This is a genomic window from Hyphomonas sp. (genome assembly GCF_041398465.1).
Lineage (GTDB): Bacteria > Pseudomonadota > Alphaproteobacteria > Caulobacterales > Hyphomonadaceae > Hyphomonas.
In genome coordinates this window covers 1-111,491 of the sequence record NZ_JAWKUS010000006.1, presented here as the reverse complement: position 1 = coordinate 111,491, position 111,491 = coordinate 1, and the positions used below count along the sequence as shown (strand labels likewise).

Annotated in this window: 106 protein-coding genes, 3 tRNA genes and 1 pseudogene (1 of these 110 running past the window's edge); 62 read left to right on the top strand and 48 right to left on the bottom strand. The window is 61.8% G+C overall.

All coding sequences use genetic code 11. From position 1 onward, the window contains the following. The 3 genes from R3C98_RS17165 to R3C98_RS17155 all read left to right on the top strand — a co-directional run. Positions 1-578, top strand: the 3' portion of a protein-coding gene (locus R3C98_RS17165; RefSeq protein WP_371315299.1) for a class I SAM-dependent methyltransferase. It extends 49 nt beyond the left edge of the window; only the last 578 of its 627 coding nucleotides appear in the window; the start codon falls outside the window, past its left edge; its stop codon occupies positions 576-578. Position 579: 1 nt separating this feature from the next. Then, positions 580-1,398 (top strand): DUF3445 domain-containing protein, encoded by an 819-nt coding sequence (locus R3C98_RS17160; protein ID WP_371315298.1) that lies wholly within the window; start codon positions 580-582, stop codon positions 1,396-1,398. Between the two features lie 63 nt (positions 1,399-1,461). Beyond that, entirely contained in the window at positions 1,462-1,899 is a 438-nt protein-coding gene (locus R3C98_RS17155; RefSeq protein ID WP_371315297.1) for an EVE domain-containing protein, read from the top strand. Here R3C98_RS17155 and R3C98_RS17150 read toward each other — a convergent pair. Both R3C98_RS17150 and R3C98_RS17145 read right to left on the bottom strand, forming a co-directional pair. Beyond that, a complete protein-coding gene (locus R3C98_RS17150; RefSeq protein ID WP_371315296.1) occupies positions 1,896-2,630 on the bottom strand; it encodes a class I SAM-dependent methyltransferase in 735 nt (244 codons plus the stop codon). The genes R3C98_RS17155 and R3C98_RS17150 overlap by 4 nt on opposite strands. 81 nt (positions 2,631-2,711) lie before the next feature. Next, the gene (locus tag R3C98_RS17145; RefSeq protein WP_371315295.1) at positions 2,712-3,263 is read right to left on the bottom strand and encodes a D-glycero-alpha-D-manno-heptose-1,7-bisphosphate 7-phosphatase; all 552 of its coding nucleotides are present in this window, start codon (positions 3,261-3,263) and stop codon (positions 2,712-2,714) included. A 92-nt stretch (positions 3,264-3,355) separates the two neighbouring features. Here R3C98_RS17145 and R3C98_RS17140 point away from each other — a divergent pair, with 92 nt between their 5' ends. Next, positions 3,356-3,610, top strand: a complete 255-nt coding sequence (locus R3C98_RS17140; RefSeq protein WP_371315294.1) for a hypothetical protein — start codon at positions 3,356-3,358, stop codon at positions 3,608-3,610. Between the two features lie 3 nt (positions 3,611-3,613). On the opposite strand, the gene R3C98_RS17135 is transcribed toward R3C98_RS17140, so the two are convergent. Continuing rightward, a complete protein-coding gene (locus tag R3C98_RS17135; RefSeq protein WP_371315293.1) occupies positions 3,614-4,867 on the bottom strand; it encodes a TCR/Tet family MFS transporter in 1,254 nt (417 codons plus the stop codon). A 97-nt stretch (positions 4,868-4,964) separates the two neighbouring features. Here R3C98_RS17135 and R3C98_RS17130 point away from each other — a divergent pair, with 97 nt between their 5' ends. Further along, a complete protein-coding gene (locus tag R3C98_RS17130; protein WP_371315292.1) occupies positions 4,965-5,570 on the top strand; it encodes a GNAT family N-acetyltransferase in 606 nt (201 codons plus the stop codon). 9 nt (positions 5,571-5,579) lie between these two features. Here R3C98_RS17130 and R3C98_RS17125 read toward each other — a convergent pair whose 3' ends face one another. Continuing rightward, positions 5,580-7,295, bottom strand: a complete 1,716-nt coding sequence (locus R3C98_RS17125; protein WP_371315291.1) for a PQQ-dependent sugar dehydrogenase — start codon at positions 7,293-7,295, stop codon at positions 5,580-5,582. Positions 7,296-7,546: 251 nt separating this feature from the next. Here R3C98_RS17125 and R3C98_RS17120 point away from each other — a divergent pair, with 251 nt between their 5' ends. The 3 genes from R3C98_RS17120 to R3C98_RS17110 all read left to right on the top strand — a co-directional run bounded on the left by R3C98_RS17120 (position 7,547) and on the right by R3C98_RS17110 (position 10,318). Beyond that, positions 7,547-8,110, top strand: coding sequence for a LemA family protein (locus R3C98_RS17120; protein ID WP_371315290.1), 564 nt, complete (start codon positions 7,547-7,549; stop codon positions 8,108-8,110). Continuing rightward, a complete protein-coding gene (locus tag R3C98_RS17115; RefSeq protein WP_371315289.1) occupies positions 8,110-9,819 on the top strand; it encodes a DUF2207 domain-containing protein in 1,710 nt (569 codons plus the stop codon). Before R3C98_RS17120 ends, R3C98_RS17115 begins: the two co-directional genes overlap by 1 nt. A gap of 121 nt (positions 9,820-9,940) precedes the next feature. Next, positions 9,941-10,318 (top strand): hypothetical protein, encoded by a 378-nt coding sequence (locus R3C98_RS17110; RefSeq protein ID WP_371315288.1) that lies wholly within the window; start codon positions 9,941-9,943, stop codon positions 10,316-10,318. Here the strand turns inward: R3C98_RS17110 and R3C98_RS17105 are convergent. From R3C98_RS17105 to R3C98_RS17085, 5 genes are all read right to left on the bottom strand, one after another. Continuing rightward, the gene (locus R3C98_RS17105) at positions 10,214-10,990 is read right to left on the bottom strand and encodes a crotonase/enoyl-CoA hydratase family protein (protein ID WP_371315287.1); all 777 of its coding nucleotides are present in this window, start codon (positions 10,988-10,990) and stop codon (positions 10,214-10,216) included. The two genes, R3C98_RS17110 and R3C98_RS17105, sit on opposite strands and share 105 nt — an antisense overlap. An 18-nt stretch (positions 10,991-11,008) precedes the next feature. Next, positions 11,009-11,713, bottom strand: coding sequence for a DUF4336 domain-containing protein (locus R3C98_RS17100; protein WP_371315286.1), 705 nt, complete (start codon positions 11,711-11,713; stop codon positions 11,009-11,011). After that, positions 11,710-12,621, bottom strand: a complete 912-nt coding sequence (locus R3C98_RS17095) for an alpha/beta fold hydrolase (protein WP_371315285.1) — start codon at positions 12,619-12,621, stop codon at positions 11,710-11,712. Before R3C98_RS17095 ends, R3C98_RS17100 begins: the two co-directional genes overlap by 4 nt. 99 nt (positions 12,622-12,720) lie before the next feature. Beyond that, positions 12,721-13,206, bottom strand: a complete 486-nt coding sequence (locus tag R3C98_RS17090) for a DUF2165 family protein (RefSeq protein WP_371315284.1) — start codon at positions 13,204-13,206, stop codon at positions 12,721-12,723. A gap of 82 nt (positions 13,207-13,288) precedes the next feature. Then, a complete protein-coding gene (locus R3C98_RS17085; protein ID WP_371315283.1) occupies positions 13,289-14,470 on the bottom strand; it encodes a VWA domain-containing protein in 1,182 nt (393 codons plus the stop codon). A gap of 123 nt (positions 14,471-14,593) precedes the next feature. Here R3C98_RS17085 and R3C98_RS17080 point away from each other — a divergent pair, with 123 nt between their 5' ends. From R3C98_RS17080 to R3C98_RS17070, 3 genes are read left to right on the top strand one after another with little or no spacing between them, the layout of a single operon-like run. Continuing rightward, complete coding sequence (locus R3C98_RS17080) at positions 14,594-15,340, top strand: hypothetical protein (protein WP_371315282.1); 747 nt, start codon at positions 14,594-14,596, stop codon at positions 15,338-15,340. A 45-nt stretch (positions 15,341-15,385) separates the two neighbouring features. After that, positions 15,386-16,186 carry a DUF2270 domain-containing protein gene (locus R3C98_RS17075; protein WP_371315281.1) on the top strand — a complete coding sequence of 267 codons (801 nt, stop codon included), beginning with the start codon at positions 15,386-15,388 and terminating at the stop codon, positions 16,184-16,186. Positions 16,187-16,227: 41 nt separating this feature from the next. Then, complete coding sequence (locus R3C98_RS17070) at positions 16,228-17,358, top strand: hypothetical protein (protein ID WP_371315280.1); 1,131 nt, start codon at positions 16,228-16,230, stop codon at positions 17,356-17,358. A 21-nt stretch (positions 17,359-17,379) separates the two neighbouring features. Here R3C98_RS17070 and R3C98_RS17065 read toward each other — a convergent pair whose 3' ends face one another. Continuing rightward, entirely contained in the window at positions 17,380-18,258 is an 879-nt protein-coding gene (locus R3C98_RS17065) for an AAA family ATPase (RefSeq protein WP_371315279.1), read from the bottom strand. A gap of 84 nt (positions 18,259-18,342) precedes the next feature. Then, positions 18,343-20,064: a TIR domain-containing protein gene (locus tag R3C98_RS17060; protein ID WP_371315278.1), complete on the bottom strand. Its 1,722-nt coding sequence runs from the start codon at positions 20,062-20,064 to the stop codon at positions 18,343-18,345. Positions 20,065-20,359: 295 nt separating this feature from the next. On the opposite strand from R3C98_RS17060, the gene flbT reads away from it, so the two are divergent. Genes flbT through R3C98_RS17045 form a run of 3 tightly spaced genes read left to right on the top strand, consistent with a single transcriptional unit; the run spans position 20,360 to position 21,718 of the window. Further along, positions 20,360-20,746, top strand: a complete 387-nt coding sequence (gene flbT / locus R3C98_RS17055; RefSeq protein ID WP_371315277.1) for a flagellar biosynthesis repressor FlbT — start codon at positions 20,360-20,362, stop codon at positions 20,744-20,746. Next, a complete protein-coding gene (locus R3C98_RS17050; protein ID WP_371315276.1) occupies positions 20,746-21,057 on the top strand; it encodes a hypothetical protein in 312 nt (103 codons plus the stop codon). The genes flbT and R3C98_RS17050 overlap by 1 nt, the downstream gene beginning before the upstream one ends. A gap of 10 nt (positions 21,058-21,067) precedes the next feature. Further along, entirely contained in the window at positions 21,068-21,718 is a 651-nt protein-coding gene (locus R3C98_RS17045; protein ID WP_371315275.1) for a MarC family protein, read from the top strand. 31 nt (positions 21,719-21,749) lie between these two features. Here the strand turns inward: R3C98_RS17045 and R3C98_RS17040 are convergent, their stop codons facing one another. Further along, positions 21,750-23,033 carry a hypothetical protein gene (locus R3C98_RS17040; RefSeq protein ID WP_371315274.1) on the bottom strand — a complete coding sequence of 428 codons (1,284 nt, stop codon included), beginning with the start codon at positions 23,031-23,033 and terminating at the stop codon, positions 21,750-21,752. Between the two features lie 260 nt (positions 23,034-23,293). Between R3C98_RS17040 and dksA the strand changes: the two genes are divergently transcribed. Together dksA and R3C98_RS17030 are read left to right on the top strand one after the other, a co-directional pair. Beyond that, positions 23,294-23,710, top strand: a complete 417-nt coding sequence (gene dksA, locus R3C98_RS17035; protein WP_371315273.1) for an RNA polymerase-binding protein DksA — start codon at positions 23,294-23,296, stop codon at positions 23,708-23,710. A 360-nt stretch (positions 23,711-24,070) separates the two neighbouring features. Next, the gene (locus R3C98_RS17030) at positions 24,071-25,174 is read left to right on the top strand and encodes a FliM/FliN family flagellar motor switch protein (RefSeq protein WP_371315272.1); all 1,104 of its coding nucleotides are present in this window, start codon (positions 24,071-24,073) and stop codon (positions 25,172-25,174) included. A gap of 12 nt (positions 25,175-25,186) precedes the next feature. Here R3C98_RS17030 and R3C98_RS17025 read toward each other — a convergent pair whose 3' ends face one another. Continuing rightward, positions 25,187-27,091, bottom strand: coding sequence for a DUF885 family protein (locus R3C98_RS17025; protein ID WP_371315271.1), 1,905 nt, complete (start codon positions 27,089-27,091; stop codon positions 25,187-25,189). A gap of 189 nt (positions 27,092-27,280) precedes the next feature. On the opposite strand from R3C98_RS17025, the gene R3C98_RS17020 reads away from it, so the two are divergent. Further along, positions 27,281-29,866 (top strand): response regulator, encoded by a 2,586-nt coding sequence (locus R3C98_RS17020; protein WP_371315270.1) that lies wholly within the window; start codon positions 27,281-27,283, stop codon positions 29,864-29,866. A 136-nt stretch (positions 29,867-30,002) separates the two neighbouring features. On the opposite strand, the gene R3C98_RS17015 is transcribed toward R3C98_RS17020, so the two are convergent. The 3 genes from R3C98_RS17015 to R3C98_RS17005 form a co-directional block, all read right to left on the bottom strand. Further along, positions 30,003-30,380: a hypothetical protein gene (locus tag R3C98_RS17015; protein ID WP_371315269.1), complete on the bottom strand. Its 378-nt coding sequence runs from the start codon at positions 30,378-30,380 to the stop codon at positions 30,003-30,005. Positions 30,381-30,719: 339 nt separating this feature from the next. Beyond that, on the bottom strand, positions 30,720-31,454 hold the full coding sequence (locus R3C98_RS17010) for an alpha/beta fold hydrolase (RefSeq protein ID WP_371315268.1): 735 nt from the start codon (positions 31,452-31,454) through the stop codon (positions 30,720-30,722). Between the two features lie 3 nt (positions 31,455-31,457). Next, the gene (locus tag R3C98_RS17005; RefSeq protein WP_371315267.1) at positions 31,458-32,369 is read right to left on the bottom strand and encodes a 5'-nucleotidase, lipoprotein e(P4) family; all 912 of its coding nucleotides are present in this window, start codon (positions 32,367-32,369) and stop codon (positions 31,458-31,460) included. A 142-nt stretch (positions 32,370-32,511) separates the two neighbouring features. Here R3C98_RS17005 and R3C98_RS17000 point away from each other — a divergent pair, with 142 nt between their 5' ends. Next, positions 32,512-33,501 carry an NAD(P)H-dependent flavin oxidoreductase gene (locus tag R3C98_RS17000; RefSeq protein WP_371315266.1) on the top strand — a complete coding sequence of 330 codons (990 nt, stop codon included), beginning with the start codon at positions 32,512-32,514 and terminating at the stop codon, positions 33,499-33,501. A gap of 20 nt (positions 33,502-33,521) precedes the next feature. Beyond that, entirely contained in the window at positions 33,522-33,941 is a 420-nt protein-coding gene (locus R3C98_RS16995; protein ID WP_371315265.1) for a hypothetical protein, read from the top strand. Here the strand turns inward: R3C98_RS16995 and selD are convergent. Continuing rightward, complete coding sequence (selD, locus tag R3C98_RS16990) at positions 33,938-34,984, bottom strand: selenide, water dikinase SelD (RefSeq protein ID WP_371315264.1); 1,047 nt, start codon at positions 34,982-34,984, stop codon at positions 33,938-33,940. The genes R3C98_RS16995 and selD overlap by 4 nt on opposite strands. A 72-nt stretch (positions 34,985-35,056) precedes the next feature. Between selD and mnmH the strand changes: the two genes are divergently transcribed. Continuing rightward, entirely contained in the window at positions 35,057-36,100 is a 1,044-nt protein-coding gene (mnmH, locus tag R3C98_RS16985) for a tRNA 2-selenouridine(34) synthase MnmH (protein WP_371315263.1), read from the top strand. Here mnmH and rnhA read toward each other — a convergent pair. From rnhA to radC, 6 genes are all read right to left on the bottom strand, one after another. Next, entirely contained in the window at positions 36,097-36,540 is a 444-nt protein-coding gene (gene rnhA, locus R3C98_RS16980; RefSeq protein ID WP_371315262.1) for a ribonuclease HI, read from the bottom strand. The two genes, mnmH and rnhA, sit on opposite strands and share 4 nt — an antisense overlap. A 39-nt stretch (positions 36,541-36,579) precedes the next feature. Further along, a complete protein-coding gene (locus tag R3C98_RS16975; protein ID WP_371315261.1) occupies positions 36,580-37,155 on the bottom strand; it encodes a hypothetical protein in 576 nt (191 codons plus the stop codon). After that, positions 37,152-38,129 (bottom strand): homoserine kinase, encoded by a 978-nt coding sequence (gene thrB / locus R3C98_RS16970; protein ID WP_371315260.1) that lies wholly within the window; start codon positions 38,127-38,129, stop codon positions 37,152-37,154. The genes R3C98_RS16975 and thrB overlap by 4 nt, the downstream gene beginning before the upstream one ends. Before the next feature lie 9 nt (positions 38,130-38,138). Next, positions 38,139-39,620, bottom strand: coding sequence for a spinster family MFS transporter (locus R3C98_RS16965; RefSeq protein WP_371315259.1), 1,482 nt, complete (start codon positions 39,618-39,620; stop codon positions 38,139-38,141). A gap of 32 nt (positions 39,621-39,652) precedes the next feature. Further along, positions 39,653-41,161, bottom strand: coding sequence for a spinster family MFS transporter (locus R3C98_RS16960; RefSeq protein WP_371315258.1), 1,509 nt, complete (start codon positions 41,159-41,161; stop codon positions 39,653-39,655). A 108-nt stretch (positions 41,162-41,269) separates the two neighbouring features. Beyond that, positions 41,270-41,959, bottom strand: coding sequence for a DNA repair protein RadC (gene radC / locus R3C98_RS16955; protein WP_371315257.1), 690 nt, complete (start codon positions 41,957-41,959; stop codon positions 41,270-41,272). A gap of 126 nt (positions 41,960-42,085) precedes the next feature. Between radC and R3C98_RS16950 the strand changes: the two genes are divergently transcribed. Next, positions 42,086-42,718, top strand: coding sequence for a cupin domain-containing protein (locus R3C98_RS16950; protein WP_371315256.1), 633 nt, complete (start codon positions 42,086-42,088; stop codon positions 42,716-42,718). A 4-nt stretch (positions 42,719-42,722) separates the two neighbouring features. On the opposite strand, the gene map is transcribed toward R3C98_RS16950, so the two are convergent. Then, positions 42,723-43,544 carry a type I methionyl aminopeptidase gene (gene map / locus R3C98_RS16945; protein ID WP_371315255.1) on the bottom strand — a complete coding sequence of 274 codons (822 nt, stop codon included), beginning with the start codon at positions 43,542-43,544 and terminating at the stop codon, positions 42,723-42,725. Between the two features lie 227 nt (positions 43,545-43,771). On the opposite strand from map, the gene R3C98_RS16940 reads away from it, so the two are divergent. Genes R3C98_RS16940 through R3C98_RS16920 form a run of 5 tightly spaced genes read left to right on the top strand, consistent with a single transcriptional unit; the run spans position 43,772 to position 48,405 of the window. Next, positions 43,772-45,088 carry a serine hydrolase domain-containing protein gene (locus tag R3C98_RS16940; RefSeq protein ID WP_371315254.1) on the top strand — a complete coding sequence of 439 codons (1,317 nt, stop codon included), beginning with the start codon at positions 43,772-43,774 and terminating at the stop codon, positions 45,086-45,088. Positions 45,089-45,111: 23 nt separating this feature from the next. Continuing rightward, positions 45,112-45,888, top strand: coding sequence for a competence/damage-inducible protein A (locus tag R3C98_RS16935; protein WP_371315253.1), 777 nt, complete (start codon positions 45,112-45,114; stop codon positions 45,886-45,888). Beyond that, positions 45,885-46,373: a hypothetical protein gene (locus R3C98_RS16930; protein ID WP_371315252.1), complete on the top strand. Its 489-nt coding sequence runs from the start codon at positions 45,885-45,887 to the stop codon at positions 46,371-46,373. The genes R3C98_RS16935 and R3C98_RS16930 overlap by 4 nt, the downstream gene beginning before the upstream one ends. Positions 46,374-46,405: 32 nt before the next feature. Then, positions 46,406-47,188, top strand: a complete 783-nt coding sequence (locus R3C98_RS16925) for an enoyl-CoA hydratase (RefSeq protein WP_371315251.1) — start codon at positions 46,406-46,408, stop codon at positions 47,186-47,188. Positions 47,189-47,193: 5 nt separating this feature from the next. Beyond that, positions 47,194-48,405 (top strand): acetyl-CoA C-acetyltransferase, encoded by a 1,212-nt coding sequence (locus R3C98_RS16920; protein ID WP_371315250.1) that lies wholly within the window; start codon positions 47,194-47,196, stop codon positions 48,403-48,405. Here the strand turns inward: R3C98_RS16920 and R3C98_RS16915 are convergent. Genes R3C98_RS16915 through R3C98_RS16905 form a run of 3 tightly spaced genes read right to left on the bottom strand, consistent with a single transcriptional unit; the run spans position 48,402 to position 50,146 of the window. After that, positions 48,402-48,860, bottom strand: a complete 459-nt coding sequence (locus R3C98_RS16915) for a hypothetical protein (RefSeq protein WP_371315249.1) — start codon at positions 48,858-48,860, stop codon at positions 48,402-48,404. The two genes, R3C98_RS16920 and R3C98_RS16915, sit on opposite strands and share 4 nt — an antisense overlap. Then, positions 48,861-49,331 (bottom strand): hypothetical protein, encoded by a 471-nt coding sequence (locus tag R3C98_RS16910; RefSeq protein ID WP_371315248.1) that lies wholly within the window; start codon positions 49,329-49,331, stop codon positions 48,861-48,863. Between the two features lie 50 nt (positions 49,332-49,381). Further along, on the bottom strand, positions 49,382-50,146 hold the full coding sequence (locus tag R3C98_RS16905) for a phytochelatin synthase family protein (protein ID WP_371315247.1): 765 nt from the start codon (positions 50,144-50,146) through the stop codon (positions 49,382-49,384). A gap of 141 nt (positions 50,147-50,287) precedes the next feature. Here R3C98_RS16905 and R3C98_RS16900 point away from each other — a divergent pair. Together R3C98_RS16900 and R3C98_RS16895 are read left to right on the top strand one after the other, a co-directional pair. Next, a tRNA-Leu gene (locus R3C98_RS16900) sits at positions 50,288-50,371 on the top strand. A 341-nt stretch (positions 50,372-50,712) separates the two neighbouring features. After that, positions 50,713-51,246: a phospholipid-binding protein MlaC gene (locus tag R3C98_RS16895; RefSeq protein ID WP_371315246.1), complete on the top strand. Its 534-nt coding sequence runs from the start codon at positions 50,713-50,715 to the stop codon at positions 51,244-51,246. 91 nt (positions 51,247-51,337) lie between these two features. On the opposite strand, the gene R3C98_RS16890 is transcribed toward R3C98_RS16895, so the two are convergent. Beyond that, on the bottom strand, positions 51,338-52,102 hold the full coding sequence (locus tag R3C98_RS16890; protein ID WP_371315245.1) for an isoprenylcysteine carboxylmethyltransferase family protein: 765 nt from the start codon (positions 52,100-52,102) through the stop codon (positions 51,338-51,340). Positions 52,103-52,290: 188 nt separating this feature from the next. Next, positions 52,291-52,950, bottom strand: a complete 660-nt coding sequence (locus R3C98_RS16885) for a CPBP family intramembrane glutamic endopeptidase (protein WP_371315244.1) — start codon at positions 52,948-52,950, stop codon at positions 52,291-52,293. Positions 52,951-53,007: 57 nt separating this feature from the next. Here R3C98_RS16885 and R3C98_RS16880 point away from each other — a divergent pair, with 57 nt between their 5' ends. Beyond that, on the top strand, positions 53,008-53,562 hold the full coding sequence (locus R3C98_RS16880; protein ID WP_371315243.1) for a PadR family transcriptional regulator: 555 nt from the start codon (positions 53,008-53,010) through the stop codon (positions 53,560-53,562). 15 nt (positions 53,563-53,577) lie between these two features. Here the strand turns inward: R3C98_RS16880 and ald are convergent, their stop codons facing one another. The 5 genes and pseudogenes from ald to R3C98_RS16855 form a co-directional block, all read right to left on the bottom strand. After that, a complete protein-coding gene (gene ald / locus R3C98_RS16875; protein ID WP_371315242.1) occupies positions 53,578-54,693 on the bottom strand; it encodes an alanine dehydrogenase in 1,116 nt (371 codons plus the stop codon). Between the two features lie 89 nt (positions 54,694-54,782). Continuing rightward, on the bottom strand, positions 54,783-55,898 hold the full coding sequence (locus R3C98_RS16870; RefSeq protein ID WP_371315241.1) for a cation:proton antiporter: 1,116 nt from the start codon (positions 55,896-55,898) through the stop codon (positions 54,783-54,785). Next, positions 55,819-56,604, bottom strand: a complete 786-nt coding sequence (locus tag R3C98_RS16865) for a cation:proton antiporter (protein ID WP_371315240.1) — start codon at positions 56,602-56,604, stop codon at positions 55,819-55,821. Before R3C98_RS16865 ends, R3C98_RS16870 begins: the two co-directional genes overlap by 80 nt. 169 nt (positions 56,605-56,773) lie before the next feature. Further along, a pseudogene (locus tag R3C98_RS16860) lies at positions 56,774-57,456 on the bottom strand (TorF family putative porin). 164 nt (positions 57,457-57,620) lie between these two features. Further along, positions 57,621-58,436, bottom strand: a complete 816-nt coding sequence (locus R3C98_RS16855; RefSeq protein WP_371315239.1) for an SDR family NAD(P)-dependent oxidoreductase — start codon at positions 58,434-58,436, stop codon at positions 57,621-57,623. Positions 58,437-58,567: 131 nt separating this feature from the next. Between R3C98_RS16855 and R3C98_RS16850 the strand changes: the two genes are divergently transcribed. Beyond that, entirely contained in the window at positions 58,568-59,029 is a 462-nt protein-coding gene (locus R3C98_RS16850) for an ion channel (RefSeq protein ID WP_371315238.1), read from the top strand. On the opposite strand, the gene R3C98_RS16845 is transcribed toward R3C98_RS16850, so the two are convergent. After that, a complete protein-coding gene (locus R3C98_RS16845) occupies positions 59,026-59,994 on the bottom strand; it encodes a hypothetical protein (RefSeq protein ID WP_371315237.1) in 969 nt (322 codons plus the stop codon). The two genes, R3C98_RS16850 and R3C98_RS16845, sit on opposite strands and share 4 nt — an antisense overlap. Positions 59,995-60,142: 148 nt before the next feature. Here R3C98_RS16845 and R3C98_RS16840 point away from each other — a divergent pair, with 148 nt between their 5' ends. The 5 genes from R3C98_RS16840 (at position 60,143) to R3C98_RS16820 (ending at position 64,888) form a co-directional block, all read left to right on the top strand. After that, positions 60,143-62,146 (top strand): acetyl-CoA carboxylase biotin carboxylase subunit, encoded by a 2,004-nt coding sequence (locus R3C98_RS16840; protein ID WP_371315236.1) that lies wholly within the window; start codon positions 60,143-60,145, stop codon positions 62,144-62,146. Positions 62,147-62,293: 147 nt separating this feature from the next. Continuing rightward, positions 62,294-62,827 (top strand): DUF805 domain-containing protein, encoded by a 534-nt coding sequence (locus R3C98_RS16835; protein ID WP_371315235.1) that lies wholly within the window; start codon positions 62,294-62,296, stop codon positions 62,825-62,827. A gap of 100 nt (positions 62,828-62,927) precedes the next feature. After that, positions 62,928-63,377, top strand: coding sequence for a DUF805 domain-containing protein (locus tag R3C98_RS16830; RefSeq protein ID WP_371315234.1), 450 nt, complete (start codon positions 62,928-62,930; stop codon positions 63,375-63,377). Between the two features lie 175 nt (positions 63,378-63,552). Next, entirely contained in the window at positions 63,553-64,077 is a 525-nt protein-coding gene (locus R3C98_RS16825) for a hypothetical protein (RefSeq protein ID WP_371315233.1), read from the top strand. A 37-nt stretch (positions 64,078-64,114) separates the two neighbouring features. Continuing rightward, positions 64,115-64,888: a hypothetical protein gene (locus R3C98_RS16820; RefSeq protein ID WP_371315232.1), complete on the top strand. Its 774-nt coding sequence runs from the start codon at positions 64,115-64,117 to the stop codon at positions 64,886-64,888. On the opposite strand, the gene lipB is transcribed toward R3C98_RS16820, so the two are convergent. Next, on the bottom strand, positions 64,873-65,571 hold the full coding sequence (gene lipB, locus R3C98_RS16815) for a lipoyl(octanoyl) transferase LipB (RefSeq protein WP_371315231.1): 699 nt from the start codon (positions 65,569-65,571) through the stop codon (positions 64,873-64,875). The genes R3C98_RS16820 and lipB overlap by 16 nt on opposite strands. Positions 65,572-65,655: 84 nt before the next feature. Between lipB and R3C98_RS16810 the strand changes: the two genes are divergently transcribed. From R3C98_RS16810 to R3C98_RS16785, 6 genes are all read left to right on the top strand, one after another. Next, positions 65,656-65,740, top strand: a tRNA-Leu gene (locus tag R3C98_RS16810). A gap of 329 nt (positions 65,741-66,069) precedes the next feature. Continuing rightward, positions 66,070-67,242 (top strand): acyl-CoA dehydrogenase family protein, encoded by a 1,173-nt coding sequence (locus R3C98_RS16805; protein ID WP_371315230.1) that lies wholly within the window; start codon positions 66,070-66,072, stop codon positions 67,240-67,242. A 43-nt stretch (positions 67,243-67,285) separates the two neighbouring features. Then, entirely contained in the window at positions 67,286-68,668 is a 1,383-nt protein-coding gene (gene mgtE, locus R3C98_RS16800) for a magnesium transporter (protein ID WP_371315229.1), read from the top strand. A 105-nt stretch (positions 68,669-68,773) separates the two neighbouring features. Further along, positions 68,774-69,934, top strand: a complete 1,161-nt coding sequence (locus tag R3C98_RS16795; protein WP_371315228.1) for a lysozyme — start codon at positions 68,774-68,776, stop codon at positions 69,932-69,934. 38 nt (positions 69,935-69,972) lie between these two features. Further along, on the top strand, positions 69,973-71,145 hold the full coding sequence (locus tag R3C98_RS16790; RefSeq protein ID WP_371315227.1) for an isovaleryl-CoA dehydrogenase: 1,173 nt from the start codon (positions 69,973-69,975) through the stop codon (positions 71,143-71,145). Further along, positions 71,142-71,690 carry an arsinothricin resistance N-acetyltransferase ArsN1 family B gene (locus R3C98_RS16785; protein WP_371315226.1) on the top strand — a complete coding sequence of 183 codons (549 nt, stop codon included), beginning with the start codon at positions 71,142-71,144 and terminating at the stop codon, positions 71,688-71,690. The genes R3C98_RS16790 and R3C98_RS16785 overlap by 4 nt, the downstream gene beginning before the upstream one ends. Positions 71,691-71,694: 4 nt before the next feature. Here the strand turns inward: R3C98_RS16785 and R3C98_RS16780 are convergent, their stop codons facing one another. Together R3C98_RS16780 and R3C98_RS16775 are read right to left on the bottom strand one after the other, a co-directional pair. After that, on the bottom strand, positions 71,695-73,671 hold the full coding sequence (locus R3C98_RS16780; protein ID WP_371315225.1) for an ATP-binding protein: 1,977 nt from the start codon (positions 73,669-73,671) through the stop codon (positions 71,695-71,697). Between the two features lie 64 nt (positions 73,672-73,735). Further along, on the bottom strand, positions 73,736-75,547 hold the full coding sequence (locus tag R3C98_RS16775; RefSeq protein ID WP_371315224.1) for a patatin-like phospholipase family protein: 1,812 nt from the start codon (positions 75,545-75,547) through the stop codon (positions 73,736-73,738). 122 nt (positions 75,548-75,669) lie between these two features. Here R3C98_RS16775 and R3C98_RS16770 point away from each other — a divergent pair, with 122 nt between their 5' ends. From R3C98_RS16770 to R3C98_RS16760, 3 genes are all read left to right on the top strand, one after another. Further along, positions 75,670-77,277 (top strand): carboxyl transferase domain-containing protein, encoded by a 1,608-nt coding sequence (locus R3C98_RS16770; RefSeq protein WP_371315223.1) that lies wholly within the window; start codon positions 75,670-75,672, stop codon positions 77,275-77,277. A gap of 89 nt (positions 77,278-77,366) precedes the next feature. Then, positions 77,367-77,948: an NAD(P)H-dependent oxidoreductase gene (locus tag R3C98_RS16765; protein WP_371315222.1), complete on the top strand. Its 582-nt coding sequence runs from the start codon at positions 77,367-77,369 to the stop codon at positions 77,946-77,948. 152 nt (positions 77,949-78,100) lie between these two features. Beyond that, a complete protein-coding gene (locus R3C98_RS16760) occupies positions 78,101-78,427 on the top strand; it encodes a hypothetical protein (RefSeq protein WP_371315221.1) in 327 nt (108 codons plus the stop codon). 68 nt (positions 78,428-78,495) lie between these two features. Here the strand turns inward: R3C98_RS16760 and R3C98_RS16755 are convergent, their stop codons facing one another. Further along, positions 78,496-78,981: a 2TM domain-containing protein gene (locus tag R3C98_RS16755; RefSeq protein WP_371315220.1), complete on the bottom strand. Its 486-nt coding sequence runs from the start codon at positions 78,979-78,981 to the stop codon at positions 78,496-78,498. Positions 78,982-79,202: 221 nt separating this feature from the next. On the opposite strand from R3C98_RS16755, the gene R3C98_RS16750 reads away from it, so the two are divergent. Together R3C98_RS16750 and R3C98_RS16745 are read left to right on the top strand one after the other, a co-directional pair. Next, positions 79,203-80,222, top strand: coding sequence for an acyltransferase family protein (locus R3C98_RS16750; RefSeq protein WP_371315219.1), 1,020 nt, complete (start codon positions 79,203-79,205; stop codon positions 80,220-80,222). 91 nt (positions 80,223-80,313) lie between these two features. Next, positions 80,314-81,114: an enoyl-CoA hydratase-related protein gene (locus tag R3C98_RS16745; protein ID WP_371315218.1), complete on the top strand. Its 801-nt coding sequence runs from the start codon at positions 80,314-80,316 to the stop codon at positions 81,112-81,114. Positions 81,115-81,117: 3 nt separating this feature from the next. Here the strand turns inward: R3C98_RS16745 and R3C98_RS16740 are convergent, their stop codons facing one another. Continuing rightward, positions 81,118-81,462: a hypothetical protein gene (locus R3C98_RS16740; protein ID WP_371315217.1), complete on the bottom strand. Its 345-nt coding sequence runs from the start codon at positions 81,460-81,462 to the stop codon at positions 81,118-81,120. A gap of 149 nt (positions 81,463-81,611) precedes the next feature. On the opposite strand from R3C98_RS16740, the gene R3C98_RS16735 reads away from it, so the two are divergent. Together R3C98_RS16735 and R3C98_RS16730 are read left to right on the top strand one after the other, a co-directional pair. Then, on the top strand, positions 81,612-82,529 hold the full coding sequence (locus R3C98_RS16735) for a DUF817 domain-containing protein (protein WP_371315216.1): 918 nt from the start codon (positions 81,612-81,614) through the stop codon (positions 82,527-82,529). Beyond that, positions 82,498-84,402, top strand: a complete 1,905-nt coding sequence (locus R3C98_RS16730) for a biotin carboxylase N-terminal domain-containing protein (protein ID WP_371315215.1) — start codon at positions 82,498-82,500, stop codon at positions 84,400-84,402. Before R3C98_RS16735 ends, R3C98_RS16730 begins: the two co-directional genes overlap by 32 nt. A gap of 218 nt (positions 84,403-84,620) precedes the next feature. On the opposite strand, the gene R3C98_RS16725 is transcribed toward R3C98_RS16730, so the two are convergent. Further along, entirely contained in the window at positions 84,621-84,944 is a 324-nt protein-coding gene (locus R3C98_RS16725) for a hypothetical protein (protein WP_371315214.1), read from the bottom strand. A 166-nt stretch (positions 84,945-85,110) separates the two neighbouring features. Continuing rightward, positions 85,111-86,451: a glutamate--tRNA ligase gene (gltX, locus tag R3C98_RS16720; protein ID WP_371315213.1), complete on the bottom strand. Its 1,341-nt coding sequence runs from the start codon at positions 86,449-86,451 to the stop codon at positions 85,111-85,113. A 145-nt stretch (positions 86,452-86,596) separates the two neighbouring features. Between gltX and R3C98_RS16715 the strand changes: the two genes are divergently transcribed. Together R3C98_RS16715 and R3C98_RS16710 are read left to right on the top strand one after the other, a co-directional pair. Continuing rightward, entirely contained in the window at positions 86,597-87,448 is an 852-nt protein-coding gene (locus R3C98_RS16715; protein ID WP_371315212.1) for a hypothetical protein, read from the top strand. Between the two features lie 164 nt (positions 87,449-87,612). Beyond that, positions 87,613-88,557 (top strand): diguanylate cyclase, encoded by a 945-nt coding sequence (locus R3C98_RS16710; protein ID WP_371315211.1) that lies wholly within the window; start codon positions 87,613-87,615, stop codon positions 88,555-88,557. 3 nt (positions 88,558-88,560) lie between these two features. On the opposite strand, the gene R3C98_RS16705 is transcribed toward R3C98_RS16710, so the two are convergent. Together R3C98_RS16705 and R3C98_RS16700 are read right to left on the bottom strand one after the other, a co-directional pair. Continuing rightward, positions 88,561-90,210: an NAD+ synthase gene (locus R3C98_RS16705; RefSeq protein WP_371315210.1), complete on the bottom strand. Its 1,650-nt coding sequence runs from the start codon at positions 90,208-90,210 to the stop codon at positions 88,561-88,563. 171 nt (positions 90,211-90,381) lie between these two features. Further along, a complete protein-coding gene (locus R3C98_RS16700; RefSeq protein WP_371315209.1) occupies positions 90,382-91,170 on the bottom strand; it encodes a PDZ domain-containing protein in 789 nt (262 codons plus the stop codon). Positions 91,171-91,383: 213 nt separating this feature from the next. Between R3C98_RS16700 and R3C98_RS16695 the strand changes: the two genes are divergently transcribed. Next, the gene (locus R3C98_RS16695; RefSeq protein ID WP_371315208.1) at positions 91,384-91,629 is read left to right on the top strand and encodes a YrhK family protein; all 246 of its coding nucleotides are present in this window, start codon (positions 91,384-91,386) and stop codon (positions 91,627-91,629) included. Positions 91,630-91,716: 87 nt separating this feature from the next. Here the strand turns inward: R3C98_RS16695 and R3C98_RS16690 are convergent, their stop codons facing one another. Next, positions 91,717-92,139: a hydrogenase gene (locus tag R3C98_RS16690; protein WP_371315207.1), complete on the bottom strand. Its 423-nt coding sequence runs from the start codon at positions 92,137-92,139 to the stop codon at positions 91,717-91,719. 45 nt (positions 92,140-92,184) lie between these two features. Further along, entirely contained in the window at positions 92,185-94,188 is a 2,004-nt protein-coding gene (gene parE, locus R3C98_RS16685; protein ID WP_371315206.1) for a DNA topoisomerase IV subunit B, read from the bottom strand. Positions 94,189-94,242: 54 nt separating this feature from the next. Between parE and R3C98_RS16680 the strand changes: the two genes are divergently transcribed. From R3C98_RS16680 to R3C98_RS16670, 3 genes are all read left to right on the top strand, one after another. Next, on the top strand, positions 94,243-95,544 hold the full coding sequence (locus R3C98_RS16680) for an NADH:flavin oxidoreductase/NADH oxidase family protein (RefSeq protein ID WP_371315205.1): 1,302 nt from the start codon (positions 94,243-94,245) through the stop codon (positions 95,542-95,544). A gap of 166 nt (positions 95,545-95,710) precedes the next feature. Continuing rightward, positions 95,711-98,125: an endopeptidase La gene (lon, locus tag R3C98_RS16675; RefSeq protein ID WP_371315204.1), complete on the top strand. Its 2,415-nt coding sequence runs from the start codon at positions 95,711-95,713 to the stop codon at positions 98,123-98,125. An 89-nt stretch (positions 98,126-98,214) separates the two neighbouring features. After that, positions 98,215-98,290: transfer RNA gene (locus R3C98_RS16670), tRNA-Val, on the top strand. Between the two features lie 111 nt (positions 98,291-98,401). Here the strand turns inward: R3C98_RS16670 and R3C98_RS16665 are convergent. Both R3C98_RS16665 and R3C98_RS16660 read right to left on the bottom strand, forming a co-directional pair. Beyond that, entirely contained in the window at positions 98,402-99,664 is a 1,263-nt protein-coding gene (locus R3C98_RS16665; protein WP_371315203.1) for an FAD-dependent oxidoreductase, read from the bottom strand. Positions 99,665-99,779: 115 nt separating this feature from the next. Further along, positions 99,780-101,507: a sensor histidine kinase gene (locus R3C98_RS16660; RefSeq protein WP_371315202.1), complete on the bottom strand. Its 1,728-nt coding sequence runs from the start codon at positions 101,505-101,507 to the stop codon at positions 99,780-99,782. A 299-nt stretch (positions 101,508-101,806) separates the two neighbouring features. On the opposite strand from R3C98_RS16660, the gene R3C98_RS16655 reads away from it, so the two are divergent. From R3C98_RS16655 to R3C98_RS16620, 8 genes are all read left to right on the top strand, one after another. After that, entirely contained in the window at positions 101,807-103,585 is a 1,779-nt protein-coding gene (locus R3C98_RS16655; RefSeq protein WP_371315201.1) for a hypothetical protein, read from the top strand. A gap of 86 nt (positions 103,586-103,671) precedes the next feature. Continuing rightward, the gene (locus tag R3C98_RS16650; protein WP_371315200.1) at positions 103,672-105,153 is read left to right on the top strand and encodes a flavin-containing monooxygenase; all 1,482 of its coding nucleotides are present in this window, start codon (positions 103,672-103,674) and stop codon (positions 105,151-105,153) included. 267 nt (positions 105,154-105,420) lie between these two features. Beyond that, positions 105,421-106,461, top strand: coding sequence for a rod shape-determining protein (locus R3C98_RS16645; RefSeq protein WP_034763228.1), 1,041 nt, complete (start codon positions 105,421-105,423; stop codon positions 106,459-106,461). A gap of 38 nt (positions 106,462-106,499) precedes the next feature. Beyond that, positions 106,500-107,372, top strand: coding sequence for a rod shape-determining protein MreC (gene mreC / locus R3C98_RS16640; RefSeq protein ID WP_371315199.1), 873 nt, complete (start codon positions 106,500-106,502; stop codon positions 107,370-107,372). 135 nt (positions 107,373-107,507) lie between these two features. Further along, the gene (gene mreC, locus R3C98_RS16635) at positions 107,508-108,380 is read left to right on the top strand and encodes a rod shape-determining protein MreC (RefSeq protein WP_371315198.1); all 873 of its coding nucleotides are present in this window, start codon (positions 107,508-107,510) and stop codon (positions 108,378-108,380) included. Next, complete coding sequence (locus tag R3C98_RS16630) at positions 108,380-108,931, top strand: hypothetical protein (RefSeq protein ID WP_371315197.1); 552 nt, start codon at positions 108,380-108,382, stop codon at positions 108,929-108,931. The genes mreC (R3C98_RS16635) and R3C98_RS16630 overlap by 1 nt, the downstream gene beginning before the upstream one ends. Then, positions 108,928-110,862, top strand: coding sequence for a penicillin-binding protein 2 (mrdA, locus tag R3C98_RS16625; RefSeq protein ID WP_371315196.1), 1,935 nt, complete (start codon positions 108,928-108,930; stop codon positions 110,860-110,862). Before R3C98_RS16630 ends, mrdA begins: the two co-directional genes overlap by 4 nt. Continuing rightward, positions 110,859-111,491, top strand: a 633-nt coding sequence (locus tag R3C98_RS16620; protein ID WP_371315195.1) for an FtsW/RodA/SpoVE family cell cycle protein, incomplete at its 3' end; no start/stop codon positions are given. The genes mrdA and R3C98_RS16620, both read left to right, overlap by 4 nt.

Genomic DNA, 111,491 nt, shown 5'->3' with positions numbered 1-111,491 from the left:
GCGCATCGAAGCCGATGATGAAGCAGCGAGAGAAAGTCATTCCGCACGCAGAGGGAAAGGTTCTGGAAATCGGCTGCGGCAGTGGCACGAACTTTTCCTACTATGATCCGGATAAAGTTGAACACCTTTATGCGCTGGAACCGTCCGAAGGCATGCTGAAAAAGGCACGGCGTGCTGCAGGCGCATTGGGAATTGGCAACAATATCGAGTTTATGGCGACCGGTGCGGAATCTGTTCCACTGGAAGACCATTCCATCGACACCGTCGTCTACACATTCGTCCTGTGCACAATTCCGGACTGGAAGAGCGCTCTTGTGGAAACGCGTCGCCTGTTGAAGCCGGGTGGCAAGATCATCTTCTCTGAACATGGCCTTGCGCCGGACGAAGATGTTGCGAAATGGCAGCGCCGCGTTGAACCAGTGTGGAAACCGCTCGCGGGTGGATGTCACCTGACACGCGACACCAGGAAGATGTTGGAAGAAGCCGGTTTCGAACTGCAGGACGCCGAAAACATGTATTTGCCGGGAACCCCGAAAATCGCCGGCTTCTGCTCTTGGGGAACTGCCGTCCCGGCCTGACATGCGGGAACCACCCTATTTGCCATTCCTGTCCGGCCCGGCAAGCCTTGCGCCGGGGCTGAAACCGATTCCGCCGGAACAGCTGATCGCGCCGGATACGGAAGCTGATCTCTGGCTTCCCGAAAAGCGGCAGATCATGAGAACGCGCCGTGACGACGTGTTCGTCTCCAACCTTCCGGACGCGCCACTCGAAGAAGCGGCGGCACTCGTAACGCGCCATCTTCCGCCATCGGAGGAAATATGGCCAAGCGCCCTGGAAGCCGCAGCGGCCCGAGTGTCCGACGATCTTTGCCTGCTACAGCGCGGGGAGGATGGGCTCTGGCGGCTGGAGGCGGCGAGTCTCGTTGCGCCAACTTTCTGGCGGCTCGCGGATAAGGCCGGCCAGCCGCTTGGAGGGCTGCATGACCCGGTGCCCGGCGCCAATCCCGGTCTCGTGTCGAGGATCGCGCGGATGTTTGATGCGTTGCGCCCTGGCCAGGTGCTGGAGCGTTTCAACTGGACTGTTCAGGCAGGTCCGGCCCGGTTCACGCCGAGTGCGGCGCCCCTAAAGGCGCTCGCGGCTGCGACGAGTGATGCAGATGCATTGGATGTGCTGCACTTGCGCGTGGAGCGGCAGACGATATCGAAACTGCCGGAAAGTGGTTTGCTGCTGTTCACTATCCGCATTGCCGTAGACCCCCTTCGCGCTGCGCTGTCGTCCCCACAAAGGATCGAAGCGTTTCGGGCGGCATGGGCGGGAACCGACCCCGCGCTGGCCGATTACAAAGGCTGGCCAGCCTATGACCCATTGGTGCATGCGGCTCTGGCCAGCCTTTCCTGACCAGGCCAACCGCGTTATGCCTCAGGCCGAATCGTACACCGCAGAGCAAAGACGGAAGACGCAATGAAATACTGGCTGATCAAATCCGAACCCGATGCCTGGAGCTGGGACGAGCAGGTCGCCAAGGGCGAAGAAGGCGAAGAGTGGAGCGGCATCCGCAATTACCAGGCGCGCAATTTCATGCGCGAGATGAAACTGGGGGACCGGCTCTTCTTCTACCACTCCAACAAGGGGCTGGAAGTCGTCGGCATTGCGGAAGTGTGCAAGGAGAGCACACCGGATTCGACAACGGATGATCCGCGCTGGGACTGTGTCTGGGTGAAGGCACTGGCACCGATGCCGAAGCCGGTCAGCCTGAAAGATGTAAAGGCCAATCCGAAGCTGAGCGAGATGAGCCTTGTCACGTCGTTTCGACTTTCCGTTCAACCGGTGACGGCTGCGGAATGGAAGGAAGTCTGCAAAATGGGCGGTATTGATCCAAAGACGCTGAAGCCGGTCTAGGCAGGTTTCCGGTAGACGGAGACATGCATCCGGCTATCGGCAGTGAAGAGAGATTTGTCCCAGCCGCCCCAGCGGTTTTCCAGTTCCAGTCCGGCAAGTTGCGCCATCAGATCGGTCTCCTGCGGCCAGGCATAGCGCATCGGCAGAGGCGTCAGCCTTGTGCCTTCAGACGTAACCCGCAGGACCTGATAGTCGATGCGCTGCGTGGTGGGATCATGAATGGCCGCCTCCAGTGCGAGCGCGCCGAAGCTGATGTGGCGCGGCTTTACACTGCGATGATCGTGGAACTGCAATAGGTCCGGCACGAAGGCTTCGACCAGGAAGGCTCCGCCGGGCGCGAGCATATCCGCGGCATTCCGGAAGCACTTCACCTGCGCCGCCTGGCTGGTGAGGTTATAGAGCGTGTTGAAGATCAGGAAGATGAAGCCGAACGTCCCCGCTGCCTTCACTTCCGACATGTCTCCGACAGTGACCGGAATGTCCTCACCGCCCGGTTTCTCGCGCAGCTTCTCCACCATCAGGGGGGATGCTTCGATCCCTTCGATGTTGCAGCCGCGTGCAGCTAGGGGCAGGGCAACGCGCCCGGTACCGATCGCGAGCTCCAATGTGCGCCCGGGGAGGGCAAACTCCGCAAGCAGATCAACGGCAGCCTCGGTCGTGCCGGGATTGTGCAGCAAATCGTATTCGTCAGCGTTCAGTTCGCCGAAGGTTTCCGGGCCATAGTTCTTCATGGGCGCACAAAATCAGGGGGCAGATAAAACATCCCGAAGCCCATAGCATGGTAGGCGCTTCCATGCGAGGTTGATTTTTGCTTACCCGCGATTGCCTTCTTCAAAACTGGCGAGGGTCCACTCTGCAAATTGCGCAAGATTTCCACCGCTGAAAAGAAAGCCGGCAACGCCTGCCGCGCGTGCCGCCTGCATGTCGGCTTCCTTGTCGCCAATCATGAAGCTCAGTTCCCGCTTCACCGGAAAGTCCGACATGGCATGCAGGAGCATGCCGGGCTTTGGCTTGCGGTCGAAACTGTCCTTCCGGTAGGCGGGGTTTTCACCTGCCTCGTGATAGGGGCAATAGTAGATCCGGTCGATGTGCGCTTCGGCCTTGGCGAGTTCAGCCTGCATCCATTCATGCAACGCATGCATGTCCGCTTCAGTGTAGTAGTTCCGGGCTATGCCGGACTGGTTGGTGACCACGAAAACATACCAGCCGCGCTTGTTGAAGGCCGCAATGGTTTCGGCCGCGCCGTCGACCCATTCGAAATCTTCGATCCGGTTCACATAGCCCTTGTCGACGTTGATCACGCCGTCACGGTCGAGGAACAGGGCAGGGCGCATTTCAGGCATCGGGCAGGTCTTTGCCTGCATCCACCGGCGCTGGCAACTGCGGCGGATGCTGCCAAGGCTGGACGTCAGGGGGAAGACAGCGTTTGTTGCATGTCTGCCGGGAGATTGTGCCGATGGGTTTTCTTGTATCTGTCCTGCTGACTGCCTTGGGCGGTGTAACGGCTGGTCTGGGAGTCGCGCGACTGATGCGCGGGAACATGACCGGCGGCCTGCTGGGCGGCATGATCGGCGCGATGGCGGTCCACTTTTATCTTTATCCCGCATCAGAAGGCGACTTGCCCGGCGGTTTTCTGGCCGTCCTCCAGGGCGCAGTGGGGGGAGCGGTCGTGGGCCTCGCCGGCGGGCTGATGATGCGGAAAAAGACCTGATACCTATTCGGCAGACGAAGGGATGGCGTCCCGGTTGACCGCCACGCCGCGCATGAACGGTGCGAGTGAGAGCAGGGTCAGCGTTCCGGCGAGCAGGAAGGCCGCGCCGGCAAAGTGAACCACCGCACCGTCATGGGTAAAGGCGAACAGCACCCCGTTCATGGTGAGTGGGCCGATGATCATGGCCATCGCATTGAGGCTGGACGAGGCACCCTGCAGTTCTCCCTGCGCATTGGCGGGGGTGACCGTTGACATCAGTGAGTTCAGCGCGGGGGATGCCAAGCCGCCCAGCGCACCCCAAGGGACAATCGCATAGACCATCCAGCCCTGGCTGGCGAAGGCAAACGCGAAGAGAGACGCGATGTTTGCACCGAAACCGAGCAGCGCCGTCTTTACTGTTCCGATCCGGTCGAGGATCAGTCCCATCAGGCCCGCCTGAACCACGCCTGCACCAACGCCCACCAGGCCCAGCGAGAAGCCGATCTCCTTCGGCGTCCAATCGTAGCGGATCTCCGAATAGACGTTCCAGGTGGACGGGAAGACCGTGTGCGCCAGCATGAAGATGCCAGCCGCGATCAGGAACCAGCCGACATGGGGCAGCTTCGAGAAGTGCTTTGCGGCGCCGAGCGGGTTGGCGCGCCGGATGTCGAAGGCGCGGCGATTTTCAGGCGCAAGCGATTCCGGCAGGACGATCAGGCCGTAAAGGAAGTTCAGAAGGGCAAGGCCTGCGCCCGCGAAGAACGGCGCGCGAGGGTCGATCTCTCCGAGGAAGCCGCCGATCACAGGACCGAACACGAAACCGAACCCGAAAGCGGCTCCGATCATGCCGAAGGCGCGGCCCCGGTCTGCAGGTGTGGTCACATCCGCGATATATGCATTGGCGGTGGAATAGGTCGCCCCGGAAATGCCGGAGAGCGCCCGGCCCAGGAAGAGCAACCAGATATTGTGGGCAAAGCCCATGATCAGGAAATCAATTGCCAGCGTGAAGATGGATGCCAGTAGAACAGGCCGCCTGCCGAATTTGTCTGACAGCGCGCCCATCACCGGCCCGAACAGGAAGTTCATGATGGCATAGGTCGCGGCCAGAGGGCCGAGCCAGAGCGTCGCCTCTTCCGAGGTGACATGCGCCAGTTCGCGGATCAGGGCTGGCACCACCGGAATGATGAGGCCGAAGGCCAGCATGTCCAGCGCGACCGTCACGATCACGAAGAAGAAGGCATTCTTGCCGTGTTCTCGGGGAGGGGGGCTATCCGACATGGCTGGCAGGTTTGGCCCTGCCAGCTGGCAGGGTCAATTGGTTTTGACGTGTCGTCATGGATTGCCCGAACTGCCGCTTGGGCGCAGTATGTGCGCCATGACGGAGGGCATTCCGATCACGCGCCATCCGGCCTCGCCGGAACAGGTGGAGCGCATCCGTTCCGCGGTTCGCGGGGCGGAGATGCTGAACGATTCACGCCTCGCGCAGCCAGAGGATGCAGAGGGACTTCACGCCCTGTTTGCTGAGCCGAAGGTGAATGCGCCGATCTATTCCCTGCCTCGGCCGCTGAATGTGGAGAACGTCCGCAAATTCATCGAGGAACACCTCGCCCAACGTATGCGGGGTGAGGGGCTGCTTTTTGTGCGGGATGCCGGGGACGGCCGGATCATGGGCTATTCAGATATTCAGGTCTGGCCGGAATGGGCGGCAGGTGAGATTGCCGGCGGTCTTCACCCGTCGCTGCACTCGAAGGGGAGCGGTACGCAGGGCGCGGCTCAGACCTTCACCTGGATGTTCGACGTGCTGCATCTGGACCTGATCTGCGAGACAGCGAGCCTGGAAAACGTGATCACCCAGCGCATGCTGGATGGTATGGGATTTCACCGAAAGGGCCAGGTGACCTCCACCCGGCCCGACGGCAGCACACGGGAATCTCTGGTGTGGGAAATGACCCGTCCGGAATGGGCGCAGCATAACGCCTGACAGGCTCTGCTAGCGATCATTGACCTTCTCAAGGTAATTCAGGATCGCGCGTTGTTCCCATGATTCCAGATTGTATTGGGCCGGCATGGTCGTGTCAGAATACATCGCCTGCGGATTATGTAGAAAGGACTTCACCTTGCCCCTGGTCCACTTCCCCCGTGCCTTGGCTAGACCCTCACTGTAACTGTATCCGGGCGCTGATCCGATCTTGCGCTTGTATAAACCGTTCAGTGGCGGGCCAATGCTGTTTTCGCCATTTACATTGTGACATCTGGAACATTCGCTCCAGAACACGCGTTCGCTTGGGTCCGGCTTCCCAATCGCTTCCTGAACCTGCTCTTGAAGTTCGTTTACTGCGCTATAGCCAGAAATGGAGATAGGTTCGATCGAGCGAGTGTCAGTTGCATCCCGTAGCAGGATGATCGATCTGTCTCCCCCCGTCAGGATTGCAATCCACCCGTTCTTGAGAATATGCACATCACGCAGCCTCGCTCCGAGGGGAATTTTTTCCGCGTATATTATTCTGTCCCCGTCTCGCCGGAGATGGAACAAGGATTCTTCTCTTAGCGAAACGGCCAGAAGATCGTTCTTCCACAACTCGAATTCAATCGGCTCGCTGGGCAGGGCCGTGATTGCGCTTATTCCGATCGAAGGCAAAAAGGCCATGACAGGCATTACATATCCATCATGGCGGCCCTGCACCGGGTTAGACGGAATAGGCACCCTTGGGGACCCGTAGTTCATGCCAAGTGACACAGTGGGCCAACCATAGTCCGCACCGGGAGTGACGTAGTTGATTTCATCTCCTCCCTGCGGACCGTGTTCTGCCTCCCAGATTCCTCCGTCGCTATCACGTGCAAGTCCCTGCGGGTTCCTGAAACCGTGGGCATAGACAGCCGGTTCACCCGTCTCCAGATCTATGCTGATTATTTTGGAGAAGTCGTTGTCGTACTGAGGGCCGACGCGGTCGTGAACGAAAAGTTCCCATTCGATGCCATAGTCACCAACGCTTAGCAGGATATGGTCATTGTCGAGCATCATGAGCTGGCCGCCGGATTCCAGCCCGAAATAACTCCAGTCGAATTCCTCGAGACTGAAGCATTCGCGAATTCGGTAGAATTCGTCCCATACGCCGTCAACAAACCGAATTTGATCGCCCTCGAGGTTCAATCCGGTCTGGCTGATGACGCCGCAAATTTCGCTGCTCTCGGGAACGAAGATGTGGTGACTCACATAAAGTGTGGCTTCGTCATTATTGGTTTCAGAGCGATGGACCAGGATGTCCATAACCCTGTACCATTCAGAATTGAACTTCGAATGGCGACTGAACACTTCTGTCTTGAGCCGGTCGAAATCCATCGGAACCCGAATGGAGCTGTATTCGATTTTGCCTTCAGTCAGGTCGACCGTTGCAATATATCCGCTCGCAGAGGCGTAGAGAATTGTATCCCCGACAGAGTCGATTGCTCCGCCGCTGGTAAAGCCCACTGTGTCCCCGAGGCGTATGTCTGCGCGCTGAATCGTGACAAGCCCGGTCTCTAGAGTATGCCAGTCTGAGACCCTGATTTCTTCCAGTTGTTCCAGACCGGGAGGAAAAAGACGATGGGATATGCGTTCCTTGTTCTGAACGCCAAACAAGGTCACGGCCCCGGCGATGAATGCAAATAGTATTGAGCACAACAGAAGCGAAAGGCGAATCCAGCGATTCCGCAAATACTTGTTCAATATATTGTCCCCACAATAAACACACCCAGATACTATCTTTAATGGGCGCGGTATTGCTTGCGCAAGTAGATTGCCGGTGTTTTCGGATAATATCCGAAAATTGGTGGCGAGTTTGACAGTCTGCCTGCGGTTTCGCGGCTGTTTGGGCAAAGTATTTGTGCCACCTGATGAGCCGCGTCCCGCTTCGTTTTGCTTAACACGGTGCCGAATGCCGGTTATGCATGTGGTTGTGTTTTGAAAGGAGGCGTACCTTGGCACTCTATATTTCTGGCGCCATCCTGATTTTTCTGATTGTTGCTGTCATCCTGATCTATAACGGGCTCGTCCAGAAAACTCAGATGGCGGATAATGGCTGGTCAGATATCGACGTGCAATTGAAGCGCCGGTCGAACCTGATCCCGCAGCTTGTGAACACTGTGCAGGGCTACGCCACGCATGAGCGGGAGCTGTTTTCGGATATTGCCGAGAAGCGGGCGAAGGCGCTCGCCGCCGGGGATGACCTGGCGAGCCGGGGCGAAGCGGAAAGCGAGCTATCCCGTCCGGTCGCGAAGCTGATGGCCGTGGCGGAAGACTATCCCGACATGAAGGCGAGCCAGAACTTCCTCGATCTCCAGCAGGAACTCGCCGACACCGAAGACAAGATCGAGATGGCGCGCCGGTTCTACAATGGCGCCGTGCGCGAGCTGAACACGCGGGTGCAGAGTTTCCCGGCGAACCTGCTGGCCGGCATGTTCGGATTCCGAACACGAGATTTCTTCGAGGTCTCAATGCCGGATCGTGCCGTGCCGAAGGTCGATCTTAGGGGCGCAGACTGATGCTGCGTTACCTGCTGGGCGCGCTGGCTGCCTGTCTCTTTGTGCTGGCAGCAGGCGCTGAGGAAAAGATCAACCGGTTCGATGTGGGAATCGAGGTTCAGAAAGATGGGGACATCATCGTCACTGAGACGATCAACGTCACCGTCGAGGGCAGGGACATTCGCCGCGGTATCTTCCGGGACCTGCCACGCTACTATGCCGACGACCTGAAGCCGGGCGACAAGCTGCCTTACCAGTATGATGTCCGCCGGGTGCGCCGCGACGGCAGCAAGGAACCCTATACCGTTGAGCATGACGGCAATGCCTATCGCATCCGCATAGGCGACGCGGATGTGCTGCTCGATTATGGCGACCATACCTATGTGATCGAATACGAGGTGAAGAACCAGATCCGGTATTTCGACAGCCATGACGAACTCTACTGGAACGTCACCGGCAATTACTGGCTGTTTCCCATCGAGGAGGCATCCGCCCGGATCGCGCTGCCGGATGGGGCGAGGGTGACGGAGGCCATTGCCTATACCGGCCAGTCCGGAGACGTGGGCCGGGACTATTCCTACCGGCAGGACGGCAACGCGCTCGTCTTCGAAACGACCCGCCCGATGGACCGATTTGAAGGGATGACGGTCTCGGTGTCGATGCCGAAGGGAACGATTGCGCCCCCGTCCCTTGGCGACAAGGGAACATTGTGGTGGTTACGAAATGGCGCGCTGGCGATACTGGTTGCATCATTCTGCGGCGTGTTCTGGTTCCTGATGTCGGGATTTCAGAAGGTGGGACAGGATCCGCCCAAAGGACCAGTGTTTCCGCACTATGAGCCGCCAGAAGGCTATTCCCCCGCCGCTGTCCATTACATTTTCTATCGCGGCCTGCGCAGCCATGGCGCGCTGATTTCCACTCTCATCGGTATGGGCGTGAAGGGGTTGGTGGACATTGATGCTTCGAACAAGAAGGAAACCACGCTGACGCGCAAGCAGGGCGGCAATGCCGCGATCACCCCGGACGAGGCAATTCTCGACGCGGGCTTGTTCGGCGGACGGTCCGAGCGCACCCTCGGCGGGAAGTATGATGCGAGCTTTACTTCGGCCTACCAGAAGTTTCGCGCCGCCCTGTCACGGAAATATGGCAGTGCCTATTTCCGCTGGAATATTGGCTATACGCTGGCGGCGGCGGTGATGACGATCGCAGCGGTGGCATTCGCTATATTCCAGGCCACAAACTGGTCCGGTTGGCACACACTCCTCATCCTGGCCTTTGCGGGGCTGAACGGGCTATTCATGTACCTGATGCCGGCGCCGACGGTGAAGGGACAAAAAATCCGTACGGAAATCGAGGGCTTCAGGCTTTACCTCGAAACGGCAGAGAAGCTTCAGATGAACGCGGTAAAGGTCGGCAGCGATGCCCCGCCGCCCATGAGCCTGGATCGCTATGAGCGTTTCCTGCCATACGCTGTCGCGCTGAATGTGGAGAAGCCGTGGACAAAATACTTTGAACACCAACTACCCACGGAAGCTGCGAATTACTCGCCGGCCTGGGGCCAGTTCGGCAACCGGTCCTTCAGCAATGTCGGCGGCATGAACGACGCCATCATGTCCAGCATGAGCACAGGCGTCTCCAGCGCCCTGCCGCAGAGCTCCAGCTCCTCCGGCGGGGGAGGCGGAGGCTCGTCCGGCGGTGGTGGCGGCGGCGGCGGCGGCGGCGGTTGGTAGATTTTTCCCGTCTTGCCTGGTGTCCAGAAAATGGAATTTTCGCGGCAGTGTGATTTTGTGATTGCACCAGAAGAAAAGTGAGATTACGGGGCGAAAAAATGCCGGACCCGCGAGGCGCCCCATGTCAGTTACGCACTTCCTCATCGAGATGTCCGGCTGGGCCGGGGCCATTCTCATCCTGATCGCCTATCTCATGCTTTCCGCAGGAAAGATGGATGGCCGCTCGAAAGCCTATCAGGTGATGAACGTCATCGGCGCGACCGGCTTCATCATCAACAGCGGCTACAATGGTGCGATCCCGTCGACAACGATCAATGTGATCTGGGTCGGCATTGGTTTCTTCACCCTGTGGCAAGGCCGGCGCCTGACCGAGCGCCCCGGCGCGCCTTACCTTTCAGAAGAGGCCGCCGCGGCCGACGCCGGCGGCGAAACGTTTGGCGCCATCCCGGGTTTCTCCCATCTCGATGACCTTCAGACCGCCTGCGATCTCACAGCGTAGGGCTTCATCCATCGGCAGTGACCACTGCGCCATGGCTGAAGTGCGGTCTGTCCGCATGCAGAATTGGGGGAATGCGGCGATGCGCCGGGCGACGTCCCGGGCCATCGGGAGGGCGGTGTCTTCCTCTGAGACATAGTTGGCGAGCCCGAAGGAGAGGGCCTCTTCTGCACTAACTTCCCGGCCTGTGAGGATCATGTCCATCGCGCGCGAAGCACCAATCAGCCGGGGCAGCCGGATAGTGCCTCCGTCGATCAGCGGTACGCCGAACCGGCGGCAGAAGACGCCGAATTTTGCACCCCGAGAGGCCACACGCAGGTCGCACCAGCAGGCAAGCTCCAGTCCGCCGGCAACGGCATAACCATCCACGGCAGCGATCACCGGCTTGGACAGGTCCAGGCGCGACGGACCCATGGGCCCGTAATCCCCATCCGGTAGGGATTTGTTGCCGCGCCCTTCGGCGACGGCCTTCAGGTCTGCCCCTGCGCAGAAGTTTCCATTCGCGCCAGTCAGGATGGCGACGGAAAGGGCCTCGTTTGTATCGAAGGCCTTGAACGTATCGTAGAGTGCGTCGGCGGTGGGCCGATCCACAGCGTTGCGCGCTTGCGGGCGATCGATGGTGACGATCAGGATGTCGCCGTCAGTTTCAGTACGTAGGCCGGGTGGAGTGGGCATGGTTCTTTCTCCCTGTGATCAGCGGATCAGCCAGGCAAAGGCCTGGCGAAGATAGGCTTCCCCGCCAGTTTTCACCCACTCGCCATGCGCCATGATCACACGCTTCGGGTGGATGCCGATAATGTTGAGGATTGCTTCTCGTGCGGGCTTCCTGTTCAGCCAGCTGAGCCTCCATTCGAGCGGAGCATAACCCTTACCGACCACGATGCCCCAGATTCTCGCAATCGGCCGCTGCCACCCCTTCCAGTGATGGTGCAGGAAATGATCGCTGAAGTTCTCCGACAAGTCCGCCATGATCACGGTGCTGGAGGCGCGGTGTACGAAGACGATTTCGTCCATGAAGAAAGAACCGCGGAACCAGGCTTGGCGGAAGGCGCCTTGCCAGTCTGACGGCGGCAGCGATTCCAGCGCGGGTTGGAATGGCAGGTCTTTCCGTTTGCGGATTGTGGAGGCGAGACCCCAGAGCTTTGCCTCGGGGTAGGCTGCGTGCCATTCACTGAGATAGAGGTGGTGGATCTTGTTCGGGCTGACGAGGTGGGCGACCGGGCCGAGGCCATCGACTTCCTTTTTCAGCTCAGGCGTCAGTGCCACGGGCGACCACACCCACAGCTTTCCATCCGGCAATCGCACGATGATGGACCGTGTGGGATAGGGAAATCCGTAGAAGTCGACCACCGGGCCTTCGGTCAGCCATAAGTCTGTGTCGATGGGGTCCAGCATCATGCTGGACCCGACGGCGCCGTCTGGCCCAGGAAGGGTACGATTCGGTTCAGCAGGACCGGCATCATGGCTTCGGGAAGGTCATGGCCCCATTTCTCGATGATATCGATCTTCGCGCCCGGCACGCGTCTGGCGATGTCTTCTCCGCCTGCAGGCAGGATCAGCGCGTCCCGTTCACCGTGCAGGACGAGCGTCGGTACATCGAGGCCGCTGAGGCGCTCGTGCCAGCGGGGCTGGGCGAGGATAGCGGCATATTGCCGGGCGACTCCCATGGGCCTGTCAGAGCGCTGCATGGCCGCAATCGCGCTCGCGCGGATCTCGTCGTCCGGTGTGCGCACATCCGGATGGGACCCGTAGGCCGCGCGGCCCTTCACGGCGAGTTCGGCGATTGCCGCGGGCGTCCGCTCCTCAGGAACAGCCGTCAGCGCGGCGGTTGCTTCCGGTGTCGCGGGCGGCAATGACGGATCCCCGGACGTCGTCATCACAGGGATCAGCGTGCGCACGCGTTCTGGATGGTTCAGCGCCATCAGCTGCACGATCATGCCGCCCATGGAAACGCCCATCACGTCCGCCTGATCTGCGCCGAGCGCCTTAATCAGGGCAGCAGCATCTGCAGCCATGTCGTCTAGCAGGTAGGGCACTTTCTCGTGCATGGCGTGTCCCGCCGCGATGCCCTTCACGATGTCGCGCGGAGAAGGAGGGACATGCCCCTCGAATTCGGTCGTGAGGCCAATGTCACGATTGTCAAAAATCACGACCCGGCGGCCTGCGTCTGTCAGGCCACGGATCAGGCTTTCCGGCCAATTGATCATCTGGCTCGAAAAGCCCATGACGAGCAGCATGAGCGGATCGTCCTGCGATCCGAACTCCTCGTATTCGATGTCTATGCCGTTGGCCTTGATGCGCGCCATGCCTTCTTCCTCCCGATTTTATGGGGCCAGATTAGGAGACGCAGAGCAAAGCACAACCACCGATCGGGTTCACAATCTACCGAACGGCAATGAATGCCGTCATTCGTCCTTCTGATTGACGAAAATCAGGATGATGGCGCTTGACGCGTGGTACATGAACGCGCCTTCAAAGGAACCGCCACCGACCTGGCTCTGCCACATCTGGAAGAGGGCGGCACCGAACACCTGGAAAATGCCGAACCAGACGATCAGCGCCACGCAGCAGCCCGCAATGGCCCAGAGCTTCGACGCATTGAACGCGCCTGCATCTGCGCCGACCTGTTTCCACATATCGAAAGCGCCCTTGAAGCAGAGCAGCCCAACGAGCAACTCGCCCGTCATGATGCCGGTCAGCGCAAGCTTGATCAGGAAGGCAGACGTGATCGCGGGTATCACCATGTTCGGATAGGCCGGACTGTCAGCCTGGCCCAGCACGGCGCCGACCGCCATCTGGGCATATTCCCAGTTCACGGCATTCGAAATGAAATAGAACAGGCCCTGGAGCCCGACGAGAACGATCAAGATGATCTTGAAATAGCGGATCATGAATTCCCCCTTGGTCCGTGTCTTACCCGTGCACGAAACGTGCGCCGGGCCATTCACAAGATCCGTGGGAGGAAACGGCGTATTAGCGGCTCAGTTCTTTCATCGCTTCGTCCAGCCCGCCCAGCGTCAGTTCGAACATGCGCTGTGGGCCGATCAGCTCACGGACCAGCTTGATGGAGCCCGTGTACTCCCACGCACCTTCCTTGACCGGGTTCAGCCAGACAAGGTTGGGGTAGCGTTCCACAAAGCGCTGGATCCAGATACCGCCGGCTTCTTCGTTCCAGTGCTCCACCGAGCCGCCGGCATAGGTGATCTCATAGGGACTCATCGTGGCGTCGCCGACGACGATGACCTTGTAGTCCGACGGGTATTTGTTCAGCACATCCCAGGTTGGGATACGATTGTTCATCCGTCGGCGGTTGTCCTTCCACAGGCCCTCATATGGGCAGTTGTGGAAGTAATAATATTCGAGGTTCTTGATCTCTGACCGGGCGGCCGAGAACAGCTCTTCCATGACACGTACATAGGGGTCCATGGAGCCGCCAACATCCAGCAACAGGAGGACCGAGACGGTGTTGCGCTTTTCCGGGCGCATCTCGATGTCGAGATAGCCTTTGCGGGCGGTATTGTTGATGGTGCCGTCAAGGTCCAGTTCGTCCGGCGCACCCTTGCGGGCCCATTTGCGCAGGCGCTTCATGGCGACCTTGATGTTGCGTGTGCCGAGCTCGACGCTGTCGTCGTAATTCTTGAACTCGCGCTTGTCCCACACTTTCACGGCGCGGCGGTGGCGGGATTTTTCCTGGCCGATGCGCACGCCTTCGGGATTGTAGCCATTGGCGCCAAACGGCGAGGTGCCGCCGGTGCCGATCATCTTGTTGCCGCCTTCGTGGCGTTTCTTCTGCTCTTCGAGGCGCTGTTTCAGCGTCTCCATCAGCTTTTCGAAGCCACCCATGGCCTCGATCTCGTCCATTTCCTCCTTGGTGAGGAACTTCTCGGACATCTTGCGCAGCCATTCTTCCGGAAGATCCTTCACGTCGACCGCATCGGCCAGCGTGTCGAGACCCTTGAAGACGTGGGAGAACACCTTGTCGAACTTGTCGATATTGCGCTCGTCCTTCACCAGCGCGGCGCGGGAGAGATAGTAAAAGTCCTCGACGTCCATATCGGTGACTTTCTTGTCCATCGCCTCCATCAGCATCAGGTATTCCTTCAGCGTGACCGGCACTTTTGCGGCGCGCAATTCGTTGAAGAAGTTGAGGAACATGGGACGTGTCTCACTTTGGCCTGTCGTAAACATAGACTGCCTGCTGCCCGGTGTCCAAGCTGACGTCACGCTAACTGTCCGCTCATGCTGTGTTCAGCTTCCGGCGGGTAGCCATGTATCGACATGATGCGTGTCTTTTTCCTGTCCCTTTCCTTGCTGACCGCCGGGCCAATGGCCGCGGCAGACCCTGGCTGTGATCCGGGAAGGGACGAGAAAAGCTGCATGGTTCAGGCGATCTGGGAGGCGGCTGCGGGGTTCCCGGCCAACAAGCGGGACCGCCTGAAGCCCCTGTTTTTGAATACGGTTGCGCTGAGTGGGGACACAGCGCTGCTTGCGGATTGGGAGGGACGGCTCGGCAGCGAGGCAGCGCCGCCGCCGGAATATCCCGACTATGTTCGCGAGCGGGCGGAGGCCGAGCTGCGGGAAGCTGATTGGAATCGCTTCCTGCAGCGGGCCCAGGCCGGGCTTCCGCCCTTTAATATTGGCCGTCCGGAACTGATGGCCGCTGGCGCGCGCTTGGCGCCGGATGCTGCCACACGCCAGCGCATTGTGGACGTTATGTTCGCTCTGGCGGGGCCGCCCCAGCCGGGTGCCCGGCCGCTGGAGAACTTCGAGCGCGGCGATTTTGGACATGTGCTGAGTGAACTCGCGATGGAAAGCTGCGATCTCGCTACATTTGACCGTGCCGTGCAGCTGACCGTTGAACCGGATGGCCTTCGCTACGCTTTCTGGCGGGCGCGGATCACTGGCGGCGCCGGGGCGCTCGCCGGCCGCGTGAGGGAAACGGGCGGGCGGGAGGATACACGCCATGTGCGCGAAGCACTGGAAGGCTATGGGGCAATTCTGGCGCGCGGCTATTGTCCGGCTTGATCCGTCGGCCTTTTTGGGAGTAGGCGGGGGCAAGGAAACGCCCGCATGACAGAATTTGACGATACCGAGGATGTGGTTCTGGCCGAGCCAACCGACGGAGACCCGGATGGGGATCCGCCGTCGGGCATTTCCGGCAGTAAGGAAGTCGGTGCGATCGCGCACCTCTACAGGGCGGAAGTCTACCGTTCGACCGTTTGGCGCCAGCGCCTTGACCAGACAACGAACTGGGCCGTGATCTCGACCGGCATCGGCCTGTCTGCTGCCTTTGCGTCCGAGCGTGCTTCGCCCTTTCCAATCGTGCTTGTTGGCGCGCTCTGCATCATGTTCCTGATGCTGGAAGCACGCCGCTATCGTTTCTTCTATGTCTGGCGATTCCGGGCACGGGTTCTGGAGATCGCCTTCTACGTGCCCATGCTGCGCGGAGAGGGGGCGAAGATCCCGCTCGATCGGGGGACAGCCCTGTCAGACGATTACGTCAAACCGCAATACCGTATCTCGATGATCCGCTCAGTTGGCCGGCGCCTGCGCCGGAACTATGGCTGGATTTTCGCCATTCTTGGCGCGGCCTATTTCGCAAAGATCGCCATTCATCCGACGGATGTGGACAATTTTGCCCACTTCATGCGCCGGGCGCATATCGGGCCGATTCCCGGCTGGCTGGCGCTGATCTGCGGTATCGGTTTCCATGTTGGCTGGATTTCGCTTGCCTGGAAAACCTGGTGGGATGAGCGCACCGACAATACCAAGATGGCCGACTTCCTGAAAAGCCGCGAAGACGTCAACCGCCGCGAAGTTGGCCGTAAACGCGAAGACCTGAAAGCTGAGAAAGACATACTCGGGTTTTAGGCTGGTCCAGCTGTTCGGTTCTGGGGGGTACCCGCCCGTCGATGGCGGAAATCGCGCTGCTTCTGGAATGGCGCACAGCAGGCCATTTACCGCGGGCGGTTGCGGCAAATTGCAGAATGCGCTCGCCAGGGAAAGCAGCAGTCTTTCTGGCACTTTTCTTGCTGACCAGGCGCTTGGGCTTTCTAAAGTCCGCCCGAAGGAGATCAGCGTTGTCCAATAAGAACCTCTACCGAATTTCCTCGCTCAAGACGACCATGCGCCGAATTCTCCGGCCTACGCAGATGGAAAAGGTGACCTTCTATGCGACGCGGGCCAGGAAATGGCGGTTTACGCGCACGTTCCGGCGTTCGGATGCGAGTATCGAGCAGCTCCGCGAGGATCTCAAAAACAAGACGCTCGTGTTTACCGTGACAGCCGGGCGCACAGGCTCGGATTTCTGCTGCAATCTGATGGACATCCTGCCCAACACCGTGAGTACTCACGAACCGGAGCCGGCTTTTCAGAGGGTAATCCGGGAAGTTCAGACGGATCCCGAGGCGGCGAAACGATTCTGGATTGAATACAAGCTGCCATTCATCGCCAGCATGAATAAGCGCAACTATGTCGAGACGAGCAATGTATTCGGAAAGGGGTTCTTTCAGCCGCTTCTGGACCTCGGCTTGATACCCAATCTGATCATTCTGCGCCGGGAACCCCGCAAGATCGCGATGAGCTATCTGGAGCGATATTGCGTTCCCGGACGCACAAAGCTTGGAATCGAATTTCTGATCTGCCCCGACGATGCAGTGGTTCTGCCAATGCCGGGCTGGCGCCGGATGAGCGATTACCAGGTTATTTTCTGGTACGCGCTCGAAATGGAGCGGCGTCAGGAAATCTATACAGAGCAACTCCGTCAGCAAGGCGGCAAGGCGGTCGAGACGAGCGCTCAGGCACTGAATGATCCGCAGAATTTCCTTCAGGTCGTGCGTGAGCTTGACCTGCTGGACCCGGATGCAGACACCGATGAGCTACTCAAGGCACATGCGGAGCTTTCCAGCCGCAAGCACAACAAGAACTACCAGTCGCTTGAATACTTCGGCGATGCCGATGCCGAAGAAGAGGCGGTATGGGAAGCCATATCCGCCGTCGATCCCGGTTTTCGGGCGCGTGTCGAAGCCCGGTATTCTCGCTGATCGGAGCCGATTGGCTTTACCTTAGCCACCCGCCGGGCCGCGGCGTCCGCCACCCGGGCCGTCCTGACGGCGGGCGAGGAAGGCGAGGCGTTCGAAGAGGGCGATGTCCTGCTCGTTCTTCAGAAGGGCACCGTGCAGCGGCGGGGTGAGCCGTTCCGGGTCTTTCTCGCGCAGGGTTTCGAGGTCGATGTCCTCGTTCATCAAGAGCTTCAGCCAGTCGAGCAGTTCGCTGGTCGACGGCTTTTTCTTGACGCCCGGCAGTTCGCGCATGGCGTAGAAGGTCGTCAGCGCGTCCTTCACCAGCTTCTGCTTGATACCCGGATAGTGGACATCGATGATGTCCTGCATCGTGTCCTCGTCCGGGAACTTGATGAAGTGGAAGAAGCAGCGGCGCAGGAAGGCGTCCGGCAGCTCTTTTTCATTGTTCGAGGTGATGATCACGATCGGGCGCTGTTTGGCCTTCACGGTCTCGTCGGTCTCGTAGACATAGAATTCCATCCGGTCGAGTTCCTGCAGGAGGTCGTTCGGGAATTCGATGTCGGCCTTGTCGATCTCGTCGATCAGGAGAACCGGGCGCTTGTCGGCGGTGAACGCCTCCCACAGCTTGCCCTTCTTGATGTAGTTCTTGACGTCCTTGGCGCGCTCTTCGCCCATCTGGCCGTCGCGCAGGCGGGACACGGCGTCATACTCGTAGAGGCCCTGGTTCGCCTTGGTGGTGGACTTGATGTGCCACTCGATCAGCTCGCAACCGAGCGCTTTTGCCACTTCAACGGCCAGCACGGTCTTGCCGGTGCCGGGCTCGCCTTTGACCAGCAGCGGGCGCTCCAGTGCAATAGCGGCGTTGACCGCGACACGCAGGTCGTCAGTTGCCACATAGTTTTCAGTGCCTTCGAAACGCATGGGTGTCCAACTCCGCCTGTTTGTCGTTACCGGCCAAGCATAGAGCAGCCCCGCCACAGGGCAACGCATAACGTGGGGGGAGGCTCAGTTGGGGAGGGAAGTGAGGGTACTGCAGGCCGGGGCATAGCCTCCGTCGCAAGCCTTTCGATAGAGCCTGCTGGCTTCGACATCGTCTTTCGTCATACCCAAACCATAGTGGTATAACACGGCGAGATTGTTGCAGCTGGTCATGTTGCCTCCATCACAGGCTCGGGAGAACAAAATGGCCGCGTAGCCATAGTTCTGAGGTACTTCACTGCCGTGATAATAGTTCACTGCAAGTAAGTTGCAGGAGTTTACCCTTCCTGACAGGCACGCGTCGGCCCGTAGCACAAGACGTTGATCGGTCAGTCCCATTGCCCACTGTGGACGATCCGACGAGTCTGAATAAGAGGTCCGACCGGATGGACTCCAGATTTCAATTTTCCATGCTAGGGAGTGAATGGGTTCCGGATCGATGCGCTCAAAGTCTACTTCCAGGCGAATGCCGGATTTGAGGCTGAACGCCTGCAGAGCCTGCTTCGTCGGTTCGCCATACACGGCATCAGCCGCTCCAAACAGGAAATCTTTGTCCTTCAGAGCGTTCTGCACACGCATCACGGCCCCCCGATACTTTGCGATGGCCTGGCTGACTTCAGTCCGGTGCAGTGTGTTCCCGGGCACTTCCAGATACGCATCATAAGCCGACAGGGTTCCCGCCCGCAGAGCAGCTTTGTAAGCCCCGTCATCGGATTCTGCATGCTCCGAGGCTTTGGGTTGCGCGGTTTCCTCCGATGCCTGAGTGGCATCCGGCTTCTCTGGACTGCGCTTCGCAGGATGCGGCGCCGGCATACTTCCTCCCGTTTGGGTTTCCTTCGGCCAGTTCGTGTAGCCCAGAAAGATACCGCCGCTGATCAGGATCGTGGCCAGGAGGCCGAAGATCGTCTTTCCTTTGCCGCCACTGCGCTCAGGCCGCGGCAGCGCAGGTGGTTTTACTTCGGTGACGACGGGGGCTTCTGTTGCAGCCGGCGCCTCTGTATCCGCCGCTGGGCCGCGTGTTGAGGCGGGCGGTGGTATCGGCTCCCGTGGAACAGCGCTCGCCTCATCGCTCATTTGGCCAGTTGCCAAGTCCTCCGGATCTGATTGTGGTGCAGGAATCGGTGCGTGCACGTGCGGGCGTTCCGCCCGCAACGCCTCAAGCTCTGCTCGCATGGCTTCGAGTTCCTCGCGCACATCGACTTCGTCGCTTTCGGGCGTTTCCGAAAGGGCTTTGCTTTCCAGTTCAATCAGTTCCGGCCGATCCAGTGTCCGTGCGAGCGACCGGATGAACTTCAGCCATCCGGCATGGTCTACGTCGCCATCAAAGTCGGTAAGGTCCGTAAACTGGATGTGCCAGAATGCGGCGGGGCGGTCGAGGTCGGCAATCGGTTCAATCTGAACAGGAACCAAAACGCCGCGAGTCTTCCCGATGTCGCATTCGATCTTGACCCAGGGCCGCGTCAGCGAATGGGGCGACCAGACCCCTACGATCGCACCTGCAGACTTTACTTCCCGGTCCAGCACATCCGGGAACACGTCGCCGCCGTCGAGGCCATCAACGTCAAAGAATGTTGTCAGCCCCAGCTCTTCGAGACGGTCACGGATGAGTACGGCGCGGTCATGGTCCTTGCGCGCATAGGAAATGAAGACATCCGCCATCCTGCGTCTCCCCCGATCTGCAGAAATTAACAATATCAACTTTCCGGTGCCAGACCAGCCCGGCCTTTCGCACCGCAGCACGGGTTTCATTTTTCGCGCTCTCCGGCCTGTGATAAACAGGATCTGCCATGCGCACGACCGCAGCGTCTCATGCTTCAGCGGAGTGCCGCACCGGTCCGGGCAGGTCTGACCCCTTTGGGTCGGGACAGGCCCGGGCCGATGCAGGACTTGTGATCCAGAACCCTGCCGGGACTCGCGCGCATGGCACCTTTCCCTGCAGGTTTGTCGACACCTCCCGTTCACGTGGAAAGTTCGTGAACCGGCAATCAAGCGTTAACGCCTTCCTGCGATTCTTTGCGAAATTCGCCGCATTGGATCTGGAACCATGCCTCTGAAACTGTCGCTCAAGCCGGGTGAAACGTTCGTCGTGAACGGTGCCGTCGTGCGTAATGGCGACCGTCGTGGCGTGCTGCTGCTGGAAAACCAGGCCCGGGTCCTGCGCGAGAAGGATATCCTGCATCCGAGCGATGCGACGACGCCGGCTGCGCGTGCCTATTTCAGTGTCATGCAGATGTACCTGCTGGGCGAGGCTGACGGGCCGACTTATTCGCAGGCGGCCGAAGCGCTCGCCACCTTGCTGGCTGCCAGCGAGAGCGAAGAGGCGCGCACCGCCGTGCTCGATATTTCGGCCGATGTGGCCTGTTCCAACCTCTACCGTGCCCTCAGCCGGTGCCGGCGCTTGCTGGCTGACGGTGAAGGGGTCGCGGCCTGATGCCGGACGGCTCCGCGATGCGCGCGCACCCCGCCCCCGATACCAAGCCCCTGGGCCTGGATGAGGCGATCCGCCTGCTCGAAGCCGGGGAAGGGGCCGATATCTGTGTCGATCTCGGTGACGGACGCCTTGCACGTGCTGATGGTCCGCGCGGCTCGGAAGGTCTGCTTCAGCGCCTGCGTGGCCACAAGATGATGCTGGCGCTGGCCTCCGGTGCAGCAGACCTGTCGCGGTTTACCGCCAGCCCGCGCTCGTTGACGATCGCACCGGGCGTGCAGGAAATCCTCGACGCAACGACCCAGAGAGACTAGAGCGCCGCGCATGAGCGCAGAACTCCTTTCCCTCTTCACGGCAAGCTTTGTCACATTCTTCGTCCTGATCGACTCGCTCGGCGTGGCGCCGATGTTCGCGACCCTGACGGCACGTGGCGATGCGGCCTACCGCAGGCAAATGGCGTTCAAGTCGATCTTCGTGGCCGCGGTGATCATCTTTGCTTTCGCGTTCGGCGGCGCCTGGCTGATGGATGCGATGCACATCTCCATCGACGCGTTCCGGGCGGCGGGCGGGGTGCTCCTTTTCCTGATCGCGCTCGACATGGTGTTCGAGAAGCGGACCGAGCGCCGCGAGCACCGCACGGAAGAACATCTCGGCCAGCACGAAACCGACCCCGAACCGGACGATGTGTCCGTCTTCCCGCTCGGCATTCCGATGATTGCCGGTCCGGGCTCCATTGCGACGGCGATGTTCTACATGTCGGATGCGGACAACTGGATGGAGAAGGGGGTTATCCTCTCCGCCATCGGCCTGAACCTGTTGCTGACACTGGTCATCTTCCTCGCCGCGGGTCCGCTTGTGCGCATGCTGGGAGCCAGCGTGGCCGGGGCCCTGACGCGGATCCTCGGCGTTGTGCTGGCGGCGCTGTCTATCCAGCTGCTGATCGACGGCATCAAGGGCGCGTTCAATCTGGGCTGACGCATCCGCCTTTGGGTGCCGGTCTCATGCTTCAGGCGCCCATCGGCTCCAGTTTCTTCTTCTTCCGGATGTTCCGGCGAAAAGTCGACCAGGTCACAAAGATCAGGGCGAGACCTGCGGCGGTCATTCCCATGACCTGCAGCACCATCTGCAGCGTCCAGCGGACGCCGGTGTCGGCAATACGCAGGGCACTGGCGCCTGATTGTTTCACCAGCGCGACGGCCCGGTCACCGCCCGCTTCCGCAATCAGCCGGATACGGCGGAGGTCTGAGGCGTCTTCCACCCGCTCGATCAGGGTCACCGCGGCAGCGGGGCTGGTCAGCGTGCCGATGCGGTCGATCTGTTCGAGATCGGACTCCAGCCGCTGAAGGCCGCGTGCGTCGATGGAGTCCACAAAAGCGGCTTTGACGCGTTCGGTACGCACATCGACCGTGGCGAGTTCGCCGAGGGCTTCTTCGAGGGCAGGGCGCAGGGCGCTGTCGGGCAGGGCATTGTCGACCCGGTCGGCGAGATAATCCTGGAAGTCTTCCGTCAGGCGCCGCGAGCGCAAAGCAGATTTCAGGATCGAAGCGGCGCGGATATTCGCATCGGACAGGCCGTCAGCCGTTTCTGCTTCCAGCAGGCCGATTGCGGTGATCTTCAGCGCGATTTCGTCCATCCGGTCGCCGCGCAGCCACCGGTCGGAATTTTCGGCGAGGTCCTGGAATGTACCGAGCAGGCGGAAGCGGGTGTCCGTTGCCGCGCGTTCTGATGACACTTCGACGTCAGGGCTGTCCTGGTTTTCGATTTCGGTATCTGTGGGTTCGATGGCCGCTTCCGGCGCATCGACGAGTCCCGACTGGACATCGACCACGCGTTCGGAAACCTGTGCCTCTTCGTATTTCAGGCTGATCGCGGTGGGCAGTTTTCGTAGGGCCGCTGCGGTCAGCCGGTCGTCAGAGCGATCCAGCCTTTCGGCATCTGCCGCCACCATCAGCTCTTTGACGTCCTTGCGTTCCAGCATTTGGGGCGCAGCAAGCAGGAAGCCGTGTGCCGCGGCCACATCGCGCTCGCTCAGTTCCCGGTCGACAACGTCGTACCAGAACTCGTACCGGTCCGCCGGATTGCGCGGGGCGAAGGAAGCGAAGGCCTCGTCCATGTTCTTCCGGGTCTGGTCGATGGCTTCGATACCGGGGGAATCCGAGAACGCAGAGCCCGAAAAAGCTGCGCCCAGCACCTGCGCGCCGATGACCGGTAGCAGGATGAGCATGGAGTTAAAAACGACAGCCTGCATCCAGCCCGAGGTTTTTTCAGTGCTTTTCCGGCGTCGGGCCATGAACGCTGAAACCGTTGCAAAAGCTGTACATTGAGCGAGCATTCATAGAGCGCGTGAGGGTATGAAAGATCAAGTCCCGGCCTGCATATTGCAGTGTATAGGCAGGTTTGGACTTGTGTGTATTGGTCACAATTTCACGACAATTCAGGGTTATTGGCACAGGCGCCTGAAAAGGCAGACAAAATTTACACAGCTTTGCCGATTGCGGTGAATCGCCTGCGGCTTTATATCCCGCCCAAGTTTGAATGAGGTGTCCTGCGATGAGTGTCGAAATTGCAGATGACTATCGTCCCTCGGATGACGAGGAATTCATGAATGAACGGCAGCTGGCCTATTTCCGCCGGCTGCTTGAGAACTGGAAAGCCGACATTCTCGACGGCGCCAAGCAGACCATTACGAATCTGCAGGATGAATCCGGTTCTTTGCCCGATATCGTCGACCGTGCTTCTGCGGAAAGCGACAAGGCGCTGGAACTGCGCACCCGGGACCGCCAGCGCAAGCTGATCTCCAAGATCGACGCGGCCCTGCGCCGGATCGAGGACGGGTCCTACGGCTTCTGCGAAGTGACCGGAGAGCCGATCGGCCTGCGCCGCCTTGAGGCCCGCCCGACCGCGACGCTGAGCCTGGAAGCCCAGGAACGTCACGAGCGCAAGGAACGGACCCTGCGCGACGACTGAGGCGTCAAAAACCTTGCCCCGGAATTATTTGCGGCGGCGTCTCCAATGGAGGCGCCGCCGCTTTTTTTATCATCCCAACGCCACGGCTGATTCATCCCAACGCCACGGCGCTTTATCGTCTCCGCGGCCGCCTGTTCCGCGGTGAAGTCACAATGCCAGCAAGGTCCAAACGATCTCTTACATCTTGGTAATCAAGGTCTTAAGGCTGAAGCCTTATGTTTAACAACAAGTGCTGTTTTGTTAGCTTCAACCCGGCCCGCCGGGCTGCCAGCCAGGCATTGACCGGGGCCGGGAATTCCAATTCCTAACTACCCGTTAACCCTCTCCGCTGCAGAAGTAACCATTACGGAAGCGCCGCGCATGAAGTCAGACCTCCCTCTTGCCGCCGATGACGGCTGGGACATGTCACCCCGCCGGGAATCGGCGGTGATGGTCGACATGCCGACTTCCTTTGAGCCGCTTTCATCCGACCGGCCCCTGCCGTCCGCACGCGGTGTGTTGAGCGCGGCAGAGATCGAGGCCCTGCTTCGCCCAGACCTGTCAGACCTGCCGGAGAGCCAGCCGGAGCCCGCGCCGGAAACGATTGCAGACAAGCCTCTGCCAGACGTGGAGGCGCGTGCGGCGGAGCCTGAAGCGGGGCCTGAGACCTCCGACTCCCAGACTACGGATATTCCGGTTACGGCGCGGCGCCTTGCATCGCGGCTCTCCCTCGCTCTGCGCAAGGGATGCGGCCTGCGCGCGGCGGCAGCTGCCCGCTGCGTGCGTGAAGGTGATTTTGATTCCGGCCTGACCGGCGCGATCGCCGGGCAGGGGGCTGCCATCGCCTGCTTTGCCATCGACGAGGGTGAAGTGGACGCCATGCTGGTCCTCTCGCCAGAGCTCGCAAACGCCCTGATTGAAACAGCTTGCGGCGGCGGCGCCATGCCGGGGGACTGGTCCCCACGTGAGCTGACCCCGCTCGACAGCGCGCTGCTCGAAGGCCTCGTCCGGCCGCTGGGCCACGCCATTGCACCGGGCCTCGGCTTCGCGGGCATGGAGACCGAAGCAGACTTCGCCGCCGCACTCGCCCGTCCGGGCACGGCGGAAATCATCGATTTCGAAATCCGGGTCGATGGCGGCCGTCATGCGGCCCGCCTGATCCTGTCGGGCGAGATCGCGGATGCGGCAGCTCCGGAAGCGCTTCTGGCGCCTGCGCCTGCTCAGGCGGTTGCTCCGCCCGCAGAGGCAGCGCCATCATCCGTGACCGTCCTTCTGACGGCCCGGGTCGCCTCGCTCAGCGTGCCACTCTCCCGGCTTTCGGACCTGACGGCCGGTTCCACCTTGCTGCTGGGCGTGCCGGCAGACCAACCGGTTGAACTCCTCTCCGGCGGGCGCGATGGACCGGTTGTGGCGGAGGCCCAGATCGGGCGCAAAGGCAACAAAATGGCGCTCAGAATCTCGCGCCGCGTGCCGGGCTTCCGTTAATCTTTTCCGCGCCTATTCGGATGCCTTGGTCTCGGCGATCCATGCGTCGACATTTTCTTCGAGGATTTCCAGCGGCAAAGCGCCGTCTTTCAGCACGACATCGTGAAATGCGCGAAGATCGAACTTGTCGCCAAGCTCGGTTTTCGCATGTGCGCGCAGTTCCAGGATGCGGTTCATGCCGATCTTGTAGGCTGTCGCCTGGCCCGGCATCACGATATAGCGCTCGATGGCCTTGCGGCAGTCGCCTTCCGGATTGGGCGTATTGTCCATGAGGTACTGAATCGCCTGTTCGCGGGTCCAGTGCTGGTCATGGATGCCTGTGTCGACCACGAGGCGGGCCGCGCGCCAGATCTCCATCGCGAGGCGGCCAAAATCGTCGTACGGATCGCTGTAATAGCCCATCTCCTTCGGCAGGTACTCCGAATAAAGGCCCCAGCCTTCGATAAAGGCGGTGAAGCCGCCATATTTGCGGAATTTCGGTACGCCGGTCAGTTCCTGCGCGATGGCGATCTGCATGTGGTGGCCGGGAATGCCTTCATGAAAGGCCAGCGCCTGCATCTGGTAAGTCGGCATGTCCTGCATGCGATAGAGGTTGGCGTAATAGGTGCCCGGCCGGCTGCCATCCGGGGACGGCTGTGAGTAGAAGGCCTTGCCGGCAGATTTCTCGCGGAATGGCTCCACAGCCTTCACGATCATGTCCGCCTTGGGGAAAGTGTTGAACACGGTCGGCAGGTCTTCGCGCATCTGGTCGATCCAGGCCGTGGCCTCGTCCAGGTATTCGGCTTTGCCTTCCGGCGTATTCGGCTTGAAGAATTGCGGATCAGTTCTCGTGAAGTCGAAAAACGCCTTCAGGCTGCCTTCGAAGCCGACCTGTTTCATGATCGCGCGCATTTCGTCCTGGATCCGCGCTACTTCAGCGAGGCCGAGATTGTGGATCTCCTCGGCGGTCATGTCGGTGGTGGTGTAGTCAGCCAGCCGCGTGGCGTAATAGGCCTCACCGTCCGGAAACTTCCAGGCGCCGTCATCGGTGGTGGCGGTTTTTGCCTGTTCGCCCAGCTCCGCAATGGCGGCCTCATAGGCCGGGCCGACGGAGCCGGTCAGGGCATCGGCGGCTTCGGCAATCAGCGCGTTCGCCTCTGCGTCGGTGATGGTGCCAGTCTCGGCCAGGCCCGCGATCTTCTTGCGAAAGTCTGCCATCAGCGGGCTGTCCTTGCCGCTGTCGTCGAATGGCGCTCCGGTGATCACACCTTTGGCGTCCGAGAGGACATAGTCATAGACAAAAGCCGGCGGCTGGATGCCTTCCGCGAGCGCAATCCGCGCATTCTCGAGGTTTTGCTCCAGATAGGCTGGCACGCCGTTGAGGCGGGAAATGTAGGCCTCGGCATCCGATTTGGAGCCGATCTGATGCTGGTTGATGAGGAAGGCCGGAATTTCAGCCTGCACCCCGTTCATCTGGTCGAAGACATAGCGATGATGTCGGTATGTGTAGTCGGCTTCTGAATTCTTCAGGTTCAGTTTGGCGATCCGCCAGGAGAGTTTTGCCTGATGGTCCAGCAGGGCGGGATCGAAGCTTGCATCCATTTCGGCGATGTCGGCGCGCTCGATCTCCAGTTCCTTCAGCTGATTGGCGTCGGAAACATCATCCCACTCGCCGTAATTGTCCTTGATACCGAGATAGGTCTGCGAGATCGGGCTGCGGGAAACGGATTCGTCGAACTTCTGGTCGAACCACTCGTTCAGCCGGGCTGATTCAGCAGCGATTTCGTCAGCGCCCGGCACGTCGGGCGATTCGATGGCCTCAGCGGCAGCGGCTTCTGTCCCTGCCGCAGGCGCGACAGTTTCCTCATTCATGACACAGCCGGCCGTGGCAAAAAGCAGGGCCAACACCGACGAGCGGGCAATCAGGACAGGTTTCATGGAGTACTCCGGTAAGCGGGAATCTGTAATCTTGACGGACAGTCTTAACGCTTTTTTCGCTTTCGTTAACCTTTGCTGCCTATCTCTCTGTAGACTAGGATTCATAGCGGCTGAGTCGGTCTTGCCGGCCCGGCCGGACTGTATTGCCCGGCGCGTGTTTGTTGGCCGGTGGCGGGAGTGAAGAGCAGCATGGACACCAATACCCGGATGCATGAGAGCCCGCCTGACGAGGTCGAAACGTCGGAAGGCGGAGGCCTGGACCTGCCGCGCACCCGGATCGACGTGATGCAGCTCCTGTTCTGGGGCTGCCTGCTGATTTCCATCGCTGCTGCGAGCGTTGCGCTTGCCTGGCCGAAAGCCTCCGGTGCGCCGGGACCGATCCTGCTGATCTCCATGGGGTCGGGCGGGCTTGTCTTCCTGCTGTGGACCGTCCGCGGGGCGGGGCGCTTGCTGGGCCTGTTCCCGGAGAAAGGATCTGCCATCCGCGCTGCGCAGGCCAGCCAGCCGCGTTTCGGCTGGATCGAGGCATTGGACGAGAGCGTCCTGATCGCCGACCAGGGCGGTGCCCCGGTTGCCGCGAACACGGCCTACAAGGATCTTACCAGCATGGCGCTGATGGTCAGCCAGGGCGACAATGGCCCGGTGACGGTCGACCGCCTGTTCGGTGCGAGCCCCGGTCTTGCGGCGCCGGTCTATCGCCTGTCGAAGGATGCGAAGGCCGGTATGGCGCGCCGCGAAGTGCTTCCGCCGATCACGATCGGTCCGGAGCAGGTGCCTGCCCAGTACGAAATCTCTGTTTCCCCGCTGCCGCGCGGCAAGGTGCTCTGGCGCATCCGTCCGATCGCAGGCGAGCGTGAGGCGACTGGCGCGGCGGACCTGAAGTCGCTTTACGTTGAAGACGCGCCGATGGGCTTCTTCGCCGCCCGCCCGGACGGCACGATCACCTATGCGAACTCCTGGCTGCGCGACACGCTCGGCCTGCCGGAGTCGGCCCGCAATGTCCGCATCGACGACATCATGCGCCCGGAGTTCGTGAAGATGCTGTCGCGCGACCGCAAGACCGGCCTGCCGGGCCGTGTCGACGTCCAGATCCGCGGCCGCGACGGGATCGAGATCCCGGTCCACGCGATCACCACCTGGTCCGGCCGCGGCGCCGATGCAGCCGGCCGGACGATCCTGCTGCCGAGCGCGCAGATGCTGAACGGCGGCGAAGAGCGCTTCGCCCTGACCGGGTCGCGCCCGCCGCGTCCGGATGGTGACCCGATGTTCGACGACGCGCCCTTCGGCGCCGTCCGCCTGCAGGGCGACAGCGTGCAGGGCGCGATCATTCTCGATGCCAACCGCGCACTGATGGAAATGACCGGCGGCCAGGCCGCGCCGGGCGGCCAGTTCGCGGCGATGTTCCAGGCCGAAGAGGGCGAGGATGCGCTCTCCAGCGTTCTCGTCGACGCGATCGACAAGCCGGTCGGCCTGAAGCTGGCGGGCAAGGACCCGCGCCACGTCAATGTGTTCGTCGCCCTCGACGGCAATGGCCGTCCGTCTGTTGCCTATGTCATGGACATTACCGATCAGCGCCAGCTGGAGATCCGCCTGGCGCATGGCGAGAAGATGCAGGCCATCGGCCAGCTCGCCGGCGGCGTTGCGCACGACTTCAACAACGTCCTGCAGGGCATCATCCTCAACAATGAGCAGCTGATGGTCCAGCACCCGCTGGGCGACCCCTCCTATGCGAACCTCCAGTCCATCAACGAATTCGCGATGCGGGCGAAGGAACTGGTGAAGATGCTGCTGGCCTATGCGCGCCAGCAGACCTTCAAGCGCGAGATCTTCGCGGTGCCGGACTTCCTCAGCGAATTTTCGATCCTGCTGCGCCAGCTTCTGGACGAGCGGATTGAACTGGAAGTCGTCCATGGCCGCGATGTGCCACACATCAAGGCCGACAAGAACCAGCTGGAAAACGCGATCCTCAATCTCGCCACCAATGCGCGCGATGCGATGCTGAGCCACAAGAATGGCGGCAAGCTGACGATCCGCACCGCCCGGGCCACTGGCGCCGATGCCCATGCCAAGGGCTTCAAGTTCGTCGAAGATGGCGAGTACATGCTGATCGAGGTGGAAGACACCGGCCACGGCATGTCGAAGGATGTCATGGAGAAGATCTTCCAGCCCTTCTTCACCACCAAGGAAGCCGGCGTCGGCACGGGCCTTGGCCTGGCCACCGTTTACGGCATTATCAAGCAGTCCGGCGGTTATGTCTGCACGACGTCCGCTGTCGGCAAGGGCACCACTTTCCACATCTACCTGCCGGCCCTGAAAGCGGAAGAAGTGCCCGCCCCGGTCGAGGCAACGGCTGCCGACAAAGCGGCTGCCCGCCCGATGGATATTTCCGGCCGCGGACGAATTCTCCTCATCGAGGACGAAGACGGCGTGCGGGGCATCGCGGCGTCGCTGCTGCGTTCACGCGGCTATGAAGTCGAGGAGGCCTGCGATGGCGAGGAAGCCATGGAGATCCTCGAGGACAATCCGCAGGGCTTCGACCTCGTCATCTCCGACGTGGTCATGCCGGGCAAGGATGGCCCGACGCTGATCCGCGAAGCGAAGGAGTTGCTGGGCCATGCCCGCGTGATCTTCATTTCCGGCTATGCCGAGCGCGATATCGCCCAGCAGCTGGATGACGACCGGGCCGTTTCCTTTCTGCCGAAACCCTTCACAGTTCGTCAGTTGGCTGAACGCGTGAAGCAGGAACTGGGCAGCCCCAGCAAGGAAGCCGCCTGAAAGGAAGCCGAGGCGGAAAGGGTGCACTGAGCAGCGGCTCTGCCCTTCACCCGCCCGGTACGGTTTCCACCAGCACAGGCAACGCCCGTGACGGCGCTTTGAGTGCAGGCTGAATTTTCAGGAAGATGCTTCCGCGTCAGGTTTCCGGCAGGGGCAGGTTCAGGGTGCCGGGCATCGCAACCCGGCAGGCCACGAGCGGCTTTCCGGCTTCAAGGTGTTCACCAAACTGCAGGGCATAGGCTGGCGCAGCCGCCCGGCCATCGCAGGCCGCGGCAAGACGATCACTGGAATGCGCGCGGGGCTTCAGCCAGTCGCGTTCGGCTTTCTGTCCGGGAATCCAGTCGATGCTGACGAGGTAGACGCGGAGGTTTGGCGTCACCCCCCAATGATACTTCACCCCGCGCCCATAAGCGGCCCGTATCTGCGCGCGCAGCATCAGCACCTGGACCCAGATGACGGGCCAGAGAAAGGCGAGCTGCGGCGGGAAACGTGAAGGCGGGTGAAAGAGTGACATGGCCCGGACTATACGTCATGCCACGGAGGTGTTGGATAGGTTTGTTTGCTCGCCAATGATGGCGGCAGGCCCGGGGCTGTTGGCTGGTGGATAGTCCTCCACTTGCGTCACGCCCGATGGCCAACGGCCATCTGGGCGCCCATCCCTGAACGAGGCGCCGAGCACGTCATGACATGACGTTCCCGATGCACTGGTCAGAGATGGGTCCCCAGACCGCTACGCGGACGGGGATGACGCGGTTGGCGCATGAAGCATGACCGGCGCAGCACGAAATCCGTCTACGCCATGATCATGCATGACAACCCATGACTATAACGGACTATAGGCGACCAAGCCGGACTAGCCCTTCGCCCAGAGCGCTTTCAGGACGGTGGCAAACGAATCTGCCCGTTCGGCGCAGGCCCAGTGGCCGGCGCCATTCTCGATGTGCAGGGGCACTTTGTGGGTCTTCGAGAAACGCTCGGCAACGGAAAGGTCCACATAGGGATCGGTCTCACCCCAGTAGAGCTGGCCGGGAGATGGCAGGTTTGCCAGGTCGCTGACCCAGGCGCCGGAGAAGCGCAGGCCAATGGCAGACCGGTAGAGCTTCAGGATCGACTGGCGCATCGTCTTGTCGATCAGCGGAACTTCCTCCGCGGCGAGATCCGCCGGCATGCCGCCCTCGATGAGCGCCGCCTTCATGCGCGGCTTGTTGCGCATGTTCAGCATGACGAATTCGCCGAGCAGGGGCGTTGCCCACATGCGCGCCGTCTGGTGGCCGCGATAGTCCGGATCGATCACCGCATTGGTGACGCACCATGTGCGGATCAGGTCCGGCCGGAGGCTGGCGATGCGCAGCGACAGGAGCGCGCCCCAGTCATGGCCGACCAGGTCAATCTTTTCGCCCAGCTTCTCGATCTCGCCAATCAGGTGCGCCGCATAGGCATCCTTGGTGCAGGCAAAGCCTGCCGGCAGCGGTGTGCCGAAGCCGGGCAGGGCGGGGGCGAAATACTCTGAAGGCTGGAGACCGAGGGCGGCAACGAGCGGTTTCCAGAGATGGGGCGTGTCCGGCACGCCATGAATGAAGACCTTCATGGCCTATTCCTCCGAGGCCGGGGGCGCCCAGTCCGTTTCAGGTGGGAACACCTCTTCCATCGATCCGGCGAGGGAGGGCCCGTAGACCGGGTTCGGCAGGATGAACCAGCCATTGCCCCACATCTGGTCGAAGACCGGGGCGGCCGTCAGCGCCTTGCGCTCTGGCGGGGTGAGGGCCTTGTCATTGAAGATGTCGGCAATGTCGCCCAGCTGGTCACCGGCGAGGGCGATGACGCAGTAATTGTCCGAAATCATGTAGCGGCGCCCGTCCTTGCCGCCGCCATCCGGGGCATCGCCGCGCAGGTAAAGCGTCTGGCCGTGGACGAACTCGCCGAGACCGGCGGCCTTCAGCGTATCGGCAGAGCCCTGGATATTGGTGTTGGAGCGGTTCGTGTTGACGATGATCTCGACCCCGGCATCGCGCATGCGCTGGAAGGCATCTTTCGCGCCGGGAATGGCGACCGCCTTGCCCGCGCCGGTCTTCTCCCATTCGTCCCAGACGGCAGGAGCGAAGCCGATGCCATGACGGGCGAAATAGCCCATGGAGCCGAGATTCCAGATCAGCGTCTCGTCGGCATCGAAGACGGCGGCAAGCGGCTGGTCTGCGCCGCAGGCGAGAAAGTCAGCGGCCTCGGCTGTTGCGCCGGGTGCGAGCACGACGCTGGCGTTCGGGCGGTTTGCGGCCTTCGCTTCGACATACGACGCGATGGCGTTCCAGTCCTGCTTCAGCGCGATGCGGGATTCCGCAGAGCCGTAGAGCCATTGCTGGCCCTGGGTCGGGGCGGGGGCAGGGACTGGTTCCTCCACCGTCTTGATCACCTTCACGATGACCTTTTCCGTAGGGGCAGGGTCTGGCGGCGCAGTCTGGCAGGCGGCGAGAAAGGCGATGGTACCGAGGAAAATGCAATGTCTCATGGCGCATTTGTCCTTCAATCAGCCAGAGAAGTCTATCTCCCTCTCAAGACAATGCGCCGGGAAAGTTCCCCTTCGTCACTCTTGCCGGGGCGGGCCCGTTCGGCCATGGATATTGGCAAATCGTGACCGGAGGAGACATTCCATGAAGACCAAGCTCACCGAAATGCTGGGCATCGAGCGTCCGATCGTTCAGGGCGGGATGCACTATGTCGGCTTTGCCGAAATGGCGGCGGCTGTTTCGAATGCCGGCGGCCTCGGCATCATCACCGCGCTGACGCAGAAGACGCCGGCAGACCTCGCCAACGAGATCGCCCGCTGCAAGGACATGACCGACAAGCCGTTCGGCGTGAACATCACCTTCCTGCCGTCGACCACGCCGCCGGACTATCCGGGTATCGTCGAGGCCGTGATCAAGGGCGGCGTCAAAGTCGTGGAAACGGCCGGCAACAACCCGTCCGCCGTGCTGCCTGCCCTGCAGGGCGCTGGCATCAAGGTGATCCACAAATGTACCGCCGTGCGCCACGCGCTGAAGGCCCAGGCGATCGGCTGTGACGCCGTGTCGGTCGATGGCTTCGAGTGCGGCGGCCACCCGGGCGAAGACGACGTGCCGAACTTCATCCTGCTGCCGCGCGCAGCCGACGAACTGGAAATCCCGTTCATCTCCTCCGGCGGCATGGCAGACGGCCGCTCGCTGGTCGCCTCGCTCGCCATGGGTGCACAGGGTATGAACATGGGCACGCGCTTCATCGCGACGAAGGAAGCCCCGGTGCACGAGAACGTGAAGCAGGCCATCGTCGCTGCGTCCGAACTCGACACGCGCCTCGTCATGCGCCCGCTGCGCAACACCGAACGTGTGCTGACCAATGCCGGTGTCGAACGCCTCCTGGAGAAAGAGAAAGAACTCGGCTCCAACATCAAGTTCGAGGACATCATCGCCGAAGTCGCCGGTGTCTATCCGAAGGTCATGGTTGAAGGCGAGATGGATGCCGGGGCATGGAGCTGCGGCATGGTCGCGGGCCTGATCCACGACATTCCAACCGTCCAGGAACTGATGGACCGGATCATGAAGGAAGCCGAGGACATCATCGCCGGCACGCTCGCCGGCATGCTGGCTGGCAAGGTTCCGGCCTGATCCTTATGGGGTGGGGAAAATTGAAAACATCCGCCAGCCTGCTGGCCGGGCTCGCGCTTGCAGCCTGTGCCAGCACGCCGGAGGATGCGAGCGCCAGGCCGCTGGCCCTCTGCCAGGCCATGGTGACAGGTGATACCCAGCTGGAGCTGCGCATCAACAACCGGGGCGCGACCATGGACGATCTCTGCGCGTGCTATGTGCAGATCGAGGCCGGCCTGGACGAGGAAACCCGCGCCGACAACCATGCGCTGATGACGAAGATCATCGAGATGCGGGAAGGAAGTGACCTCTCCACCGAAGATGTCGCCGAACTGATGGAAGATGACCGGGACGGCAGCCTCTATGGTCTCACCGAAGAACGCATGAAGCGCGGCGCCCAGCCGGTCGAGGATGCGATGTCAAAAGCCCGCCGCGACCCGGAAAGCTGCCACGCGTCCTAGGCGACGCGGACGCCCGGTGCGCCAGCCTCGACGCGGCCCACAATGGCGGCGCCGTCATGGCCGTGCCGGGCGAAGAGGGCGAGCACGTCCTCTGCCACCTCCGGCGCGCAGGAGACGAGCAGGCCGCCGCTGGTCTGCGGGTCGCACAGCAGGTCGCGCTCGGTCTCGGTCATCTCGCCGCTGACCATGTGTTTCACCGAGTCCCAGTTGCGGCCCGAGGCACCTGTCTTCACGCCGTCCTCGGCGAGTTTCCGCGCGCCGTCGAACACAGGCACCTTGGCCTTCTCGATCACAAGCGACACGCCTGCGCCGCGTGCCATTTCGCTGCCATGGCCGAGCAGGCCGAAGCCCGTCACGTCCGTAGCGGCATGCACGCCGTCCATCGCAGAAAGATCCGTGCCCGGTGTGTTGAGGCGCGTGGTGGAGGCGATCATTTCCTCATAGTGCGCAGGTTCCAGGATCTCGCGCTTCAGGGCCGCGGAATAGATGCCGATGCCGAGCGGCTTGCCGAGGATCAGCACGTCGCTGGCCTTCGCATTCGAGTTCATCAGGATGCGGGAAGGATCGACAAGGCCCATGGCGACGAGGCCATAGATCGGTTCTGCCGCGTCGATGGAGTGTCCGCCCGCGACCGGGGCGCCGGCGGTCTCCGCTACCGATTGCCCGCCAGCAAGAATGGCGCGGATCGTCTCCGGCGAGATCTGCCCGATGGGCATGCCGACAATTGCCAGCGAGAAGATCGGCTTCGCGCCCATGGCGAAGACATCGGAGAGCGCATTCGTCGCCGCGATACGTCCGAATGTGTGCGGGTCGTCCACGATGGGGGTGAAGAAGTCCGTCGTCGCGACGAGGGCGGTCGTCTCGTTGATCTTGTAGACCGCCGCATCGTCGCTGGTGCCAGCGTCCACCAGCAAGTCCTTCGAGCCGATGGCCAGCGGCATTTCTGACAGGATATCGGCCAGCACATTGGGCGCGAGCTTGCAGCCGCACCCGCCGCCATGGGCGAGGGATGTGAGGCGGGGCTCTACAAGTGTATCGGCCATTCGGAATTCTCCTGCTTCGCCCGCACCTTAGCGCTCTGGTGCGCCGGGGAAAACCTGATAGGTCTGTGGCCGATGCCCTATCTTGAAACCGTCACCGACCTCAGCCCGGAAAACCTGGCCCGCTACGACGACATCATCGATGTGCGTTCGCCAGCCGAGTTTGCGGACGACCATATGCCGGGCGCGATCAACCTGGCCGTCCTGTCGAATGATGAGCGCGCGAAAGTCGGCACGATCTACAAGCAGGAGAGCCCGTTCCGGGCGAACCGGGTTGGCGGGGCCATCGTGGCGCGCAACATCGCTCACCATCTGGAAACGGCGCTGGCCGACAAGCCGAAAAGCTGGCGGCCGCTGGTCTATTGCTGGCGGGGCGGCATGCGCTCGAACGCGATGGCGACGATCCTGTCGTCGGTCGGCTGGCCAACGGGCGTTGTGAAAGGCGGCTACCGCACCTGGCGGCGCGAAGTGGTGGAAGGGCTCGACTGTGACGAGCCGCTATTGCCGGTGCATCTGATCGACGGGCAGACCGGCACGGGCAAGACGGCGCTGCTGCACGCGCTGGCCGAGCAGGGCGGTCAGGTGCTGGATCTGGAAGGTATCGCCAATCATCGCGGCTCAGCCTTCGGCGATGTCGACGAGGCCCAGCCGGCCCAGCGCATGTTCGAGACGGAGATCTGGGACCAGCTTCGGCGGATGGATTTGTCGAAGCCGGTTTTTGTAGAAGCGGAGTCCGCGCTTGTCGGCCACCGCCGCGTGCCGCGCCGCCTGTGGCGGTCCATGCTGGCCGCACCGCGGATCGAAATGCATATGAGCCTCGACGTGCGGGCAGACTACCTTGTCCGGACGTATGCGGATATTATCGCGGAAGCGCCGCGTCTCTCAGCCGCCATCGGCAAGCTGAAGGGCATCCAGTCCAACGAAACCGTTGAGGAATGGCTGACGCTTGCCGATCAGAAGAACTTTACAGAACTCGCGCGCCAGCTGATGGAGCAACACTACGACCCGCTCTATGCGCGCAGCCGCAAACGGCGGGAAGACAAGCCGGAAACCGTGCTTGAGATGACGGGCACCGGCGAAGCGGACTTCAAGGCCGCCGCCGAGCAATTGCTCGCTTAACGACCGCGGGCCTCTTCCGTGCCGCGGCGGGCAAGTTCGTCGGCCTTTTCATTGCCGGGGTCACCGGCATGGCCCTTCACCCATTTCCAGGTGATGTCGTGGCGCTGGCAGGCTTCGTCCATCGCCATCCAGAGATCCTGGTTCTTGACCGGCTTTTTGGCGGCGGTTTTCCAGCCATTGCGTTTCCAGCCATGGATCCACTTGGTCAGGCCGTCTTTCACATAGGTGGAATCGACGTGCAGCGTGACCTTTGATGGGCCCTTCAGCGCGTTCAGCGCCTCGATCACGGCCAGCATTTCCATCCGGTTGTTGGTGGTGGCGCTGTCGCCGCCCCAGAGTTCTTTCTCGTGGCCGTTCCAGCGCATCAGAGCGCCCCAGCCGCCGGGGCCGGGATTGCCGCTGCACGCGCCATCGGTCCAGATTTCGATCAAATCGGTCATGGCTTTTCAGGTGGTTGGCTTCGCCGGAGCCGTCAAGCGTCAGAAGACGTCAATGTCCAGATCGACGATCTGGTTGGCGGGCTTCACGATGGCGTAGAACAGGAGGCCGCAGAGCGCCCCAGCGATGGCCCCGATGAAGACGCCGCCAAACAAGGCACCGAGGCCGCTCGCGATGCTGGAGATCGTTCCGAAGAAACCTGTTGTGCCGCCGACAAGGATCGCGCCCCAGATACTGCCCCAGCGGATGTAAGGCTTGCGATGCAGGATACCGCGATAGGGCATGCGCCCGATGGACAGGCCCAGCGCCAGCCAAGCCGCGGGCACGTTGATGAAGAAGAGCAGGAAATTGTAGCTCGCCAGCTGAAAGGCGCCGCTGATGCCGCCGAGAAAACCGCCGGAGCTGAGCATGTCGAAATTGGCTGCCGCGCCGGTGATGCCCATGGCCAGCATCATGATGCGCGAGCAGACGACGCCGATGATGGTGACGAACAGGCAGGCCGCCATGGAGGAGAGGAAGAGGCCGAGCTTGATCCGCCGGAAACTGCGCCGCGCGGCCGTTCCGGCATAGCTGGGCAGGGCCGCTTCGTCTGCGCCGCTGCCGCTCGTCTCACTCATGCACCATAGCCTTCCGCCGTTTCGACCTTTCTATGGAAGGCGAGGCGTCCGGCATATTCGAGGGGGTTTTTGGGCTTTACGAGGGCACCTTCCGGCGTCGACGACCAGTCGACGAGGCGGGTGAGGAAGAATCGCAGCGCTGCACCGCGAGCAAGGATGGGCAGGGCGTCGCGCTCTGTTGCCTCCAGCGGGCGGACGCTTTCATAACCTGCGATCAGGGCCGCGCCCTTGGAAAAGTTGTAGTCGAGCGAAGGGCCGCCACCATCTTCGAAGGCCCAGGCATTGAGGCAGATGGCGAGGTCATAGGCGAGCGCATCGGTGCAGGCGAAGTAGAAGTCGATCGCGCCGGAGAAAGTGTCCCCCAGGAAGAAGGCATTGTCGGGGAACAGGTCCGCATGGATCGTGCCGCGCGGCAGGTCGAGTGATTGCGGCTTCGCCGCGGCGATGGCGGCGAGATCTTCCGCGATGGCGTCGGCAAGGCCCGGCTGCAGCGCGTCGGCGTCGGCTTCGCGGCCTGCCCAGAGGCGAGGCCATGAGGCAGGGCCCAGGCTGTTCGCACGCTCCATCCCGAAGTCCGCGAGCGCCATGTGCATGCGGGCCATGCCCGCGCCAAGCTCCCGGCACTGGGCGACGTTTGGCTTGCGGGGCGAAAGGCCTTCGAGGAAGGAAACGACCAGTGCCGGGCGGCCTTCCAGCGTGCGCAGGGCCTTGCCGTCCCGCGCGGCGATCGGCGAAGGGCAGGGATAGCCCTTGGCGGCGAGGTGCTGTTTCAGGCCGACGAAATAGGGCAGCTCCTCCGCGTTCACCCGCTTCTCGAACAGGGTGAGGATGTAGCGGCCTTTCTCCGTCTCCAGGTAATAGTTCGAATTCTCGACGCCCTCCGCGATCCCTTTGAAGGAGAGCGGGGCGCCGAGATCGTATTCGGTCAGGAAGGCGGCGAGCGCCTCGTCGGAAACCTGAGTGTAGACAGCCATGCAGCCGGATTAAGCTGCCCGGGTGATCATGTCACGCTGGAGTGTCTTTCCGGCCCAAAGATAATGAAGGGCCGCCCAGCCATAGAGCGTGGCGAAGATGATGATCGACCATTGCAGGCCGCGGGCATTGGCGCTGTTGCAGGCCGCTGCCTGGGCTTCGCCGAGGCCGGTCACGTCCTTGCAGATTTCCAGCGTCAGGCCGAGGTCGTGCCCGCCCAGCATCATCGTCTTCAGGAAGGTCGACAGGAAGCCGATCAGCGTCGGGCCGAGGCCGATACCGATCAGGTTCACGGCAAACAGCGTGATGGCGACTGCCGTTGCCCGGGTCCGGGCATCCGCGACACCGGTCGAGACGGCATACATCGGGCCGAGATAGAAATAGTGGAGCGTCGCTGCGGCCATCAGCGGTGGCAGCATCAGCGGCACGGTCGGCGCGAGATAGCCCAGCCAGTAAAGCGGCACGGAGAGGCCCATGCCGAGGGCCGGCATCCAGGACAATGCCTTCGGATGGCGCACGGCCATCTTGTCGGCCAGGAAGCCGGACAGGAAGACGCCGATGGCGGCCATCAGGCCGATGACGAGGCTGAAGATCAGCGCCGCTTCGGTGAGGCTGAGGCCATGCGTGCGGCGAAGGAAGGACGTCGAGAACTGTGCGATGCCATAACCTGCGAATGAGGCGATGGCGGCGCCGATGACAATGTGCACATAGGTCGGCTTCTTCATCAGCGTCTTCAGGGACGGTATGAAGCCGAGGCTTTCAGGCTTGGCGCCGTCGGCGTTCGGCGGGTCTGTATATCCGCGCGGCGGCTCCTTGATCGTGAAGCCGATCAGGGCGGCGATCAGTACGCCCGGCAGGCCGACGGCGACAAAGGCGATGCGCCAGCCTTCCATGCTTTCCCAGTCGATGGCATCGCGGGCCCAGGTCCAGCCCCAGCCATCCAGCAGATTATGGACGTTGTGGCCTGTGACATAGTCATTGATCGGGCCTCCGGCGAGACCGGCAATCATGCCGCCGAGCGGGACGCCGAGGGCGTAGATCGAGGCGGCCGTCGCGCGGCTGGAGGGTTTGAAATAGTCAGCGATGACGGATTGGGCCGGCGGGGTGCAGCCCGCTTCGCCGACGCCCACCATGAGGCGGAACATGAAGAGCGACATGAAACCGACGGCAAAGCCGCAGAGCACGGTCATCAGGCTCCACAGGGTGAGCGCGATCACGATGATACCGATCCGGCTGCGCCGTTCGGCAAGGCGCGCGATCGGAATGCCGAGGGTCGTGTAGAAGATCGCGAAAGCGAGGCCGCCCAGCACACCCATGTGCCAGTCTTCTAGCTGCAGCGACGTCTTCATCGGCTCGGTCAGGATCGCAAAGATCGACCGGTCGATGAAGTTGAAGATGTAGACAACGAGCAGAGCGCTGAGGACATAGGCGCGGTATCCGGAGGATCCGTATCCCGTTTCGTGTCCCGGTCGGGTCAAGGCGGCGTCAGTCATGGGCGTCTCCTGTTAGTATACCGGGGTCGAAATCATCCTTGTCCGGAGGTTGCAGTTGGGTCGTAGCGGTCCTTCATGAAGGTGCGCGCTGCGAGGAAATAGAAAATTGCGGCGATGATGAAGATCATCACGGTGGCGACCATGGAATGGCGCAGGCCTTCGGCATAGGCCGAGCAGAGGGCAGGGCCGTCAGCGCCGAGCTGGGCAACATTTCCACCGCAGAGTTTTGGCTCGAAGGTCGCGAACTGGTCGGCAAGCCCCTGGCTCGTCAGGCTCGACACCATGAAGTGCGTACTCATCCAGCCGGTGAACATCGGGCCGATGCCGTTGCCGATCAGGGCGACGATGAAGAGGAGGACCGAGATCGTCGTCGCGCGGGCGCGCGGGCTGACAATGCCTGTGCCCACCGTGTATTGGGCGCCGAGATAGGCATAGTGCGTGATCGCACCGACGACCCAGAAGCAGATCGCAACGGTCAGCGACGTCGTCAGGAAGGCGATCGAATAGGCCGGCACGGCGATCAGCAGGCCCACACCGGGCAGCCAAGCCGAGACAGCGGGGAAGCGGTGCGACAGCTTTTCGGAGAGATACCCGCCGAGGAAGGTGCCGCCCGCGGCGACAGCGGACAGCGGGGCGCCGAACTTCACTGCGGCCTCATGCAGGCTGACGCCATGCACACGCATCAGGAACGGGGTCTGGAAAGCGAACAGGCCATAACCGACAAAGGCCACGAAGGCGGCGCCGAGCGACAGCGACCAGAAGGTCGGCTTCCGGCCGAATTCCTTGAAAGCCTCCAGAATGCCGGCCTTCTCAACATGGACGGATGGCGCGTCGGAGTGTCCGCGCGGCGGTTCCTTCATCGTGAACCAGATCATCGCTGCGATCAGGACGCCAGGGGCGCCGATGACCACAAACGCGATGCGCCAGCCTTCGACCGTTTCCCAGTTCAGATGATCGAACAGGAAGCCGAGGCCGAGCGAGTGCAGCCAGGCACCCATGTCGGGCCCTTTGATGGAGGCAATCGTGCCGCCGAACAGCTGGGCGAGAACGCCGCCGATGGTGACGCCCATCGAATAGATGCCGAGCGCATTCGCGCGGCTCTTTGGCGGGTAGTAGTCGGTAATCAGCGAGTTGGCCGGCGGGGTACAGCCGGCTTCACCGATGGCGACCCCGACGCGGAAAAGCAGCAGCCAGATAAAGCCTGCGGCCAGGCCGCAAAGCGCCGTCATGATCGACCAGATGATGATGCAGAGACCGATGATGAACACGCGGTTGCCGCGGTCGGCCCACATGGCGATCGGAATGCCCATCAAGGCGTAGAAGAGGGCGAAGGGCGGGCCGTTGAGCAGGCCCCATTGCGCATCGCTGAGACCAAAGGAATCCATGATCGGCTGGCCGACGACGCCGATCAGCGACCGGTCGATGAAGTTCAGCGTGTAAACCAGCATGAGGGACATCAGGACGTATGTCCTGTAGCCACGAGAGCCAAAACCGGTGATATGGCCAGGCTGTGCTGCCTGGCCGGCTGTCGTATCGCTCATGTAGTCTCCTCCGGTTCAGCGCTGCCCTTCTGATCGGAGCATTTTGCTGGCGATGCCACCACGGTAGTGCCCCGCGCGCCCGCCGCAAGTCTTATCGTAAGGGAACTGTCATATCAGTCCGGCCGAGCGGAAGCTGGTTACGCCGCCCGTTCCGGCGATCAGGTGGTCGTGAACCTCAATCTCGAAGGGAATAAGCGCGTCGATGATTTCGCGCGTCATGTCGATGTCGGCGCGCGAGGGCGTGGTGTCGCCCGAGGGGTGGTTGTGCACCAGGATCAGGCTGGACGCGGCCAGTTCCAGCGCCCGCCGGGCGATCTCGCGCGGATAGACGGGCGCCTGATCCACTGTGCCCTGGCTCATTACTTCATCGGCGATCAGCTGGTTCTTGCGGTCGAGGAACAGCACGCGGAACTGCTCGCGCGTTTCGTGCTGCATCTCGCGGCGGACATATTCCAGCAGGGCGGACCAGGAGGAGATGACTTCGCGCTTGCGGATTTCCTGGAGGCTCGCCCGGCTCTGCAGTTCGGCGACGGCTTTCAGATAGGCGGCGACCGTCTCGCCGACGCCGTCCACCTTGACGAGATCGGCCGCAGGCGCGGCCAGCACACCTGAGAGACTGCCAAATTGCAGTTCCAGCGCCTTGGCAATGGGCTTCACGTCCCGCCGGGGGATAAAGGCCATCAGCAGGACTTCGAGAATCTCGTAATCATCAAGCGCTGCGGCCCCGCGCGAGAGCAGCTTGCCGCGCAGGCGCTCGCGATGGCCCTGCCAGTGCGGTTTGTCCGTTCCGGTTTTCATCCTTGCGGAGAAACCACGAAAATCCGTTTCGACAAAGTAGGTTTGGCGCGCTTGCGAGGGGCGGAATCCTGTGGAAGCCTTGCACGCATGGCTCGCCAAGAGGCCTGAAGAAAAGGGGACGCATCCATGAAACTGACGACCGCAATCCTGCCAGCAATGGCTTTAGGCCTTGCTGCCTGTGCCCATGACGGACATTCGCATGATCATGCCATGACCATGGCGGATCATGCTGACCATCCGGACAAGCTGGTGCGGGCCGCCACGGGCGAGATGGTCGACAATCCGTTTCATCCGGTCCGCCTCCTCCTGTCGAACGAGGAATCGGCTGGCGAGGTGACGATCTACGAATTCCTACTGCCGCCGAAGAGCCCGGGCTCGCCGCCGCACACCCACAGCCTGGAGGATGAGTATTTCTACGTCCTCTCCGGCACGCTCGACGTGCTGTCGGGCGGAGAGACGCTGCGCCTCAATCCGGGCGACTTCGCAGCGCTGACCCGGGGCCATGCCCACATGTTCTGGAATGGCAGCGACACGCCGACCGAACTGATCATGACCACGACCGGCAGCTCGTTTGAGGAATTCATGAAATCTGCCGGCCCGCGCGTCGCAGAGGCGAAGCCCGCCAATGCCGAAGAGGCTGGCGCTGTCATCGGCCAGCTTGCGGCAGAGCACGGCATCGTCATTTCGATGGAGAAAATGCCAGCCGAGGCCGCGCCGTTCTATGCGCCGCCGCCTCCGCCGGAACCGGTGCAGGAATAGGGGCCTAGAGCACGACCTTGTGCGGCTGGTGCCAGCCTTTGGGGCTGGATGTGAAGATCTCCACGCCGTCCTCGGTCACCCCGACCGAATGCTCATACTGGGCCGAGAGTTGGCGGTCGCGTGTCACGGCCGTCCAGCCGTCCGGCAGGATGGCCGCGTCCTTGCGGCCGAGATTCAGCATCGGCTCGATGGTGAAGAACATGCCGGGCTTCAGCTCCGGGCCGGTATTGTAGTCGGCAGAGTGGATCACATTCGGCTCGTCATGGAACAGCTGGCCGAGGCCATGGCCGCAGAAGTCCTCGACGACGGACATGCGGTTCTTGCGGGCGATCTCGCTGATCGCGCCGCCGATGTCGCCGAAGCGGTTACCCGGCTTCACCTGCGCGATGCCGGCCATCATGGCTTCGTAGGTGACATCCATCAGGCGCTCGGCCTTCCGCTTCACTTCGCCGACGCCGTACATGCGCGAATGGTCGCCGTGCCAGCCATCGATGATGAGCGTCACGTCAATATTGGCGATGTCGCCTTCCTTCAGCGGTTTCGGCCCCGGAATGCCGTGGCAGATCACGTGGTTCAGCGAGATGCAGGAGGCGTGGCGATAACCACGATAGCCGATCGTCGCGGAGGTCGCGCCATGGTCCAGTACGAACTCGCGGATCAGGTTGTCCAGGTGTTCGGTCGTTACGCCCGGCTTCACCTCCGGCACCAGCATGTCGAGGCATTCCGCCACGAGGCGCCCGGCCTTGCGCATCCCTGCGAAGCCTTCGGCGTCGTGAATGCGGATTTCGCCCGTGCGCATGGGCAGAAGGAGGTTCGTGTCGGTCATGTCTGTGCCTTTGGAGGGCCTGAAGTCAAAAACAGGCGTCTTTTGAGAACAGATAGCAGTTTGAGCCCCGAAATTCCACCGCGCGGTGTGTGAATGCCGGATGGGGATGTCTTCCCGCTGCCCCACTTGCCGCGAGGTTCAGCTTGGCGCCGGGCAATTGATCTCTGTAATGTGGGGGCAAGGGCGCGACCGACGCCTGCAAGACATATCCGGCAAGGGGAGCCATTATGAAACATCAGACCAGCGCGATCCTGTCCGCCGTGGCCCTGTTCGGCCTGGCGGCTTGCACCACCGCACCGGCGGCCGAACCGCAGGCGAACACGTTCGAATACCTCGATCAAACGGAATCGCCAGCCGGATTTTCCGTCAACGGACTGGCCGAGCTGGACGCTGCGATGCGCAAATCGGTCGATGATGGGAAGGTGAAGGGGATCTCCACCTTGCTGGTGAAGGATGGCGAGGTCATCAATTACGACCAGTACGGTATCCGCCGCGCCGCCGACCAGGCGCCGATCCGGGAAGACACGATTTTCCGCATCTATTCCATGTCGAAACCGGTCACGGGCGTTGCCCTGATGACGCTTTATGAGGACGGGGCGTTCAGTCTGGATGATCCGATCACGAAATACGTGCCTGAACTGGCGGACCTGAAAGTGTTCGAAGGTCTCGACGAGGCTGGAGAACCGATCCTGGTCAATGCCGACCGGCCCGCAACGATGCGCGAACTGATGAGCCATACGGCGGGCTTTGCCTATGGCCTGTTCAGCGACGACCCGGTCAACAACATGTATGCGGCTGCGGACGTGCTCGGCGCGCCGGACCTTGAAACCTATATTTCGCGGCTCGCGACAATGCCGCTGCTCTACCAGCCGGGCACCGACTGGGCCTACAGCACCGCCGTCGATGTGCAGGGCTATATTGTCCAGAAACTGAGCGGCAAGCGCCTCGGCCAATATCTTGAGGATGAAATCTTCACGCCGCTCGGCATGGTGGATACCGGCTTCTTTGTGCCGGAGGAGAAACGCGACCGCTTCTCCGATGTCTTCACACCGGATGCCGAGACGGGCGAACTCGTGCCGATCGAGGCGGCGAGCTTTGCCTTCCGGGAAGGCGAGATCGGTATGGAGAAAGGCGGGCACGGGCTTGTTTCGACCATGGGTGATTATGCCCGTTTCTGCCAGATGCTGGTCAATGGCGGTGAGTTCGGCGGTGTGCGTATCCTGAAACCGGAGACGGTGGAGCTGATGCGGACCAATGTGCTGCCGGAGGGCGTCAGCCTGTTCTCGGACGGTACCACGCCCAATCCGCAAATGACTGGACAAGGGTTCGGACTGGACTTTGCCATATATGTCGACTCGTCGGCGGCTGGCGCAGCCCAGCCGGAGGGCTCCTACTACTGGACCGGCGCGGCCGGGACATGGTTCTGGATCGATCCGGTCAACGACCTCTTTTTCATCGGCATGGTCCAGCGTTTTCCGGGTGGCTCTGACCGGGCATCGCGGAAGGAATCCGCCGATCTCGTTTATCGCGCGCTTGCAGAGTGACGCTGCTTGGGGGATGGAATGGCATGACTGACCGTAGTTCACCCACCGCCGCCGTCCTCCTGATCGGAGATGAACTCCTGTCCGGGCGTACCCGGGACATCAATCTCCAGCAGATCGCGACCTATCTGGCCCCGCTCGGCATTCCGGTGCGTGAAAGCCGGACCGTGCCCGACATCGAGGACGAGATCGTTGCAGCGGTGAACGCGCTGCGGGCAAAATACACCTATGTCTTCACGACCGGTGGCATCGGCCCGACGCATGACGACATCACGGCAGACGCCATCGCCAAGGCCTTCGGTGTCGGCATTTCGGAACATCCGGAAGTCACCGCCATGCTGGCCGAGCGCTACAATGCCATGGGCACCGAATACACGCCCGCCCGCCGGCGCATGGCGCGCATCCCGCACGGGGCGAGCATCGTCGCCAATCCGGTGTCCGGCGCGCCGGGTTTCCAGACAGGCAATGTGTTCACGCTGGCCGGTGTGCCGCAGGTCGCCCGCGCCATGCTGGAAGACATCGGCCCGCGCCTCGAAACCGGCGCCGTTGTCCACAAGATCACGATCCGCGGCACGGGCCTCCGGGAAGGGGACATTGCCGAGCCGCTGGGTGCGCTGGCCAAGGAGATGCCGCAGGTCTCCTTCGGCTCCTATCCCTGGTTCCGGACGGTAGGCGACAGCGGCGTGCACCTTGTCGCCTCCACCCTCCATCAAGAGCTGATTGAAGAGGTCGCCGCGAAACTGTCGGCGATCATCGAAAAGGCGGGCGTAAGACCCGAGCGGCTGGAGGACGCCAATACGTGACAAATTTCCTGAGACGAACGCCGGTCATCTGGACATTGTTTGTCCTGATGATCGTGATCGGTGCCGGGTTTGGCTATTTCAGAAGCGACGTCGGCGGGGTCTATCTCGATACGTCGTCTTCGATGGTGCAGTCGCGCGAGATCATCGCGGCCATGACGCCAGAGCAGCGGGACATGCATTTCTGGGTCACCGTGACGCTGGATACCGCGTTTCCGCTTGCCTATGGCGGGTTCTTCGCGGCCATGGCGCTGCGATATTTCAGCGGTCTTGGCGGCGCCGCAGCGATGCCCGCGCTGGCCACGATCATCGTGGATCTGACCGAAAATACCGTCCAGGCGCTGGCATTGCACGGTACGGTTGATGTGCTCGACACCAAGGAGTGGCTGACGCCCCTGAAATTTGGCCTTTTCTTCCTGGCTGCGGCGATAGCGCTCGTTGCCCTGATGATGGCCTTCGTGGCCCTGTTCCGCCGGAAACAGGCCTGAGCCGACAAAGACAGACGAAAAGGGAGGCCATCGTGGCTGACGAAATTATTCTTGTAGAGCGCGACGGACCGGTCGCCCTTGTGACCCTGAACCGGCCGGACGCGCTGAATGCGCTCAGCCGGGCCCTGCGCGCCGAGATCGTGCGCGTGTTCACCGAACTGAAGGACGATCCGGAAATTCGCGCCGTCGTACTGACCGGTGCAGGCCGGGCATTCACCGCCGGTGTCGACCTGAAAGAGGCTGGCCAGACCGGCTTTGCCCTCGGCGCCGACGAAGACTCCAAGGCGATCAACATCCTCGCCGCGATGGAAGCCTATCCGTGGCCAATCATTGGCGCGATCAACGGCTTTGCCATCACTGGCGGGTTTGAGCTGGCCCTGATGTGCGACGTGCTGCTGGCCTCCGAGAATGCAAAGTTCGCCGACACGCATGCCCGCGTCGGTATCGTGCCGGGCTGGGGCCTGTCGCAGAAACTTTCGCGCCTGATCGGCATCAGCCGCGCCAAGGAACTGTCCTTCACCGGCAACTTTATCGACGCCGAGATGTCCGAGCGTTGGGGCCTGGTAAACCGCGTCTACAAGGCGGACGAGCTTGTCCCCGCCGCCATGAAGCTGGCGCACGAAATGTGCGGCACGCAGCCCGTGCTGCTGAAGAAGTACAAGGCGCTGATCGATGACGGCTTCGGTATGCCGTTCGCCGACGCCATGAAAGAAGAAGTGCGCCGCTCGATCGAGCACGCCAACTCCGTTACCGCCGATTCCGTGGAAGAGGCCCGCAAACAGGTCACCGCCCGTGGCCGCGACCAGCAAGGATAAATCCGATGAGAGACGTTGTAATCTGTGAACCCGTACGCACCGCGGTCGGTGGCTTTGGCGGCAGCTTCAAGACAGTGCATGCCCATGAAATGGCGAGTCATGTTATCAGTGAGCTGATGAAGCGAACCGGCCTTCCGGCAGAAGCGGTCGAAGACTGTATTTTCGCGCAGTGCTATCCGACCATGGAAGCTCCGGCCTTCGGGCGCATGGTGGCGCTGGATGCTGGCCTGACCACAACAACCGGCGGCTACCAGATCGACCGCCGCTGCGGCTCGGGCCTGCAGGCGGTGATCAATGCGATCATGCAGGTCGGCTCCGGCGCGAACGATCTCGTCATTGCGGGCGGTGCGGAAAGCATGTCCAACGCGCCCTTCTTCTCCATCGATATGCGCTGGGACATCAAGGGCGACGGCCTGATGCTGCATGACGGCCTGTCGCGTGGTCGTTACACGGCGGGCGGCAAGTTCCACCCCGTGCCGGGCGGCATGATCGAGACGGCAGAGAACCTGCGCCGTGACTACCAGATCACCCGCGAAGCGCAGGACGAGTTTGCCTACAATTCCCACCAAAAGGCCGCTGCGGCGCAGGCCGCCGGAAAGTTCGACGACGAGGTCATTCCGTTCACGGTGAAAGGCCGCAAATCCGACACGGTCGTGGACAAGGACGAACATATCCGCGCCGACTCGACGCTGGAAAAACTCTCCTCCCTTCGCGCCATCCGCGGCAAGGCAGACCCGGACGCCACCGTCACCGCAGGTAACGCTTCCGGCCAGAATGACGGTGCGGCGGTCTGTATCGTCTGTACGCGCGAGGCGGCCGACAAGTATGGCCTGAAGCCGCTCGGCCGGATGCTGTCCTGGCAGGTGGCCGGTGTCGGCCCGGAAGTCATGGGCATCGGCCCGGTGCCGTCTTCGGAGAAAGCCATGGCGCGCGCCGGGCTGGAGCTGAAGGACATTGACCTCTTCGAGCTGAACGAAGCCTTCGCCTCGCAGGTGCTCGCCTGTACCAAGGCGCTGAACTTCAGCGATGACGACATGACCCGCCTGAACGTCAACGGTTCCGGCATTTCGCTCGGCCACCCCGTCGGCTGTACGGGTGTGCGCATCCTGACCACGCTGCTGCGTGAGATGGACCGCCGCGAAGCCCGCTATGGCGTTGAGACAATGTGCATCGGTGGCGGACAGGGCCTGGCCGCCGTGTTCGAACGCGTCGTCTAGAAAACTTCCGTGGCGCTGGTTTTTGTCCGCAGGGCAGTAACCAGCGCCGCGATATAAAATACGAAGCCAATCGGTGTCAGATAGATGGAGGCCTGCCGGATGAACCACCTGGCTGACCCTCTTTCTGCCATTGCTGACCAGGCATAGTCGCTGTTGTGCAGCGCGTTCAGGCCGTGAACAAAGCTGGCCACGAAGGCGCCGACGATACAGGCAAGGTGCAGATAGCCCAGCAAAGTGATCCGCCTGCGGTTTTCGCGAGGTTTCAATATCACTGCATAGGTGAGGCCCACCACGATACCAGCGAGCAGACCCGCGCCCTGGTCGCGGGTGATCACGCCGGACAGGTTCGCCAGGCTGAAGCCGAGCTGTGATCCGGTAAAATAATAAGTGTGGAGCGTGCCCAAAATGCCGCTGGTCGCCCAGATCCAGGGCAGGGCGGTAGCCGCGCGGTTCATCTAGAAAATATCCTCAAGGCGTTCGTGGCGCGTATTCAGCGCCACGATCAGCGCCAGGATGAAGACGATCCCTGCCAGCAGGCTGGCAAGGCCGCTGGCGGTGTAGGCAAAGCCGGCAGCGGTCATGTCTCCGCCGGTGCCGGCCAGGTAACGGTTGCGCTCCAGATTGCCGACCGCCTGACCGACATAGGCGGCGCCTGCCAGGAAGAGGTGGCTGTAGCCGACGATGGCCACCGAGGTGGACGGCCGTGTGCGCTGGATCAGCAGGTAGACCAGCGCCATACCGATCGCGCTGACCGTCGCGATCAGGACCATGGAGGCGGAGCTGAACAGCATCGTGCCCATGGCCTCCGCGCCTGAGAGGCTCGCCACGACGAATTGTGCGGCGGCGCCCAGCGCGGCCAGAAGGAACCACAGGAAGGGCAGGGCTTTCAGCATCGGATCCTCCGGCGGGGTGGCAGTGTCACTCACCGGGCAGCATCGCCCGGCAAGCGCCGCCAAGTCCACCCCGGCCGGGAGGATTACTTGTAGACGTGCACGAAGCCGCCGGTCTGGCCTTCCAGCACGCCATGCTCGGCGCTGGTCGGTTTTACCATGGCGGCGAGCAGCGTTTCGGCGGGCGTCCAGTAGGGGATGTACCATTCCTGATCGACTTCCAGCACGAGCACGCGGTCCTTTTCGGCGTCATAGGCCCCGATGACCGACACGTGCGGGCCGTCCCAGTCGCCCGTGACGACGCCCTGGTTGAAATAGACCAGCAGCGCATCCTCGGCAGATACTTCGTTCGCGACCAGCATGGCGCGCATCTGGTCCAGCGCTGCCTCGTTGGCCGCTGCGGGATGGAAGACTTCGGTCTGGTAGCCGGCAAGGTCGTTCGCGGCGAGGGCAGCCTCTGTGAACGCGACCAGCTGATCGAACGTCACCCCGTCACCCCCTTCGGCAGAAACACTGGCCCAGACCGGCTCGCCCGTGATCTCCAGCATGCCAGGCTGTGTCGTGACCGAGTCCTTCGCCAACACGGGAAGGCCGCGAAGGCCGTTCACGACACCGGTGACGGACGCGATGGAGCAGGCGGAATTCGTAAATTGCGGCTTCACGAACGGCGCGAAGGCCCAATAGTCCGGCGCGGGGGCCGTACGCAGGTATTCCGTATCCTCAGTCACCGGCGTAGCGGTTTCGCTGAGTTTCGGTGCCGGTGGCGGACCTTCAGCAATGGCCGTGCAGGCGCACATGAGGAGGCTCAGGCCTGCGGCGGCGAGGCGGGTCGTCATCTTCTGGTTTGTCATGGGAAATCCACGAGTGTTGGCGATGACCAAGCGTGGATCAAAAGTGCTTCCCGTCAACGGGGAATCGCGCGGATAACCTGCAATGACACATGGTGTTGTAGCGGATTGGGCGTGTATGCCAGAAAGGCAACCACAAGGTTCGCGCGCTTGGTGGAATGGTAGACACAGGGGACTTAAAATCCCCATCCTTCGGGAGTGTGGGTTCGAGTCCCACAGCGCGCACCACACCGGATTCCCATTTGTTTTTTTCTCCGGCATCGGCCCGGACATTGCGGGCCTGCCGGGGTAGGGCATCTGCCCTTCATTTTATGGTTACCGGCCGATTCACCAAAAATTCCATTTCAGACAAATGCTTGTGATCATTGCATCACAGCTTTGTCCGGATCGTTTCAGCCTGAAACAGAAACGCCCCGATGTGGCACGAAAGTCGCGCCTGATTCGGATTCCAACATTTCAAGAGGTCCGGCTCATGCGCATTCTGCATGATTACTATATAGTTACCAAGGGAACTCAGCGGGGTGGCACGCCATATGTAGTGTGCCGTTCAACCTGAAGGATTGAGTTCGATGATCCGCACGCTCCTTTTTACCGCTGCCCTCGTCCTGGCGCCGCTTCCGGCGCTGGCTGGCCCTGAGGCTGAAGCGCTGATCGCCGGTGCTGCCGCTGATATTTCCGATCCGGTGAAAGGCGAAGAAGCCTTTACCCGGTCTATCGATGTCGCCGCCGTTGCCCGTTTTGCCCTTGGCAAGCACGCCCGCCGTGTCAGCGCCGAAGAACAGGCCCGTTTCACCGACGCCCTGACGATCTTCCTCGCCGAAACGTTTCGGGACAATGCCGACAAATTCCAGGACGCCGATATCGTCGTGCTCGGGTCAAAGGACCGCAGCGCGACCGATTCCATCGTCGAAACCCGCATTACGCCTCGGGGCGAAGACCCACTGATGGTCCGCTGGCGCGTACTCGAACGCCAGGGTGAATGGCGCGTGGTCGATGTCGAAGTGCTGGGCCTGTGGCTCGCCATTGAACAGCGCGCCCAGATCAGCGCCATCCTCGACCGGCCCCGTGCCACGATCGATGACGCGATCGCCGCGCTGTCTTGATTTCCGGTCTGACTTTGGCCTGACTTGAACTTCCGACAAGAAAACCGCCCGGTGGAAACACCGGGCGGTTCCTTTCCGGCCTGCACCGGACTCAGGCGGGAGATGCCGGGGAGGGTCGAGCCGGCAGGCCCGGAATGACACTCGGAACCTCGTGGCGGTACGCCTCGTATTCCGCACCCAGATCGGCGACCAGGGTCTTTTCCTCGAAATAGATGCCGATGAAGACATAGGCGGTCATCGCGATGTTGAAGACGAGCCGGCCGATCGTCAGGTGCGGCACCGACCAGAGCGCGATCAGGATGCCCGTCATCATTGGATGGCGCACCAGTTTGTAGAAGAGCGGCGTACGGAAGGTTGCCCGCTTCGACTCGGTCTTGCTCAGCGAGGTCCAGGCCTGCTGCAGACCGAACAGGTGGAAGTGGTTGATCAGGAAGGTCGAGACCAGCGTGATGACCCATCCGGAGAAATAGGTCGCCAGCAGGACTGTGCCGAGGGTGCTGCCTTCCAGATTCCACAGCGTGTCCGGCAGCGGGGCCCAGAAAAGTACGAGACCGGCCGTGAAGAGTGCGACGAACAGCACGTATGTGCTGCGCTCGATCGCGGCAGGGCAGTGGCGGGTCCACCATGTCTTGAACCCGGCGCTAGCCATGAAAGTGTGCTGGGTGCCCCAGATCGCGACGAGGACAATATTCCACAACACGGCTGGCAGGCTGGATATTTCCGGCGCGAGTGGCGAAGCGGCATTGATTGTCACCGGCACGAAAAGGCCGGCCACGAACAGGATGAGATAGGTAAGCGCGGCGACGCCGATGGCGTAACAGACCAGGCTGTAGGTGATTGCGAGTGCACGAAGCATCTGGATTCCCTCCCACTGGATTGCGTGTCCGTTTTGGACAGTTGCCGGGAGGAGTTCTGACGCGCCGCCGAGCGGCGAGTCAGGGAATGATAGCACAGGACGGCGCTATCTGAACAAAATCGTTATAAAAGTTCAGAGAGCGCGGTTTTTGTTGATATTTTTAGATGAGCATGTGGTCGTCACACGGATCATGCGCCGACCAGGGGCGGCAGGAAAGGGTGGCCGACATAGAGCTCTGTGATGCCAAGAATGTCGACCGTGGCGTGTGCCAGCATGCAGGCGATCAGCCGGCGATCCGTGGCTAGATAGAGCAGGCCAAACAAAAGACCGATCAGTCCGGTGGACAACATACCGGACGGTCCCTGATAGAGGTGGGCAGCGCCGAAGACGACTGCGGAGAGCACGACCAGCAAGATTGCCCCGCCGCCGAACAGGCGTTCGCCCCAGCCGACGACAAAGCCCCGGAACATCAGCTCTTCCGCGAAGCCGCCAAAAAAGATGCCGATCGCCAGCAGGATCAGGTAGTTGGCGACATTGCCCTTCACCGCATCGAAATTGCTGAGGTCGATTTCTTCGTTGAGCAGCATCTGGATCAGGGGTTCGACAAGAACCGCGAAGGCAATGTGAATGGCGATGCCCGCGCCAATGCCGATGAGGATCATGCGGCCGGGACGGTCGCCCCACCAGCGCAGGGTCGCGCGCCGGGCGTCCTTGTGGAAGATCAGCGCCAGGACAACGACAACAAGTGAAAACAGGGCGCCAATGCCCGGCAGGACCAGAGGAAAGATCAATGGAAGGGCCCAAAGGAGCCAGGTTGCCGCTTTTTTCATTGGGGATGCGTCTGTCATGCTTGATCCAGTGTCCGAATAGTGCGATTCGCACTAAATAAGGTCAGGTGGATGTGAATGGCAAGCAAAAACGTGGATGACCGGAAAAGCATGACGGAGCTGGAGGCCTGCGTTCTGGCGCTGATCGCGCTCGAAGGGCCGTGCACGGCCTACAGTATCCGCAAGCAGTTCGAGGAGTCACTGACCTCGACCTGGCGCGCCAGTACGGGGTCCATTTATCCCCTGATCCGGCGGTTGACCGAACGGGGCTTGCTGACCCGCCACGATGTCGAATCCGATGGCCGGGGGTCCAAGGAAATCGAAGCGACGCCTGCGGGCAGGAAAGCCGCTCAGTCCTGGTTGAAGGATGTACCCGAATGGGTCGGCGAGCCATCGGCCGACCCTGTCCGTACACGCCTGAATTTCATCAGGCTGCTGGCACCGGGTGACCGGGTTCCGGTCGTCGAAGAGATGATGGCCGCGACGCAGGCTTCACTCGACCGCGTCGAGGCAAGCCGCGACCAGCTAGCCGCGGAAGGCCGGGATTTTGACGCGCTGACCGTCGCCGGCGCCCAGCACATGCTGCGCGCCCGGCTCGACTGGCTGGAAGAGGTGCGGGCCTACTACGCCTGACCGGTGCCCGAGGCCTCAGGCCTTCAGCCAGTCCGGCCGGACGTATTCTTCACCGAGATCATGGGCGACGGCTTCGTGGGCGATCTTGCCTGCATCGACCGTCAGGCCGTTGGCGAGGTGCGGGTTGGCGTTGATTGCTTCGCGCGCGCCCTTGTTTGCGATCTGCATCACGAAGGGCAGGGTGGCGTTGTTCAGCGCATAGGTTGACGTGCGCGGCACGGCGCCCGGCATGTTGGCCACGCAGTAGTGTAGCACGCCGTCGACCTCATAGATCGGATCTTCGTGCGTGGTGGCGTGGCTGGTCTCGAAACAGCCGCCCTGGTCGATGGCGATGTCGACCAGCACGGCGCCGGGCTTCATCGTCTTCAGCTGGGCCTTGGTCACCAGTTTCGGAGCGGCTGCGCCCGGGATCAGCACGGCGCCGATGACAAGGTCGGCTTCCTTGATGGCTTCGGCCAGCGAGTGGGCCGTGGAGTACATCGTCTTCAGGCTGCCGCGGAATTCGCTGTCGAGTTCGTCGAGGCGGCGATTGTTCCGGTCAAAGACGGTGACGTCGGCGCGCATGCCGACGGCGATTTCCGCCGCATGTGTGCCGGAGACGCCACCGCCGATGATGACGACTTTCGACGGCGCAACGCCGGGCACGCCGCCCAGCAGGATGCCGCGGCCGCGCTTGGTGCGCATCAGGGCCCAGGCGGCGACCTGCATCGACATGCGGCCAGCCACCTGGCTCATGGGCTTCAGCAGCGGCAGGCCGCCCTGCGCGTCGGTGACGGTCTCATAGGCGATGGCGAGACAGCCGGACTTCTTGAGGCCTTCGGCCTGAACGGGGTCCGGCGCCAGGTGGAGATAGGTGAAGAGCGTGTGTTCGGGCGTGAGACGGGCGGTCTCTTCCGGCTGCGGTTCTTTCACCTTCACGATCAGTTCCGAGGCTTTGAAGACGGCATCGGCGTCCGGCAGGATCTTTGCGCCAACACGGGTGTAATCTTCATTCGAGAAGCCGGATCCGAGGCCCGCGCCATCCTGGATGGCGACCTCATGGCCCGCCCGAACGAGCTCCCCGACGCTTTCAGGCGTCAGGCCGACACGAGATTCCTGTTTCTTGATTTCAGTTGGAACACCAATGCGCATTTAAGCCTCCTGACGGGAATGATGGTGCCTATAGACGGCATTCCGCGCAATTTCCAGCCCGCGCTTCAACTGATTCTCAGGATTGCTTGTCAGGCAGCCTGATCGAGGTCGGAATCGAGGGGATCGAGATCTTCATCATCCTCGTCCGGCTTGGCCTCGCCAATCGCGAAGCGTTCGGTTTCGTGGCTGATCCACGCACTCACCTCATCTTCAGGCACGCCCAGCGCGTTCAGCATGTCGATCACCATTTCGATGCCGCGCGGTTCCCCCATGGCGAAATGGGTACGGATGCCGAGTTCGGAGAAGCGCACCATGTCCTCCGGCGAGTCGACGGTGATGAAGCGTTTGAGGTCCGGGAAACGGCGCTGGACGACGGGCGTCACATCGAGGGAGACTTCATAGCGCGGTATGCCCAGCACCATGGCCCGTGCCTTGTTGCCGCCGATCGCCTCGATCAGCTTGATGTTGGACGCATCCCCGAACGAGACTTTGTAGCCATCCGCGACCGCTGACAGCATCCTGTCGGGATCGAACTCCGTCGCGAGATAAGGGATGCCGTGATCTTCCAGCGCGTCGACGGCGAGGCGGCCGGTTTGCGTCATGCCAACGATGATGACCGGACGGTCCAGCAGGGGCGTCGAGGCAGGCGCTGCTTCGGTCCGGGATTGGGTGCGCCGGACAATCTCGCGGGAAAGGCGCGCGCCGAGGCCTGCCCAGACGGGCGCAATGGCGAGCGACAGCGCGACGGCTGCTACCACGCTGCTCATCAGCGGAACGGGCATGCCGGTGACGATGGCGCCCAGCGAGAGAATGACCAGTGTAAACTCCGACCCCTGCGCCAGAAGGAACGCCATCTGCGTTGCGCCCGGCACGCTCCAGCCATTGAGGCGCGCTGCGGCAAAGCCAAGCGCGGACTTCATGCTGATCAGGGCGCCGGCGGCCAGCAGGACGAACGGCAAGTTGCGCAGTAGGGCAGGCACATCGATGGAGAGCCCCACACTGATGAAAAAGAAGGAGAGGAGTAGGCTGCGGAAGGGCGCCATTTCGGTCTGCACTTCGTGGCGGTAGGGCGTGCCCGAAACGGCGAGGCCGGCCAGGAAGGCGCCAAGCGTGAGGGACAGCCGCTCATTGCTGTCGCGCAGGCGGCTGCCAGCACGAACAGCAGGGTGAAGGCCGTAAGGCTTCCTCGTTCCGGATGGCCACAAGTGTGCGGAACAGGGGATTGATCAGGTATTTACCGGCCAGCACCGCTGCGTAGAAGGCAAGGCCCGCTTGAACGAGTGACAAGGCCAGTGAGCCGATCAGCGGCAGGTCCGCCCCGGCGAGCAAGTGGGTGGAGATGATCCCCGCCAGCCCGGAGGCGCCTGTTTCCGCGCCGCCGAGAGATGTTGCGTAGATCATCAGGAAGATCGCCACCATGTCCTGGAAAATCAGGACATGCGTTGCCGTTCGGCCGATGGGGCATGAATTCTGTTCGCGCTCGGTCAGGATGCGTGCGACGACTGCCGTGGAGGACAGGCCGAGGCTGAGCCCGACAGCCAGGGCGACCGGCCATGCGATCCCGATTAGCCAGAGGGCGCCGGCACTCATCAGGCCCGTCAGCATCAGGTGCGCTGGCGCGAGACCCAGCAGATCCCGCCGGCTCTCTTTTAGCTCCCGCATCGAAACGTGCATGCCAATGTCGAACAGCAGGAAGACCACGCCCAGCTCGGCAAGCAAGTGCGTGGCGGAACTCTCATGAATTAACCCGAGGCCATGCTGCCCAATCAGTATGCCAACAATAAGGTAGCCAACGATGGGGCTAAGGCGGGCGGCCTTCGTCACCAGGGCTGAGGCGGCGCCAAAGCCCAGCAGCGTGATTGCCGGAACGAGCGCATCGACAGCTTGCACAGGGGTGAACTCGGCTGCCACGCAATCGTCTCCTTCAGGTCAATCTGATTTTGGGGAACCCCCATGGGATAAAGATAGGAATGCATTGGGGTAAAACAAAGGCCGCCAGTTCCGGCGGGAACCAGCGGCCTTCACCTTGCTGCGCGTGGAGGAGGGCATGATCCCCGCGCAGTTGGAGGAACTCGAAGCCTTAGAGAGACTTCGCCAGCGTCACGACAACGCGCGACTCGGCAATCGAGCCATAGATGTCGTCGCCATCGGTATCCCAGTAGCGCAGGTCAACATCGATGCCGACCGGCAGGGAGTAGGTGCCGCCGAGCGACCAGTTGGTGTAGTCGCCGCCAGCATCGTAGCTGTAGTTACCGACAGATGCGCTCACAGCGAACTCGTCTGTGAAGGAGTAGTCCGCAGATCCTTCGACATAGAGGTTTTCATTGTCCGGGTCGTAGTACACAGCGCCGCCGACGGACACGCCGCCAGTGAAGGTGTAGCCGAGTGCGCCCTGCAGTTCGACGAAGTCGTAGTCTGCTTCTTCCGTGTCCGGATAGGCGTAGTAGATGAAGCCGACGTCCCAGCTGATCCCGCTTTCAGTCTCCCCCGCGAGACCGCCATACAGGTCCAGTTCCAGATTGGCGTCTTCCGGCTCGTCGCCGAAGTCGATGTTCGATGCCCAGGTACCGGCGTAGAACATGCATTGGAGTAGTCGAAGCCGCCCTGGATGGCGAAATCTTCGTTGGACTGCGAAATACCGCGCCAGACATAGTCTGTCGTCAGCGCGACATTACCCGACCATTCGCCTTCGGCGTAGGCGCCGCCGGCTGCGGCGGCGAGTGCTGCGAGGGCGACCCCCGCCCGTGTAAACTTGGATACCATTTGAACTTCCCCGTTCTTTTTAAGAGCGCGCTTCATTGAGCGCCGGGGCCAGATTGCCGCGGCTTTGGGCAGCTGCGGACTGAAAAAGAAGTTATCCGGGTACCGAGTTCAGGATCGCCCCTGAATTGAGCAGACTTGAGGCAGTGCTGCCTTTGTTTTGTGCGCTACCGGGCGACCAGCGGGGCGTAGCCGAGGTGCATTCCGGCATCCACGAGCAGGGTTTCGCCGGTCACATGCCGACTCGCATCCGTGCAGAAGAAAACGGCCGAATCTGCAATATCTTCGGGGCCACTGGCCACATTCAGAGGGACTGACGCAGCGACACCTGCCTCCATCTTTCTGTATTGTTCTTCACCCATTTGATCCTTGAACCAGCGCGTGCCGATGAATCCCGGACATATTGCGTTAACCCTGATCGCCGGGGCGAGCGCACGGGCAAGAGACAGCGTCATCGTGTTGAAAGCGCCTTTTGAGGCGGCATATGCAACCGAAGATCCCACCCCGGTCACACCTGCGATGGAAGACACGTTCAGTACTGCCGCTGCCCGGCCGGTTTCCTCATGGCTTTTCACCAGGAGTGACTTGCAGGCCTGCATCATGAGGAAGGGGCCCGCAACGTTCACGGCATAGATGTCGAGGAAATCCTGCCGGGAGAGGGCGTCGAGGTCGGCATGGTCGCGGGCATGGCGGGTGATTCCCGCATTGTTGACCAGGATGTCCAGACGGCCCCATGTGCTGGCGGCGTCGGCGAGGGCCTTGCAGCCTTCTTCAGTGGAGACATCGGCCTGTACCAGCCGCGCCTGTGCCCCGAAAGCCTGGCAATCGGAAACGGTCTGCTCGGCATCGGCGACAGACTTGGTGCAGTTGATGATCACATCGGCGCCGCGCTCGGCCAGTCGCAGCGCGATCGAGCGCCCCAGCCCGGTGGCTGACCCTGTAACAATTGCCTTGCGTCCCGCGAGATCTTTCGTGTCTGCCATGCCCGGCCTCCCTGTCTGTTCTGTCGTGTCTCTTCTGTTGTGCCTTGGCTTGTGGCGGCAGATTTTCGCTCCGTCAACGAAAGCTAAATGGCTGCAGGGTAAACTGGGGTTTGCAAATGGAGGCTCAGGACATGATCCTGTTCCAGAATCTGGCTGTAGCGACGTTTATGGTCGCCATCACTTTCGCGATTCACTTCGCCGGGCTGGTCGGCCTGACGGCCCTGTTGCGCCAGCGGGGAGGGGAATTCCGGCGCCGAACGTCAAGAATGGGCGAAACCATCGGGCAGGGAATTGGCATCCTGATCGTCGTGTTCAGCCTGTTTGCCCTGCATTCGCTGCAGATCTGGCTTTATGCCTTCGCCTATCTCTTCGTTGGCGAACTCCACCAGATCGAAACGGCGGTCTATTTTTCCACTTCGACCTTCACAACGGTGGGGTTCGGGGACGTGATCCTGTCGCACAAGTGGCGGATGCTGGGCGTGGCCGAATCCATGAACGGGTTCCTGCTGATCAGCTGGTCGACCGCTTTCCTCGTGTCGCTGACGGCCCGCGTGCGCGCCTTCGAAGCCAAGATCGAGGGCCGGGACGACTAGGTACGCGCAGGCAGTTTCATCAGCTTCGCCGCGCCAACGGCCAGCCCGACCAGCACGATTCCGCCGACCAGCAGCGTCCACGGGTGAGCCCCGAAGGTCTCGAAATACTGCGTGTAGGCGTGGATCGCGAGGAAGACGGTTGCCGTCACCGACACGAAGCCACCATTCCGGGTGCGCGCCATGATCGCGACCAGCAGAACAGGCCAGCCGATGGAGAAGACAGCTTCCGGCACGTGCGTGGTGGCGGCGCGCCAGGTTTCCCAGTCTGTCTCTTCTGAATAGCGATAGTCCGGCCCAAGGTCGTCGCCCCAGAGCGAGCCGATCCAGAAAGCGAAATTGACCAGGAAGAAAGCTGTGCGTGCGGCAATCCCGGCCAGGTTCTTCCATGTCTCGGCGATCCGGTCGCGCAGGACATAGAGGCCAGCTGTCATCGCGCCGAACACGGCGATTGTGATTGTGGGCTGCTCGACAAAGAGTCCGTAGCAGGCATGCCAGTAGCCGGTGCCCGTGCCGAAGACGGCACCAAACGCCAATACCGAGAGGACCATCAGGAAGGCCGACCGGAACCAGACAGCGCCTGCGCCCAGCAGCAGGGTGATCAGCAGGGCGGGCAGGGTCGTATCTGAAGCGTCTTCATATTGCCAGCCAATCCAGCCTGCGAGTCCAAGCACACCCATAAGGGCAAGGCCTGCTGACAGGACTTTCAGCGACGCGCCGGGCGCGAACCGGCGGGTCAATTCAGCTGCAGCGATGGCCGCGATAGCGAGCAACAGGCCTGTCGTAGCGTCAGGCACAAGCGCAATCGTGCCGGCGGCGACCGCCAGTGCACCCATGATCAGGGACAGGTTCACAAACAGGCCGAACCGGGCGTCCGGCAAGGCATTCGCCTCGATGAGAGCGGCTGTATCGGCGTCGATCACGCCCTCGCTCTGCAAGTGTTGCGGGTCAATCCGGATTGTGGCCATGGCGGCCTCCTGTCAAATAGTGAGCGTTCACTAACATGTGTTGCTGTCTTTCTCAAGGCCTTTTGTCGCTCCGTCATGTGTGGACAAGTTCGGGTGTGCGGCGTAACTGCGGCAAGCTGTAAGTTTTATAAGGCCTGCCGGGGTAGAGATGTTCAAGAAGATCCTGATTGCAAACCGGGGCGAGATCGCCGTCCGCGTCATCAAGACTTGCCGCCGTATGGGCGTGCAGACCGTGGTTGTTTACTCCGATGCAGATGCCGGTTCGATGGCGGTCGAGATGGCTGATGAAGCCGTGCATATCGGCCCGTCCCCGGCCGCCGAATCCTATCTGGTCGCCGACAAGATCATCGAGGCTGTGAAGGCCACGGGCGCGGAAGCCATCCATCCGGGCTTCGGCTTCCTGTCCGAAAATCCCGGTTTCGCAAAGCGCCTGGAAGAAGAGGGCATCGGCTGGATCGGTCCGAACGCCTTCGCCATCGACGCGATGGGCGACAAGATCAGCTCCAAGAAACTGGCTGCCGAAGCAGGCGTGAACACCGTGCCGGGCCATATGGGCCTGATCGAAGATACGAAGGAAGCCGTGAAGATCTCCAAGGAGATTGGCTATCCGGTCATGATCAAGGCATCGGCTGGCGGCGGCGGCAAGGGCATCCGCGTCGCCTACAATGACAAGGAAGTCGAAGAAGGCTTCCCGGCCGTGAAGGCCGAAGCCAAATCCTCCTTCGGCGACGACCGCGTCTTCATCGAAAAATTCATCCTCGAGCCGCGCCACATCGAGATCCAGGTGCTGGGCGACAAGCACGGCAACTGCATCTACCTGAATGAGCGCGAGTGCTCGATCCAGCGCCGTAACCAGAAGGTCATCGAAGAAGCGCCGTCGCCGCTGCTCGACCCGGAAACCCGCAAGAAGATGGGCGAACAGGCCGTCGCGCTTGCCAAGGCTGTGAACTATGACAGCGCCGGCACCGTGGAGTTCGTGGCGTCCGGCAAGGACAAGGGCTTCTACTTCCTTGAAATGAATACCCGCCTTCAGGTGGAGCACCCGGTCACTGAAATGATCACGGGCGTTGACCTCGTCGAGCAGATGCTGCGCGTCGCGTATGGCGAAAAACTGAAGCTCAAGCAGTCCGATATCGGCATCAATGGCTGGGCTGTGGAAAGCCGTGTGTATGCAGAAGATCCGTACCGCAACTTCCTGCCATCCATCGGCCGCCTCAAGCGCTTCCACCCGCCGGGAGAAGGCAAGCTTGGCGAAGGCGAGGTCCGCATGGACAGCGGCGTCCGCGAGGGCGACGAGATCTCGATGTTCTATGACCCGATGATCGCCAAGCTGATCACCTGGGGCAAGGACCGTGACACGGCGCTTGATACGCATACCGAAGCGCTGGATCGCTTCCACATCGAGGGTATCCAGGACAACATTCCTTTCATCGCTGCCGTGATGGACGAGAAACGCTTCCGCTCTGGCAACATCACCACGGCCTACATCAAGGACGAGTTCCCGGAAGGCTTTGACGGTGTGCCGCCGACGAAGACCCAGGAAACACAACTGGTCTGCGCGGCCGCCTATGTGCACGGCTTCCTGACGCGCCGCGCGGCGCTTACCTCCGGCCGCATGGCGCCGGTGCCGGAAGCCCGCCGTGAATGGGTCGTGATCCTTGGCGACAAGCAATACCCGGTCACGCTGGAGCTTGGCGGGGATGGCGATGCGGAAATTTCCATCGATGGCGGCAAGCCGCACGCGCTGGTGACCGACTGGATGCCGGGCCAGCATCTCGTTGAAGGGTCTCTGGATGGCAAGGCTTTCGCCGTGAAGTTCGCCGACCGGACCGAAGGATATGTGTTCCGCCACCGGGGTGTTGCCCTGCGGGCGCTGGTCTGTACGCCGCAAATCGCCGAGCTGCATGCCCGACTGCCGGAGAAGCCGAAGCCCGACACGTCGAAGTTGATCATTTCCCCAATGCCCGGTCTGGTTGTGTCCATCGATGTGGAGATCGACCAGGAAGTGCAGGAAGGCGAAGCCGTCTGCGTCGTCGAAGCCATGAAAATGCAGAACATTATCAGGGCAGAAGCAACCGGAACGGTGAAAGCGATCAATGTGGCGGCGGGCGACAGCGTCGCGGCCGACGAAATTATGGTCGAGTTCGCCTAAATCGGGGACGAATTAACCTCCCAATAATCAAATTGCCGCGCTATCCTGCCGCAGGGACGTTCGGGCTGGCTTGAATGCCGCCCCGGCCAGACCTGCGGGGGAGGGCAGATATTCCCCTGTGTTGAAAGATTATTCCGGGGACCGGCAATGGAACTTCTATTCAGTCCGAACGGGCGCATCGACCAGCCGACCTACTGGCGGGCTGTCCTGATTCTTTTCGGCATCAGCGCGGTGCTCTCTGTCGTGTCGGCCTATGTGTCTCCGTTTCTCGGTGTTGCCAGCATCATCTTCATCTGGCCATGGATCGCCGTGCACGCGAAGCGCTTCCATGATGCCGGCAAGACCGGCTGGCTGACGCTGGCCATCATCGTGCTGGCCATCATCGTGTCTGCCATCGCAGGATATGTCCTGCCGGGCCTGTTCGGTGTGGATGTCACGGCCATGCAGCGCGAGATGCAGGAGAACATGGAGGACTATCTGTCCTCAAACGATCCCGGTGCGGCGATGGTATATGCCATGCAGGAATCCAAGCGCATGTCGCAGGCGCAGCTGATTCCCTCCATTCTGGCGACCGGTATCGTGACCGGTGTGGTGGGCGTCGTGATGGGCCTGTTCAAGACCGATCCGAACGACAACCAGTACGGCCTTGCTCCGGGCAGTGCGGCCTCGACTTTCAGTTAGTCAGTAGAGTTTGCCGGCCCCTGGTGGGCGGCACCAAGTTCAGAATGACCAACCGTTCGGGTGCTTCAGAGGGGGACCCGGCAAGACAAGGAGACCCGAAATGGTCAGCTTTCCCGACGCAGTCAAAATGTTCTTCTCGCGATATGTGGACTTCCAGGGACGCTCGATGCGCTCCGAATACTGGTGGGTTTACCTGTTCAACCTGATCATCGGTATTGTCTGGGCGGTGCTGTTCTTCGGCCTCGGTGGCATCAATATGCGTACGGAAGAGGTCTCTCCCATCGGCTTCGGATTGATTGCGCTGGTTGCGATCTACGGCCTCGCCATCGTTATCCCGAGCATCGCGCTGTTCGTGCGCCGCCTGCATGACATCAACCAGACGGGCTGGATCTATCTCGGCCTGGTGATCGCCAGCGTGATCCCGGTCATCGGTTTCATCGCATCGATCGCCATGATCGTCATCGCCTGCATTCCCGGCACCAAGGGCCCGAACAAGTACGGTCCGGATCCGCTGAACCCGGGCGCCGGCACTGCCGATACGTTTGTCTAAGCGGGGCAAACGCCCTGCTTCCGGCCCAGACCCTGGTTTTGGCCGGACGTAATTTCCGAGCCGGGCCCTTGCGGGGTCCGGCTCTTTATTGTGCGGGTTTCTCTTGCGCGGATTTATCGTTTATTGATAAGAATGCGCCAGAAGACCCGACCTGACAACAGGAGAATTTCTTTCCATGGACATTTCCCATGTCCTGCTGAACCCCAAGGGACGGATTGGCCCGCGCGACTTCCTGCGCGGCCTGATCCTGCTGACGGGGGCCGGAACGGTCATCCAGGTTCTGACAGTGGTTGCCTCCATTGGCGCCGCGATCCTGCAATACCCGATGCTGTGGGCCTATTTCTGCGTCTTTGCCAAACGCCTGCACGATGCCGGGCAGACGGCCTGGTTCAACCTGCTGTTCCTGTTCGGCTTTGTGGTCGCGTCATCGATCCTCAATGCCGTGCTGCTGCCGGTGCTTTCGCCTGACATGATGCCGCTGATGACCCAGATTCAGGAGATCGGGCTGAAGGACGGTTTCGGCGGCATGCTGCAGGCCCAGCAGGAGCACGCCCTGCAGATCGCCAAGGGCACGGCCCTGACCACGCTCGCCAGTTTCCTGCTCGCCAGTGCAGGCCTCGCCCTTGTCGGCGCGCGCCTGCCTTCCGATCCGGACGCCAATGCCCATGGGCCGGCAACCCGCCGCCCCGATGCCCTCTGAACCGCCCAGCTGACACTCCGCACAAGGACGCCCTCGCATGAAACCCTACTATCCCGACGCGATCGACCCGCACCGTCCCTGGATCAAGGATGCCCGGGATAATCCCCACGACATGAAATGGGGCCAGGTCCTGTTCAATCCGCTCGGCTCCAGCCCGAAGCTCCATTTCAGCCGCGCCTGGACCTTCATGTTCATGGGCCGTCTGCTGCTGTTCATCGTGCCGGTGTTTGGGGTGTTCGTGGCCTCGCTCGCCGGGGCGGATCTCAGCGGCCTGTGGAAGCCGGTCGAAGCCCTCGTCCTGCCGATCCCGGAACTGCTGCTGCCATTCTTTGCCTTTACCATCGTGACAGAGCTGACCTCATGGGTCGTGCATGTCCGCCGTTTCAATGAGGCGCACAAATCGCCGATTTGGGCGATGATTGTCCTATTGCCCCTGATGCTGGGCCTTGTTGGCTTCTTCCTGGGCGCTCAGGGCGGCATCAAGAAGTATGAGCAAATGCACGCACCAAAGCCTGCGGTGACAGCGGACGCGGCAGCTCCGGAGGGTACTGCAGCGCCTGCAGAGGCCAAGCCACAGCCTCAACAGCGGCAGCGGCGCCGTCCAGGCCCGCCGCCCAGCGAGCGCGACATGGCCGCCAGCAGCGGGTTCGGCTTTGCCATCATGCTTTGGGCACCTTTGTCTTTCCTCGCGATGTTGTGGTCGTTGCTTTTTGTCGCCCGCATTCCAAATGGCGGGGTCGGCAAGTTCCGGACGGGTAGCGATATCGCGCAGGGCGAAGAGCCGCTGCCGCCGGCTTACGCGGCGGGCTGAAGCGGGCAGGGCACCGGTACCAACGGGCTGCCGAACACGTCCTCGAATGCGTCGCGCAGGGCGATGTCGGCATCCGCCATGGTGGCCGGGATGCCGAGATCGGCAAGACTGGTTACGCCAAAGCGCGGGTCGGCGATGCCGCAGGGCGTGATGCCGGTGAAATGCTCCAGGTCCGGTTCCACATTCAGGCTGATTCCATGGAAGCTGACCCAGCGTTTCAGGCGGATGCCGATGGCGGCAATCTTGTCTTCGCGCGGCGGGCCGCCAGCCTGCGTCCGGTCGACCCAGACGCCGATCCGGCCATCACGGGGCCCGGCCTCGATGTTGAAGCTTTGCAGCGCCGTGATGATCCACTTTTCGAGATTCTGGACGAAGGCGCGCACATCCTTGCCGCGTTTGCCGACGTCCAGCATCACATAGGCCACGCGCTGGCCGGGGCCGTGATAGGTGTACTGCCCGCCGCGCCCGGCATCGAACACCGGGAAACGGGACGGGTCGCGAAGGTCATCCAGCTTCGCTGATGTGCCTGCCGTATAGAGCGGCGGATGCTCCAGAAACCAGACCAGTTCCGGCGCGCCTTCATCATGAATTGCCCGCGCCCGCGCCTCCATGAAGGCCAACGCGTCTTCGTACGGAACCGGCCGATCCGACACGGCCCATTGGACAGGAGGAAAATTGTGCATCACGCCCCGCATATAGGGTGTATTCGGGGCTTCACAAAGCGGCAGGCGGGCCTTATACGGCGCCTTCGCCTCGAATGAGACAATGCGGTCGTGGCGGAATTGGTAGACGCGCAGCGTTGAGGTCGCTGTGGGGCAACCCGTGGAGGTTCGAGTCCTCTCGACCGCACCATTCGATTGCGGTGGCGCTCAGCGCCAAAAATCGATCCAGTGGATCGATTTTAGCAATCGAATGAATCCTTCGATGTTTCCCGCTTCGCTACGCTCCGCGATGAAACAGGCTCAAGGCTGCTCTTCCGCGATTGGCGCTCAGCGCCAAAAATCGATCCAGTGGATCGATTTTAGCAATCGAATGAATCCTTCGATGTTTCCCGCTTCGTTGCGCTCCGCGATGAAACAGGCTCAAGGCTGTTCCACCCTTAGCGACGTTACGGCAGGCCTTGTCCTCTGAAGGTCTGACCGGCAGATACGCGTCGAAAGATCCAGCGCAGAGGTGAACCCATGTCCTATCCTGACCAGGCCCTGGCCGAGGAAATCGGCGAGCGCGTCGAACGCTTCGTCCGTGACACCGTCGCCAGCTATGAGCGCGATCCCCGGCTTGAGGATCACGGCCCCTCCGAAGACCTTGTCCGCGAACTGCGCGCGAAGGCCCGCGAGGCTGGCGTGATGACGCCGCACATCCTGCCGGACCATACCCACCTGTCACAACGGGGCACGGCGCACGTGCTGAAAAAGTCCGGACTGTCACCGCTCGGCCCGGTCGCCTGCAACACCGGCGCGCCGGACGAAGGCAACATGTTCCTGCTGGGCAAGGTCGCTACCGATGCGCAGCGCGCCCGGTTCCTCGACAAGCTGCTGACCGGCGAAGCGCGTTCTGCCTTCTTCATGACCGAGCCATCGGCCGACAATGGCGCCGGGTCCGACCCGTCCATGATGAAGACGGTCTGCGTGCAGGATGGCGATGAGTGGGTAATCAACGGCCACAAGACCTACATCACCGGGGCGGAAGGCGCCGCCGTCGGCATCGTCATGGCCAAGGCGGAAGAGGGGGCCTGCATGTTCCTCGTCGACCTGCCGCACCCGGCGATCAGGATCGTCCGTCTGCTGGACACGATCGATTCGTCGATGGCAGGCGGACACGCCGAAATCCGTATCGAAAATTTGCGGGTCCCGGCGAGCGACATGCTCGGCAATCCCGGCGAGGGCTTCCGCTATGCGCAGATCCGTCTCGCCCCGGCGCGTCTGTCGCACTGCATGCGCTGGCACGGTGTCGCGACGCGGGCGCATGAGATCGCCACGACCTATGCCTGCCATCGTCAGGCGTTCGGCAAGCTTCTGGTCGACCATGAGGGCGTCGGCTTCATGCTGGCCGAAAACCAGATCGACCTGAAACAGGCTGAGCTGATGATCGACTGGTGTGCCGATGCGCTGGACGCCGGCGAGAATGGCAATGTCGAAAGCTCGATGGCCAAGGTCGCCGTCTCCGAGGCCCTGTTCCGCGTGGCTGACCGCTGCGTGCAGGTCATGGGCGCCATGGGCGTGACCCGTGACACGATTGTGGAGCAATTGTTCCGCGAGGTCCGTGCCTTCCGCATCTATGACGGGCCGACCGAAGTGCACAAATGGTCGCTGGCCAAGAAGATCAAGAAGGCGGAACTCAGCCGGTCTGCCTGACGCCCCCTTGCCGCGGCGCAGCAACAGCGGCAAGACAGGCGCCATGACGGATGTGTCCACGCCTCCCAATCCGGCGCCTGAGCCGCCGAATGTCGATCCGGACCTGCTGGACGACCTCATCGATGCCGTCGATGAGCACGATACGCGCTGGCTGGCGCGGACGCTGCAGCGCATGCACCCGGCTGACGCGGCTGACCTGCTGGAAGCGCTGCCCTTCGACACGTTTTCCGAAGCGGTCGAGCAGCTGGGCGGGGAGCTGCCGTCCGACATCCTGATCGAACTGCGCGATTCCTATCGCGAAGAGGCTGTCGACGTCCTGCCGGACACCGCCGTTGCGAGCGCCCTCGACGAACTCGATTCCGATGATGCGACCGTTATCCTTGAAGACCTTGAGGACGACCGGCGCGAGCGCATCCTCGAAGACCTGGAACCCTTCGACCGGGCCCAGCTTGAGCGCGGCCTTGCCTATGAAGAGGAATCGGCCGGCCGTCTCATGCAGACGGAATTCGTGGCCGTGCCGGAATACTGGACCGTCGGCCACGCCATCGACCATGCGCGTGAGCTGGGCGAGGAGCTGCCGGAAGTCTTCTACGAAATCTACGTGATCGATCCGGCTTACCGGCTGCAGGGCATCGTTCAGCTGGCGACGCTGATGCGCACGCCGCGCGATGTGCAGCTGTCCGATCTCATGACCGACCCGCTGTCGGATATCCGCACCGACATGGACCAGGAAGAGGTCGCTTTCCAGTTCCAGAAATACTCGCTGGCTTCCGCGCCGGTGAAGGATGCTGGCGGCCGTCTCGTCGGGATGATCACGGTCGACGACATGGTCGACGTTATCCAGGAAGAGGCGGCGGAAGACCTGTTCTCGCTGCTCAACGTCAGTTCGGCGGACGGGTCGGACTCTGTCGTCGACACGGTGCGCGCGCGGGCGCCGTGGCTCGCCGTCAATCTCGTCACGGCGTTCATCGCTTCTGGCATTATCTCCCTCTTTGAAGGCACGTTGAACCAGGTCGTGCAGCTGGCGATCCTGATGCCGGTGGTCGCGGCTCTGGGCGGTAATGCCGGCAGCCAGGGCCTCGTTGTGGCGGTGCGCGCAATTGCCGAGCGTCAGCTGGAAGGGGACGCGGTGCGCCGGGCCATCTTGCGTGAAGCGCTGAGCGGGGTGGTCAACGGCCTGCTGTTCGCCCTGGGCGTCGGACTGGTGGCGCTCGTCTGGTTCCACAATGTGGAACTGTCGATTGTGCTCGGGGTCGCCATGCTGGCGACTTTCCTGTGGGCCGCCTTCTCGGGCATCCTTGTGCCGCTCGGACTCAAGAAGCTGGGCGCCGACCCGGCCGTGGCCTCCTCGGTCTTTGTGTTGACGCTGACCGATGTGATGGCATTTTTCTCTTTCCTGGGGCTGGCCACGCTGGTCCTGCTCTGAGGTCCGGCAAAGGCGCCGGACTCACGCATCAGGGGAAAAGGCGCGCTATTTGCACGGGCGCGGAATAGAAAAACATCAACTGTTTCAATACGGGAGCCATTCATCTTGGCCCTGCCAATGCGCACGTCCGGAGCCGGGGTCGAGCTTATAAAGAGCTTCGAGGGCTTCCGTGCGCGCGCAGCCCGTCTGCCGGACGGGTCCTGGATTGTCGGTTTCGGCCACACGGCCAGCGCGCGCGAAGGCCTTCGGGTGACCCGCGCCGATGCGGAACTCGTGCTGCGCCACCATGACCTGAAATCGATTGAAGACCTGATCAGCGAACGTGTCCTGACGCCGCTGACCCAGAACGAATTCGATGCGCTGGTGTCCTTCGCATTCAATATCGGACCGAAGGCTTTTCTGGAGTCCAACGTGCTGGCGCTGCTGAACAGCGGCGAGCGCCTGCAGGCTGCTGAAGGCATGGCGGCCTGGCGCAAGGGCCAGGTGGATGGGGAAGTGCGCGTGGTCGATGCGCTGGTGCGCCGCCGCGCCGCGGAGAAAGCCCTGTTCCTGGAGCATCCTTCCGGCCGCATCCCGGTTCCGGGAGTGTTGTTGCGCCCGCAATTTGATCCGGGCGCCGCGTTGGCGATGTCGCGAGAGCGGGCTGTCGTGATCGAGGCGCGCACCGAGGATGGCCGCACTTCTGCCGCGACGCCCAGACCTGTCTCTGAAACCGCACCGCAGGCCGCTGCCCGGGCTGTGGCCGAGCGGATGACGAAACTGCTCGGTGACCAGCCGGAAAACACAGCGCCTGCCGAAGACGCCGATGCCAGCGTGCCGACGGCCGACGAAATTACCCGCGCTGTCTCCGCCCTGGCAGAGCCCGACGGGGCAGGGGCTGACCGCCCGGACGATACGGTCATCGAGGCCCGCCCGGCCCCTGTTGAGCCGCCCCGTCCGCCGGTGAAACCTGCACCTGTGCGCCCCGCGCCAGCCCCACATGAAGGCCGCCGGGAAATCCTGCGGCCGCCGGCCCTTCCTCCGTCGCGCAGCAATGGCCTGAATGGAGACGTCAGCGTCATGCGCTGGCTGCCTTATGCATTGCTGTCAGGTCTTGGCCTCTGGGGCGTGTTCGAAGGTGTCCGCCGGACAGCCGTGCCCGCAGCGCAGCGTTTTCCGGCCAGTTCCGGCGAGGCCTTTGTCGGGCCGCTCCTGGCCTTCGGATCGGCCCTGTTGAGCGTGCTGGCCATCTACTATCTCTATCGCGCGATCACGCGGCAGGATTGACTGCTGACAGGCCGGGAACAGCCTGCTAGTCAGTCGCCATGATTGCGAACACATATCCCACTCTGAACTTCGACCTCGGCGAAACCGCCGACATGATCCGCGAAACTGTGGCAAGTTTTGCCCAGAACGAGATCGCCCCCCGCGCGGCCGAGATCGACCGGACGGACACGTTTCCGCGTGATCTCCTGCCCAAGATGGGCGAGCTTGGCCTCCTGGGCATCACGGTCGAGGAGGAATGGGGCGGAACAGGCCTTGGCTATCTCGAGCACGTCGTGGCGATGGAGGAAATCTCCCGCGCGTCTGCCTCAGTCGGTCTCTCCTATGGTGCCCATTCGAACCTTTGCGTGAACCAGATCCGCCGTTGGGCATCTGACGCCCAGAAGGCGCGCTACCTGCCGAAGCTGATGAGCGGGGAACACCTCGGCTCCCTCGCCATGAGCGAGAGCGGAGCGGGTTCCGACGTCGTCTCCATGAAGCTGCGCGCCGACAAGAAGGGGGATCGCTACGTGCTGAACGGCACGAAAATGTGGATCACCAATGCGCCGGATGCAGACGTTCTCGTCGTCTACGCCAAGACAGAGCCTGAGGCGGGTTCGAAAGGCATCACCGCCTTTCTGATCGAGCGGGGCATGAAAGGCTTCTCCGTTGCGCAGAAGCTGGACAAACTTGGCATGCGCGGATCGGAGACCGGCGAACTGGTCTTTGAAGACTGCGAAGTACCGGAAGAGAACATCATGGGGCCGCTGAATGGCGGCGTCCGTGTGCTGATGAGCGGTTTGGACTATGAGCGCGCCGTTCTGTCGGCCGGCCCGACCGGCATCATGCAGGCCTGCATGGATGTGGTGATCCCCTACATCCACGACCGCAAGCAGTTTGGCCAGTCGATTGGCGAGTTCCAGCTGATCCAGGGCAAGGTCGCGGACATGTATGTCCAGATGAATGCGGCCAAGGCCTATGTCTATGCCGTCGCGAAATCCTGCGACCGAGGCGAGACCACCCGCAAGGATGCCGCCGGCGCAATCCTCTACGCAGCCGAAACGGCGACGAAGCTCGCTCTCGATGCTATCCAGATTCTCGGTGGCAACGGCTACATCAACGAATACCCGACCGGGCGTCTCCTTCGCGACGCGAAGCTCTACGAGATCGGGGCCGGGACGTCCGAGATCCGCCGCTGGCTGATCGGCCGGGAACTCTTCGGCGAAACGGCATGAGTTTGGGCATCCGCCTGGCGACGTCTGACGATGCAGGGTGGATTGCCGACATCTACGCGCCGTACGTACGCGACACGGTTGTCTCGTTCGAAATGGAACCGCCCTCGGCTGAGGAAATGGCCCGGCGTATCAAAACGACTTTACAGACGTATCCCTGGCTGGTGGCCGAGAAATCTGGTGCGCCACTCGGATACGCCTATGCCTCCCAGCATAGAACGCGGGCGGCCTATCGCTGGTCGTGCGATGTCAGCGTCTATGTGGCACCGAATACCCAGCGCATGGGGATTGGAATGCAACTCTATGTCCGCCTGCTGGACCTTCTGGAAGGGCAGGGCTTCCGCAATGCCTTTGCCGGGATTGCCCTGCCGAACGCGGCCAGCATCGGGTTGCATGAGCGCCTCGGCTTTACGCATCTCGGCACATACAAGGACGTCGGCTACAAGCTTGGCGCCTGGCACGATGTCGGCTGGTGGCAAAAGATCCTGACGGACGCACCCGGCATGCCGGGAGATCCCGTTCCGCTGCCCGAATTCCTGAACCGCTAGCGCATCAGGCCCGTGCGCGGCGCTCCTCAAATTCCGTTGGAACGCTGAGGACCTGTCCGATGACGGTCACGAGGGACCGCTCGTCGATCGGCTTGGCGACATAGCCGTCAAACCCCTTGGCGAGATATTTCTCCCGGTCGCCGCGCATGGAGTCTGCGGTGAGGGCGATCACCGGCACGACGCGATTGAGGCTCGCCGAATTGCGCAGGCGCTTGAAGGCTTCCGCGCCGTCGAGGCCGGGCATGTGGATATCCATCAGCACGATGTCGAACGGCTCGTGGTCCAGCGCCTCGAGCGCTTCATTGCCGTCCCCGGCTTCGGACACGACGAGGCCGTAATGCTCAAGGAATGTGCGGGCGACACGGCGGTTGATGCCATTGTCATCCACCACCAGTGCGCGGCGGCCGCCCAGGCCCTCCTGCTTGGCCCTCGGTGCAGCAGGTTTGGGCAGGACGGCTTCGTGGAGGTGGATCACGTCGCTGGTTTCCGCCTCGAATTTCAGGGTAAAGACGGACCCGCGGCCCGGCTCGCTGACAACAGTCACGTCGCCGCCCATCATCTGGGCCAGTTTCCGTGTGATCGGCAGGCCGAGACCGGTGCCGCCAAAGCGACGGGTCGTGGATCCGTCGGCCTGGGAGAAGCTCTCGAACACGCGATCCATCTTCTCGGCAGGAATACCGCAGCCGGAATCGGACACGTGGACGATCACCCGCGTCAGCCCGGTTTCGGTGGGTTCGCAGGTCACGACGACCATCACTTCACCTTTCTCGGTGAACTTGATGGCATTGGAAACGAGGTTCCCGACGCATTGGCGCACGCGTACGGGATCAAATTTCATCCGGGACGGAACGCTCGGATCAATGAACAGCTGCAGCTTGATGCCTTTGTCTTCAGCTGTGGCGGCGTGCAGCTTGATCATGCGGCTGAGTTTGTGGCGGAGGTCTCCGGAAACGGGTGTGACTTCCAGCTTGCCGGCTTCGATCTTGGAAAGGTCCAGAATGTCATTCAGGATCGACATCAACGTCTTGCCGGAATCGAGGATCGTCGCGACCTGTTCGCGCTGGTCAGGGGTCAGGCTTGTGTGCGCCAGCACCTGCGTCATGCCGAGAACGCCATTCAGCGGTGTACGGATCTCATGGCTCATATTGGCCAGGAACTCGGACTTCAGGCGCGTGCCCTGTTCTGCGCGGTTGAGGGCATCGCGCAGCTCGTGGGCTTGGCGGCGCTCCTCCCGGATGTCGCGCACATAGGTGATGAAAACCCGTTCGCCTTTTTTGCCCCAGCGGGCGCTGGTCAGCGACAATTCCACCTGGTTGGTACCGCCCGACTTGGTCGGCGTTTCGGCCTGGGTCACATGGCGCAGCACTTCGCCGCTGGCGAGTTTCATCGCCAGTTCGGCATCCGGCTCATAGGTCTCCACCCCTGTCAGGATGCCGACATCCCGGCCGAGGAGCTCCTCTTCGGTGTACTCCGACATCTCGCAGAGTGCCCGGTTCACATAAGTGATCCGGCCGGCGGAATCGTTCAGGATGATTCCGTGAAGGGCATGATCACAGGCTGTTTTTGCCAGATCGTAGAGCCTGAGCGCCTCGTCGCGCTCTTCTGCGATATCGGTGATTTCGTGAGAGACAGACAGTGCGCGGCGTTCGCCGTCACGCTCGACCGGAATTATGGTCGTCTTCATGATTTTGCCGAGCATCTTCGCGGCCCGGCCCTGACCAGTCGTGAAGGTGCGCGATTCACCGGTCTCGATGACGTCGGTGACGGCGCGGACCATTTCGGTGTCTTTGTAGGAAGGGTCGAATTCGAAGATGCGCATGCCGACGATGCTTTCGCCGTCGGTCCGGATCGATTCGTTCATCAGACGGTTCGACACCGTCCATTGAAGGTCAATCAGCTCACCAGATTCATTGCGTACTGCGGCGGTCTCGCAAATGACCACCGGCAGCATGTCCCAAAGCGCCATATCCATGCGCAGCATCTCCCATCCTCCCCCGTCAGCCGTAGGGGAAGCTGCCTGAATATGCTTAATACTGTATTGAAAATTACACGTTTGTCAGAAGTGCCGTATCCGGCCGGATAGATGATGCGAGACCTGTGTCGTCCAGCGCCAGCAGGGTGGCCTGATAACCGGACTCGACAGTGACCTCGTAATTTTCCCAGTCGCGCAGCTCTGTTTCGGCCAGTTCCGGCAGGATCAGCACGTCCGCCATGTCCCGTCCGAACTGGGTATCCGCCCGGATCGTTGCGGATCGCATCAGCACGCCGGCGATGGGCGGCGGGTTGGAGAAACCATGCCGCGCGACCCAGCGGAAGAAGCCCGCAGGCTTCTGGAATTCATCGATTTTCAGGCCTTCAGGCTGGCGCGTGACATCAGATCCGATGACGAAACCGCGATGCATGTCGCGCATCACATCAACCGGGAAATTGTTCAGCACGGCGCCATCGACCAGCAGGTCGTTGCCGTCCACCACCGGCGGCAGGATGCCTGGCAGCGAGATCGTGGCGCGCAGCGCATCGCGCAGGAGGCCGGTCCGGTGAATCCGCTGCGTTCCCGTCATCAGGTTTGTCGAGGTGGCGAAGAAAGGCAGGTCCAGATCGCCGATTTCCGCTTCTCCGAAATGTTCCTTCAGGCGGGCATTCACGCGCAGGCCTTTCACCATGCCGACGACGGGCAGCGTATAATCCCCCAGCGGATTGGTCTCCACGAAGGCCTTGCGGATTCGCATGTCGATCTCGGCATCGTCCCAGCCCATGGCAACGCAGGCAGCGATGACCGCGCCCATGGAGGCGCCGCCGACAAAGTCGATCGGGATGCCCCGGTCGCGCATCGCCCGCACGACTCCGATATGGGAATAGGCGCGCGCGCCGCCGCCGGACAGGATCAGTCCGACCGAGACACCGGCCATCACGCGGGCCAGCCGGTCACAATTCGCGCCTTCCATGCCTTGCCAGTGGAACAGGCGGCTTGCGCCGGCCGCTTCCAGCCATTCGACCGGCTTGCAGGCGCGGCGATTGTCGCCGGGATGCAGCAACAGCACGTCGACGAGCTTTAGCTCGCGGGCAGGGGAGTCGTCGTCCGGCATGAGTGGATTGGAGGGTTTTGCATCGGCCCGGCCGACCACCCAGATCCGGTCCGCCTGGCGGACTGACAGGCGATACCAGCGCGTGTCGCCGATGGTCGAAATCAGGATCACCACATCGTGGCGCTGTTCCAGATCGTCGAAGAAGGCGGCGGTCTTGTCCGCTCCCATGCGCTCGCCGACGACGATGGCCTTCTTGCCGAGGGCTTCGACGCTCGCCTTCAACGCTTTAGCGCGTAGTTCGAGGTCGATGGTCGGGGAGGTCGCCACCAGCGTGAACACTTTCGGCGCGGCGCTTACATTGCGCTGCCCCTCCCGGCCGACCCTGCGCAGGATGATGCGGATCATGTGCTCCAGCAGTTCTGGCTCCGACTTGACCAGCTGGCGCCACCCTTCACGGGAGAAGCCGACCACTTCGGAATCGCGCAGGGCATAGACCGAGCTTGTGTGCGGGGCATTGTCCGGCGCGCCGTCGCCATCGAGGTCGATCCCGCCGAGGAACAGCGCCATCTCGCCCACCGGCTCTCCCGGGCGGATATGGCCAACAAATTCGGACTGACCGTTCGGGTTTACGCGAAAAGCGCCGAGCGCGCCTGACAGGACGAAATAGATCATGTCGGCCGGTTCGTTGCGCAGGAACAGCGTCCCGCCGGCCGGCACGCAGAACCAGGACGCTTCGCGCCCGGCCGCTTTCATCGCCTTGGCAGGCACATCCTTCAGGAAGGCAATCGCCTTCAGGGATGCCGTAATATCCAGCTTCATGGTTCTGAACATGCGCATCGCCTGCGGCCTTTCCTAGGGGGCATTTTCGCCAGTCTGGTAAAAACCGGTGACACACGCGTGACACCTGACCCAGAGGCAGCTAAGCCTGCCAAAAACTTCTGAAGGGAGGCTGAATGCCCGTTCTGAAATCCAGTCTCGACGTGGCAGGCCCGCGCTTTGCCGCAAACAAGGCCGCCATGGAACGCCTGCTTGAAGAGCTGCGTGAACATACATCCAAAGCCGCGCTGGGCGGTCCCGAGGCCTCCCGCCAGCGTCATGTCGACCGCGGCAAGCTGCTTCCGCGCGAACGGGTGGAGCGCCTTCTGGATCCGGGCAGCGCCTTCCTTGAGGTCGGCGCGCTGGCCGCACATGGCATGTATGGAGACGAGGCGCCCGCTGCCGGCATCATTACCGGTGTCGGCCGGGTCGAAGGCCGCGAATGCCTGATCGTCTGCAATGATCCGACCGTGAAGGGCGGCGCCTACTTCCCCGTCACGGTGAAGAAGCATTTGCGGGCCCAGGAAATCGCGCTCGAAAACCATTTGCCCTGCATCTACCTTGTCGACAGCGGCGGAGCAAACCTGCCCCACCAGTCTGAAGTCTTTCCGGACCGGGAGCATTTCGGCCGCATCTTCTACAACCAGGCCCAGATGAGCGCGAAGGGCATCCCCCAGATCGCCTCCGTCATGGGCAGCTGTACAGCAGGCGGCGCCTATGTGCCGGCCATGTCGGACGAGACGGTCATCGTTCGCAAACAGGGTACAATCTTCCTCGGCGGCCCGCCGCTGGTGAAAGCTGCGACGGGGGAGGTGATCTCGGCCGAAGACCTCGGCGGCGCGGATGTTCACGCCCGCCGCTCAGGCGTGGCAGACCACTACGCCGCGCACGACTCCCATGCGCTGGCCATCGTACGCTCCATCGTCCGCACACTGGCAAAGCCGAAACCCCAGCCCTTCGACCTGACCGAACCGGCCGAACCGCTCTACGATCCGGCAGAGCTGCACGGCCTCGTCCCGCAGGATGTGCGCGAGCCCTATGATGCCCGCGAAGTCATTGCGCGCCTGGTCGACGGGTCGGAATTCCATGAGTTCAAGAAGCTTTATGGCGAAACGCTCGTCTGCGGCTTCGCCCGGCTCTACGGCATGCCGGTCGCGATCCTTGCCAATAACGGCATTCTCTTCTCCGAGAGTGCCCAGAAGGCCGCCCACTTCATCGAACTGGCGGACCAGCGCCGGATTCCGCTTGTCTTCCTGCAGAACATCACCGGCTTCATGGTCGGCTCGAAATACGAGGCCGGCGGCATCGCCAAGGACGGCGCCAAGATGGTGACCGCCGTCGCCACGGCGTCGGTACCGAAATTCACGGTCGTCACCGGTGGCAGCTTTGGGGCAGGCAATTACGGCATGTGCGGCCGGGCCTATTCCCCGCGCTTCCTGTTCATGTGGCCGAATGCCCGCATCTCCGTCATGGGCGGGGAGCAGGCCGCTTCCGTGCTGGCCACGGTCAAGCGCGACGGCATCGAGCGCAAGGGCGGGGAATGGAGTGCGGACGAGGAAGAGAGCTTCAAGCAGCCGATCCGCGATCTCTACGAGGCTGAAGGCTCGCCCTACTACTCCACCGCGCGCCTCTGGGACGATGGCATCATCGACCCGGCAGACACGCGCCGCGTGCTGGGCCTTGCCCTCTCGGCCAGCCTCAACGCGCCGTTCCCCGATCGCGGCTTCGGCGTCTTCAGGATGTAAGCCCCGAATTAGGGACGTTTGCGGATTGCGCGGCCTTGCAGGTCTGGCATCTTCCTGTCGTATGATCCGGCAGGAAGAGGGACCAACCCATGAGCAAGTCGATCTGTATCATCAACGGCCATCCGGATGCCGACCCGAAACGTCTGGTCCATGAGCTGTGTGACGCTTATGCCGACGGCGCGGAGAGTGCAGGCCATACGGTCACCCGGATCGATGTCGCCGCACTCGACATCCCGCTGCTGCGATCCGCGGAAGAATTCGAGACCCCGCCCCCCGAGCCGATCCTGACAGAACGGGAAAAGATTGCCGCGGCCGAGCATCTGGTGATCGCGTTCCCGCTCTGGATGGGCAGCATGCCCGCCATGCTGAAGGCTTTCTTCGAACAGGCCGCGCGCGGCGAATTCTTCCTTGGGCAGAGCGATAGTGGTTGGCCTGCCCAGATGATGAAGGGCAAGTCTGCCCGCGTGCTGGTCTCCATGGGGATGCCCGGCCTCGTCTACAGGTTCGGAATGGATGCCGGGGCGTTGAAGGCGCTGGAGCGTGGCCTGCTCGGCCTTTCGGGCTTCCACCCGCTTCACCACACGATCATCGGCGGGGCAGGGGAACTCGGCGAGGAGGGCTTCCGGTCTTGGGAAACCTTCTGCCGCAAGATCGGCGCCGAAGGCGTCTGATCCGTATGCGGCACGCCAAGATTAAAATCCTGTCGTAAAGCCGATCATTAAAATCGTGTCGTGAACCCGTTTTCACGCAACATAAACGGCTCCCTGACGTAGGCTCCTCGTGTCGCAGGTGATGAGGCGGCGCAGCACAAAGGAGAGACGTCATGCAACGCACCCCATTCCTTGTGGTCGCCGCCTTTGCCACAGCCCTTATGGGGCATGCCGGGGAGATGCCGGACTTTTCCGGCCTCGATACCGACGCCGATGGCCGCCTCAGCGAAGCGGAATTCGTTTCCTGGAAGACCTCCCGCGGCGGCGCCACCGAATCCGAGGCTGTCGCGAAGTTTTCAAAATTCGACGCCGACGCTGACGGCTATGTCCTGGAGGCGGAGTACAACGCCACGATCGACGCCTGGCGCGCCGGGCCCAAACTGTTGATCCCCGAAAATGAAATCGACGGCGAACAGATCCCGGACGGTAAAACGAGCTGAGCTTGAGCACTGTCCGAAGACGGCCTCCCGCGCGCGGCGGGGGGCCGTCGGCTTGTTCTTGGTCTGGTTTATCGGTTGTGCCGGTTCATGCGCTTCCTGAATTCTCGCTGTTCCCATTCAGCGCCGAACAGGCTGAACATGCCGAAGATCACCAGTGCGTGCAGACCAATCGCGGCACCCCAGCACAGGGCGACCAGCCACACCCACATGAATTCCGGGCTGAGCTGTATGTTCAGGATGTAGAGAAGGGGCAGGATCACGAGGAAGCTGGTCCAGTTCATGTGAAACGCTTTCACGTTTTTCACATGCTCGATGGCTTCTTTCTCCGCCAATTCATTGAAGTAGTCTCCGGTTTTGTTTTCGGGGGTCATGGTTTGGTCCTCGACGAGTTCGCTAACACTTGTTTCGAAGACAGCGGCGAGGGATTTCAGGGATTCCAGGCTGGCGCGTTTTCCGGTTTCGATACGCTGGATGGTACGCACACTCAGGCCTGTATGAAGGGCCAGGTCCTCCTGTGACCATCCGTGTTCAAGGCGCCGTTCCTGGATACCCATGAGCATTCCTCCTGTCCGCTGACCCGGTCTGCATCGCGGATCGACGACCGGATTAACACGTCACGAACCCGTAATCGACACGACACTCACCCGACTGGCGGGCCTGTCGGGGGCTTTTGGGCCTGCGAATACCTGTGCCGGAAAGGCCCATAGCGACCGCCCGTGCCATCCCTTCCGGGTGTGACCGAAACCGGCTAAACCGCCAGCGGAAAGGCGGGGATATGTCCGGCAATCGATTCGACCTGATCCGGCTCGTCCTCGCGACGACCGTCTTTGCCTATCACGGCGTGGCGCTCACGGCGCTGGTTCCTTCCGGCACGCTGGAAGCGCAGTTCGCCGTGGGGGCCGAGCTTGCGATCCAGGGCTTTTTCATCGTGTCCGGGGCGCTCGTGGCCGGGTCTTTTGCGCGGTCTGAGACCCTCGCGGATTATGCCGGCAAGCGGATACGGCGTCTCTACCCGGCCTACGCCATCGTCATCCTCGTTCCCGCCGCGGTCAGCCTGGCGCTGACCGGTAATCTGGCCGGGGTCGCCCGGTATATCGGGGCCAACCTCGTCTTCCTGAATTTCCTGTCGCCAGACCTGCCGGGACTTTTCGCCGGAAACAGGTTCACCGCGGTAAACGGGGCGCTGTGGACATTGAAGGTGGAAGTGATGTTCTACATCGCCCTGCCGCTGATCGCGGTGCTCATGCGCCGGATGGGCCCGGCACGCTGGGCTCTGCTCCTGTTGCTGTATGCGGGCGGAGAGGCCTGGCGGCTTCTCTTGCCTTCACTGTTCGACCATCCGCTCGCGCCGGAAATCTCGCGCCAGCTGCCCGGCCAGATGGCCTTCTTCGCCAGTGGTATTGCATTGCATGCGGTGTGGGACAGGGCCCGGTCTGCGCCCTGGCTGTTTGGTTTGGCCGGGCTGGCTTTGCTCGCGGCGAGCTTCGCGCACCCGGCGCTGATGCCCGTCCGCGCCGTGGGCCTGGCCGGCCTGATCGCGGCGATCGCTTTCCTGCCGGGGCCGCCCCTGAACGCCGCCCGTTTCGGGGATGTCAGCTATGGTGTCTACATCACCCATTTCCCGATCCTGCAGGCCCTGGTCATGGCAGGCGTGTTTGTACAGGCCGGGGCCGTTGCAGGCTTCACCGCGGCGGGCGTGCTCGTTTTTGCCGCCAGCTACCTGCTTTGGCATTTCGTGGAAAAGCCGGCCCTCCGGCCGTCCAGCCACTACCGGCAGGTGGCCGCCGGACAATAGACCTGCGGCGGAAGGCCGGTTGCCGTCGGCGCGCGGGCGGTCCAAAAGACTCCCAGAAATTCAACGCCCAGAAATTCAACGCGAGGGCCCCATGCGCGATTCCGACTACGATCTCATCAAACTCGAAGCCACCGAAGAGGGCCTCGCCGTCGTCACCATCAACCGGCCCGACGTGCACAATGCCTTCAACATGGAGCTGATCGCGGAGCTGACCGACGCGTTCAAGACGATCGCCGACCAGCCCACGATCCGGATGATGATCCTGCGCGGCAATGGCCACACCTTCAGCGCGGGCGCAGACCTCAACTGGATGAAGCGCGCCGCCACGCACACGAAGGAAGACAATGTCCGCGACGCCGTGAACCTCGCCGAAATGCTGCAGTCGCTCTACGAGATGCCGCAGATGACGCTGGCCATGGTGCAGGGCGCGGCCATGGGCGGCGGGGCAGGACTGGTCGCAGCCTGTGACGTGGCCGTTGCCATGTCGAACACCAAGTTCCGCTTCTCCGAAGTCCGCCTCGGCCTGACGCCGGCGACGATCAGCCCTTATGTGATCGACGCCATCGGCCCGCGCTGGACGCGTGCGCTGTTCACGACGGCTGAAAGCTTCGATGCCGCCTTCGCCGAGAAGATCGGCCTCGTCCAGTATGTCGTCGAAACGCTGGAAGAGATGACCAAGATGGAAGAGCATCTCGCCAATCTCGTCTTCTCCGCGGCGCCAGGCGCAGTGGCCGATGCGAAGAAACTGGTGGCGGATGTGACCGGCCAGATCATCGACCGCGACCTCGGCCATGAGACGGCCAAGCGCATCGCCGCGCGGCGCGTCTCTGACGAGGGCAAAGAAGGCATCGCCGCTTTCCTGGAAAAGCGGCGCCCGCACTGGGTCCGCTAGGGCCTATTCAATCGCCTTGCGGATGCTCTTCACGGGCAGGCCGATGTCTTCCATCAGACTGACTGTGGCATTCACCGGATTGATCCCGGTCAATTGCTCGATCGGCCCCTGGAAGACATAGATCAGCACGCCAAACATGATCAGGTAGATCAGGAACTGCATCAGTGATTTCAGCAGGAAAGCGCCCGCGCTGCCTGCAACCAGACCGACGCCGCCGAGGATCAGCGCGCCGGCAATGGGCGTCAATTCGCTGACATTTGCGGCCTGCGTATAGCCGATATACCCGCCAACAGCGGCCCCCACGAGGCCGGCGAGGCTGCTTACCCGGACGCCAGATGCATAGGCCATATGAATTCCCTCCGATTCAGATGGTTAACCCTTACAAGCGGTTCGCCTTCGCGCAAGGGCAGGATAGAGCCCCCGAGGGGCGAGGCAGGACGCACGAACGGCCTTGAACCGGCCCGAAACCCGCCTTGAAGCCGTGCAAAGCCAGGGACATGACCGCGCCGCCATCCCTCGCTCCGAAACCGCCCAACTCTGTCCAGCGCCGCCTGCATGAGGGCCGCGAAGCCCTCAGGGCGCGCTGGGTGAAAGGGCCGTTCAGCCTCACCGCCTTCGAATTCGTCAGTTTCGGCATCAAACAGGGCTGGGCCTGCCTGTTTGGCGGGGCGATGCTGGGCCTCCTGCTGGTCACCTTCCTCTGGTACCCGGATGGCGCGCCGCTTTCGCGCTACGATTTTCTGGTCATCGGCGCAGTGCTTATCCAGATCCTGATGCTGTGGACGGGGCTGGAGACGCTGGAGGAGGCGAAGGTCATCCTCGTCTTCCACATCACCGGCACGGTCATGGAACTGTTCAAGACGGCCCATGGCAGCTGGATCTATCCGGAAGACAGCTATCTCCGCATCGGCGCAGTGCCGCTGTTTTCGGGCTTCATGTATGCCGCCGTCGGCTCCTATCTGGCACGGGTGTGGCGGATCTTCGAGTTCCGGTTCGACCGGTTCCCGCCGCTGTGGATCCAGGGGCTGCTGGCGGCGGCGATCTATGTGAATTTCTTCGCCCATCACTGGCTGCCGGATGTCCGGATCGCCCTGTTTGCGGGTACGGTGATGGTTTACGGCCGCTGCCTCGTCTGGTTCCGGCCGGACCGTTTCCACAGGCCGATGCCGTTGGTGATCGGCTTCCTTCTGGTCGCGCTGTTCATCTGGTTTGCGGAGAATATCGGCACCTTTGCCCGGGCCTGGGCCTATCCGGGGCAGGAGGATGGCTGGCACCCGGTCTCTTTATCCAAACTCGGATCGTGGTATCTGCTGATGATCATCAGTTTCGTCCTGGTCGCCGCCGTTCATCGCAGCGGGCACCGGGACACCGGAGGGCCCGGACATGAAAATCGAGAAGCTTCTCGTCGCAAATAGGGGCGAGATCGCCTGCCGCATCTTTGCCACCTGCCGGGACCTCGGCATCGCCACCGTCGCCGTCTATTCCGACGCCGACGCGCGCGCCAAACATGTGCGCGAGGCGGACGAGGCCGTGCATATCGGCCCGGCACCTGCTGCGGAGAGCTATCTGAAGATGGACGCGATCATCGCCGCCGCAAAAGAGACCGGCGCCGACGCGATCCATCCCGGCTATGGCTTCCTGTCGGAGAATGCCGACTTTGCCGAAGCCGTGGTGAAGGCCGGGCTGATCTGGGTCGGCCCGCCGGCGGCTGCTATCCGCTCCATGGGGCCGAAGGATGAAGCTAAGCGTATCGCCGAGGAGGCGGGCGTGCCCGTGCTGCCCGGTTATCGCGGCGAGGCGCAGGACGCAAAAACGCTGACCGAAGCGGCGAAGGAGATCGGCTTCCCGCTGCTGATCAAGGCCGTGGCCGGCGGCGGGGGCAGGGGCATCCGCCTCGTCTCCAAGGCGTCCGAACTGAAAGCGGAACTCGAAAGCGCCGTGCGCGAGGCTGAGAGCAGCTTTGGCGATGGCCGCGTGATGCTGGAGAAACTGGTCGAACAACCCCGACACATCGAGGTGCAGGTCTTCGGCGACGCCCATGGCAATGCCGTGCACCTTTATGAGCGTGACTGTTCGCTGCAGCGACGCCGCCAGAAAGTGATCGAAGAAGCGCCCGCGCCCGGCATGCCGGAAGACGTACGAAAGGCGATGACCGATGCCGCCGTGGCGCTGGCAAAAGCCGTGAAATACGAGGGCGCTGGCACGGTGGAATTCATCGTGGACGGATCAAGGCCGCTGGCGCTCGACACGTTCTGGTTCCTTGAAATGAACACCCGCCTTCAGGTGGAGCATCCCGTCACGGAGATGATCACGGGGCAGGACCTGGTCGAATGGCAGCTGCGGGTTGCCTCCGGGGAACTGCTGCCGCTGCACCAGCAGGACATTCCGCTGCATGGACACGCGATCGAGGCGCGGATCTGCGCCGAAGACCCGGCTGAAGGCTTCCGCCCGGGTGCGGGCCTGATCCTCGAATTCGGCATGATGGAACCTGCCGATGGCGAGACAGTCCGCTGGGATGCCGGGTTCGAGACGGGCGACCGCGTGCCGTCGAATTATGACTCCATGATCGCCAAGCTGATCGTGCATGAAGGCAATCGCCGCGCGGCCTGCGAGCGGCTGATCGATACCTTGTCGCACCTGCAGCTGGCGGGCGTGCCGTCAAATGCGGGCTTCCTCAGCCGCTGCGCCTCCTCGGATGCCTTCCTCAACCATTCCCATCATGTGAACTGGATCGCGGAAGCGGGCGAGGCCCTCACAATTCCGCCTGCGGAGCACCAGCATGCCTCCGTCATGGCAGTCTGCGATGTGCGCCTCAATGAGGCAGGCGGCGCAACGCCGTGGGGCTTGCAGGATGGCTGGCGCATGAATTCCGCCCCGGTGCACAAATCCATGGTGGCCGTCGGCGCCGATGCCGACTGGATCGATCCGGAAGACTATCCGGTCGATCCGGAAACGCCCCTGCCGCTGGTGACGGATATTTCCCCCCGCCGCTATGCGGTGACGACGGGTGGCGACACGGTGCTGGTGGAAGTGCCGGAATTCGATGCCGACGTCGAAGCCGTGCTGGGCGGTGACAGCGTCAGCGCGCCGATGCCGGGCAAGGTGCTGTCGATTTCGGTGAAGGCCGGCGTGGAAGTGAAGCGCGGCGATACGGTCGCCGTCATGGAAGCCATGAAGATGGAACACGCCCTTGCCGCGCCGCGCGACGGTGTGGTGGAAGCCGTCACCGGAAACGTCGGCGACCAGGTTTCCGAGGGCGACATCCTCGTCCAGTTGGTGGCGGAGTAGGGGTGCAGGAGCCAATGCTTTCGCGGGCATCGGCGGAAACCTCTGTGCGCGCCAGTCATTCTTCGATGCCCTGCGCTTGCGCTTGGGCCTTCTCGGGGAAATCGCAGTGCGATTTCTGATCCCTCAAAGCCCCCACCTCCCGCTTCCGGGGGAGGTGGCTGCACCGTTCTGGCGCGGGCGAGAGGTGAGGGCCGCTGCGTAATCAGGGGCGCAGCAGATCAGGCTGCGACAGCGAATTCCATCCGTGCAGGGATATGTGTCTCGGCGCGGTAAGGACGGCGCACGACCGGCGGGGCAACGATTTCGCCAAGGTGGTTGGCGGCAAACGCAATCGCTTCGGTCTTCAGGATGCGCTCGCCATATTCATTCTCGCTGAGGATGACGCGCGCCATCGCACCGTCCGGACCGGCGGCCCAGAATTCGACGCCTGCGCTGGCCAGTTCCATCGCCTTGTCGAGCTCCATGCGGAAGCTGTCGCCATAGACGACATCCTTCACCTGCGCCGGATCGAACTCACATCCCTTGATCACCAGACGTACCATCACGCAACTCCCAGCCTATGTTTTGAACCCAATTTGCGGGTGCGTTCCGTCGGCCCCGCGATATGAGAACATAAGCAGAATATTCACGTTTTGGAAAGGAAAAAGTTCCATTTTTGTTCACGTCGAACCAAAACGGAACAAAATCAGGAACTTGGCTGTCCCGGTATCAGCCAGTCAGCCGCTTCAGCGCCCGCTCGCGTCCGATCAGGGGCAGGATGGCGCCCATGTCGGGGCCGTGTTCCTGGCCGGTGAGGGCCTTGCGGAGCGTCATGAACAGGCCGCGGCCTTTGCGGCCCGTCTCTGCCTTCACGGCATTCGTCCACTGGCTCCAGGTCTCGCCCGTCAGCTCGCCGTCCGGCAGAAGCGCCGCGGCGGTGGCGACAAATTCCTTGTCTTCATCGTCCACCAGCGGGGTGATGTCGCCGAACACGGTGTCGACCCATGCGGCGACTTCCGGCAGCAGCGAGCAGTTCTCGCGCACTACGGTCCAGAAGGCCTCATCCGCCGCGCGCGGGTCCACCGCGGCGAGGCGGTCTTTCACCGCGTCGAAGGGCAGGGCATGCAGGATGGAGGCGTTCAGGCCTTTCAGCTCCGCCTCGTCGAAGCGGGCCGGGGAGCGGCCGATCTTGCCGAAGTCGAACTCGGCAGCCAGCTGCTCAAGGCTCTCGCGCGCCTCGACATTTTCGGACGTGCCGATCTTCGCCAATAGCGAGCAGATCGACATGGGCTCATAGCCCTGCGCGCGCAGCTCGCCCATGGAGAGCGAACCGAGCCGCTTCGACAGGCCTTGCCCGTCCGCGCCGATCAGCAGCGGCGTGTGGGCCATGTCCGGCGCGGTGCCGCCGAGGGCATGGAAGATCTCGATCTGCGCGCCGGAATTGGTCACATGGTCCTCGCCCCGCACGACATGGGTGATGCCGGCCTCGATATCGTCGACGACCGAGGGGAGGGTGTAGAGATAGGAGCCGTCCTCGCGGATGAGGATCGGGTCGGAGAGACTGGACGTGTCGATGCTCTGCGGGCCGCGCACGAGGTCGTTCCACTCGACGCGCTCGCCGGAGAGCTTGAAGCGCCAGTGCGGCTGGCGGCCTTCGGCTTCCAGTTTCGCCTTGTCCTCGTCGGTCAGGCTCAGTGCGGCCCGGTCATAGACCGGCGGGCGGCCGCGGGAGAGGGCGATCTTGCGCTTGCGGTCCAGCTCGTCGGCCGTCTCGTAGCAGGGATAAAGCAGGCCCAATTCGCGCAGCTTGCCGGCGGCGGCGTCATACTGGTCAAACCGGGCGCACTGGTTGAACGTGTCGGCCCAGACGAGGCCCAGCCATTCGAGGTCCACTTTCAGCGCGTCCTCGTTCTCCTTCGTGGAGCGTTCCACGTCGGTATCGTCGATGCGCAGGATGAACTTGCCGCCCTGATTGTGCGCGAACAGCCAGTTGATGAGCGCGGTGCGCACATTGCCGACATGCAGGCGACCGGTTGGCGAAGGGGCGAAGCGGACGATAGGGGAAGTCATGGACGTGATATGGCCGTGGATCAGGGAAATGTGTGCCGCTTTCGACACCAAATTGCAGAAAAAGCCAAGCGACCCATGCCAGTTTCTTGCTAATCTGTATGCTAGTGTGTCACCGGCTGGTGAGTCGAAACCCGAGGAGGGGGTCATGAAAAAAGCCTGGATTCTTGCTCTGGCAGGAAGCCTCGCGGCCTGCGGACAGCCGGCGGACACACCCGCTGGCGGCGGGGGCTCGGCCCCTGCTGCGGTGGAACACGAAGTCCTCGAGGCCCAGGTGCCGGAGTCCGAACCGATTGCTTCGCCCTACGAAGTGGCCGAATCCGCCCCGGACGACAAAGACTACGCCGCGCTCGCAGGGTATCCGGACACCTGGTACGTCTCTTATGGCTGGCCGGGGGAATATCCCGCCGGTTTTGTGGTGCTTGAGCAGGGCGTCACCTTGAACGCCCGCGCCCGGCCGAACCCGGATGCGCCCGCAAATGTCGCCTGTACCCTGCCGCAATACGCTAATTACCAGATCTGGAACCGCGAACGGGTCGAGCGCGACAGCTTGGAGTTCATCGTCGCCTCGAAGATCGAGCCGGTGACCATGCTGGTCGATGCCAATATCGAAACGCCGGGCGATGAAGGCATGCAGGTGCTGAACCTGAAGGCGGGCGACGTGTTGTCCTATCTGCGCTATCTCGGCGAAGGCTTCGCGATTTTCGGCGTGAACGGGCAGGAATACACGATCAATGAAGCGGAGTTGCGCGACATCTCCAGCATGTCCGGCATGAGCCTCCGGGAAGACCAGTGGGTCGAGGTCGCCTGCATTGGCGGCACGCGCGCCTGGGTGCTTTATGACGATGCCATTGCGCATGACGAGATCGTGCCATCGCCCATCGTCGGCTTCGGCGAAGCCTCCGACATCTATCCGGACGAGGTCGACAGGGTCCGCGCCGAAGGCCTCGAACTGGAAGCCTTCCAGAACGCGCCTTTCGACGAAGGCCCGGACGAGTAGGCGTGAAAGGCAGCTCGCATTGATCCGGACGGCCATGCCTGGACGGAGCAATTTATGTCCGCTTGACCGGAACGGTAAAATTCAAAGGAAATCCGAGACCGTTTTCTGACCATATTCCGGTAGAAATCTTTCCTGACCCAATGCTGGAGCACGGGAAGACAGTCATGGCCGAGACGAACCAGAATTCCGACACAGACGATTTTGCGCGGGTGTCCCCCGGCGATATCCGGAATGCGATTTCCGTGCTTGAGCAGGCGTTGTTCAACCATGTCCATTGGACGGACGCGCTGAATACGACGCTGATCTGTGATCTCCAGCCGGACGCGCGCGATCTGGAAGCGGACGCGCACCGCAATTGCCGCTTTGGCCAATGGTACTACAATCCCGGCACGAAGGTGGTTCAGAGCAACCCGAATTTCCTGGAGCTGGAAAAAGCCCATCAGAGCATGCACGAGACAGCAGCGCACCTGCTGAACCTGTTGCAGTCGCATCAGACCATTCCGATGGCAGACTATGAGAGGTTCAACAGCGATCTGAAGGAAATGCGCCTTCTGATCGAGACGCTGAAACGCGAGCTTGAAGACGAGATCTACAATGTCGACGCACTCACCGGCGCCAGCAGCCGGGTGGGCATGCTGACCAAGCTGCGCGAGCAGCACGAGCTTGTGCGGCGCAAGCTGGAAAGCTGTGTGATCGTCATGATGGATATCGACCGGTTCAAGCTGGTCAATGACAAGTATGGCCACCTGGTCGGAGACCGGGCGCTGGCGGAGTTTGCGCACCACGTCATGCGGCATACGCGTCCGTTTGACCGCCTGTTCCGCTATGGTGGCGAGGAGTTCCTGCTGTGCGTGCCGCATACGGATATCAACACGGCCTTCAACCTCGTCGAGCGGATACGGTCCGAGCTGGCTGAAAAGACGATCGAAGTGGATGGTTTCCCGCCATTCTCGATCACGTCCTCGTTCGGGATGACACTGCTCGATCCGGATGCCACCCTGGCCGACTGTATCGAACGGGCAGACCAGGCGACCTATGCCGCCAAGGAGCGGGGCCGCAACATGACCGTTGTCTGGGACCCGTCCATGGAGCGCCGGCTCGCCTCCTGAGGCCTACGCATCCCGGAAGCGGTTCGTGATCGGATAGCGCCGGTCGCGGCCGAAATTCTTGCCGCCGATCTTCACGCCCGGCGGGGCCTGGCGGCGCTTGTATTCAGCAATATAGAGCAAATGCTCGATCCGCTTCACCACGGCCGGGTCATGCCCGCGGGCGATGATGTCTTCCACGTCCTCCTCGCCCTCCACCAGGCCGCGCAGGATGTCGTCCAGCACGTCATAAGGGGGCAGGGAGTCCTCGTCTTTCTGGTCCTCGCGCAGCTCCGCGCTCGGCGGCTTCGTAATGATCCGCATCGGGATCACTTCTCCGCCGGGGCCCAGCGCGCCCTTCGGCACGGCCATGTTGCGCCAGCGGGCCAGCTCGAACACTTCAGTCTTCCAGAAGTCCTTCAGCGCATTATAGCCGCCGCACATGTCGCCATAGAGCGTGGCATAGCCGACAGCCATCTCAGACTTGTTGCCCGTGGTCACCACCATGTGCCCGAACTTGTTCGACAGCGCCATCAGCGTCACCGCGCGCAGGCGGGACTGGATGTTCTCTTCCGTCGTGTCGGGCTGCGTGTCCGCAAAGGCTTCGTTCAGCATCTCGTCCAGCGCGTTCACGCCGGGGCGGATATTGATCGTGTCATAGCGCGCGCCCAGCGCCTCGGCACAGAGCTTCGCGTCCTCCAGACTGTCAGAGGACGTATATTTCGACGGCAGCATCACACACCACACGCGGTCGGCGCCCAGCGCATCCACGGCAATCGCCGCCGTCAGCGCGCTATCGATGCCGCCGCTCATGCCCAGCACGACGCCGGGAAAACGGTTCTTGTTGACGTAATCACCCAGCGCCATCACCGCCGCGCGGTATTCGGCCTCCCAGCCGCTGGTCAGCTCCACCTGGCTCTCGCTCGCAAACTGGTGCGTCTCGCCATCATAGGTGACCAGCGCCGTGCCGGTGACGAAATCGCCGAGCAGCTGGTGCTCCGTCCCGTCGAAATCGACGGCATAGCTCGACCCGTCGAAGACCAGTTCGTCCTGCCCGCCCACCTGGTTCACGAACAGGTAGGGCACGCCCGTCTTCGTCCAGGCGGAGAAGCTCGTGTGCCGCTCCACCTGCACGGTGCGGCGCCAGGGGCTGCCATTCGGCACGATCAGCATTTCGGCGCCCGCCTCGGCCAGCGCAGAGGGCACGCGCGGATACCAGATGTCCTCACAGATCGCGATGCCGCACGGAATGCCGTTCAGCTCGAACACGGGCAGGGGGCCATCGCCGGCATCGAAGATGCGCTTCTCGTCGAACACGCCATAGTTCGGCAGCTCGCGCTTGTCATAGCGCCCGGCCACCGCGCCATCTTTCAGCAGCACGGCGGAATTGTGCCGCTTCTTCCCGTCCATCCAGGGGCTGCCGATGATCACGGCCGGGCCGCTGGCGGTCTCCGCGGCGAGGTCCTGCACCGCCTTCATGGAGTCTTCCACGGCGGCCGGTTTCAGCACCAGATCCTCGGCCGGATAGCCAAGGATGAACAGTTCGGAGAGGACAAGCAGGTCAGCGCCCTTGTCCTTCGCCTCGGCATACGCCCCGCGCGCCAGCTCAAGGTTCCCCTTGATGTCCCCCACCACAGGATTGAGCTGCGCGACCAGGATTTTCAGATTTTTGCTCATGAGGAGCATTTAGGCCGCTGCGGGGGGATTAGCAATCGGTGTGGTGGATCGAATTCACTTCAACTTGAAGGGAGAGACATAGCGGAAGGTAAAAAATAGTTCGAGAAGTCAGCGGTGCTGAAGAGGGGGATTGCCTGCGAGACCTTTCGCGGAATTTGCTTTCAATGCCCCTTAGTTACGACACCCATTTCCGGTTGTGAGCGCGATGGAAATTTTTTCTGCACTATCACCGACTCTGCGGACGATTCCGAATTCTGCATATTCTGAAGCAGATGGTGGTTTGGCATCTGTCACTGGTATTCCGTTTACTGTTAAAATATAGTCATTAGGAAGAATGTCGGCATTGTACGCGGGGCTTCCCTTTCGAACAGCGGCAACTCTAAAGCCTTTGTTCGTGCCGAGACCTGATTTTTCTCTATCATTAAGTTCTTCTGGGTATATTCCAAGACATGGTTCGATCATCGGTGCAAAGAATAAAGCGTTTTGATCGTATCGACGAGTTGAATAAGGGATGTAGGTGGTCGTCGGAACGGTCGTAGTTGTCGTGCCGTTGTAGTACCCTGTTGCCATTCCCCCGGTACCGTAAGCAGTTGCGGTTCCGCTGGTGTTTGAAGTTATGGTTTTCGATGTCGTCATCGGAATGCTGCCAGAAACAGTGTTAGTATATTCCGAATTCAGAACGATGTATTCAGCGCCTACCTTTTTGGCTTGAGCTATTGCTCCAGAAGTATCTTCTGATGGGCCATTGAAAGATGATTCACCGATCAATTGGTAGCCGTTGGTGAACATCGCATAAATGACCTCTTGCGGTGACCCTGGCACATTTACAATCTCCGGCTCATGTGTCGGCGGAGCGATATAATCAACTCCTTGAGAATAATCGGTGTAAAATTGGGAGTAACCGGAAGAGCAGGCTGCTGCGCAGCCCAACAATGCAATTGCAAACCAGCGACGTGACATTCTGAATCCCCCTCATTTCAATTCTCGATAGCAGTCTAGCTGCTGCAAAGGTGGTGTCTAGAAAAAAAGCCCACGATCCCGAGCCAAAAATAGACGTCGCATTTTAACCGATATCGTCCTGTGCGGCCGGCCTTTGATCGCCGGCCCGCCGGTTTACGGCCCAGCCTGAAACCGGCACCCAGAGACCTCACCGCAAACACGGGAGACGCCATCATGACCGAAGGAATGCGTTTTACGACGCCGCGGCACAGGGAGGTCTATGTCGCCTATGGGACGGTCTATGACTGTGTCGATGCGCTGGCGGCGATCCTGTTCATTATCGGCTCGGTCCTGTTTTTCGGGGAGGCGACGCAGACGGCCGGGACGTGGCTGTTCCTGGTCGGCTCTGTCTGTTTCGCGATCCGCCCGGTGGTGCATGTCGTGCGCGACGTGCACATGCGGCGGCTGCCGAAGGCGTGAGGCGCCCCGCCAGCCCACCTATACATGGTCCATACACGGTCTTTACACGGTGTTTTACATGGTCTGGCGGGGCACTTATCCGACAATTCAGGCGCGTTTGCGGAGGAGGCCGGCGAGCATCAGGGCGGTCGCGATCAGCATCGCGATGGAGAGCACCATCAGCAGCGTCGCGACGATATTTTCCTGAAGCGGCGTGCCCGTATGGCCGTTGCCTGAGATCGGCATCAGCATGCTCGCGCCCCAGGCCGCGCCAAGGAAAACGGTCGCCCAGTTGGCGGTCGTGCCGAACAGGAACAGGCCAAACGCCGTCTTCTTGAGGGCCGGTCCAAGGTGCACCCGGTCCCAGATCGCGCCGATGGCGATCAGGAACGTGCCGTTCATCAGGCCCTCCAGATGCGCCGACAGGCCCATCCGCGGATTGAGCAAGAGCGGCCCGACAAAGCCCGTCATAAGCCCCAGCAGGAACACGCCCGCCCCGAAGATGAGCAGCCAGTCTTTCTGTGAGTACATTGTTTTCACTCCCTTAATTTTGAAGGGAGTGTGCGCCGGTTCGGCCTAGATATCTAGGTCCTCAACAAAGGCCGCGTTCTCCTGGATGAAGCGGAAGCGGAGTTCCGCCTTCTTGCCCATCAGCGTGTTGATGAGTTCGGCAGGCTTCATTTCTGTCAGCTCGTCCATGGAATCCGGCAGCGTCACGCGGGCGAGCGTGCGGGTGGCCGGGTTCATCGTGGTCTCTTTCAGCTGGCTGGGGTTCATCTCGCCGAGACCCTTGAAGCGCGTCATGTCGACTTTCTGGTTCGGCTTGAAATGCTCTTTCATCTTCGCCGCGCGGTCTTCATCGTCCATGGCGTAGACGATCGTGCCCTTGTTGGAGAGCTTGTAGAGCGGCGGCATGGCCAGGAAAAGTCGTCCGGATTCAATGAGTCCCGGCGTCATGCGATAGAAGAAGGTGATCAGCAGCGCCGCGATGTGGGCGCCGTCCACGTCAGCGTCGGTCATGATGATGATGCGCTCGTATCGCAGATCATCGATGGCGAATTTCTTGCCGAGCTGGGTGCCGAGGGCGAGCGCGAGATCGTTGATCTCCTGGTTGGCCATCATCTTGTCGAGCGAGGCGCTCTCGACGTTCAGGATCTTGCCGCGGAGTGGCAGGATGGCCTGCGTTTTCCGGTCGCGCGCCTGCTTGGCGCTGCCGCCGGCCGAGTCGCCCTCGACAAGGAACAGTTCGGTGTCGTCCGGGCCTTTTTCCGAACAGTCCGCCAGCTTGCCCGGCAGGCGCAGCTTCTTGGTGGCGGACTTGCGGTTGATTTCTTTCTGCTTTCTGCGGCGCGCGCGCTCGTCGGCGCGATCGACGGCCCAGGTCAGCAGCTTGTCGGCTTCCTTCGGGCTGCCAGCCAGCCAGTGGTCGAACCGGTCACGCACGGCGTTCTCGACGAGGCGGAACGCGGCGGTGGTCGACAGCTTGTCTTTCGTCTGGCCAACAAATTCCGGGCCGCGGATGAAGACGGACAGCAAGAGACCCGAATGACCCATGATGTCGTCAGCGGTGATGTCGCCGGCCTTCTTGTTGCCGGTCAGCTCGCCGAAATTGCGCAGGCCCTTGGTGATGGCCGAGCGGAAGCCCGCCTCGTGCGTGCCGCCTTCCGGCGTCGGGATCGTGTTACAATAGGAGCGGGCAAAGCCGTCGCTCTCGCCGAAACCGGCCTGCGTCCACGCGATGGCCCACTCGACCTTGCCTTCCTCGCCCATGTCCACAAGGCCGGTGAACGGCGCTTCGGTGATCGTCGCCTTGCCGCCGAAGACTTCCGCCAGCTGGTCAGCCAGGCCGTTCGGATAGGAGAGGACGGCCTCTGCCGGGATCTTGGAATCTTCCGGCAGCAGGGACGGGTCGCAGTTCCAGCGCACTTCGACGCCGCGATAGAGATAGGCCTTCGAGCGCGCCATCTGGAACAGGCGCGCCGGGCGCCAGCGCATCTTCTCGCCGAAGATCTGGAAGTCCGGCTTGAACTTTACCGACGTGCCGCGGCGGTTCGGGGCGGCGCCGACCTTCTCCAGCTTGCCTTCCACGAGGCCGCGCGAGAAGCACTGGCGGTAAAGCCGCTTGTCGCGGGCGACCTCGACTTCCACCCGCTCTGACAGCGCGTTTACCACCGAGATACCCACGCCATGGAGGCCGCCGGCGGTGGCGTAGGCCTTGTCCGAGAACTTCCCGCCCGAGTGCAGCGTCGTCATGATGACTTCGAGCGCGGATTTCTTGGGGAATTTCGGGTGCGGGTCGACCGGGATGCCGCGGCCATTGTCGGTGACGGTCAGATAGCCTTCGGCGTCGAGATCGATCTCGATCCGGTTGGCATGACCGGCAACGGCTTCGTCCATTGCATTGTCCAGCACCTCGGCGAAGAGGTGATGATAGGCGCGCTCGTCCGTGCCGCCGATATACATGCCGGGGCGTTTGCGGACGGGCTCGAGGCCTTCGAGGACTTCAATGTCCTTTGCGGAGTAACCGGACGTGTCGGAGCTCATTTGGTCGAACAGCTTTGCTTGCTTTGCGGCGGCCATTTATGGTCTCCCTTAAGGGCGTCACGAGTCAGTGTCGATATTGGGGGAACATCAATGACTGCCACGATTAACACTGCATTAACCTTGGCCAGCGGGCTGACATTTCCCAACCGTCTTGTGAAAGCGGCGATGACAGAGGGATTGGCTGATTCGCGCAACCGGGTCACTGAGGCACATGTCACGCTCTACAGGCGTTGGGCGGAAGGGGGCCTTGGCGGCATCATCACCGGCAATGTCCAGATCGACCACGATCACCTTGAGCAGGTCGGCAATGTCGTCATCGGGCCGAAGATCTCCAACGAGCAACTGGACGGCTTTGCCCGCTGGGCCGAGGCATCGAAAAGCCATGGCGCGGCGCTGGTCATGCAGGTCAATCATGCCGGGCGCCAGACGCCGAAACTGGTAAACCCGCGCCCTGCCGCGCCGAGCCCTGTGGCGCTTGGCCTGCCTGGTGATCAGTTCGGTGTGCCGCGCGCCATGACGGCGGAAGATATCCAGGCCGTTATCGAAGGCTTCGGCCGGGCGGCGAAGGTTGCGAAACAGACCGGGTTTGATGGCATTCAGGTCCATGCTGCCCATGGTTATCTGCTCTCCCAGTTCCTGTCTCCGCTCGCGAACCAGCGGCAGGACGAATGGGGCGGGCCGCTTGAAAACCGGGCAAGACTGCTGGTCGCCTGCGTGAAGGAGGCGAAGATCGCCGGCGGGCCGGGCTTCTCCGTATCGGTGAAACTGAACTCGGCCGATTTCCAGAAAGGCGGTTTCAGTTTCGAGGACTGTCTCGGCGTCATCGATACGCTCGACACGCTGGACGTTGATTTCGTGGAGATTTCCGGCGGGAATTATGAGCAGCCGAAGATGATGGACCAGGAAGGGATGGAGCCGGTCTTCGATCAGCCGGTCTCGGCGTCCACACAGGCGCGGGAGGCTTATTTCCTGAAATATGCCCGCGCCGTGCAGGACCGGGCGAAGATGCCGCTGATGGTGACCGGAGGCTTCCGGACAGTGACGGCAATGAACGAAGCGCTGGCCTCAGGCGAGGCAGACCTGATCGGCATCGGACGCCCGCTTTGCGTGGACACAACCGCGCCTGCCCGGCTGCTGGACGGGACGCAGGACGCGTTCGACCAGTGGGAGAAGAAGCTGCGCATCGGGCCGGGCCTGCTGGGGCCGCATTCGCCGATCAAACTCGTCAAGGCGCTTAACGGTTTTGGCGCCATGGGCTGGTATTATGAACAGCTGAAACGGCTCGGAGCAGGGGAGGCGCCGGATGAGAAACTTGGCGTCCTGTCGGCCTTTCTGGCCAACCAGAAGTCCGAAAAAGCTGCCGCAAAGGCATGGCGGGCTGAATCGCCCTGATTGCAGGCAGGGGCGGGGTAAATCACAATTTTGTTGCGCAGGGGCCGGGTTGAAGCGGCCGTTGCCACTCTCCACATCTGGTACATCGCCCGACTCCCGCCATCATTGACGGGCAGGGTCACATGGTCGCCGCCAGGCGGGGCCATAAAACGAAGGAGGCAGTTACATGCCAAAGACCAAGAACCTTCCGGTGTTGCCGCTTCGGGACATCGTTGTGTTCCCCGACATGGTCGCCCCGCTCTTCGTGGGCCGCGACAAGTCGGTGCGCGCCCTCGAAATGATCGAGGAAGCGGACAATGAAATCATGCTGGTGGCCCAGCTCGACGCCGCGATCGACGATCCCGGCTCCGATGACGTGCACGAAACCGGCACGATCGCCACCATCCTCCAGCTGCTGAAGCTGCCCGACGGCACCGTGAAAGTGCTCGTTGAAGGCAAGACGCGTGCGCGCGTTGCCGAGCTGATCGACCGCGGCGACTATTTCGAAGCCGAAGTCGAAATTCTGGACGAGCCCGAAACGGACAATTCCGACGTGCAGGCCCTGATGCGGGCCGTGCAGGAGCAGTTCGAGAACTACGTGAAGCTGAACCGCAAGATCCCGCCGGAATCGGTCGGCACGATTGCGGCGATGACCGATGCCGGCCGTCTGGCCGACTCGGTGGCGTCGAACCTCTCGGTCAAACTCTCCGACAAGCAGGAACTGCTCGAACTTACGGACGTGAAGGAACGCCTCGAAAAGGTCTTCGCGCTCATGGAGAGCGAGATGGGCATGCTGCAGATGGAGCGGAAGATCAAAAACCGCGTCAAGCGGCAGATGGAGAAGACCCAGCGCGAGTACTATCTCAATGAACAGATGAAGGCGATCCAGCGCGAGCTGGGTGAGCAGGGTGAAGGCGGCGAGCGCGACGAGCTGGCCGAACTGGAAACCCGCATCAAGGAAACGCCGCTGTCCGAAGAGGCCCGCAACAAGGCCGACGCCGAGATGAAGAAGCTGCGGCAGATGTCGCCGATGTCGGCGGAATCCACCGTTGTGCGGAACTATCTCGACTGGCTGCTGGCCCTACCATGGGGCACGCGCAAGGACATCGAAACGGACCTCGTCAAAGCCGAGCATCAGCTGGACGACGACCACTACGGTCTCGAAAAGGTGAAAGAGCGGATCCTCGAATATCTCGCCGTGCAGAAACGCACCGGCAAGATGAAGGGACCGATCCTCTGCCTTGTCGGTCCTCCGGGTGTCGGTAAGACATCGCTTGGCCGGTCCATCGCCGAAGCCACGGGCCGCGATTTTGTGCGCGTGTCGCTGGGCGGCGTGCGTGACGAGAGCGAGATCCGCGGCCACCGCCGGACCTATATCGGCTCGATGCCGGGACGCATTATCCAGTCGCTGAAGAAGGTGAAGTCGGGCAACCCGCTCTTCCTTCTGGACGAAATCGACAAGATGGGCATGGACCATCGCGGCGATCCGGCCTCGGCCCTGCTGGAAGTGCTCGATCCGGAGCAGAACTCGACGTTCAACGACCATTACATGGAAGTCGACTATGACCTCTCCGATGTGATGTTCGTGACGACGGCGAACTCGCTCAACATGCCCCAGCCCTTGCTGGACCGTATGGAGATCATCCGCATCGCTGGGTATACGGAAGATGAGAAACTGGAAATCACCAAGCGCCACCTGATCCCTCAGGTGCGTGAGGATCACGGTCTTGGCGAGGACGAGTTCGTCGTTACCGACCAGGCCATCCGCGACCTCATCCGATACTATTCCCGCGAAGCCGGTGTCCGTAGCCTGAAGCGCGAGATTGCGCGCCTTGCCCGCAAGGCAGTGCGCAAGCTGGCAGAGCAGGGCGATGGCGCAACGCTGACCGTGACGCCGGAAAATCTCGGCGAGTTCGCGGGCGTGCGGAAGTTCCGTTACGGCCTTGCTGACGAGACCGATCAGGTGGGCGCCGTTACCGGCCTTGCCTGGACCGAGACGGGCGGCGATCTCCTCACCATCGAGGCGGTCAAGATGCCCGGCCGCGGGAACATGAAGGTCACCGGTAACCTGCGTGATGTGATGAAGGAATCGATCCAGGCGGCAAACTCGCTCGTCCGGTCCCGGTCGGTGATGCTGGGCATCAAGCCGACGGTCTTCAACACGACGGATATCCACGTCCACGTGCCGGATGGCGCCACACCGAAAGACGGCCCGTCCGCCGGTATCGCCATGACCACGGCTATCGTCTCGCTGCTGACCGGCAACCCGGTCGACCGCGAAGTGGCGATGACCGGTGAGGTCTCTCTGCGCGGCAAGGTCCTGCCGATCGGTGGCCTCAAGGAGAAGCTGCTCGCAGCCCTCCGCGGCGGCATCAAGACAGTCCTCATTCCGGAGGAGAACGAGAAGGATCTCGACGAGATTCCGGAGAATGTGAAGACGGGCCTGAAGATCGTGCCGGTCTCCGACATCAACGAGGTGCTGGAGATTGCACTGACCCGGCCGCTGACGCCGATCGAATGGTCGGAAGCCGATGAGGCCGCGCTGCATGCATCGCTGTCCGGGCAGGGCAGCGGAACGGGTGATCAGCCCCGTGCGCACTAGCGCCTGAAACGAAAAATACGAGGCGGCCGCTTCTTGTGGAGCGGCCGTCTTGCTTTTTGTCCCGAGGCCCGGCATGAACGCGCCGGATAGGGCGGTTAGCTCAGTTGGTAGAGCATCTCGTTTACACCGAGAGGGTCAGCGGTTCGAGCCCGTTACCGCCCACCATTCACATACGGTGAGCCTGCGGCGCATAAATCGATCAAGGATCGATTTGAGGATGTGAATGCGCGAAGCGAAAGCGAGCGCCTCTCCCGCACACCCACTTGCCCCCAAGGCCTAGCCCAAAGCCTTCAGCATTTGCGGCACGAGGGCTTCGTTGTGGATGCAGATATTGGCGACGGATTCATGGGAGAAGGTGGAGCCGGTGTACCAGGTCTGCCGCTCTCCCTGCATCTGGCGCATCCGCGCGATCAGGCCCTTTCGGATTGCGTCCGGGTCGTATTCAGCAAAGTATTCCCAGAGTTCCTGCTGGATGACGGTATTGATGGTTCCGCCACGTTTCATCACTTCCTCACGCAGGATCTCGATCAATTCCGGCCCGGTATAGTCGCCGGGTAGCTGGTTCGCGATGTAGAGATGGCCACCGAGGCCGGCATCATAGCCTTCGCGCCGGGCGGACATCAGCAGGCCGGGCTCCACACCTGGCAGGCAGGTTTCGCTGTAATATTCGATTTGCTCCTGGAACCAGTCTTCGGACGAGATCAGCGTCGTCGCATAGCCACCCCAATGAATCGCATCGCCGACGACGCGCTCCGATTCGGTCGGTTCCAGCAGGGCAGAGAACCGGTCGACCGGCATGGCGCAGATAACGGCGTCAAACTTTTCTTCGGTTCCATCATCCAGCACGATCATGTGCCGGTCTCCGGACCTGTCGATGTGGCGGACATGCGTTTCGAGCCGCACGTCCATATCCTTCGAAAGACGTTCCCAGAACTCACCCCAGCCTTCCACCGGCATATAGATCTTGTTGAGCGTACCGGACAGGATGAGATCCATGTCCACCCAGCGCATGGCATGGACGATCGGCACTGTCTTCAGGTCGCCGTACCCCATGCCGGTGACCGTACGCATCATCATCTTCTCGATCTTGCCAAGCTTCCGCGCGCGCAGCCAATCGACTGTCGGTGTCGCGGCTTCTTCAAGAAGTTTCTGGGCTGGCGAATCGGATTCCAGCGCTTTCAGGAGCTTCCGGCGGGCCATCACATACGAGATGCCCTGAACAGCGAGCGGAGCGCCCGGTCCGGAATTGAAGAAATCACGCGCCGGAATGCCGTCGATTTTGTGGGGTACGATCTGCTGGATGGTGATGCCGTACTCGCGCATCCACTCCATGACGCGCCGGTGGGACATGATCGTGTAGCAGGTGCCGAACTCAATCAGGTCCTCGCCCTGGCGCACGCTCAGAGACTTGCCGCCCACCCGGTGGGATTTCTCGAATAGGGTGACGGAGTGCTCGCTCTGCTCCATCAGGAGTCGAGCGATCGTCAGGCCAGCTGGACCTGCGCCGAGAATGGCGATCCGCTTTCCGCCCGGTTTCATCTGAACTACTCACAACAGCATCAGCCAACAGGACTAGCCCATTGGGCTGCCGATGCAAGACGAATGCTGCCGCCGGGCAGGTATGGCAGGGAATTCACTTCAGCGAAGCGGAAAATCAGCCGTTTACGGTCCGGCGAACCGGCGCTGATTCGGTCTCGGGGTGTGTTCCGGCGCGGCGGCCGGCAGCATTCCCCACGATGGACGATGTGGGCAACGTGATCGTGATGGCATTCCCGATCTTGTTCAGCGGCCGTACGGCGATTTCGGCGCCCTGGCTGTTCAGGTATTTCTTGATCAGCGCCAGCTCGAGACCGCGCGTCACATACTGGTCCGTACCTGGGCGGGTTTCGTCGCCATAGGGCTCGAAGAAGTCGGCGACTTCGGCTGGGCTCAGCGGCCGGCCACGGTCGACGATGGTCACATGAATGCGGCCTTCTTCGTCCGGTGTGCAGGTCAGCACGATCGGGTCGATCGAAACCATGGAGGCGCGTTTCAGCAGTTTCACGACAGTCGAGGTGAAGCGCGGTCCGTCGATCATGACCACATCGAGGTCTTGCGGGATCGAAACCTTGATCCGGTCGAAGGCCGACTTCTCCCAGGTTGCGGCGGACCAGAGCTGTTCCGGCGAAAGCAGTTCGCGCAGGTCTTCCGGTGCTTCGTTCGAGAACGTACCGCCAGCTTCACCTTCGGCGTATTCTTCGATGTCGCGCACGAGATCGAGCAGGTCGCGGGCAACCTTGTCGATGCTGTCGCAGTGGCCGCGGATTTCCTCGCGCGAGAACTCAATGCGCGAACCGGACGACATCGCCGAGGCAAGCGTCATGATGTATTTCAGCGGGCCTGCAAGGTCGGTCGAAGCGCGAGAGATGAAGCGCGAACGGGCCGCCAGCGCATCGTTGATCGTTTCTTGCGCTGCCAGCAGCGAACGCTGGGTTTCTTTCTGCAGGTTGATGTTCGTATGCGTGACGATGAAGTTCCGGTTCGCGGACTGCGTGACCGACCGGATGAACCAGTCGCTGCCCTTGACCGAGATTTCCTTCGTGCCGAGATCGGCCGCCGTCGGAGTGAAGTCCGGGAAATAGTTCTGGTGGTAGGTGTTCGCCACCAGATGCTCACCCGTTTCGGTGAAAATCGCAAATCCATGTCGCGACGTTTCAAGCGATTGCTTCAGCAGGTCGTGCGCGCGTTCGGTTTCAGTCCGGGATTCAACCAGTTCGAGCGTTGACTGGAAGAAGTTCCGGGAGCTGACGAGCAAGGCAATCGACAGGGCAAGACCGAACAGGGTCGCCGTCATGGCGGTTGCCGAATGGTGTTGTAGCAAGGCCAGGAGCTGTACAACCGTCGCGGCGGTCATGTAACGGGCCGCGACGCCAACCATTGGGGCGGTAAAGCCAACCACGCCACAGCACATGCCCATGGCCACGCCGATCATGGTCAACTGCTGCGCTTCGGTCTGGGCCACTGGCGTCAGCATCAGGCCGGTCCACCACAGACCGAGCACGAATGAGCCAATTTCGGCCCGCTTCACGAACCGGCCGGATGGCATGCGTCCGGTGCTGAGGTCCAGCGGACGAAGGCCGCTCCAGAACACGAAGCCGGAATAGAAGGCGATTGGCACCCACCAGACGAATGCGATCAGACAGAAACCGTTGGCGGAGTCCGCCGAAAACATGGCCAACAGGATCGTCGCATTGATCAGCGTCACGACACTGATCGGGATCTTGTATTTCTGGAACCGGCTCAGCATGTGCAGGTTTATCGGTCCGCGCACACTCTCGTCGATCTTCGGAGAACCGAAGAGGATCAAGTCAAGGAACGTAAAACGGGTCGCCGCACTGGTCATGCGGCCACATAATCACAACTCAGATAAGTTATAGTTCACGCCGAAATGAGAATTGCAGTGGCCGGTTAACTGCTTGTTTATTCGCCGATCCGCCGCATTTGCTGCGGTTCAGGGAAATGTCGCCAGGTGAGGCCATTAAGGGTGACCTTCGGGGTATGCAGCAACAGTCTTAACTGGCCTGTCCCGTATTCCACAGGACAACGCCCGGAAAAGTTTCAATCTGCCACAAGGTCGGGGGCTTTAGGCTTTCCTATACCCGTGCAGCCTATGGTTACCGCTTCAAACTGAGGCGGGTCAGGATGGATAGGGCAATCACACGCTCCAAATTTGGTGTTGCGCGACTTTGGGCGTTGGGGCTCGCTGGCGTGATCTTCCTGAGCGTTGTCGCGATGAGTTTCATGCGGGGGCAGTTGGGTCAGCCTGGGCCGGACGGGGACGATGCGGTGCGTCTTGTGCAGATTCGCGACCTTCTTGGAGGACAGGGCTGGTTCGATTTGCATCAGTACAGACTAGGACCAAACGGGGGCACCCTGATGCACTGGTCCCGCATACCCGATATTCCGATCATCATGCTGACAGGAGTGTTCGACGTTTTCCTGCCGCAGGACACAGCGCTCGCCTGGGCCATTACCGCCTGGCCACCAATCAGTATACTGATAGTTTTGGCGGGGCTGGCACTGGCCGTTCGGAATATCGGTGACGATAAGCTGCTGATTTTTACCTTCATTGTCGCCCTTTTTGTCCTCTTCGGACATTTCCGCTTCCAGGCGGGTGCGATCGACCATCACAATCTTCAGATCGGCTTTCTCGCTGTCGCGGTCGGGGCATCGCTCGACGGGCAGGTGAGCCGGAGGAACATGGCGCTGAGTGGCGTGATGCTGGCTCTGTCCGTAGCGGTCGGGGCTGAACTCTATCCATTCGTCGCCGTTCTTTGCGCCTTCCACGCGGTCGACTGGGCCTGGCGTGGCGCCAAGATTCGCGGGGGTACGATGACTTTCGGGGCTGTGCTTGCCGGCGCCATCGCTGTCTGTTTCTTCGGGATGGTCCCCCAGGCTGCCTGGGGACGGGTCTATTGTGATGCCTTGTCCTTGATATCCTTGCTCGCGCTCGCAACGGGTGGGGTGGGCCTTGCCTTATGTGCAGCGCTCCTGTCCGGATATAACCGGGTCATCCGCTTTGCCGGGCTTGGCGCAATCGGCATCGCTTGTGGTCTGGCGTTCCTGATCCAGGGGCCGCAATGTCTTGGAAATCCTCTTGATGTTCTGACTGTGGACATGCGCGAGATCTGGCTCGGCAGCATTACAGAGGCCCGTCCGATGTTCGCGCAGCGAGGAGGGCGCTGGCCGTTTGTTGCCTATGCCATGGGGCCAAGCCTGGTCGCTCTCGGCTTGTCTGTGTTTGGACTTTTCCGCCGGCGCGACATCCGCAGGGATATGATGTTCACCTTGCTCCTGTCGCTGGGACTCATCCTCATGCTGTACCAGGTCCGGTTCTACGTGTTCGGCAGCCTGCTGGCGATCATTCCCTGTGCGGTCTGGGCGCGGGATGCCTTCGATGCGGGCCGCAGGGAAGGTGGACAGCGCGCTGGCTATCTTCTTCCGCTCGCACTTTCCAGTCCGGCACTTTGGGCATTGCCGGTGATGCTCGTCCTGCCGTCGCCTGCATTGAACATCGGCGGGGAACGATCCTGCCTGTCGGGTGCAACGCGCGCCGCGGTGGACTCTGCACCTCCGGGGATGATCCTGTCGGACTCGAATATCGGATCCGTGCTGTTGGAAACGACGCCGCATTCAGTGATGTATGCGAACTATCACCGCGACATCGCAGGTATCGCCGCCAGCCTTGAGGCCTTCGGCTTGCCGCCCGACCAGGTGCCTGCGCTGCTGGCCGAGAACCAGGTCGACTATGTCCTCTTCTGTCCGAATGCTGGAGAGAATGAAACTTTCCAGAAGATACGGCCGGATGGATTCCTCGCACGACTGACGGCAGGCGAGGTGCCGGATTGGCTGCAGCCTGTCGAGCCGCTGCCTGAGGATGGATCCTCTGGCCGGTTTTATCGCGTGATCCCCCAGAACTGATGGTCTCTTCCCCCTGCGAGACGTGTTGACCGTCCATCGCCTCGTGCCACTATCGATGAAAAGTCGACCAAGTGGAGGAAAAGGGAATGCACACGGGAAAGGATGGGAAGTCTCTGCGTGTCGCTGTGCTCGGTGCAGGCATGAGCGGGCTCGCTGCTGTCGCTAAGCTGAAAGAGGCCGGATACTCAAATATCGACCTTTTTGAAAAATCAGATGGCGTTGGCGGCACCTGGCGCGACAATACCTATCCGGGCTGCGGCTGTGATGTGCCGAGCCATCTCTACTCTTACTCCTTCGACCTCAACCCGGACTGGGATTACAAATGGTCTCTGCAGCCGCAGATCCTTCAGTATTTCGAGGACTTCGCAGACAAGTTCGGCGTGCGGCCGCACTGCCACTTCAATTCAGAGATCACAGATTGCAGCTATGATGAGGCCAGCAGGATCTGGACGCTGACAAAAGCGGATGGAACGACCCATACGGCAGATGTGCTGATCTCCGGCCTTGGCCAGCTGAACATTCCCTCCATTCCGGATTTTAAGGGCAAGGACAGTTTCGAAGGCCCGTCCTTCCATTCAGCCCGCTGGGATCATTCGGTAGACCTGACAGACAAGACGGTCTGCGTGATCGGCAACGGGCCGAGCGCGGTTCAGTTCGTGCCGGAGATCCAGAAACAGGTCGGTAAGCTGATCAGCTTTCAGAGGTCTCCCGCCTGGTGCCGTCCGCGCGGCCAGCGCAAGTACACAGAGGCTGACAAACGCGCTTTCGATCGGCAGCGGTGGCGGATCGATTGGTATCGCTGGCGCATCCGCGCGTTCGCCGACTTTGGCTTCTCCGCTTTTCACCAGGGTGAGAACGGCATGGCGAAGTCCATGAAGAAGATGTGCCTCAAGCATCTCGAAGACCAGGTGAAGGATCCGGAAATGCGGGCCTTGCTGACGCCGGACTTCGAACCGGGCTGCAAGCGCATCCTCATCTCCGATGACTTCTATCCGGCACTGATCCAGCCGAATGTCGAAGTGATCCGTCAGGGGGTGAAGGAAATCACGCCCCGGGGCGTCATTGGCGATGACGGTGTGGAGCACGCCTGCGATGTCATCATCTATGCAACCGGCTTCCAGTCGACAGAATTCCTTACTCCGATGCAAGTGCACGGCCGGGCAGGGGCGTCCCTGAACGAGGTCTGGAAGGATGGTGCCGAGGCTTACAAGGGCGTCGCTGTTTCCGGTTTCCCGAACTTCTTCCTGCTCTACGGCCCGAACACCAATCTCGGGCACAATTCCATCATCCTGATGGTGGAGCGCCAGCTGGAATATGTGCTCCAGGCCATTGACCGGATCGCCGCTGAGAATGTGGCGGCGCTGGACGTGAAGCCGGAAGCCATGAAGGCTTACAATGCGAAGCTGCAGGCGGATCTCGGCAAGACGGTCTGGGCAGGCGATTGCGCCAGCTGGTACAAGACCGAGGGCGGGAAGGTGACCAACAATTGGTCCGGTAAGACGACCGAATATGCGGCAATCATGCGCGAATTCGATCCCGATAGCTGGCAAGTCATCCCGGCCGAATGAGGCGGAAGATTAAGGTGCGCTAACGCCTTGTTTACCATTGGTGTACGCGCCGTTCGATTTCGTTCCGATGCCTTCTGCAGGGGCGTCGCGAATCTTCAATAAAAGCAACGGGAATCAAGTATCAGAACGGAGCGTTCCGTTTATCTGCGCGCCGTCCCTTGCATTAAAGCCACGTTAACGGCAATGGGGTTATGGGGCTGTGTAGAGAATTACACATGCGCGCCGGGATTTGTCGCCTGGCCGCTCAGGAAAAGAGCGCGGTAAGACATGATTGGTAGCCTCCTCGGCATGCTGTCTACGGACATGGCCATCGACCTCGGCACGGCAAATACGCTGGTCTATGTGAAGGGGCAGGGGGTCAAGCTCGATGAGCCCTCCGTCGTTGCCTACATGACGCAAGGTGGCCGCAAGATCGTCTACGCGGTCGGCGAGCAAGCCAAGAACATGCTCGGCAAGACGCCGGTGAACATGGAAGCCATCCGCCCGATGCGCGATGGCGTGATCGCCGATTTCGAAGTCGCCGAGGAAATGATCAAGCACTTCATCCGGAAGGTTCATAACCGCCGGGCGTTCGTGTCTCCGCTCATCATCATTTGCGTGCCCAGCTCCGCGACCAGCGTTGAGCGCCGCGCCATCCACCAGTCGGCGCTGGCCGCCGGTGCCCGTGAAGTGCACCTGATCGAAGAGCCGATGGCTGCGGCCATCGGTGCCGGCCTGCCGATCGACGATCCGGCCGGCTCCATGGTGGTCGATATCGGTGGTGGTACGTCCGAGGTTGCTGTGCTGTCGCTGGGCGGTATCGTCTATTCGCGTTCCGTGCGTGTGGGCGGCGACAAGATGGACCAGGCCATCGTCAACTATCTTCGCCGCGAGCAGAAGATCCTGATCGGCGAAATGTCGGCCGAGCGGATCAAGAAGGAAATCGGCACGGCCCAGCCGCCGGAAAACGGCACGGGCATGTCACTGACTGTGCGCGGCCGGGGCACGTTGGACGGCGTTCCGAAGGAAACAGAAATCAACGAGGCGATGATCGCCGATGCGTTGTCCGAGCCGGTCAACGACATCATCGACGCCGTGAAGATCGCACTCGAAGCCATGCCGCCGGAACTGGCAGCGGATATTGTCGATCGTGGTATTGTGCTGACAGGTGGCGGCGCGCTGCTCCGCAATCTCGACGCCGTGATCCGCGAGCAGGCCCAGCTGCCGGTGATGATCGCGGACGATCCGCTTCGCTGCGTGGTCAATGGCTGTGGCCATGTGCTGGAGAATTTCTCCAAGATGCGAAACGTCCTCTCTCCGGAGGTCTAGGGACGGTATAATCAGGGAAACACCAGAGGACCCGCCATATGGCACGTTCGGGCCGGTCAGCTCAGAAAGGCGTCCGGCGCTCTCCCAAGCGCCTCGTTCTTGGTGTGCTCATTTTTGGGTTCGCAGCGCTCATCATCGCGCAGTCAGCCCCGCAAATCAGTCATTTTTTCAACCCTGTCCGCGCCTCGGTCGGTGACCGTTTGGGCGGTGGGGAACAGATCGGCATCTGGGCCCGGCTAACGGGCCGTGCCGCCCAGGAACAGCGTATCCGCGAACTCGAAGCAGAGGTGCGGGATCTCTCCCGCTACAAGGCGGCCGCCATCTCCATGGCTGACCGGCTGGAAGCGTACGAGGAAATCCTGAACCTGATGGGCGAGCCCCCGGCGCGGGGTGTCACGGCGCGCGTCACCTCCGAAAGCGAAGGGCCGTTCGCGCAGACGCTGCTGGCAAATGCCGGCCGGTCGCAGGGCGTGGAACCGGGTTCTATCGCAATGAACGAAGGCGGGCTGGTCGGCCGGGTGATCCAGCTGGGCGAGCGGTCGTCCCGCATCCTGCTGGTGACGGACTTCAATAGCCGCGTCCCGGTGATCGGCGAAGTTTCCGGCGTGCACGCGATCATGCAGGGCGGGTCGACGAGTTCCGGTATGCTGACAGATCTGCCGGAGCGAAGTGATTTCATCGAGGGCGAGCGCATCCTGACATCGGCCGAGGGCGGTGCCTACCCGCGTGGCCTGGTTGTTGGCGAGGTGCATCAATCCGGCAATGACTGGCGCGTGAAATATGCGATGAGCGAAGGTTCGTCCGGTTATGTGCAGCTGATCCCGCCGCCGACCGTGGAGCGGCCGGTTTCAACTGGTGACCTGGCGGGGCCCGATGGAGCTGCCAGCCCCACGCAGGGGGCGCGCCGCTGATGTCGGGCTCCTTCCTGACCCGGCGGAGTCAATGGCTGTGGCCATGTGCTGGAAGGGAATTTCTCCAAGATGCGAAACGTCCTCTCTCCGGAGGTCTAAGGGCGGTATAATCAGGAAACACCAGAGGACCGCCACATGGCTCGTTCAGGCCGGTCAGCTCAGAAAGGCGTCCGGCGCTCTCCCAAGCGCCTCGTCCTTGGTGTGCTCATTTTTGGCTTTGCGGCCCTGATCGTTGCGCAATCTGCTCCGCAAATCCGCCAGTTTTTCAATCCCGTCCGTGCCTCAGTCGGCGACCGCTTGGGCGGCGGCGAACAGATCGGCCTGTGGGCGCGCCTGACAGGGCGTGCGGCGCAGGAACAGCGCATTCGCGAGCTGGAAGCGCAGGTGCGGGACCTTTCCCGTTACAAGGCTGCCGCCATTTCCATGGCTGAGCGCCTGGAAGCCTATGAAGGCATCCTCAACCTGATGGGCGAACCGCCTGTGCGGGGTGTGACGGCGCGCGTCACCTCCGAAAGCGAAGGGCCGTTTGCGCAGACGCTGCTGGCAAATGCCGGCCGGTCGCAGGGCGTGGAACCGGGTTCTATCGCAATGAACGAAGGCGGGCTGGTCGGCCGGGTGATCCAGTTGGGAGAGCGGTCGTCCCGCATTCTGCTGGTGACGGACTTCAACAGCCGCGTCCCGGTAATCGGTGAGGTCTCCGGTGTGCACGCGATCATGCAGGGCGGGTCGACGAGTTCAGGTACGCTGACAGATCTGCCGGAGCGAAGTGACTTCATCGAGGGCGAGCGCATCCTGACATCGGCTGAGGGCGGTGCCTATCCGCGCGGCCTGGTCGTTGGCGAGGTGCACCAATCGGGCAATGACTGGCGCGTGAAATATGCGATGAGCGAAGGTTCGTCTGGTTATGTCCAGCTGATCCCTCCACCAACTGTGGAGCGGCCGATCTCAGCTGGTGAACTGGTAGCCCCCGATGGTGCTGCCAGCCCCACGCAGGGGGCGCGCCGCTGATGTCGGGCTCCTTCCTGACCCGGCGGAGGCAGAGCCTTTGGGCCAAGTCGGGCCCCACACCCCGGCTGATTTTCGGATCCTTCCTGATCGCCACTGTCGGCCTGTTCGGCCTGACCCGGAACGATATTTTCGGACTGTCATTCGCGTGGCCGCATGCTGCGTTGTGGGGTGCGGTCGGCTGGGGCAGGGTAGGGCTTTCGATCCGTCCCATGATCATCCTGATCGTCTTCGGCGGCATTCAGGACGTCATTTTCCACGCGCCGATGGGCAGTTTCGAGGTCGTCAATCTGATGACCTATGCGGCCAGCACCGCCATCGCGGCGCAGTTCGATATCACCAATGAGCCGCTGATTGCGATTGTAGCGACCGTGCTCCTGTTTACCGGCGCATTCCTGCTGCTCTGGATCATGGCCTCGACTCTCGAAGACCATCCGGTGCGGATCCTGCCGCTGTTCGCGGCGATGCTGACCACCGGGCTGCTGTATGCGCTGATCCACAAAGTGTTCGACCTGGGCCGCAGGCCAGGAGAAGCTGCGGGGCAGGCAGCATGAGCAAGACCTTCCATCCCGACCAGGAGTTTTCCCGCCGCATGCTCATGGCAGGTGTTGGTGGCGGTGTCGTCTGGGCCGGTCTTGTGGCGCGCTTGTTCCAGCTGCAGATCCTGGAAGGCAAGAAGTATGACAAACTGGCGAACGAGAACCATATCAAGCTGGAACTCGCGCCGCCACAGCGGGGACGAATCCTCGACCGTTTCGGCAAACCGCTCGCATCGCACCGGCGCGCCGGACGTGTCACGGTCATTCCGGAACAGCTCAAGGACCCTGCGGCCACGATCGCCAGCATCGGCCAGCTGATTGATCTAGGGGAAGGACGGGTTGAGCGCGTCATGGAAGACATCCGCCGCGCACGCCTGCGCCGGGCGGCATTCCTTCCGGTCATTGTTGCAAACGAGCTGTCCTATGAAGACTTCGCTCGCATGAATGTGCATGCGGTGGAACTTCCGGGCGTTCAGGTCGAGATGGCGCTGACACGGTCCTATCCACGCGGGCGGGACTTCGCCCACGTGCTTGGTTACGTCGCCCGGGCCAGCCAGGACGATCTGGAGCGGCTGACGGACGGCAAGACGTCTGACGAAGCCACAACGATCGAACGCATGTTCCGCCATCCGGATATGCGGACAGGCCGGCAAGGCATGGAACGGTTCGCCGAGGAATGGCTGCGCGGCAAACCCGGGTTCAAGAAACTCGTCACCAATGCAGCGGGCCGCGTGATCGATCAGATCCCGGATGAACGCCTTGCGCCGGAAGCAGGCAAGGACCTGTTCATCACGATCGACATGGACCTGCAGCGGGTGGCGATCGAGCGCTTCGAGGGCGAAAGCGGTGCAGCGGTCGTGGTCGAGATCGAAAGCGGCGACATTCTCGCCATGGTCTCAACGCCGGCATTCGATCCCAATGATTTCGTGAACGGTATTTCGAGCAAGGACTACGCCGAACTGCGGGACGATTCCCGGGCGCCGCTCTATCCACGGGCTCATGGCGGTGTGTATCCGCCGGGCTCCACCTTCAAGATGGTTGTTGCCACGGCAGCGCTGGAGACCGGCGCGATCAAGCCGACCGACAAGGTGCATTGCAACGGTTACTACCATTTCGGAAACCGGACCTGGCACTGCTGGAAGAAGGGCGGTCACGGCACCGTCGACCTGCACGGCGGTATCAAGGGTTCCTGCGACGTCTACTTTTATGAGGTGGCCCGCCGCGCAGGCGCGCAGGCGATTGCTGACACCGCCCGCAAGTTCGGTTTCGGCGAAGCCTGGACGCTGGGCATGACCGGCGCGCGCAGCGGGCTTGTCCCGGATCCGGAATGGAAACAGCGGGTCCGCAAAGAGCCATGGTATGAAGGCGAAACGCTGAACTTCGGCATCGGGCAGGGTCAGCTGGGCGTGACGCCGCTTCAGCTTGCCCTGATGACCGCGCGCATCGCGACGGAGGGGCATGCCCTCAAACCGAACCTGATCGGCCTTGGCCCCAAAGATCCGGACGAACACGTGCTCGACGCACATCTCGATGCCGAAATCATGAAGCTGATGAAATCCGGCATGTATGGCGTGACGTCTGAATGGGGCGGCACCGCGTACAGCTCAGGCGATCTGGGCCTCGGCGGCCCGCGTCTGGCAGGCAAGACCGGCACAGCGCAGGTGCGCCGGATCACCGCCGCTGAACGGGCGTCGGGCATTCGCAAGGGCGAGGATATCCAGCGCGAGCTGCGTGACCATGCGCTGTTCGTTGCCTACGCGCCCGCCGACAATCCGAAATATGCCATCTCTGTTATTGTGGAGCATGGCGAGGGTGGCTCGCGAACCGCCGGGCCGGTGGCGCGTGATATTCTGGCTCATGCCATTCGGACGAACAGCGGCCGCAAACCGGCATGGACGAAAAGCGCATCCATCAAGCCTTCCAATGACGAGGGCACGCCGACATGAGCCGTGACGGCAGCTTCAGCGGTTACAGCCGGGGGGAAGCGCGCACGCGTACCGCCCGCTCGCTCAATTTCGACGACACCTCGTCCGGCCTTCTCGGCAAACTTGCACGGCTGCCCTGGGGCTTCATCCTGTTGATCGTTGCTATGGCGCTGATCGGCATCGCAATGCTGTATTCATCAACATATACAAACCCGGCAGAGCAGCACTTGTGGAAGCTGCAGCTGATCCGTTTCGTCATTTGTTTTGGCATCATGATCGTGCTGGCGATGCTGCCGCTATCCTGGTGGATGAACCTGTCCTGGTTTGCCTATGCGGGCACGATATTGCTGCTGCTGGCGGTGGAATTTTTCGGCTTTTCCGGCGGTGGTGCCCAGCGCTGGATCAGGATCGGGCCGATCGGCGTCCAGCCATCCGAGTTTGCCAAGCTTGCGGTGATACTCGCGCTCGCGCGGTATTATCATGGCATGCTTGGCGTGAACGGCTCCCGCTTCTTGATCCATATCGGCGCGGCGGTGATCATCCTGATCCCGGCCGCGCTGGTCTTCCTGCAACCGGACCTTGGGACCGCGCTGGCGATTGTCGCGTCGGGCGGCGTGGTCGTGTTTCTGGCGGGACTGTCCGGACGGATC

What these genes read in the sequence shown, in the direction of transcription:
- R3C98_RS16745 (WP_371315218.1), top strand. Translation starts at nt 80,314, where the DNA reads ATGCGCGATTCCGACTACGATCTCATCAAACTCGAAGCCACCGAAGAG.
- R3C98_RS17070 (WP_371315280.1), top strand. Translation starts at nt 16,228, where the DNA reads ATGGCGGAAATCGCGCTGCTTCTGGAATGGCGCACAGCAGGCCATTTA.
- thrB (WP_371315260.1), bottom strand. Translation starts at nt 38,129, where the DNA reads ATGGCTGTCTACACTCAGGTTTCCGACGAGGCGCTCGCCGCCTTCCTG.
- R3C98_RS16825 (WP_371315233.1), top strand. Translation starts at nt 63,553, where the DNA reads ATGGACATTTCCCATGTCCTGCTGAACCCCAAGGGACGGATTGGCCCG.
- R3C98_RS17100 (WP_371315286.1), bottom strand. Translation starts at nt 11,713, where the DNA reads ATGATGCTGGACCCCATCGACACAGACTTATGGCTGACCGAAGGCCCG.
- R3C98_RS16695 (WP_371315208.1), top strand. Translation starts at nt 91,384, where the DNA reads ATGACCGAAGGAATGCGTTTTACGACGCCGCGGCACAGGGAGGTCTAT.
- R3C98_RS16940 (WP_371315254.1), top strand. Translation starts at nt 43,772, where the DNA reads ATGAAACATCAGACCAGCGCGATCCTGTCCGCCGTGGCCCTGTTCGGC.
- lipB (WP_371315231.1), bottom strand. Translation starts at nt 65,571, where the DNA reads ATGCACAATTTTCCTCCTGTCCAATGGGCCGTGTCGGATCGGCCGGTT.
- R3C98_RS16785 (WP_371315226.1), top strand. Translation starts at nt 71,142, where the DNA reads ATGAGTTTGGGCATCCGCCTGGCGACGTCTGACGATGCAGGGTGGATT.
- R3C98_RS16960 (WP_371315258.1), bottom strand. Translation starts at nt 41,161, where the DNA reads ATGAGCGATACGACAGCCGGCCAGGCAGCACAGCCTGGCCATATCACC.
- mrdA (WP_371315196.1), top strand. Translation starts at nt 108,928, where the DNA reads ATGAGCAAGACCTTCCATCCCGACCAGGAGTTTTCCCGCCGCATGCTC.
- R3C98_RS17155 (WP_371315297.1), top strand. Translation starts at nt 1,462, where the DNA reads ATGAAATACTGGCTGATCAAATCCGAACCCGATGCCTGGAGCTGGGAC.
- R3C98_RS17145 (WP_371315295.1), bottom strand. Translation starts at nt 3,263, where the DNA reads ATGCAGGCAAAGACCTGCCCGATGCCTGAAATGCGCCCTGCCCTGTTC.
- mreC (WP_371315198.1), top strand. Translation starts at nt 107,508, where the DNA reads ATGGCTCGTTCAGGCCGGTCAGCTCAGAAAGGCGTCCGGCGCTCTCCC.
- R3C98_RS16765 (WP_371315222.1), top strand. Translation starts at nt 77,367, where the DNA reads ATGAGCAAGTCGATCTGTATCATCAACGGCCATCCGGATGCCGACCCG.
- R3C98_RS16850 (WP_371315238.1), top strand. Translation starts at nt 58,568, where the DNA reads ATGATCCTGTTCCAGAATCTGGCTGTAGCGACGTTTATGGTCGCCATC.
- R3C98_RS17150 (WP_371315296.1), bottom strand. Translation starts at nt 2,630, where the DNA reads ATGAAGAACTATGGCCCGGAAACCTTCGGCGAACTGAACGCTGACGAA.
- R3C98_RS17080 (WP_371315282.1), top strand. Translation starts at nt 14,594, where the DNA reads ATGATGCGTGTCTTTTTCCTGTCCCTTTCCTTGCTGACCGCCGGGCCA.
- R3C98_RS16770 (WP_371315223.1), top strand. Translation starts at nt 75,670, where the DNA reads ATGCCCGTTCTGAAATCCAGTCTCGACGTGGCAGGCCCGCGCTTTGCC.
- R3C98_RS16880 (WP_371315243.1), top strand. Translation starts at nt 53,008, where the DNA reads ATGGCAAGCAAAAACGTGGATGACCGGAAAAGCATGACGGAGCTGGAG.
- R3C98_RS17130 (WP_371315292.1), top strand. Translation starts at nt 4,965, where the DNA reads ATGACGGAGGGCATTCCGATCACGCGCCATCCGGCCTCGCCGGAACAG.
- parE (WP_371315206.1), bottom strand. Translation starts at nt 94,188, where the DNA reads ATGGCCGCCGCAAAGCAAGCAAAGCTGTTCGACCAAATGAGCTCCGAC.
- R3C98_RS16740 (WP_371315217.1), bottom strand. Translation starts at nt 81,462, where the DNA reads ATGGCCTATGCATCTGGCGTCCGGGTAAGCAGCCTCGCCGGCCTCGTG.
- R3C98_RS16730 (WP_371315215.1), top strand. Translation starts at nt 82,498, where the DNA reads ATGAAAATCGAGAAGCTTCTCGTCGCAAATAGGGGCGAGATCGCCTGC.
- gltX (WP_371315213.1), bottom strand. Translation starts at nt 86,451, where the DNA reads ATGACTTCCCCTATCGTCCGCTTCGCCCCTTCGCCAACCGGTCGCCTG.
- R3C98_RS16835 (WP_371315235.1), top strand. Translation starts at nt 62,294, where the DNA reads ATGGAACTTCTATTCAGTCCGAACGGGCGCATCGACCAGCCGACCTAC.
- R3C98_RS16885 (WP_371315244.1), bottom strand. Translation starts at nt 52,950, where the DNA reads ATGACAGACGCATCCCCAATGAAAAAAGCGGCAACCTGGCTCCTTTGG.
- R3C98_RS17105 (WP_371315287.1), bottom strand. Translation starts at nt 10,990, where the DNA reads ATGCCCACTCCACCCGGCCTACGTACTGAAACTGACGGCGACATCCTG.
- R3C98_RS17015 (WP_371315269.1), bottom strand. Translation starts at nt 30,380, where the DNA reads ATGTCACTCTTTCACCCGCCTTCACGTTTCCCGCCGCAGCTCGCCTTT.
- R3C98_RS16775 (WP_371315224.1), bottom strand. Translation starts at nt 75,547, where the DNA reads ATGTTCAGAACCATGAAGCTGGATATTACGGCATCCCTGAAGGCGATT.
- R3C98_RS16710 (WP_371315211.1), top strand. Translation starts at nt 87,613, where the DNA reads ATGGCCGAGACGAACCAGAATTCCGACACAGACGATTTTGCGCGGGTG.
- R3C98_RS16905 (WP_371315247.1), bottom strand. Translation starts at nt 50,146, where the DNA reads ATGACAAACCAGAAGATGACGACCCGCCTCGCCGCCGCAGGCCTGAGC.
- R3C98_RS16725 (WP_371315214.1), bottom strand. Translation starts at nt 84,944, where the DNA reads ATGGTACGTCTGGTGATCAAGGGATGTGAGTTCGATCCGGCGCAGGTG.
- R3C98_RS16755 (WP_371315220.1), bottom strand. Translation starts at nt 78,981, where the DNA reads ATGGGTATCCAGGAACGGCGCCTTGAACACGGATGGTCACAGGAGGAC.
- R3C98_RS16830 (WP_371315234.1), top strand. Translation starts at nt 62,928, where the DNA reads ATGGTCAGCTTTCCCGACGCAGTCAAAATGTTCTTCTCGCGATATGTG.
- R3C98_RS17115 (WP_371315289.1), top strand. Translation starts at nt 8,110, where the DNA reads ATGCTGCGTTACCTGCTGGGCGCGCTGGCTGCCTGTCTCTTTGTGCTG.
- R3C98_RS17040 (WP_371315274.1), bottom strand. Translation starts at nt 23,033, where the DNA reads ATGGCCCGACGCCGGAAAAGCACTGAAAAAACCTCGGGCTGGATGCAG.
- R3C98_RS16690 (WP_371315207.1), bottom strand. Translation starts at nt 92,139, where the DNA reads ATGTACTCACAGAAAGACTGGCTGCTCATCTTCGGGGCGGGCGTGTTC.
- mreC (WP_371315199.1), top strand. Translation starts at nt 106,500, where the DNA reads ATGGCACGTTCGGGCCGGTCAGCTCAGAAAGGCGTCCGGCGCTCTCCC.
- radC (WP_371315257.1), bottom strand. Translation starts at nt 41,959, where the DNA reads ATGAAAACCGGAACGGACAAACCGCACTGGCAGGGCCATCGCGAGCGC.
- R3C98_RS16840 (WP_371315236.1), top strand. Translation starts at nt 60,143, where the DNA reads ATGTTCAAGAAGATCCTGATTGCAAACCGGGGCGAGATCGCCGTCCGC.
- R3C98_RS16975 (WP_371315261.1), bottom strand. Translation starts at nt 37,155, where the DNA reads ATGAGTGAGACGAGCGGCAGCGGCGCAGACGAAGCGGCCCTGCCCAGC.
- R3C98_RS16890 (WP_371315245.1), bottom strand. Translation starts at nt 52,102, where the DNA reads ATGCTTCGTGCACTCGCAATCACCTACAGCCTGGTCTGTTACGCCATC.
- R3C98_RS17075 (WP_371315281.1), top strand. Translation starts at nt 15,386, where the DNA reads ATGACAGAATTTGACGATACCGAGGATGTGGTTCTGGCCGAGCCAACC.
- R3C98_RS16750 (WP_371315219.1), top strand. Translation starts at nt 79,203, where the DNA reads ATGTCCGGCAATCGATTCGACCTGATCCGGCTCGTCCTCGCGACGACC.
- R3C98_RS17085 (WP_371315283.1), bottom strand. Translation starts at nt 14,470, where the DNA reads ATGTTCCTCAACTTCTTCAACGAATTGCGCGCCGCAAAAGTGCCGGTC.
- R3C98_RS17060 (WP_371315278.1), bottom strand. Translation starts at nt 20,064, where the DNA reads ATGAAACCCGTGCTGCGGTGCGAAAGGCCGGGCTGGTCTGGCACCGGA.
- R3C98_RS16650 (WP_371315200.1), top strand. Translation starts at nt 103,672, where the DNA reads ATGCACACGGGAAAGGATGGGAAGTCTCTGCGTGTCGCTGTGCTCGGT.
- R3C98_RS16655 (WP_371315201.1), top strand. Translation starts at nt 101,807, where the DNA reads ATGGATAGGGCAATCACACGCTCCAAATTTGGTGTTGCGCGACTTTGG.
- rnhA (WP_371315262.1), bottom strand. Translation starts at nt 36,540, where the DNA reads ATGACCGATTTGATCGAAATCTGGACCGATGGCGCGTGCAGCGGCAAT.
- flbT (WP_371315277.1), top strand. Translation starts at nt 20,360, where the DNA reads ATGCCTCTGAAACTGTCGCTCAAGCCGGGTGAAACGTTCGTCGTGAAC.
- R3C98_RS16700 (WP_371315209.1), bottom strand. Translation starts at nt 91,170, where the DNA reads ATGTCACGTCGCTGGTTTGCAATTGCATTGTTGGGCTGCGCAGCAGCC.
- R3C98_RS17010 (WP_371315268.1), bottom strand. Translation starts at nt 31,454, where the DNA reads ATGAAGGTCTTCATTCATGGCGTGCCGGACACGCCCCATCTCTGGAAA.
- R3C98_RS16790 (WP_371315227.1), top strand. Translation starts at nt 69,973, where the DNA reads ATGATTGCGAACACATATCCCACTCTGAACTTCGACCTCGGCGAAACC.
- R3C98_RS16705 (WP_371315210.1), bottom strand. Translation starts at nt 90,210, where the DNA reads ATGAGCAAAAATCTGAAAATCCTGGTCGCGCAGCTCAATCCTGTGGTG.
- R3C98_RS16845 (WP_371315237.1), bottom strand. Translation starts at nt 59,994, where the DNA reads ATGGCCACAATCCGGATTGACCCGCAACACTTGCAGAGCGAGGGCGTG.
- R3C98_RS17005 (WP_371315267.1), bottom strand. Translation starts at nt 32,369, where the DNA reads ATGAGACATTGCATTTTCCTCGGTACCATCGCCTTTCTCGCCGCCTGC.
- R3C98_RS16630 (WP_371315197.1), top strand. Translation starts at nt 108,380, where the DNA reads ATGTCGGGCTCCTTCCTGACCCGGCGGAGGCAGAGCCTTTGGGCCAAG.
- R3C98_RS17025 (WP_371315271.1), bottom strand. Translation starts at nt 27,091, where the DNA reads ATGAAACCTGTCCTGATTGCCCGCTCGTCGGTGTTGGCCCTGCTTTTT.
- R3C98_RS16965 (WP_371315259.1), bottom strand. Translation starts at nt 39,620, where the DNA reads ATGACTGACGCCGCCTTGACCCGACCGGGACACGAAACGGGATACGGA.
- R3C98_RS17095 (WP_371315285.1), bottom strand. Translation starts at nt 12,621, where the DNA reads ATGGCGCGCATCAAGGCCAACGGCATAGACATCGAATACGAGGAGTTC.
- R3C98_RS17090 (WP_371315284.1), bottom strand. Translation starts at nt 13,206, where the DNA reads ATGATCCGCTATTTCAAGATCATCTTGATCGTTCTCGTCGGGCTCCAG.
- R3C98_RS16920 (WP_371315250.1), top strand. Translation starts at nt 47,194, where the DNA reads ATGAGAGACGTTGTAATCTGTGAACCCGTACGCACCGCGGTCGGTGGC.
- R3C98_RS16665 (WP_371315203.1), bottom strand. Translation starts at nt 99,664, where the DNA reads ATGAAACCGGGCGGAAAGCGGATCGCCATTCTCGGCGCAGGTCCAGCT.
- R3C98_RS16735 (WP_371315216.1), top strand. Translation starts at nt 81,612, where the DNA reads ATGACCGCGCCGCCATCCCTCGCTCCGAAACCGCCCAACTCTGTCCAG.
- R3C98_RS17110 (WP_371315288.1), top strand. Translation starts at nt 9,941, where the DNA reads ATGTCAGTTACGCACTTCCTCATCGAGATGTCCGGCTGGGCCGGGGCC.
- lon (WP_371315204.1), top strand. Translation starts at nt 95,711, where the DNA reads ATGCCAAAGACCAAGAACCTTCCGGTGTTGCCGCTTCGGGACATCGTT.
- R3C98_RS17140 (WP_371315294.1), top strand. Translation starts at nt 3,356, where the DNA reads ATGGGTTTTCTTGTATCTGTCCTGCTGACTGCCTTGGGCGGTGTAACG.
- R3C98_RS17160 (WP_371315298.1), top strand. Translation starts at nt 580, where the DNA reads ATGCGGGAACCACCCTATTTGCCATTCCTGTCCGGCCCGGCAAGCCTT.
- R3C98_RS16680 (WP_371315205.1), top strand. Translation starts at nt 94,243, where the DNA reads ATGACTGCCACGATTAACACTGCATTAACCTTGGCCAGCGGGCTGACA.
- map (WP_371315255.1), bottom strand. Translation starts at nt 43,544, where the DNA reads ATGACCGACACGAACCTCCTTCTGCCCATGCGCACGGGCGAAATCCGC.
- mnmH (WP_371315263.1), top strand. Translation starts at nt 35,057, where the DNA reads ATGCCCTATCTTGAAACCGTCACCGACCTCAGCCCGGAAAACCTGGCC.
- R3C98_RS17045 (WP_371315275.1), top strand. Translation starts at nt 21,068, where the DNA reads ATGAGCGCAGAACTCCTTTCCCTCTTCACGGCAAGCTTTGTCACATTC.
- R3C98_RS16820 (WP_371315232.1), top strand. Translation starts at nt 64,115, where the DNA reads ATGAAACCCTACTATCCCGACGCGATCGACCCGCACCGTCCCTGGATC.
- R3C98_RS17020 (WP_371315270.1), top strand. Translation starts at nt 27,281, where the DNA reads ATGGACACCAATACCCGGATGCATGAGAGCCCGCCTGACGAGGTCGAA.
- mgtE (WP_371315229.1), top strand. Translation starts at nt 67,286, where the DNA reads ATGACGGATGTGTCCACGCCTCCCAATCCGGCGCCTGAGCCGCCGAAT.
- R3C98_RS16780 (WP_371315225.1), bottom strand. Translation starts at nt 73,671, where the DNA reads ATGCTGCGCATGGATATGGCGCTTTGGGACATGCTGCCGGTGGTCATT.
- R3C98_RS17065 (WP_371315279.1), bottom strand. Translation starts at nt 18,258, where the DNA reads ATGCGTTTCGAAGGCACTGAAAACTATGTGGCAACTGACGACCTGCGT.
- R3C98_RS17000 (WP_371315266.1), top strand. Translation starts at nt 32,512, where the DNA reads ATGAAGACCAAGCTCACCGAAATGCTGGGCATCGAGCGTCCGATCGTT.
- R3C98_RS16715 (WP_371315212.1), top strand. Translation starts at nt 86,597, where the DNA reads ATGAAAAAAGCCTGGATTCTTGCTCTGGCAGGAAGCCTCGCGGCCTGC.
- R3C98_RS16935 (WP_371315253.1), top strand. Translation starts at nt 45,112, where the DNA reads ATGACTGACCGTAGTTCACCCACCGCCGCCGTCCTCCTGATCGGAGAT.
- R3C98_RS16760 (WP_371315221.1), top strand. Translation starts at nt 78,101, where the DNA reads ATGCAACGCACCCCATTCCTTGTGGTCGCCGCCTTTGCCACAGCCCTT.
- R3C98_RS17135 (WP_371315293.1), bottom strand. Translation starts at nt 4,867, where the DNA reads ATGTCGGATAGCCCCCCTCCCCGAGAACACGGCAAGAATGCCTTCTTC.
- R3C98_RS16855 (WP_371315239.1), bottom strand. Translation starts at nt 58,436, where the DNA reads ATGGCAGACACGAAAGATCTCGCGGGACGCAAGGCAATTGTTACAGGG.
- R3C98_RS16895 (WP_371315246.1), top strand. Translation starts at nt 50,713, where the DNA reads ATGATCCGCACGCTCCTTTTTACCGCTGCCCTCGTCCTGGCGCCGCTT.
- selD (WP_371315264.1), bottom strand. Translation starts at nt 34,984, where the DNA reads ATGGCCGATACACTTGTAGAGCCCCGCCTCACATCCCTCGCCCATGGC.
- dksA (WP_371315273.1), top strand. Translation starts at nt 23,294, where the DNA reads ATGAGTGTCGAAATTGCAGATGACTATCGTCCCTCGGATGACGAGGAA.
- R3C98_RS16660 (WP_371315202.1), bottom strand. Translation starts at nt 101,507, where the DNA reads ATGACCAGTGCGGCGACCCGTTTTACGTTCCTTGACTTGATCCTCTTC.
- R3C98_RS16805 (WP_371315230.1), top strand. Translation starts at nt 66,070, where the DNA reads ATGTCCTATCCTGACCAGGCCCTGGCCGAGGAAATCGGCGAGCGCGTC.
- R3C98_RS16950 (WP_371315256.1), top strand. Translation starts at nt 42,086, where the DNA reads ATGAAACTGACGACCGCAATCCTGCCAGCAATGGCTTTAGGCCTTGCT.
- R3C98_RS17050 (WP_371315276.1), top strand. Translation starts at nt 20,746, where the DNA reads ATGCCGGACGGCTCCGCGATGCGCGCGCACCCCGCCCCCGATACCAAG.
- R3C98_RS17030 (WP_371315272.1), top strand. Translation starts at nt 24,071, where the DNA reads ATGAAGTCAGACCTCCCTCTTGCCGCCGATGACGGCTGGGACATGTCA.
- R3C98_RS16915 (WP_371315249.1), bottom strand. Translation starts at nt 48,860, where the DNA reads ATGAACCGCGCGGCTACCGCCCTGCCCTGGATCTGGGCGACCAGCGGC.
- R3C98_RS16645 (WP_034763228.1), top strand. Translation starts at nt 105,421, where the DNA reads ATGATTGGTAGCCTCCTCGGCATGCTGTCTACGGACATGGCCATCGAC.
- ald (WP_371315242.1), bottom strand. Translation starts at nt 54,693, where the DNA reads ATGCGCATTGGTGTTCCAACTGAAATCAAGAAACAGGAATCTCGTGTC.